Raw genomic sequence first — 114,746 nt, forward strand, 5'->3', positions numbered from 1 at the left:
GATAATTTGATCCCGACCGCGACCTAAGAATCTCATCCAGATTGTCGCAAGCGTCTCATCCTGATTGTCGCGCTATAGCTGGAGAAGCATACGGCCGTTCGCAAGGGCTGCATCCATGATGGCCGGGTCACGGTCATGCGTTCGAACTTGCGCTGGGGTTCCGACGGGTTGGAGTTCGCCTGCTGGAAAGGAGAGGTCATTCGCCTCGCCTTCATCATCGAAGCCTTCGGTCGAGAGATCGTCGCCTGGACCGATGTCCCCAATGCAGGCCTCTCCGGCTCCGACGTGTGCGACGCGATGTTGGAGGCGGTCGAGAAGCGCTTCGACGTAACCCGAGCCTCACATACTATCGAGCATCTCGGACAGTCGCTCGACCTACACAGCACGGGACACGAGATTGTTTGCTCAGGCGCTCAATCTGACACCTTGCTTCATTCCGGTCGCGAGCCGCCAGTCCAACGGTATGTCAGAGGTTTTCGTCAAAGCCCTGAAGAGGGATTTCATCAGCATATCAGCTATACCGGACGCCGAAACAGCGCTCCACCGTAATCGACGGATGGATCGAAGACTGCAACGAAATCCATCGACATTCCGCGCTCAAGATGGCCTCCCCTAGGCAGTTCATCAGGGATAAATCAAAATAGCTGAAATGTCCGATGGAACGGGGCACTCAGAAGTGGTTCGGTTTGTCTGAACAGTTTCGGGCGTTTCGTTAAGTGGATTTCCGCCGCGATTATGCCGCCACCATCATTGGTGTCAGCGCGTTGAAGTAGACCTGATCCGGCGTCTGCCGGTCAAGGGATGAATGTGGGCGTCGGCTATTGTAAAAGGTCAGATATCGACCGATGCTGACGCGGGCCTCAGACACGGTCTTGTAGGCGTGGAGATAAACCTCCTCATATTTGATCGACCGCCAGAGCCGCTCGACGAAGACATTGTCCCGCCACGCGCCCTTGCCATCCATCGAGATGGCGACTTCCGCCTTCTTCAGCACGGTGGTGAAGTCAATGGACGTGAACTGCGATCCCTGATCTGTGTTGAAGATATCCGGCTTGCCATAGCGGGCCAGCGCTTCCTCAACCGCTTCGATGCAGAAGGCCGCTTCCATCGTGATCGACAGTCGCCACGATAAAACCTTGCGGCTGAACCAGTCCACGACGGCGCAGAGATAGACAAAACCACGCGCCATGGGGATATAGGTCAGATCCATTGCCCACACCTGGTTGGGCCGGGTGACCGCCAGCTTGCGCAGGAGATAGGGATAGATTTTGTGCCCTGGCGCTGGCTTCGAGGTGTTCGGGCGGCGATAGATTGCCTCAATGCCCATCTTTTTCATCAGCGTTGCGATATGAAGCCGCCCAGTTTCCAGCCCTTCTCCTCTCAAAAGCCCTTGCAACATCCGACTTCCGGCAAAAGGGTAGTCGAGATGCAGTTCGTCGATCCGCCGGATCAAAGCCAGATCGCTGTCCGACACTGATCGTGGAGAATAGTAGACGCTGCTACGGCTGAAGCCGAGAAGCCGGGCCTGCCTTGCAACCGACAGCTTGTGCGCGCGGTCAATCATTTTTTTCCGCCCAGCAATCCCGCCTTGCCGAGCGCACCGGACAAAAAATCGTTCTCCAGCGTCAGTTCGCCGATTTTGGCATGAAGCGTTTTGACATCAACGGTTGGCCCTGTCGGTTCCGCCTTGTTCTCATCACCGAAAACGCCGGTCGCCCCCTCAAGGAGCTGGTCTTTCCACTGCTTAATCTGGTTGGCATGCACGTCGAACTGCTGGGACAATTCCACCAGTGTCTGCTCGCCTCGAATGGCGGCAAGCGCCACCTTTGCCTTGAAAGCCGGGCTGTGGTTCCGGCGTGGTCGTCTCGTCATGGTATCTCCTGTTCTCGGCATCTAAGCCGAAGTCAGGCAGAAATTCCACTTATCTCCGCTGTCCAGATTTCCCGAACCACCTCTCTCCACCATCAATATAAAGACAATAAGAAAAAGCTCAATTAGCTTGATGATGGTCAAAAAAAATGGTATAAATAATTAAATGATACTTGTATGATTAGAATATTGACTTCCATTTATTTGATACTATTTTGGAGATCACGTAACTATACGCGATTATATCTGAAGTTTATGAAATATATGGGGGGGCTAAAACAAAAATATTTAACGATGATCTCTTCATCAATTCTTGGGTCAATTTTTCAAAGCGCAGTTTTTGGGCAATAAGTATGAGCACAAATTATCAAACGTTTGTATGGGACGCCGATGCGGATCAAGTTTATGATCCTGCAGTCTATGGAAATAACCAAATTATTATTGGGCCGCATCGCGACTCGTTCGACAAAAGCAGAACAAGTTTTGAAATGCGTGGTAATTCCACGTCGTCCATTTGCCTGCTATCGGCTCGGTCGAAGATAAAGTGGATACAGAATGGAGAAGAGAATACTCCGCTTTTCCTCATCAATGAAGGAGATGTAAGATTTCGGTTGAACAGTTCTGAAGTAGAAGATTCTTTTAATGATTTTCTCGGTGAAGTTGAAATTATATATACATCAGATACGAGAATAATAATTAACGGTGGAACATTTCAAATCGCTGAATTGAAGTCATTAGTTTACAATAATAGTTCGATACCAGATGCGAGGGCTATTATCGACGTTTCTAACGGTGGTCAGTTTGATTTGAGGGCTCAACGATTTGTGCCCGGTGCTTTGACGATCAATGTCCACGACCGCGCGGCTGTACAGATTGAAGCGGAAAGCCCACACAGCAAATGCCCGATTGATTTCACCGGGGACGACAGTTCCCGTCCAAAACCAGGTTTATTCAATTTCATCTCGGACAAATATGACGGTGGATTAATCTATATCAGTGGTATGAATCCGATATATTTTGCCGCACTTAAAGACCATATCGTTGCTATAGATGGTAATCCCATTGGGGCCGATGAATTTGAGAAGAGGATAAGATATACTTATAGAGCGGACAACCCGATTGTAACAATGCAGTTGATCAGCTGAAGCCTTTCGCATTTATCGTGTTGTGCGCGATGGGAGATTTTCCGTAAGCTTGTAGAGCAGCAGTTTCGACGGCTGCAAAAGCGTTCTACGTCCCAGCCTTCACTTCCGCCACAAGCGGAGCATTGGGAGCAAGTGCATTGCTCGATGGGGCGGCTTCTGTCGATTGCGATACACAAGCCGCTTCCCCTTGAAGTTCGTGGGCGTCGATATGCATCGATGAGTTCTTTTTCCATCCGCCGTGAAAATAAAGGACCGTCGCCATCAGCAGGGTTGATACCATTGCAGCTGGAAAACTCAGCCAGAGCGCATCGGAACCAAACTGTTCACGCAGACCAATGGCGACACCGAGACGCACCGGGTACATGGATACGAAGAGAATGATGAGCGGCCAGATAACCTGGCCGTTCGCTCTTACAGTTCCGAAAAGAACCATCGATACGCCGAAGGCGATGAAACCCCAGGTCGCGATCTGCCCGATGTGCTGGCCGATCGTGATTGCCGGACTGTCCGCGCCGAGAAATATCTGCATGGCCTGTCGATCCGCGAGAAGCAGCAGCACAACCAGGGCTCCCGTCATCAGAACTGCATAAATCGCCCCTATACGCGTTATCGAACTCACGCGATCCCATTTTCCCGCACCGATATTCTGGGCAGCCATGGCGCTGACAGCGGCGCCAAGCGCCATTGCCGGCATCTGCACATAAGTCCAGAGCTGCTGCGTAGCGCCAAACGCGGCTGTCGTATCGACCCCCTCCTGATTGACCAGCCGCATCATGGTCAGCATCGAACTGGAAACCACAATCATCTGGACGCCCATTGGCAGTCCTTTGGTGAAGATCAGCCGCAGTAATTCCCGGTCCGGAACTAGAAGCCATAATTCCTCGCCGCGCAGGCGCAAAGGCAGATCACGGTAGTAGATATAATAAAGCATCGCTGCGAGGCTTATGTAATTGGCGGCAGCCGTCGCCAAGGCAGACCCTGCGATACCGAGTGCGGGCAGCGGCCCCCAGCCCAGAATGAAAAGGGGATTGAGCGCTATATCCAAAAGAACGGCCATTCCCATGAATATGAGCGGGGTCATGGCGTCGCCGCTGCCGCGCAATGCCATCATCAATGTCGTCTGCATCAGAATCGCCGGCATGGCGAGGAACGTAACTTGCAGAAACGCGCGCGCCAGCGGTTCAATTGCTTCAGGCGTTCCGAGCAGATCCAACACCTTTGGGGCGAGTAGCCAGCCGATGATGGCGACGACAATGCTAAGCGGCACGAAAGTACCAACAGTGGTGCCCGCTATTGCGCGCGCTGTCTCGACATCACGCCGCCCGAATGCCTGTCCGATCAGGATCGTCGATGCCATGCCGAAACCGAAGACAAAGGCAGTTAGCAGAAACATGACCAGGTTGCCGTTTGTCGTCGCTGCAAGTGCATTCTCGCCCAGCAACTGGCCGATCCAGATCGTATCGATCGAACCGTTGGCTGATTGCAATATGGAAGAGCCAAGCGTCGGCAACGCAAAAAGCAGCAAAGCCTGATTGATCGGGGCGGTTGTCAGGTCGATGCTTTGTTTCATGAGACCTCGTCATCGGAATGTTTTGTTGTGAAAGAATTGCCTAAATGAAACTGGATGTTCGTCCCCGTTACCGGAAACCTAAATGGTTGTACTCCGGAGTGATGTTGGCAGTTTGCACACCACACGTAAAGTCACGGAAAAGAGTATCGGATGTGACGCAAAGCGATGGTACGACCGTTTTATGCCATTCCCACTAATCAAAAGATTGCTAATATGGTCATGAAAGCATGGAGGGGCTCTATCCATGAAAGGTCTGGCAAATGAGGCATTGCAAGATGCCGATAAGAATGAGGGTGATCTACATCCTGCTCACGCGGGGTGTCAGCCATCACAACTGAACCCGGGCGATCACGCCTGTGCAGGCGAAGAGCAGCTCAATTGGCTCGTCGCAATGATCAATCACGTGCCAGATTTCATCTATGCCAAGGACCTGCAGGGTCGGTTCCTGTTTGCCAATGATGCTGTGGTTCGCAACAACGGACTATCGGACATCAGAGATCTGGTCGGACTGACCGACTTCGAAATTCATGGTGAAGCTGCGATCACTGCTCGCATTTCCGAAATCGAAAAGCAGGTCATGGAAAGCGGCCAGCCGGATCTCGGTTATGAAGAACGCGCCATGCGCGGCGGAGCTGATCGCTGGCTCATGATCTCGCGCGTGCCTTTGCGCGATAGAAGCGGCAATATTATCGGCGTCGTGGGTGTGTCTCGTGACATTTCCATCAAGAAAAGGGCTGAACGCTTCATGCAGGTTCAGGCCCGTATTCTGGAAATGACGGTAAGCGCGGTTGCCATACCGGAATTTGTCGATCAGCTGGCACATTTGCTGGAAGATATTACAGCTGGTGCTCACTGTGTTGCCATGCTTACCGGGGAAACGACTGACGAAGTCGTCATATCCGCGCCTTCGCTGCCTCAACTGGTGACCGGTTTGAGAGGTGGGCTTGAATCGATTTCGGCCGCGAGTCTCGAAGTGGTGTTGAGGACATTGCTTCCAGACAGCCAAACCATATTCTGCATCGAGATTCCGTCTGCGGACGCTGAGGGGCACGGTTTTCTAGGCTTGGTGGCCGATGTTGACGCTTCGAAAGACCTTGATCTCAGGGAGTTTTTCACTACTGCAGCGAGGCTGACCGGCATTGCCATAGACAGGCGCATTGCCGATGAGCGCATCCGCTATCTGGCCGAACACGATACGCTGACGGGACTGGCGAACAGGGCCTTCCTGGAGCGAAGGCTCGACGAGATTCTCCAACAGGCAGCTTCCCGATCTCGGAGGGTGGCTGTTGGCTTTCTCGATCTGGATCAGTTCAAACCGGTCAACGATACGCTCGGCCATGCAGCGGGAGACAAGCTCCTGCAACAGATTGCCGAACGGATTTCGGTGCTCCTGCGCGACGGTGAACTAGCCGGTCGCATGGGAGGCGATGAATTCATTCTGGTTTTGCAGGCGGATGAAGGTGATTTTTGCTCCCGGCTGGACGAGATCAGGCGGAAGATCAGCGAGCCGGTCGAACTGGACGGGGCATGTCTGGAAGTCACCTGCAGTATCGGCGTCGCCTGTTTCCCGAGACATGGCGGGGCGGCGGGGGAACTCTTGGCGGCTGCGGATGCGGCCATGTATGATGCCAAGGCGAAAGGGCGTAATGGCCTCAGTGTCTATTCCGGCGAAATGTCGCGCGGGCCCGCTACAGGCGGGAGCGGCCAGTCATAGTTGTTGCATGATGTTCAACTCAGCTTGGCTTTGACGAACACGTCATAGCGCGTGCTTTTGCCGAGTATCTGGTGGGAAGGTTTGCGCAATCCGGCCATTGGGTCGGCACGCAGGGGCCATTTCAGCACCACGCGGTTCTGCGCGGCTTCCAGCGCCACTTGCATCAGTCTTTCAGCATCCGGATCTGTGCCGACGATCTCGCGGATTTGCCGCATTTCCTTTTTGACGAGCGCACTGTTACCGCGCGGAGGGTGCATCGGGTCAACCAGCACGACCTGCGGCTTCAGATCCGGCAGGAGCAAGCTGGAATCACCCAGCAGAAGTGTCATGCGCGCGACAGTCTCGGCATAGCGACCGCCTTCTGCAGCAGCGCGCGCCAGCCCTTCGGCGAGAAGAGCGTGCATCTTTTCGGAACGCTCGATCAAAGTTACCTTTGCACCCAGCGATGCCAGCAGAAATGCGTCGCGTCCGAGCCCCGCTGTCGCATCCACGATTTCTGGCGTGGCATCGCGCGTCAGACCGGCGGCCTTGGCGAGAGCCTGTCCGCGTCCTTCGCCGGAGCGAAACCGGTGGCCGACAGCGCCTCCGACGAAATCAACGACCAGTTCCGATGTATCGATTTTCTGCGACATGGATGCTCTCAGAAGGGGCAGGGCGCGGTAAAGTTCACGGAACGACCATCGGGATGCTGGAAAGACAATTCTTCCGCGTGCAGCAGAAGGCGATCTGCAGCAGCCAGCGCTTCACCTTCGGCATAGAATTCGTCGCCAAGGATCACGTGGCCGAGCGCTTTCATATGTACACGCAGCTGGTGCGTGCGCCCTGTGAGGGGATGAAGCCGCAGACGCGTTGTGTTCTCGTCCCGATCCAGAACCCGCCAGCGGGTTTGTGCTGGTTTGCCATTTTCACGGTCGACACGATGACGCGGTTTGTTGTCGGGGTCTATGGCTAGAGGCAGGTCGATCAGCCCTTCGTCATCTTCAACAAGCCCCCAGACCACTGCAACGTAGGATTTTTGCGTCGTCCGCGCCTCAAACTGCGAGGCGATGGCAGCATGTGCCTTGCGGTTGAGCGACATCAGCACAAGGCCCGACGTGTCCTTGTCGAGACGGTTGATCATCTGGGCTTGCGGAAACTGTTCCTGAACGCGTGTTGCGAGACTGTCCGACAATGCGGGGTGACGCCCCGGTACGGATAAGAGGCCACTTGGCTTATCCAGCACGAGAAAGCCTGCATCGCGATGAAGGATCGAGAGGTAGGGTTCCAGCGGAGGGTGATAGACGGGAGCAACGGCGGATAACACAGTCATGATACGCTTCTAGCATGGTTTACGTGTCGCGGAGAAGCGGCCCTTTGTTGACAGCACGTCCGGGTCGCTCTACCGTATATAAAGATGCTCTAAAATACGTTTTTTCCCTTTTATTTTCATGGTGATACGATGATGACCCGCCGCCAAACCTTGTTGGGTGCTGCCGCTGCTGCCGTTGCTATGTCTATGCAGTCACAGAGAGGGCAGGCTGAAGGTCAATCGGCTCGTTCTGCCGGTTTTTGGTATCCGGAAGAAACAGAGCCGCATGAACGTACTTTCATGCAATGGCCGGTGAATCCGGCGGTCTATGACGATCCTGATTTTCTGGATGACATTCAGAAAACGATCGCGAAAATCGCCAACACCATTGCTGAATTCGAGCCGGTCGTGATGCTGGCGGCGGCACAGCACCACCGCGCAGTTCGCAAGCTGGTGTCGCGCAATGTGGAATTATGGGACATTCCGACCGATGATTTGTGGTGTCGCGATTCCGGTCCCTCCTTTGTCGTGGATGGCAAGGGTGGTCTCGCCGTCACGCAGTTCAACTTCAACGGTTGGGGCAACAAGCAGACCCATGGGGCAGACGGTCAGATCGCCGCGCGGATAGCCGAGCGGATGGGGGTGCAGGTTTTCGATACAGGGCTGGTGGGTGAAGCGGGCGGTGTTGAAACCGACGGCCATGGCACGCTGATCGCTCATGAAAGCACCTTCGTCAATGGCAATCGCAATCGGGGCAGCAAAGCTGAAATCGAGAAGATGCTGCTGGATACGATGGGCGCCCGCAAGATGATCTGGGCGCCCGGAATCATTGGTGCCGATATCACCGATTATCATATCGATGCGCTTGCCCGTTTTGTTAAGCCGGGACAGCTGGTAATCCAGATGGGAGATAAGATCGATCCCGACGATCCCTGGTCGGCTGCTGCCTTCGAAACGCACGACATTCTGGCCGCAGCCACCGATGCCGAGGGTCGCAAACTCGATATGGTTATTCTGCCGGAGCCTTATAATATCCGCTCGAAAAGCCACGATTTCGTGTCTTCCTATGTCAATTACTACGTTTGTAACGGCGCGGTGATAGCTGCCGAGTTCGGGGATCGTAAAGCCGATGAACGGGCTGCCGCTATTCTTGCCAAACTGTATCCCGGTCGGGAGATTGTTACATTGAATATCGATCCGGTGGGTGAGGTTGGCGGCGGTATCCATTGTGCCACCCATGAGCAACCCAAGGTCTGAACATGTGGAACTGGTTGCGGCGTAATACTGAACCGTTAGCCGCTCTGGGCGGGATTGCTACAGCCTTTGCCGCGCTCTCGGCGCTGGTTATTATTCCCTATCAGGTCGGTCAGGCCGATCTCATTCAGCGCGACCAGACAGCGCGCGAAATATATCGCGAGTTTCTGAATCTGACGGTGCAAAAGCCCGAGCTGGCCCAGGCCGACTATTGTGCGCTGAGAGGCACGACGCAGCTCACCGCCTATGGGGCATATGTCGAATATCTGCTTTATACATCTGAACAGATGATCGAAACCTCGCCTGACTGGCGTGCGCCGATGGCCGGATATTTGAATGATCACATGGAATATCTGTGCGATCCCGAGGGGCTGGGCGCACGTGATGGTGTAGCTGGTTTGCTGGCGCAGGCTGGACTGGTCTGCAAGCCCGAGAATACCTGTCAGGAAGACACACAGCCTTGAAGTGATATGGCGGAGAGGGTGGGATTCGAACCCACGGTGGAGTTACCCCCACGCCGCATTTCGAGTGCGGTACTTTCGACCACTCAGCCACCTCTCCGCATTGTGCACTACGGTAAAACGATCTATAAAAATCGCGCCGTTGAAAAGCATCTAAAGCGAATGCTAAGTGTGTAGCGGCTCATTAACGAGCCAGAGGCAATTAGACAAGACCTAATTTGCATTCCGTTGTGAAAATTCTTGACTTTTCTGCCGCTTCACACCTATAAGCACCAGACCTTAGGCGTGGGGTAATCCGCGCCTATTGTTTTGATTGCAGATTTCGGACTTTTCCGGGCTGCGATCAGGGGCCAAAAGCCCGCTCATCAACCGACTGATAAAAAGACGGCCCATCACTTCGACGCCAATGTCGTGGAAATGAGAGCCGGACCGAACAACCGAAAGGACAACAAATGTTCGCAGTCATCAAGACCGGTGGCAAGCAGTATCGCGTTGCCGCAAACGACCTCATCAAGGTCGAAAAAGTTGCTGGCGAAGCCGGTGACATCGTAGAATTCGCAGAAGTTCTGATGGTCGGCTCGACCATTGGCGCCCCGACCGTCGCCGGTGCTATTGTCACCGCCGAAGTCGTCGAACAGGGCCGTGCCCGCAAGGTCATCGCGTTCAAGAAGCGTCGTCGTCAGAATTCGAAGCGCACCCGCGGTCATCGTCAGGAACTGACGACCATCCGTATCTCGGAGATCCTCACCGACGGCGCAAAGCCTTCCAAGAAGGCCGCCGAGAAGAAGGCTCCGAAGGCAGCGCCTAAGAAGGCAGCAGCCAAGGCCGAGTCGGCTGAGTAAGTAGAGAGATTAAAGGAGAACACCAATGGCACACAAAAAAGCTGGCGGTTCCTCGCGTAACGGTCGCGATTCAGAATCCAAACGCCTTGGCGTGAAGAAGTTCGGCGGCGAAGCTGTGCTCGCCGGCAACATCATCGTGCGTCAACGCGGCACGAAGTGGCATCCGGGCGCCAATGTTGGCCTCGGCAAGGACCACACGATTTTTGCAACCACGAACGGTTCTGTATCTTTCCGTACGAAAGCCAACGGCCGCACGTACGTATCGGTAGACCCGATCGCGGAAGCAGCAGAGTAAGCCGGGCACTCTCTAAAGCACCGGCGTCCCATCGGACCCGGTGCAAATGGCAGCCTAGCCAAAAGATCGAAGGGAAGATGGGGCCACCATCTTCCCTTTTTGCATCTGGAGGAACGAAAAATGGTTGTCGAAGTTCTGGAAGAAGATTGTTACGACGCAAGCAGTAGCGAAAGAAGAGACAGTTACACCGATCTGTCGCCCGGCCAGGCTGTCGGCTTGGCGACCAGTCTGGCTGATGATCTGAGCCCCGATCTGGCTTATGAACTAGACTGTCCTGTCCTCGTCACTGAAAGGCTGGTCCTGCGCCCGCCGCATGTCGAAGACGTGGATGCGATTTCCTATCTTGCCAATAACGCCCGCGTCTCCGGTATGCTTGCCCGCATGCCGCATCCATACACGCGTGAAAATGCGGTCGATTTTGTCGAACGCGTGCGAAAAGGCGAGATGGGCAATTGCATCTACGCCATCACGCAAGCGGAAACCGGCATCTTTATGGGCTGCTGCGGCATTCATGCGCATAAGCATGGCGAGGGGCTGGAAATCGGCTACTGGCTGGGTGAGCCCTATTGGGGGCACGGCTTTGCCACCGAGGCCGCTCACGCCCTGATCGATCTGGCTTTCCGTGCAACTGCCATCGAGCGGCTGCATGTCTCGTGCCGGGCCAGCAATGGCGGCTCCCGCCGGGTGATCCACAAGTGCGGGTTCCAGTTCAGCAGCATGGGCATGGCGGATTCGCTTGCCGCAGGCAATGTGCCGGTCGAGCGCTATGTCCTTGATCGTCGCACCTGGATCGGGCTGAGAAGCTGGCAGTCGTAAACAAAAGGTCCTGCGTGCCAAACCTTGTAGGCCGCAGGACCAATAATAACGGGGAATGAAATGATGGATACTCATGCAATCGCACGCGAGAAGATCGTGGTGCGTGCGCTCGAAAAGGGCGATCTGCATCGCTATCGAGCCATAAGATTAAGCGCTTTGCAGCGTGCGCCAATGGCCTTCGGTTCGAGTTTCGAAGAAGAGAATGCCTATTCGGACAGCGTGTTCGCACGTCGTCTGGAGCAGGTGGACGGTAATGTGGTTTTCGGTGCCTTCGACGGTGAAAACCTGCTGGGAACGGCTGGCCTTTTCCGCCACGACCGCAAGTCCGAGCGCCATCGCGGCACGCTCTGGGGTGTCTATGTGGCCCCCGAAGCGCGCGGGCTGGACTTGGGCAAGGCCCTCGTCAGCAAGGTCATCGACCATGCCGCAAAGCAGGTCGTCGTTCTGGATGCCAAGGTGGTGGCCACGAATGAAGCCGCCAAGCGCGTCTATTATGCGCTTGGTTTCAAGACTTTCGGTGTCGAACCCAAGTCACTTTACGTGCAGGGCCAATATCTGGATCAGGAATTGATCTATATCGATTTCACCGATCCGGTCTGGAAAGACAAACTCGGATGAAATCTGGCCTCCTCGACTGTTTGCAGGAGGCCGCTTTTGCTGTAATTGCAACACACCACATGCGGGCACAGGCCCGCATGTAACAATATTCAGGGCGTCTGCCGCCCAAAAGCCCGCCAGAGTGTGGGCATCCAAGAAGGTTACGTTCAGATGAAGTTTCTCGATCAGGCAAAGATCTACATCCGCTCCGGCAATGGCGGTGCGGGGGCGGTTTCGTTCCGCCGCGAGAAATTTCTCGAATTCGGCGGTCCCGATGGCGGTGATGGTGGACGCGGCGGCGATGTCTGGGTGGAGGCTGTAAACGGCCTCAACACGCTGATCGACTATCGCTATCAGCAGCATTTCCGGGCCAAGACCGGCATGCATGGCATGGGCCGCAATATGACCGGCGGCAAGGGCGACGACGTTATTCTCAAGGTGCCGGTCGGCACGCAGATTTTCGAGGAAGACGACGAAACGCTGATCTGCGATATCACCGAAATCGGCCAGCGCTACCGGCTGGCCAAGGGCGGCAATGGTGGCTTCGGCAATCTGCATTTCACGACCTCGACCAATCGCGCGCCGCGCCGCGCCAATCCCGGACAGGAAGGCATCGAGCGCACCATCTGGCTGCGCCTGAAACTGATCGCCGATGCTGGTCTGGTCGGTCTGCCCAATGCCGGAAAATCCACCTTCCTTGCAAGTGTGACAGCTGCCAAGCCGAAGATTGCCGATTATCCATTCACCACGCTGCATCCCAATCTGGGCGTCGCCCGCGTGGATGGCCGCGAATTCGTCATCGCCGATATTCCGGGCTTGATCGAAGGTGCGAGTGAAGGCGTCGGTCTTGGCGACCGTTTCCTCGGCCATGTCGAGCGCACGCGCGTTCTGCTGCATCTGGTTTCGGCGCAGGAAGAAGATGTCGCCAAGGCCTATCACGTCATTCGTGGTGAGCTTGAGGCCTATGAACACGGGCTTGCCGACAAGCCGGAAATCGTTGCGCTGTCGCAGATCGATACGCTCGATCCTGAAGCGCGCAAGGCCAAGGTCAAGGCGCTGAAAAAGGCATGTGGGCGCGACCCGCTGCTGCTTTCAGCCGTCAGCCATGAAGGTCTGAACGATGCTCTGCGCCAGCTCGCAAGCGTCATCGACCAGAGCCGCGCCGCAGAGGCCGGTACGGCGGAAGCCGAAGAATAAGCGTCGGATTTTATTTGGGCACGCATCTTGTCCGAAAACCGTTTCACACTTTTCGGGATGCGCTTTGGATGCGGCGAGGGGAATGAAAGCATGCTGAAGCAACTGAAAAACTATCGCCGCATCGTTGTTAAAATCGGGTCCGCTCTTCTGGTGGATCGAGCAGCCGGTCTCAAGCGGGACTGGCTGGAAAGCCTCGGGCAGGACATTGCCGCTCTGCATCATGCAGGCGTCGAAGTGCTGGTGGTTTCTTCCGGTGCTATTGCACTTGGACGCACGGTTCTGGGGCTGCCGAAGAAGGCGCTGAAACTTGAGGAAAGTCAGGCCGCCGCCGCCGCAGGTCAGATCGCGCTCGCCAAGGCCTATGCCGATGTGCTTGGCGGTCATTCCATCCGTTCAGGCCAGATTCTCGTCACGCTGTCCGACACCGAGGAGCGCCGCCGCTATCTCAACGCGCGCGCGACCATCGAGACGCTGTTGAAGCTGAAGGCCGTGCCGGTCATCAACGAGAACGATACGGTGGCAACCACCGAAATTCGTTATGGTGACAATGATCGTCTGGCCGCACGTGTGGCGACCATGATGGGCGCGGACCTGCTTGTCCTGCTGTCGGATATTGACGGGCTTTATACGGCCCCGCCACACAAGAACCCGGACGCCGAGTTTCTGCCGCTGGTCGAAACCATCACCCCGCAGATCGAGGCCATGGCGGGAGCGGCGGCGTCGGAACTGTCGCGCGGCGGCATGAAGACGAAGCTCGACGCGGGCAAGATCGCCAATGCGGCAGGGACCGCGATGATCATCACATCGGGCACGCGTTTCGGCCCGCTTTCGGCAATCGATCGCGGTGAACGCGCGACACTGTTTGAACCGGCGCGTGCGCCGGTCAATGCCTGGAAAACCTGGATTTCCGGCAATCTTGAACCGGCTGGCCGTTTGACGGTGGATGCCGGTGCAGCCAGGGCACTGAAATCCGGCAAGTCGCTTTTGCCCGCAGGCGTCAGGGAAATCGACGGCCAGTTCGAGCGCGGCGATACGGTTGCGGTGATCAACGAGGACGGACGCGAAATCGCGCGCGGACTGATCGCTTATGATGCCGAGGATGCGCGCAAGATCGCAGGGCATAAAAGCGATGAGATCAGTGAAATTCTTGGCTATGATGCTCGCGCGGCGATGATCCATCGCAACGATCTGGTTGTGCGTGCTGCCAGCAATGCAGAAGTCGCATAGGGGAGATGGGATGCTGACCAAGGCAGAAACGGTAAACGATATTGCTGCAGTCATGGCGGAAGTGGGCCGCAAGGCGCGCGCTGCCGCAGCCCCTCTTTCCATCGCTACCACTGAACAGAAGAACAGGGCGCTGATTGCTGCCGCCGATGCGATGCTTGAAGCGCGTGGCGATATTCTTGAAGCCAACAAGCTTGATCTGGCCAATGCGGAAAAGAGCGGCATGGCAGCCTCTTTCGTTGACCGGCTGACGCTCGATGACAGCCGGATCAGTGCGATTGCCGACGGTATCCGTGCTATCGCAGCCCTGCCTGATCCGGTGGGCGAAGTGATTGCCGAATGGGATCGTCCGAACGGGCTCCATATCGAGCGTGTGCGCACGCCGCTCGGTGTGATCGGCGTCATTTATGAAAGCCGCCCCAATGTGACTGCGGATGCCGGTGCGCTGTGCCTCAAGGCAGGCAATGCCGTTATCCTGCGTGGCGGTTCGGATTCGGCGCATTCGTCGGCTGCCATTCATAAGGCGCTGGTCAGGGGGCTCGAAGCAGCCAGCCTGCCAGCCGATGCGATCCAGATCGTGCCAGTGACCGACCGTGCCGCTGTTGGCGAAATGCTGAAAGGTCTGGACGGTGCGATTGATGTGATCGTGCCGCGTGGTGGAAAAAGCCTTGTTGCGCGCGTTCAGTCGGAAGCGCGGGTGCCGGTCTTCGCGCATCTGGAAGGCATTTGCCATCTTTATATCGACAAGTCCGCCGATCTCGACATGGCCCGCAAGATTGCGGTCGATGCCAAGATGCGGCGCACCGGCATTTGCGGCGCGGCGGAAACGCTTCTGGTCGATCGTGCCGCAGCTGCGATGCATCTAGTGCCGATCCTTGAAGACTTGGCTGCCAAGGGTTGTGAAATTCGCGGGAGTGCGGACGTGCTGGCGCTCTATCCGGCAGCAAAGCCTGCAACCGAAGAGGACTGGTCGACCGAATATCTCGACGCGATCATTTCCGTTGCGCTGGTTGACGGTATTTCGGGCGCGATTGAGCACATCAACCGCTATTCCTCGCACCATACGGAAGCCGTCGTGGCTGAGGATGCGGCAGCGGTTGCGCGCTTCTTCAACGAGATCGACTCGGCCATTCTCCTGCACAATGCCTCGACGCAATTTGCCGATGGCGGCGAGTTCGGCATGGGCGCGGAAATCGGCATTGCTACCGGCAAGATGCATGCGCGTGGACCGGTCGGTGTGGAGCAGCTGACCTCGTTCAAATATCGCGTTCGCGGTGACGGTCAGATTCGTGGTTAGGTTCGAATGAAATTCGGCTTCGGGCTTTCCGCATTGAGGGAACAATATCCTGGTGTCGATGCGCATTATCTGCGCATGCCTTATGTCGAGAAGGGCATGGCGGTCGGGCTGTTTGGCGGCTCGTTCAACCCGCCGCATGGCGGGCACGCGCTGGTGGCGGAAATCGCAATCCGGCGGCTCAAGCTCGACCAGCTCTGGTGGATGGTGACGCCCGGCAATCCGCTGAAAGACAGTCGCGAACTGGCGCCGCTTGCCGACCGATTGAAACTGAGCGAGGAAATCGCATCCGATCCGCGCATCAAGGTGACGGCGCTCGAGGCAGCCTTCAACGTGCGTTATACGGCGGATACGCTGGCGCTTATCCGCGATGCCAATCCCGGCGTCCATTTCGTCTGGGTGATGGGGGCGGACAATCTTGCCTCCTTCCATCGCTGGCAGCGCTGGCGCGAGATCGCGCAGAATTTTCCGATTGCGGTTATCGACCGGCCGGGTTCGACGCTGGCCTATCTGTCGTCACGCATGGCGCAGACATTCTCCGACAGTCGCGTCGATGAACAATATGCGCCGATGCTGGCGCGTCGCACACCTCCGGCCTGGACCTTCATCCATGGACCGCGTTCGTCGCTCTCATCCAGCGCGATCCGCAAATCCCGTACATGATCTTGATGCTTTCATGACGATTTCGACAAGATATATGCAAAACGGGCGAATAAACTGAAAAAGTGAACGGTTTGGAAAAGCCGATAGTCTTGAAACAAAACAGGGACTCTGCCTATTTTAGGGAGTGTGGTGCTTATAACTGCCACACGGCGTTGTTCTGCTGAGAAAGGGAATACACTGAGAACAGCAATTGAGAAGAAGGCTCATCACGCGCCTTCAACGGTCAGGATGGACGAGTCCAATCTCGTGTCCCAGACCTTCGACGCGGCCTTGGCCAGTCTCGAAAACTCCAAGGCAGAATCCATCATCCCCATCGACATTCGCGGAAGATCAACGATCGGCGATTATATGATCGTCGCGTCGGGCCGTTCGCATCGTCATGTGACGGCGGTTGCCGACCATCTCCTGCAGGCCCTGCGTGAAGCAGGCTGCAAGGATATACGGGTCGAAGGTCTCGAGAGTGGCGACTGGGTTCTCATCGACACCGGCGACATCATCGTCCATGTCTTCCGACCGGAAGTCCGTGACTTCTACAATCTCGAGAAGATCTGGCTCGACGAGGGTTTTGACGCGTTCGACACCGAACGTGCGCCGGGATTGGTGCATTAGAGCATTTTCGAGCCAAAACTGCGAAGCGGTTTTGCGTTGGATAATGCGCGAAAAAAGAAGATTAAAGCGTGAAACGCTTTAGTTCGATGAATTGAGAGCGTCATGCGTGTGAGTGTTTTTGCCGTGGGCCGGATGAAAGCCGGCCCCGAACGGGAGCTGGTCGAGCGTTATTTCGACCGATTTTCGAAAGCTGGACCGCCATTGGGGCTTGAATTCGCCGGTGTGAGCGAAATTCCCGAAAGCCGGGGCCAGACGGCAGAGTTGCGCAAGGCCGAAGAAGCCCAGCGCATTCATGAAGCTCTCGATAATGGAGCTGCCTTGATCCTTCTCGACGAGCGCGGCAAGGCGCTCGGATCCGAAGCTTTTGCGGATCGCATCGGGCGGATGCGGGACGACGGCAAGCGCCAGCTCATCGTCGCCATTGGCGGGCCGGACGGCCACGATCCGGCATTGCGATCACGTGCCGACCTCGTTCTGGCGCTGGGCGAATTGACCTGGCCGCACCAGATCGCCCGCATCCTGATTGCCGAGCAGCTTTATCGCGCCGCCACCATTCTGGCAGGCCACCCTTATCACAGGTCCTGATATGGGGGCTGGTTGTAGACTGCGCCCCTCAGTGTGAAACTCTTGCCGCTTTCGGGAATGAGAACGGTAAGGCCATCTGCTGCTTGCCGGGTGATCTCCAGACCGGCCTTAGCAAGAGTTTCAACGATGAAGGCGCGGTCGGAACGCTTTGCCGCCACGATATGCTCGCAAATATAGGTATGGACATAGCCGCGCCCTTCGCGCCAATCCTCCGTCATCGTTTTCAGTGCTTTTGCATTCATGACGACCGGTTTATCGTGCGAAGGCCGGTTTAACCAGCGATCCGTTATCGGCGGTATTTATGGTTGATGGTTCGTTAACGGGTTCAGTCTAGTTTCGGCTCTGAATTTGGCCTTGTTTCGTCCTGATAGAACACGCATGAGTCCTGAACGCCTTTTCAAAAGACCACGATTGCTTGCTTTCATGCAGGCTGGCCTCGTTTTGGCTGGCGTGTTCGCCTGCGCGCCGTCGGTTCTTGCGCAGGAAGCCTTGCAGCAGCAGCGTGATCAGGCGGCGAGCGAATATGAGAAGCTCAGCAGCGAACTCACCGTCACCGGCGACAAGCTGAAACAGCTTGAAGACGAGGTGGCCGGGCTCAAGAAGGACCAGACGACCATCACCGCAGCGCTGATCCAGTCGGCCAAGACTGACAAGAAGCTGCAGCAGGATATTGCCGATATTGCCGACAAGCTTACCGCGCTGCGCGAGCAGGAAGATGGCATTCGCTCGTCGCTGCGCGCACGGCGCGGCGTTCTGGCGGAGGTGCTGGCCGCATTGCAGCGCATGGGGCTGAACCCGCCGCCTGCCATTCTGGTGCGGCCCGACGATGCTCTGGCTTCAGTGCGCAGCGCCGTGCTTCTTGGCGCTGTCGTGCCTGAAATGCGTGAGCAGGTGGAAGAACTGACGGGCGACCTGAAGGATATGCAGCGGGTCACTGCCTCCATCCGGCAAGAGCAGGAAAAGCTGAAGGCGACGCGCACGGTTCAGGCCGAAGAGCAGAAACGGCAATCACTTCTTCTTGAGGAGAAGAAGAAATTGCAGTCGCAATCGGAACAGGAAATCGATGCGCAGCGCAAGCGTTCGGAAGAATTGGCGGCCAAGGCAGGCAGCCTGAAAGACCTTATCGACGGGCTCGATAAGCAGATGGCGGGCGTGCGCGATGCAGCCGAATCCGCTCGCAAGGCCGAGGCGGATCGCCTTGCCGCAGCAAGGGAAAAAGCCGGAGAAGCAACGCCGAACGACAATCATCTGCGAGCCCAGATTGATTTTGCTTCGCTACAAGGCAAGCTCGCTTTGCCTGCAGCTGGCAAGACGATGCGCCGCTTCGGCGAGAAGGACGGTGTCGGCGGCAGCATGATGGGGCAGGTCGTTGAAACCTTGCCTTCTGCCACGATTACGTCACCTTCCGATGGCGTGATACTTTACGCAGGCACATTCCGTTCTTACGGGCAGCTCTTGATACTCGACGCGGGCAATGGATATCATGTCGTCATGGCTGGCATGGGTCGAATCGACGTATCGCAAGGCCAGTTTGTACTTGCGGGAGAGCCGGTCGGCGCGATGGGAGAAAAACTTCTGGCAAGTGTTGCACCGATAGAGGTGGGCAATGGTGCGCCATTGCTTTACATTGAATTTCGAAAGGATGGAAAACCCGTCGATCCCGCCCCTTGGTGGACCGAACGGCTTTCTGGAAGGACGTGAAAATGATACGTAAACTATCGCTGCTGTTCGCCGGGGCCCTTCTGGGGGCGTCAGCCATGGTGATGGTCCAGGGCGCGCCGGCTTCCACTGCTTTTGCGGCAGGGAAAGATAGCGATGTCTACAAGGAACTGGCCCTTTTTGGTGATATTTTCGAACGGGTGCGCGCGCAATATGTGACGCCGCCGGACGACAAGAAGCTGACCGAAAGCGCGATCAACGGCATGTTGACCTCGCTCGATCCCCATTCCTCCTATCTCAACCCGGAAGCCGCGCAGGACATGCGCGTGCAGACCAAGGGTGAGTTTGGCGGTCTTGGCATCGAAGTGACGATGGACAACGATCTCGTGAAGGTCATCGCGCCGATTGACGATACGCCCGCTTCCAAGGCCGGTGTGCTGGCAGGCGATCTCATCACCAAGATTGACGGGCAGGAAGTTCGCGGTCTTTCGCTGACCGATGCGGTCGACAAGATGCGCGGTGAAATCGGTTCGTCTATCGAGCTGACGATCCAGCGCCAGGGCGTCGACAAGCCGATCACGCTGAAGATCGCACGCGCTGTCATCAAGGTGAAAGCCGTTCGCTATCGCGTCGAGAACGATATCGGCTATCTGCGCGTCATCTCGTTCACCGAACAGACATCCGAAGACCTCAAGAAGGCGATCAAGGATATTCAGGACAAGATTCCGGCCGAAAAGCTCAAGGGCTTTGTGCTAGATCTTCGCCTCAATCCGGGTGGTCTGCTCGATCAGGCTGTGGCTGTTTCCGACGCCTTCCTCGACAAGGGTGAAGTCGTCTCGACCCGTGGTCGCGATCCGCAGGATGTGACCCGTTTCGATGCACGCAAGGGCGACCTGACCGACGGCAAGCCGGTCATCGTTCTCATCAATGGCGGTTCGGCCAGCGCGTCGGAAATCGTTGCCGGTGCATTGCAGGATCATCGCCGCGCCACGGTGCTCGGCACGCAGTCCTTCGGCAAGGGTTCGGTGCAGACGATCATTCCGCTTGGTGAAAACGGCTCGCTGCGTCTGACGACGGCGCTTTATTATACGCCGTCGGGCAAGTCGATTCAGGGCAAGGGCATCACGCCTGACATCAAGGTTGACCAGCCTTTGCCGCCGGAACTGAAGGGTGAGGACGTCGTTCGCGGCGAATCCGAACTCAAGGGCCACATCAAGGGCAATGCCGAGGATGACAATGGCTCCGGTTCGTCGGCTTATGTCCCGGCTGATCCGAAGGACGACATCCAGCTCAACGAAGCCTTCAAGCTCCTGCGTGGTGAGGTGGCCAATGCCGCATTCCCGCCGGATCCGAAGAAGGGTGTGTTGAACTGATCGCTCCATGCTGGATCTGAACAGCCCGTTAGGACTGGATAAGAAACCGCAAAAGCGCGGGGGCTCACGCTCCCGCGCTTTTCGTTCGTTCGTGACAGGCCTTGTCATTTTAGGCGGGCTTTGCCTTGCCGGGGGCGCGGTGTTCGCCATCTGGCAGAGCAATCAGGCAGCTTTTCGCAAAACCGAAACTGCCGCCGTGGACACGACGCAAGTCGAAGTGCCAGTCGCCAACAAGACTGAAGCCAAGCCCGTAACCGGCAATACACCGCCGCCCGGCAGTGCGCTGCGCGGGGCAAGTGGTCAGCCGGGGCCTGCCATCATCAAGGTCACACCGGACATGCCGCCCGGTATGCCAGGTGCCGCCACCGGTATGGCGGAGGGTAATGTGGTCGTGGTGCAGAACACGCATCAATCCGGACAGGATAAGCGTGTCGCCCATCTGCCGGAACAGGCGCTGGTCGAGCAAAGCCCCACCGGCCCGCTGCCGGTACGCGGGGCGGATGGTCTGCGCCCCATGGATGCCTATGCAGCCGGATGGTCCGGCGCGCGGGGCGCGCGGATTGCGCTTGTCATCGGCGGACTTGGGCTGTCACAGACCGGCAGCATGGAGGCAGTCGACAAGCTTCCGCCGGAAGTCACGCTCGGATTTGCGCCGCAGGGCAACAGTTTGCAGCGCTGGATGCAGGCGGCCCGGCAAAACGGTCACGAACTTGTGCTGCAATTGCCGATGGAGCCTTTCGACTATCCGCGCGTCAATCCCGGTCGCAATACGCTGACGGTGGATGATGGTGCCAGCAAGAACCAGGCTTCCTTGCTGTGGGCGCTGTCGCGGATGACCAATTATGCCGGTGTGATGAATTATATGGGCGCGCGTTTTACATCCGAGACGGAAGCCTTTTCGCCGGTGCTGAGCGAGATCGGAAAGCGCGGCCTGTATTATCTCGATGACGGCACCTCGGCGCGCAGTCAGGCTGACCGGATTGCAGGAAGCGATGCGGTGCCTTTCGCGGCGGCGGATATTCTGATCGATGCGGCGCAGGAGCGCGGCGCGATCCTCGACCGTCTCGATGAACTGGAGCGGACTGCGCGTGCCAATGGCAGCGCCATCGGCACCGGCTCGTCCTTTGCGGTGACCGTCGATGCAGTTGCCGAATGGGCCAATGAGGTCAAGAAGCGCGGCATTGAAATCGTGCCGGTCTCGGCGCTGGTCCGCGACCCCGAACGGCAATAATTTGCACATCATGGAGAATGTCATGTCGAAGCACAAAGGTCCCGTCGATCCCGAAAGCTTGCCTTACCGTCCCTGTGTCGGGCTGATGGTGCTGAACAAGGCCGGTCTGGTCTGGGCTGGCCGTCGTATCGTCATTCCGGGCGATGAGATGGATGGCGCGACCCAGCTCTGGCAGATGCCGCAGGGCGGGATCGACAAGGGCGAGGAGCCGCTCGAGGCAGCTATCCGCGAACTTTACGAGGAAACCGGCATGAAGTCGGTATCGCTGCTCGAAGAAGCGTCAGACTGGATCAATTACGATCTGCCGCCGCATTTGGTCGGCCAGGCACTCAAGGGCAAGTATCGCGGCCAGACGCAGAAGTGGTTTGCCTATCGTTTCGAAGGCGACGAGAGTGAAATCGCCATCAACCCGCCGCCCGGCGGACACACTGCCGAGTTCGACCGCTGGGAATGGAAGCCGATGGTCGAGCTGCCGGAACTGATCGTTCCCTTCAAGCGCAAGGTTTACGAGGAAGTCGTCGCGGCTTTCAGGCATCTGGTAGCCTGATTTAACAGGGGGAGGAGCCTCCGCCCCCTTGTGCCGCCGCCCAACATATAGTCAACTCGCTTCAGGCGCACCGAACGGTTGCGTTTTGAGAGGGAGAAAAACGCATGGATGTTGGAAGTCTTCTCGTATTCCTTTTCGTAGGTCTGATCGCTGGCTGGCTGGCTGGCAAGGTCGTGCAGGGTGGTGGTTTCGGCCTGATCGGCAATATCATCGTCGGCGTGATCGGCGCATTCTTTGCAGGCTGGTTGCTGCCGCGTCTCGGATTTTCCGTTGGCGGAGGGATTGTCGCCTCAATCATCAACGCCTTTATCGGCGCGGCTATCCTCCTGATTATCCTGCGCATCGTCAAACGCGCCTGACTTGTAAATATTCTTCTGAACAGGCCCGGCTTCCCGCAAGCCGGGTTTCTTCATTCCGAAGTTCAATCCCATGACACCGAATTCCAAACTTTCGCTCGGTCTGGTTCTGACCGCATCGGCTGGTTTCGTCGATGCGATTGCCTTCCTGCAGCTGGGCGGTTTCTTTGCATCCTTCATGAGCGGCAATACCACGCAGCTGGGTGTCGCGTTGGCGGGACAGCCCGGCGTGCAGGGCACTGTGCTGGTCTGGTTTCCCGCGATCCTGATCGTGCTGTTCTTTTCCGGCGCCTTCTTCGGCACGCTTGCGGTGCGTTCATACGGTCGTGCGGGCAGTCTTTATGTGATGGCAAGCGTGGTGGCGATCCTGCTGCTGGTCGGCGTGCTGCGGCGCGAGGGTGCATTGCTGGTCCAGCCGGTGCTGCTGCTTGCCGCAGCCATGGGCGCGCAGAATGCTGCGGTGCAGCCCATCGGAGCTGCGCGTCTTGGCGTGACCTATGTGACCGGTACGCTTTTCAACGCTGCCGCAGATCTTGCTTGTTCGCTGCGCGGTGAAACGCCAAAATGGCGCTGGCTGCAGCATGTGGCGGTCTGGCTGTCCCTGATGCTGGGCGCTGTCGGCGGCGGTCTCGGCCATTATTTCATCGGCCTCGACGCCTTGTTCGTTCCGGCTGCAATGATTGTCGGCGTCATGGTCGCCTATATGCGGCTCAATTGATTTAGCATGATCTGATCCGAAAACCGGCTTCCACTTTTCGGGATCATGCTTAACTGAACAGCGATTTCTCGCTTTCGACCAGTTCGGAAATGAGTGCCGATATGGCGGTGACGCGCCGCAATGTGCGGGCAGATTCATGATAGGCGAGCCAGTAGGCGCGCCGGATCACCCGATCCGGCAGAATGGGCACGAGATCGGGATCGGCGCGGGCGATGAAGGCGTGCAATATGCCGATGCCTGCACCGGCCCGCACGGCCTCGACCTGTCCCAAAGCACTCGACACTTCGAAGGCCGGTTTCCAGTCACGGCTGATTTCCGGCGCATAGGCCAGCGACGGGTTGATGACGAGATCCTCCACATAGCCGATGAGCCGGTGCCGGGCGAGATCGTCGGTGTTTTCCGGCGTGCCGTTCGCCTCCAGATAGCTGCGATGCGCATAGAGACCGAGCGTATAATCGACGAGCCTGCGCGCGATCAGCCTGCCTTGTTCCGGACGTTCGACGGTAATGGCGATATCGGCTTCACGGCGCGACAGTGAGAACGAGCGCGGCACCGGCACCAACTGGATGGTCAGGTCCGGATATTTCTGTGTCAGCCGCGCCAACCGGGGCGCCAGAAAGTTGACCCCGAACCCGTCCGGCGCGCCGATGCGCACCGTGCCCGACACGGCAATATCCGCATTGCCGACATGCGAGCGGGCGGAAAGCATTTCAGCTTCCATGCGTTCGGCGGCGAGCAGAAACTCCTCGCCCGCCTGTGTCAGCGTCGAACCGTTGGTGCGGCGTGTCAGAAGCGTGGTGGACAGCGCCGTTTCAAGCGCGGTCAGCCGTCGGGCAACCGTGGTGTGGTTCAGGCCGAGCCTTTTGGCCGCGCCCAGAATTTGGCCCGAGCGAGCAACAGCGAGAAATATGCGAATATCGTCCCAGTTCATGATGCTCTCTGCATAAGGATGTATTCTGATTACTATAAAATTTGCACAACGGATACGCTTTTCATCGCCTTGCAATCATGAATTTGCAGAGTCAAGATGATGTCAACGATGGGAGCTTTGCAGGCTCCTCAAAGCGATCATCAGGGAGGTTCTTCGATGCGCAATATCGGACATTTCATCGGCGGCAAGCATGTGGCAGGCAAGAGCGGCCGCACGGCAGACGTCTTCCAGCCGCTCGACGGCTCGGTGCAGGGCAAGGTAGCGCTCGCCACCAAGGAAGAAGTGCGCGCGGCTGTCGAAAACGCCAAGGCCGCACAGCCAGCCTGGGCTGCGACCAACCCGCAGCGTCGTGTTCGCATCCTGCGCAAGTTCGTCGAACTGGTCGAAGCCGAATATGACAGCCTGGCCGAATTGCTGGCCCGCGAACACGGCAAGACCATTGCCGACGCCAAGGGCGACATCCAGCGCGGCCTCGAAGTGGTGGAAGTCTGCCTCGGTGCGGCGCACATGCTGAAAGGCGAGTTCACCGACAATGCCGGTACGGGCATCGATACTTACTCCATGCGCCAGCCGCTCGGTGTTGTTGCTGGCATCACGCCCTTCAATTTCCCGGCCATGATCCCGCTCTGGAAGGCCGGTCCGGCGATTGCTTGCGGAAATGCCTTCATCCTGAAACCATCCGAACGTGATCCGGGCGTACCGATGCGCCTTGCCGAACTGTTCATGGAAGCCGGTCTTCCGGCAGGCATTTTCAACGTCGTCAACGGCGACAAGGAATCGGTCGATGCGCTGCTCGACGATCCGGACGTCCAGGCCATCGGCTTTGTCGGCTCCACGCCGATTGCCCAGTACATCTATGGCCGCGGCTGCTCGAACGGCAAGCGCGTGCAGTGCTTCGGCGGTGCGAAGAACCATCTCCTCATCATGCCGGATGCCGACATGGACCAGACCGTCGATGCGCTGATCGGCGCTGGCTACGGTTCGGCTGGCGAACGCTGCATGGCGATCTCGGTTGCCGTTCCGGTCGGTGAAGACACCGCCAACCGTCTGATGGAAAAGCTCATTCCCCGTGTTGAATCGCTGAAGATCGGCACCTCCACCGACAATTCCGCCGATTACGGCCCGCTGGTCACCAAGGCTGCGCTCGACCGCGTGCGCGGTTATGTGGACCTTGGTGTTGAAGAAGGCGCGAAGCTGGTCGTCGATGGCCGTAACTTCAAGATGCAGGGCTATGAAGATGGCTTCTACATGGGGGGTTGCCTGTTCGACAACGTGACCAAGGACATGCGTATCTACAAGGAAGAAATCTTCGGTCCGGTTCTCTCGGTCGTGCGCGCCAAGAACTACGAGGAAGCGCTGGCTCTGCCGAACGATCATGAATATGGCAACGGCGTTGCGATCTTCACCCGTGATGGTGATGCTGCCCGCGATTTCGCCAGCCGCGTGCAGGTCGGCATGGTCGGTATCAATGTGCCGATCCCGGTTCCGATCGCCTACTACACCTTCGGTGGCTGGAAGGCTTCCGGCTTCGGCGATCTCAACCAGCACGGCCCGGATGCATTCCGCTTCTACACCAAGACCAAGACCGTCACCTCGCGCTGGCCGTCGGGCGTCAAGGATGGTGCGGAATTCGTCATCCCAACGATGAAGTAATAGGCAGCCTTACTGTCCCCCAAGCGAAACCCCGCCCTTGTGGCGGGGTTTTTATTTTACGGATGCGGCAGCGGAAAGCCGTGCCGCTCCGCAAGGACGGCCAGTATCTTGTGAGGGTCGCCGATCAGCGAACGCCCTTCGTACCTCCCGGTCTCGAACGGGGACCGGTCGCCATCCTTCAGTATGAGCAAGGGCAGGTTTTGGTTGTCTTCGCCTGCCAGCTCTATGACGGCCTTGCGCGGGCGCTGCCAGTCGACGCGCTCTATATCCAGCCTGTCTCCCAGTGCCGGAAAAGAAGCCAGAACACCCTCGATGAGGGCGCAATGCCAACAATAGAAAAGCTGGCCGGGATAAGCCGGATCTTCAAAACCCGGTTTCAAGAGAAAAAGTCTGTCCTGATTCATGTCGTTTGTCCCAAGGCGCAAGGCCGCTGCAAAGAGGGTGATGCACAGCGCAAATTCGCTAGCTTTGGAACAGCTTTCCAAGCCAAGCGTTCACAACGGATGTATAGCTTGATTTTGATTGCAAAAGCTCAACTTTTCCGATCATCGCCCTAAACTAATAATATGTAGCTCGAAGCCCGATCATTACTGTCAGGAGTTCCGTTCATGAGCGAAAAGATCAATCGCCGTATCGTGCTGGCATCGCGCCCGGAAGGTCGGCCAACCGCAGAAAACTTCCGGCTGGAGGAAGCGGCGATCCCGAGCCCCGGTGACGGTGAGGTTCTCCTGAGACTGCATTATCTGTCGCTCGATCCTTATATGCGTGGGCGTATGAGCGCGGCCAAATCCTATGCCGCGCCGGTGGCAATCGGCGATGTGATGGAGGGTGGCACGGTAGGCGAAGTCGTTGAAAGCAAGAGCGCAGGCTTTGCTCCGGGTGATTTCGTGCTTTCCCATTCCGGCTGGCAGGATTATGCGGTTGCCGATGCCTCGACCTTGCGCAAGCTCCACCCGAAAGAAGCCCCTGTAACGACGGCGCTTGGCGTTCTTGGCATGCCGGGCTTTACCGCCTATTCCGGCCTGCTCACCATCGGCCAGCCGAAACCGGGCGAGACCGTCGTGGTTGCGGCCGCAACCGGTCCGGTCGGTTCTGCCGTCGGGCAGATTGCCCGGATGAAGGGCGCACGCGCTGTCGGCATTGCGGGCGGAGCGGATAAATGCAAGGCGTTGATCGATGAATTCGGTTTCGATGTGGCTATCGATCACCACAGCAAGAATTTCGCACAGGAGCTGGCTGAGGCCTGCCCGAAGGGCATCGACGTTTATTTCGAAAATGTCGGCGGCAAGGTCTTCGACGCGGTGTTTCCGCTGCTGAACCAGTTTGCGCGGGTTCCGGTCTGTGGCCTGATTGCGCAGTACAATCAGAGCGGCCCGTTCGATGGACCTGACCGGCTGCCGCTGGTGATGCGGGATGTTCTGTCGAAAAGCCTGACCATTCGCGGTTTTATCCAGCGTGATTTTGCCGATCAGAGGCCAGCCTTTTACCATGACATGGTGAAGTGGATTGCCGACGGTCAGGTGCGTTATCGCGAAGACATTGTCGATGGGCTGGAGAATGCGCCGAAAGCTTTCATTTCCCTGCTGGAAGGAGGTAATTTCGGAAAGCTCATCGTGAAGCTCGCATGAGACTGCAATAAACTGCTTGCAGAACTGCGACTTGAGCGTGATGCTGTGCCTGTTTCTTCTGTTGGAAACTAGTGTGGCGAATCCGAAATTCGTATCACTCCGGGGCGGGGTTGCGAACGAATTTCGGTTTCAAAGCCACACTAGGTCATTGCAAAGGGCAGGCAGAGCATGGGCGAGCGCCAGCAGGCAGGCATAGGGGAAGGCGGCGGGCCGGGACGCGAGCGTCAGGAAGAGGCCCGGCGTATTCTCGACAGGCTCGAACGCGAGCAGACCGGTGCCGAAGGCATCGTGCGGCGCGGATTTTCCCGCACTGCGCATCATCTGGCTGCCACTGACGCCCCCGAAAATGATCCCATCGAGCTTTGGGCTACGCGGATCGGGCGCGGGCTCGGCTTCCTCATCACGCTGGCGATCATCGTCTGGCTCATTCTCTATCTCATGCAAAGCTAGGTACTCAATGACGCTTTCTGCGCCTTCGGATGCGACAACCGTTATTGTCATCTCAAGCCATGTCGTGCGCGGTTCAGTTGGCAATAGAGCCGCCGTTTTCGCGTTGGAAACGCTGGGTTTTCCCGTATGGGCCGTGCCGACCGTAGTGCTGCCATGGCATCCGGGTCATGGGCCTGCTGGACGCATCGTGCCACCGGCGGAAGAGTTTTCGCGCCTGATGCAGGATCTTCAGCGCGCACCGTGGCTTGGCGAGGTGGGTGCTGTCCTGACCGGCTATCTCGGTCATCCCGAGCAGGCGGCAGCCGTTGCCGAACTGGTCAAAGCCGTGAAGGCGAAGAATCCGGGGGCGGTCTATCTGTGCGATCCTGTCATCGGCGATGAAAAGGGGCTTTATGTCCCCGAAGCGACTGCCATGGGTATTCGCGACAAGCTTCTGCCGCTTGCCGATATCGCAACACCCAATCGTTTCGAGCTTTCATGGCTGACCGGCGTTCCGCTGGAAGACAATTCCGCCTTGATGGAGGCTGCATTGGAAGCCGGTCCGGCAACCATGCTGGTCACCTCGGCCTTTCCGCTGATGAGCGGCAGCATCGGCAATATTCTGCTCACGCCGACCATGGCGCTGATGGCCGAACATCGCCGTGTCGATGGTCCGACCAACGGTCTCGGTGATCTGACCTCTGCCGTGTTTCTGGCGCGTCGCCTGTCCGGCATGGCGGAGGAAAAGATGCTGCAGAGCACTACTGCGGCAGTGTTCGAAATCATGGCGCGCTCGGCAAAGCGCGGGGCGGACGAGCTGATGCTGGAAGCCGATGCGTCGAGCCTCGCCACGCCGATGGCCATGGTGCAGACGCGGCGGCTGATGCATCCGACCAAGGGGTTCCGCGCTTGACACTTATGGCTCCAGTGCTTGCTGGTGTTGACGGCTGTCCTCGCGGCTGGATCGCCGTGACCGGGGATGGCGGCGGTTTGCGAGCGGAAGTGTTCGGCAGTTTCTCCGCCCTGGTGGCGTCGCTTCCGGATAAAGCGATCATTGCGGTCGATATGCCGATCGGCCTGCCGGAAAAGGGCGGGCGGTCGGCGGAGCGGGCCGCACGAGCACATCTTGCCGGAAGGCAATCGAGTGTTTTTTCCATTCCGCCGCGTGCTGCTGTCTATGCCGAAGATTATCGCGAGAGCTGTTCTTTGTCGCTGGAACACACCGACCCGCCACGCAAGGTTTCCCGGCAGGCTTTCGGGCTTTTCCCGAAGATTTGCGAGATCGATGAATTGTTGCGCTGCGATCTACGGCTTGCCGAGCGTATCATCGAATCGCATCCCGAACTGGCTTTTGCGGTTTTGAATGGCATGAAGGCCATGTCCCTGCCGAAGAAGATCAAAAGCCGGGTGAATCCGGAAGGAATGGCCGAGCGCCGGGCCTTGTTGCAGCACTGCGGATTGCCGGAAGATTTTTTGAAAGGTCGCGTCCCGCGCGGTGCCAAGGAGGATGACTTTCTTGACGCCTGCGCCATGTATCTCGTGGCTGGTCGTCACGCGCGCGGTCAAGCGCACCCGCATCCTGACCATGAAGAACGCGACGCTTTCGGTCTTCGCATGGCGATATGGGCTTGAGAAGCTTGCATGAAAGCGAAAGGGATCATGCGTCCAATTGGACGCAGTCCGTTCAGTGCATTTCGATTGATCTCGGTTTTCGATAGGGATATTGGAAAAATATGGTTGATCTTCCAGACTCACTTCTCGCCGGTTATCGAACCTTCATGCGCGAGCATTTTGCCCACGAAACTTCACGATATCGCCATTTGGCCGACAAGGGACAATCACCGGAAACGCTGGTTATCGCTTGCTGTGACTCCCGTGCGGCTCCCGAAACCATCTTCAACACGGCGCCCGGCGAAATCTTCGTCCTGCGCAATGTTGCCAATCTCATTCCGCCTTACGAGCCCGATGGCGAATACCATGCTGCTTCGGCAGCACTGGAATTTGCGGTTCAGAGCCTCAAGGTGAAGAATATCGTCGTCATGGGCCATGGCCGTTGCGGCGGCATCAAGGCTGCGCTCGACACCGAAAGCGCACCGCTTTCGCCGGGTGACTTCATCGGCAAATGGATGAGCCTGATCGCGCCTGCAGCTGAAGCCATCAGTGGCAATCAGCTCATGACGCAGAGCGAGCGCCAGACCGCGCTGGAACGCATCTCGATCCGCTACTCCATCAACAATCTGCGCACATTCCCTTGCGTCGATATTCTGGAGAAGAAGGGCAAGCTCACCCTGCACGGCGCATGGTTCGATATCTCGACCGGCGAGCTGTGGGTGATGGATCACCAGACGGGTGATTTCAAACGGCCAGACGCGGCCTGATCCAGATTTAAAAAATGCTTCCTGAAACGGCTTCTCTCAGATCGAGAGGGGCCGTTTTGCCATATTTTGGCCAGCCAAAATTGACGTTTTTGTCTTCCAAACGCGAAAATTCGCATCAAAACATACAAAAATAGCCCCAAACTTTGGGGCTATTCTGTGAAACGTGAGGCTTTTCTACGGCAATTTCAGAGAGAAATTGCGATTTCAGCCTTCAGTTCTTACTTGCCGTCGATGGCCTTGCCCATGACGGCGATGGCGCGCTGGTAAACCTGTGCAGCATTCCAGCCCTGGATCGCGCCGTAGTTCGGTTCGCCTGGCTGATAGCCTGCACCGCGCTGCCAGCCATGGCCGACAAGGAAGTTCGCGGTCGAATAGAGAGCATCCGCCTTGGAGCGGGCCATGTCGATATGGCCGCTGCCGTCGCCGTCGACGCCGTATTTCAGGACGTTGACCGGCAGGAACTGCGTCTGGCCGATTTCACCATGCATGGCGCCAACCGCATTTGGATTGAGGTCCTGACGGTCGATCAGCTTGAGCGCTGCATAGAGCTGGTCGGTGAAATAATCGCTGCGGCGGCAGTCATAGGCGAGCGTCGCGACAGCCGACAGCGTATGCTGCTTGCCGAGATAGGCGCCGAAGCCTGTTTCCATGCCCCAGATCGCGAGCAGCGGTCCGGCTGGAACGCCATAACGCTTTTCGATCGCAGCGAAGAGAGCGGCGTTCTGCTGCTTCTGTGCGCGACCGCGCTTGATGATGGTATCAGCGCCGCGCTTCTGCATGAACTGTTCGAAGGAGAGCTTGAAGCTCTTCTGGTTGCGGTCGGCATTGATAGTGGCCTGCGCGTATTTGGTATTGCCAAGCGCACCGATCGCGGCCTTGCCAATGCCACGCGAAGCGGCTTCCTTCATCGTCTGCTGGAGCCAGGCATTATAACCGGCGGCATTATTGCCGCACTGGGCTGCCTCGGCAATGCCTGTTCCCGTCATCATGCCCACTGCAAGAACTGCTGCTGCCGTCCAAGACCGGCCCTTGGCAACCAATGCCATTCGTTTCTCCTTTGGAGTTGATTCGACCTCAACGCGAATTTGCCATTCCTTACACCAAATGTCATGCGGCAACGGCAAAGCGGGACGAGGCAGGTGCGAAATGCCGCGTCTCAAGCATTTTTGCACAAAAACAGCAAGCTTTTGTTGGTCCCAAAACCTTGATCGGAATTTTTCGCTTGGAAGCTGTGGCTTTCATACCTATTGCTTATGGTCTTACTGGTAAAACTTCTTTACCAGCGTTTCATAGTTGACTTTCAAAGTTCGTGACATTGACGGGGAGGACGCCACATGTCGAACGGATTTCTTGCATTATTTGCATTTCTGCCAATTCTCGTAGCCGGCGTGATGCTGGTCGGATTTCGTATTCAGGCCCGCATTGCGATGCCGGTGACCTATGTGCTGACTGTCGTGATCGCAATGGCGGTCTGGGGCATGAGCGGCAACCGGGTCATTGCCTCGACCATTCAGGGCCTGATCCAGACTGCAGGTCTGCTCTGGATCATTTTCGGTGCGATTCTGCTTCTCAATACGCTGAAATATTCTGGCGGCATTTCTGCGATCCGCTCCGGCTTTGCCCAGATCAGCCCTGACCGCCGCATTCAGGTGTTCCTGATTGCCTGGCTGTTCGGCTCGTTCATTGAGGGCGCATCCGGTTTCGGCACGCCTGCTGCGGTCGTGGCGCCGCTGATGGTGGCCGTCGGTTTTCCGGCACTTGCCGCCGTTACTTTCGGATTGATCATCCAGTCGACGCCCGTGTCGTTCGGTGCCGTCGGCACGCCGCTTATCGTCGGTGTCCAGTCAGGTCTCAATCGCGAGGCGCTGACGGCGCAATTGCAGGGCGCCGGATCGAGCTGGGAACAGTTCTTCCATATCATCACATCGGAAGTGGCTATCCTGCACGCCATCTGCGGCACGTTCATGCCGCTGTTCCTCGTGGTCATCATGACCCGCTTCTTCGGGCGCAACCGCTCTTGGACGGAAGGTCTTGCCATTCTGCCCTTCGCGCTGTTTGCGGCCTTCTCGTTCACCATTCCTTATGTGCTGAGCGCGGTTTTCCTCGGTGCTGAATTCCCGTCCATGATCGGCGGTCTCGTCGGGCTTGCGCTGGCGACGTTTGCCGCACGAGCCGGTTTCCTGATGCCGAAGCAGAGCTGGGATTTCCCTCCCGCTTCGGAGTGGCCTGCAGGCTGGGTCGGCACCGTCCAGATCAAGCTCGATGAACTGACCTCGAAGAAAATCCCGCTCGTTCTGGCATGGACCCCTTACATTCTGCTGGCGATCTTTCTGGTGGTCAGCCGTACGTTCCCGTCGGTTGGCAATGCGCTGAAGTCGATCACGTTCGTTGCCAAGGACATCATGGGCGAAACCGGTATAGGTGGTGATTTCACGCCGCTCTTCCTGCCGGGCGGTCTTCTGGTCATCGTCTGTGTGATCACCTTCTTCCTGCATCGGATGAACGGCGGACAGTTCGCCAAGGCTTTCGGTGAAAGCACAAAGACGCTGGTGGGCGCAGGCTTCGTGCTTCTGTTCACCGTGCCGATGGTGCGCGTCATGATCAATTCCGGCGTCAACGGCAAGGAACTCATCAGCATGCCGCTGATGGTTGCCGACTGGGTGGCGGTGGAAGTCGGGAATGTCTATCCGTTCTTCGCGCCGTCCGTGGGAGCGCTGGGTGCGTTCCTCGCCGGGTCCAACACGGTGTCGAACCTCATGCTCAGCCAGTTCCAGTATGGCGTGGCGGAAGGGCTTGGCATTTCCGGTGCGCTGATGGTCGCCGGTCAGTCAGTGGGCGCTGCCGCTGGCAACATGATCGCGATCCACAACGTGGTTGCAGCTTCCGCGACGGTCGGCTTGCTGGGACGTGAAGGCACGACCTTGCGCATGACCATCATTCCCACGATCTATTATGTGGTTCTGGCGGGAACGCTGCTGATGATCGGCCTTTATGTGCTGGGCATCGGCGATCCGCTTGCCGGTGTGGCCGCACAGTAAAACAAAATCGAAACCGGCCCTGTATTGGAGCGCATCCCGAAAAGTGTGAAATGGTTTTCGGAACAAGATGCGCCCAAAACAAACTGGGCCGGTTTCAGTGAGTTTCAGGCCTTTTGCTTGACATTGCGGGCTGATCACCTTAAAGCCAGCTCCAATCTATCCGCGATCTTCAGAACGCGAGCCACCGACCGGGACCCATTTGGTATAAAGCGATCCCGGAGGTCCACATCCGACAGCGCGATGCGCCCTCGGGTGCTGTATCGCTTTGGTTGCTTCTTGAACTGGCAGATAAGCGGGACGATTTATCCCTGACGAAGCATAAGCCTCTTCTCGGATTAAAAGGAAATTCGATGTTTGAATCACTTCAGGAGCGTCTTGGCTCCATCCTGAACGGCCTTACCGGACGCGGCGCTCTTTCTGAAGCCGACGTGGCCGCAGCGTTGCGCGAAGTGCGTCGCGCGCTGATCGAGGCTGACGTTTCGCTGGAAGTGGTTCGCTCCTTCACCGACCGCGTTCGTGAGAAGGCGGTTGGCGCCGAAATCCTGAAAAGCATCAAGCCCGGCCAGATGGTCGTCAAGATCGTCCATGACGAGCTTATCGAGATGCTTGGCACCGAAGGTGTCGCGATTGACCTGAACGCGCCTGCGCCTGTCGTCATCATGATGGTCGGTCTGCAGGGGTCGGGCAAGACGACCACCACCGGCAAGATCGCCAAGCGTTTGACGGAGCGCCAGCGCAAGAAGGTGTTGATGGCGTCGCTCGATACGCGCCGTCCTGCCGCACAGGAACAGCTTCGCCAGCTCGGTATTCAGACCAGTGTCGACACGCTGCCGATCATCGCCGGCCAGTCGCCGGTCGAAATCGCCAAGCGCGCCGTACAGGCTGCAAAGCTTGGCGCACACGATGTCGTCATTCTCGATACCGCAGGCCGCACGCATATTGACGAGCCGCTGATGGTGGAAATGGCGGATATCCGCAAGGCCGCCAATCCGCACGAAATCCTGCTCGTCGCCGACAGCCTGACCGGTCAGGATGCAGTCAATCTGGCGCGCAATTTCGACGAGCGCGTTGGCATTACGGGTATCGTTCTCACCCGTATGGATGGCGATGGCCGTGGCGGTGCAGCGCTTTCGATGCGTGCCATCACCGGCAAGCCGATCAAGCTGATCGCCACCGGCGAAAAGATGGATGCGCTTGAGGAATTCTATCCGAAGCGTATCGCCGACCGTATTCTCGGCATGGGCGACATTGTTTCGCTCGTGGAAAAAGCTGCTGAAAACATCGACGCGGAAAAAGCCGCAGCGATGGCCAAGAAGATGCAGTCCGGCAAGTTCGATCTCAATGATCTTGCCGATCAGCTAGGCCAGATGAAAAAGCTCGGCGGCATGGGCAGCATTATGGGCATGATGCCCGGCATGGGCGGAATGAAGGACAAGGCAGCAGCAGCCGGTCTCGACGACAAGGTGTTCGACCGCCAGCTCGCAATCATTGGCTCGATGACCAAGGCCGAGCGCGCCAATCCCGACCTTCTCAAGCACAGCCGCAAGCAGCGCATTGCCAAAGGCTCCGGCACGACTGCTGCCGATATCAACAAGCTTCTCAAGATGCATCGCCAGATGGCCGACATGATGAAAGTCATGGGCAAGGGCAAGGGCGGAATGATGAAGCAGATGATGGGGGGCCTTGCCAACAAGATGGGTCTTGGTGGCGGCCTGGGCGGAGGAATGGGCGGTATGCCCGATCTTTCCAAGATGGACCCCAAGCAGCTTGAAGCACTTGCCAAGCAGGCGGAAGCAGCCGGTCTTACCAAGGGCGGCGGTTTGCCGGGCCTTCCGGGCGGCGGTCTCCCCGGTTTGGGTGGATCGAAGCTTCCCGGTCTTGGTGGCGGTCTTCCCGGCCTGCCGAAGAAGAAGTGAGCATCATGAGCGACGAACAGAACACTGCACCGGCTGAACTTCTGGCACTGCGCGCTTCCATCGACAATATCGATGCAGCGCTGATCCATATGCTGGCCGAACGTTTTCGCTGCACCAAGGCTGTCGGTGTACTCAAGGCTGAACGCGGCCTCGCACCGGCTGATCCGGCCCGCGAAAAACGTCAGGTGGAACGTCTGCGCGCCTTGGCAACCGATGCCCATCTCGATCCCGATTTCGCCGAAAAATTCCTGAACTTCATCGTGAAGGAAGTCATTCGGCATCATGAGCATGCCGCCGCAAACCACGGCGGAAAGTAAAGCGCATCCCGAAAAGTGTGAAACGGTTTTCGGGTAAGATGCGCGTCAAAACAACAACCGTAGCTACGGTTTAACCCGTTTTGCCCCGACCATCCCTCGGGCGAAGCAATTGTCTAAAGGAAAGAAAAAATGTCTCTCAAGATTCGTCTGGCCCGCGCTGGCTCCAAGAAGCGTCCTTACTACCACATCGTTGTTGCCGACGTCCGCAGCCCGCGTGATGGCCGCTTCATCGAAACCGTTGGTGCATGGAACCCGATGCTGGCCAAGGACGCTGAACGCGTGAAGCTCGATGCCGACCGCATCCAGCATTGGATTGCACAGGGCGCACAGCCGACCGACCGCGTTCTGCGCTTCCTCGACCAGGCTGGTCTTGCAAAGCGTCCGACCCGCAGCAACCCGACCAAGGGTGAGCCGGGCAAGAAGGCTCAGGAACGTCTGGCCATGGCCAAGCAGGCTGAAGAAGAAGCTGCCGCAAAGGCCGCTGAAGCTGCCGCAGCCGCTGCTGCTCCGGCTGAAGAAGCTGCAAGCGAATAATCTTCGCGCAGCTTGCATTTTGAGAAAGCGGCGGAGCAATCCGCCGCTTTTTTGTTGGTGGTTTTGTGGGGAATAGGGGGATGTAAGTGAGGACTGCCTTGAAGCTTGCCGCAGTGCTGTCGGCATTTATTGTTGTCGCCCCTGCCGGTCCGGCGAGCGCGATGGACACGCAGGTACTTGCAACAGCTGCAGCCTCTTATGAGGACGGAGCAGCGGCTCAACAATTGGAAGACCGGCTTGCCGACCTCATTGAGGCAGGGGACAAGGCTGGTCTGGAGGCGCTCGCCACGCAAATCGAGAGGGACGACGGCCCTATTCTTGAAGCTTTGGCGGTACTGATGGAAGAGAATGGACCGGCATTAGATGGGACGAAGCCTGCTCACAGCGACGAGCTGGCGCGGTTGGCCATGGCCATGGGGCCTTGCCATCAAGCGAATATAGCTCTCAGGTCTATCGTTCTACTCGTTTCTGCGGGCGAAGCTGAACCGGTTGTCAGGAATGGTATTGTCATGATCGACGGGAGTGAAATCGATAGCACCTATGCACGCCTGATCCACATATGCGAGAAGATAAAGAAGCTTCCTGCTCATAGGCCGAGGATCGGGTCAAGATGCTCTTTCACGGGTATCTGTGGCGATGATCCCGATATGAATTGAGATATATCGGGACTGACCTTGTGGCATTCCAATGATAAGGTCAGACCATGGAACATTCTGGTGAAATCGGCTGCATCCCTGAAACCCACCGGTCGCGGCTTTACCTTGTTGTTCAAATCGACTGGAAAACGAGTGAATTTCGTCTATCTTGTTGATTTGACGGCCCGCATTCGAGCGAATATGCGCATGCGGGTGATGAATTTGTTTCCCCGGCGCTTGGCAAAGCGCTCTTTTCAGGAGAAGTCCATGTCGGCTGCGACGGTTGCCACTTCTTTCTCTTTTCGCCGTATTTTCATCGCTCTTGGTCTGGCTGTTCTGGTTCCGCTGCTATCGGCATGCGGTTTCAACACGATCCCGACCAATGAGGAAAAGGCGAAGGCTGCCTGGGGCGAGGTGCAGAACCAGTACCAGCGCCGCGCCGATCTCGTGCCCAATCTGGTCGAGACCGTGAAAGGCTATGCCGCTCACGAACAGGAAACCCTGCAGGCTGTGATCGAGGCGCGCGCCAAGGCGACGCAGGTGCAGATCACGCCGGAAACGCTCAACAATCCGGAACTCTTCAAGCAGTTTCAGGATAATCAGGCCAATCTGACAAGCGCACTGTCGCGCCTGATGGTGGTGGTCGAGCGCTATCCGGACCTGAAAGCCAACCAGAACTTCCTTGCATTGCAGTCGCAGCTTGAAGGTACTGAAAACCGCATCGCCGTCGCACGCCGCGACTATATCGAGGCGGTTCGCGTCTACAACACGGCGCTGCGCACCATGCCGACGATGATCTGGACGTGGATCTGGTATCGCGATGCACAGCCGATGCAGAGCTTCAGTGCAGATGCAGGCAGTCAGGCCGCGCCCAAAGTCAACTTCAACTGACGGCGCGTTTCATGATGCGTTTCGGGGCGAGTGCAGCACTCTCGCGTGATCGTCGCGGTCTTGGCTGGTTGGGCTGGCCGCGACATCTCCTTGCGCTCGCTTTCCTGCTGTTTTCCGCAGCGCTGACGCTGCACACGGCGGCCCTTGCACAAGACGCGTCGACGCCTGCACAGGCATTGACCGGTCGTGTGGTGGATGCGGCGGGGATCATCGACCCCGCCGAGCGCCAGCAACTGACCCAGAAGCTTGCCGACTTTGAAGCGAAGTCATCGGATCAGGTGGTCGTGGTGACGGTCCCGAGCCTCAACGGCGAAGACATCGAAACCTATTCCAACCGTCTGTTCCGTGCCTGGGCGCTGGGGCAGAAACAGGAAAACAACGGCATATTGCTGGTGGTTGCGCCCAATGACCGTAAGGTGCGGATCGAGGTCGGCTATGGTCTCGAAGGTGTCATGACCGATGCGCTTTCAAGCGTCATCATCAATGGCACCATCATTCCCGAATTCCGTACCGGCAATTACTCGAACGGCATCGTACAGGGTGTTGACGGCATTCTTTCGGTGCTTTCCGGTGATGCCGCCGAGCTTGAAGCGCGGGCCAAGCGCAATGTGCAGTCGAGTTCCGATGATGTCGACTGGGTCTTTGTCGTCTTCATCGCCTTCTGGTGCCTGATCTTCTTCGGTGGCTTCGGCATGGCGATCCTGACGCCGGTTTTCGGACGCAAGATCGGGCCGGGCAAATATCAGTGGCTCGGCATGGTCGTCGATTACAACAATCGCGGCGGCGGCTCTGGCGGCAGGGGTGGTGGCAGCTGGGGCGGCGGCGGTGGCTGGTCGTCCGGCGGGGGAGGCGGTGGTTTCTCCGGTGGTGGCGGTTCATCCGGTGGCGGTGGCGCCTCGGGTAGCTGGTAGGGAGACGCAACGATGAAGCATCACACGCTGATTGGCGCCGAGGACCATGCCCGTATCGCCGAGGCCATCCGCAAGGCGGAAGCAGAAACCAGCGGCGAAATCTATGCCGTTCTGGCGCGCTCGAGCGATGACTATTTCTTTGCGGCGGGCTTTGTTGCGACTTGCGGCATCCTGATCGCTTCGGTGATCGCGGCCTTTCTCGCCCATTGGTACTGGTTCGATATCCGCCTGCCCATGTTCGGACTTGCGGTGCTGGCGGCGTTCCTGACTGCGATGCTGGTGCTCTGGTTCTTTCCGGCCATTCGCATGTTGCTGGTGCCGCGCCGCATCCGTTACAAGCGCGCCCATCTCAATGCGCTGCAGCAGTTTCTGGCGCGCAATGTCCATATTACGGAGCACCGCACCGGCATTCTGCTCTTTGTCTCAATGGCCGAACATTATGCCGAGGTGATCGCCGATGCGGGCATCCATGCGCGTGTCGAACAGGACGAGTGGAATGCAATCGTCGCGACGCTCATCCATCACGCCTCCCGCGCACAAATGACCGAGGGTTTCGTACTGGCTATCGGTCAGGCCGGGGTTCTGCTGGAAAAGCATTTTCCGGCAGGACCGGACAATATCAATGAGCTGGACGATCACCTGATCGAGCTCTGAGTGTCTGTTCCAAAAGTCACCATGCCGGCTGCAAATGACGTTTTTGCCACGGCCTGACGCTTTTTGATTCAGGCACTGACAGGCCGATTCATTTATCAGAATCATCTGCAACTTTAGTCGGAAATGTGGCGAAGCAGGGCTGCTGCTTGACCCTTTTGGCAGCACTTTTGAGCTGCGCGGAGAAATCCGCTGGCATATTCCGAAATTTCGCGGGAAGTTTTCGAAGTTTTGTTCCAAATTAAATGGATTAAATGCGGTCTTTCTGACTTTCCGGGAAATTTTTCGTTATTTTCAACGAATTGCCATCGAAACCAATGCCTAATCTGCTAGTTTGGCGCGCATTGCCATCATGACAGGAGTATCCGACGTGACTGCAAAGCAGGATCGGTCGAGCAAGGTTAAAGGTTCCAAGGCAAGCAAGGAGGAGAAGAAGGGAGGCAAGTCGAAGGCGCTTACGGCCTTCTCGCAGCTTCTCTTCGAATGGGCGCCGCCAGAAGATCTGGCCGCTTACGATGCTGCCGCTCTCGACAGTTCAGCCCGTCACGGCTATGCCGCCCTCGAATCCTATCGCAAGGGCAAGAGCATCATCAGCGTCGATAATGGTATCGAGCGCCATGGTCGGCCGGTGAGCGTCATCACCATCGTCAACGACAATATGCCGTTCCTGCTCGACTCCATCATGGGTGAGCTGAATGATCATGTCAGCCAGATTTTCATGGTCGTGCATCCGGTTCTGGACATTGCGCGCGAAAAGGACGAGCTGGTCATTCTGGGCGAAGCATCGCAGCTCGCGCCTGCCAAGAGCGTCGAGCGCGTCAGCCTGGTACAGATTCATCTTCCAGCCCTCGACAAGCAGGTCAAGGCCGATCTGACTGCCGCCATCAAGCGCGCGCTCGGACAGGTTCGTGCCGCTGTCAGCGACTGGAAGCCGATGTTGAAGCGCCTCGATGGCGCTATCGCCGATTACAAGCGCGTTTATGAAATGACGAGCGATCCGGCTATGCCGGAGGCCATCGCGTTTCTGGAATGGCTGCGCGATGATCGTTTCATTTTCCTCGGACTTCGCGAACTCACCTTCAAGGGCAAGGGCGACAAGCGCGAACTGGTTCCGGTCAAGGAAACGCTCGGCATTCTCAACGACAATGAAGTCCGCGTCCTGCGCAAGGATGACGACGACACGGTGACGCCGCGTGAGGTAACGGAATTCCTCGACAGCAACGAGCCGCTGATCGTGACCAAGGCGAATTCGCTTTCGCTGGTGCATCGCCGCTCCTATCTCGATTATGTCGGCGTGAAGATATTCGGCGAAAAGGGCGAAGCCATCGGCGAACTGCGCCTGGTCGGTCTCTTCACCTCGGTTGCCTATACGAGTTCGGTTGCAGGCATTCCGTTCATTCGCTCCAAGGCCGATGCCGTCATCAAGCATCTCGGGTTCAACCGCGAGGACCATTCGGGCAAGGCGCTCATCAACGTGCTGGAAGAATATCCGCGCGACGAGCTTTTCCAGATCGATGTGGAAAGCCTGACGGCCAATGCCGAGCTGATCCTTGCGCTTGGCGAACGCCCGCGTGTGCGTGCCGTTCCGCGTCTCGATCGCTTTGGCCGCTTTGCGACCGTGCTGGTCTATATCCCGCGTGACCGTTACGACTCGGTCGTGCGCGAGAAGATCGGACACTATCTCGTTGATATCTATGGCGGCGACAGTTTCGAATTCCACCCGGTCTTCCTGCAGAACGGCCTGACGCGCGTTCAGTTCGTCATCCGCCGTCACGAGCGCTCCACACCGCATGTGGATCGCGAAGCGCTGGAAGCCGAAGTGCGCGCCATTGTCCGCACATGGGACGATGCGGTTCGTGAAAGCTCTGACAGTGCAGACGCAAAGACGGTCGCGCTTGCTGCAAGCTTCCCGCCATCCTATCGCGAAATCTTCACGGCACCGGAAGCGCTGGTCGATGCGGAGCGCATCGCTGGCCTCAGCGCAGAGGCTCCGCTTTTCGTGGACTTCTATCGTTATCGCACCGATGGTCCTGATGCGGTTTCGCTGAAGCTTTATCATCACGGTGCGCCGGTTGTTCTGTCGCAGCGTGTGCCGCTTCTGGAAAACATGGGCTTCCGTGTCGTCAGCGAGCAGACCATCGACCTGCCGCATGCTGGCAAGGACGGCGCTGCCGTTTACGTGCACGACATGCAGCTCGTGAACGCCTATGGCGCTCCCGTCGATCTTTCCGACGATGGCGAGATGCTGGAAGATGTGTTCCGCAATGTCTGGGACGGTCTGGCTGACAATGACGGCTATAACGCGCTGGTGCAGACCGCACGCCTGACGGCACGCCAGATCATGATCCTGCGTTCCTATGGCCGTTATCTGCAACAGGCGGGCATTGCCTATTCGCAGGGCTTCATCGCGGCCGCACTGAACCGTTATCCTGAAATCGCCAGCGATCTCTATTCGCTGTTCGATCTGCGCTTCAACCCATCGGCCAAGCGCCGTGATGCGGCTGAAAAGAAGCTGGTCGATGCTATTGAGACCGCATTGCTTGGCGTGCCGAGCATCGATGACGACCAGATTTTGCGCCGTTTCCGCAATCTGATCGAAGCGACGCTGCGCACCAATGCCTATCAGCCGGATGCCGACGGCAAGCCGCGTGTCACCTTTGCCTTCAAGCTCAATCCGCGTCTGGTCGAAGGCCTGCCGGACCCGCGCCCTTATCGCGAAATCTTCGTCTATGGGCCGGAAGTGGAAGGCGTGCATCTGCGCTTCGGCGCTGTCGCCCGTGGTGGTCTGCGCTGGTCGGACCGCGCACAGGATTATCGCACCGAAGTGCTGGGCCTCGTGAAGGCACAGCAGGTCAAGAATGCGGTGATCGTGCCGGTTGGTGCCAAGGGCGGCTTCTATCCGAAGCGTTTGCCGGTTGGCGGCGATCGCAATGCCGTGTTTGAAGCTGGTCGCGATGCCTACAAGGTGTTCATCTCCACGCTTCTGTCGGTCACCGACAATATCGAGGACAATCATGTCGTGCCGCCGGCGGAAGTCGTGCGCCATGACAATGATGATCCTTATTTCGTCGTTGCTGCCGACAAGGGCACGGCCACTTTCTCCGATACGGCCAATGCCATCAGCCAGGCACATGATTTCTGGCTGGACGATGCCTTCGCATCCGGCGGTTCCGCCGGTTATGACCACAAGGGCATGGGCATTACCGCGCGCGGCGCATGGGAAGCCGTGAAGCGGCATTTCCGCGAATTCGACACGGATATCCAGACCGAGCCTTTCACTGTTGCCGGTGTGGGTGATATGTCGGGCGATGTGTTCGGCAACGGCATGCTGCTTTCCGAACAGATCAAGCTGGTGGCTGCGTTCGACCATCGCGATATTTTCATCGATCCTAACCCGGTTCCAGCCGACGGCTTTGCCGAGCGCAAGCGTCTGTTCGAATTGCCGCGTTCGAGCTGGCAGGACTATGACCGCTCCAAGCTTTCGGCTGGCGGTGGCATCTATAGTCGCAGCCAGAAGACGATTACCTTGTCGGCAGAAGCTGCTGCGGCCATCGGCCTTGGAAAGACCTCCGGCACGCCGCAGGAAATCATGACCGCGATCCTGAAATCGAAGGTCGATCTCCTCTGGTTCGGCGGTATCGGCACCTATATCCGCTCCTCCGCTGAAACGGATGCACAGGTTGGCGACCGCGCCAATGACGCGATCCGCATCACCGGCTCGGAAGTCGGTGCACGGGTGATCGGCGAAGGCGCCAATCTCGGCGCGACCCAGCGCGGGCGCATCGAATATGCGCTGGCGGGCGGTCGTGGTAATACCGATGCCATCGACAATTCGGCAGGCGTCAACTGCTCGGACGTCGAGGTCAACATCAAGATCGCTCTGGCTGCTGCCATGCGTTCGGGTAATCTCAAGCGCCCGGCACGCAACAAGCTTCTGGTCAGCATGACCGACGATGTGTCTGAACTGGTTCTGCGCAACAACTATCTGCAGCCGCTGGCGCTTTCGCTCAGCGAAAGGCAAGGTCTGGCGGAGTTGCCCTATCAGGCACGGTTCATGGCGGAGCTGGAAAACCGCAAGCTTCTCGACCGCAAGGTCGAGTATCTGCCGTCCGATGCGCTGCTGGCCGAACGCCAGAAGGCAGGCCAGCCGCTGACGCGTCCGGAACTGGCGGTTCTGCTTGCTTATGCCAAGCTGTCGCTGTCGGATGATCTGGTGGCAAGCCAGCTTCCGGACGAACCTTACTTCCAGTCGCTGCTGTTCGGCTATTTCCCGAAGCGCATGACCAAGACTTATGCCGAGGAAATCTCCGGTCATCGTCTGCGCCGTGAAATCGTCGCTACTTTGCTGGCAAACGATGTCATCAACCGTGGCGGTATCACCTTCATCAGCCGTCTGGCCGATACGACGGGCAAGTCGCCTGCCGATATCGTGCGTGCCTATGTGGCGGTGCGCGACGGTTTCGAGATCGATGCGATCTATGACGCCATTGATGCGCTCGACAGCAAGGTGCCGGGCGATGTGCAGAACCAGTTCTACCATCTCGTCGGCGAAATGCTGCAGGCGACGACGGCCTGGGTGCTGCGCAACGATACGACACGCGCCAACCTGACGGAACTGGTGGATACGATCACCAGGGCACGTGCCGAACTGGAACCGCGTTTCGACGGCCTGATGCCGGAATATCTGAAGAGCACGCTTCAGGCCGACAAGGCCGCTTTCGTGGAAAAGGGTGCACCAGAAAAGCTGGCTCAGCGTCTTGCCAATCTGCAGCTTGCAGGCATCATGCCGGACATTGCCCTGATCGCGCATCTGGCCGGTGCCGACCGGGTGGTGACCGCCAAGACCTATTTCGGTGTTTCGGAAGCCTTCCGCATTGGTCGCATCGAGGAAGCCGCGCGTTCCATCCCCGTCACGGACTATTATGACGGGCTTGCTCTGTCACGAGCAAGCGATACGATCACGCAGGCCGCGCGCGGCATCACCATTGCGGCGCTCAAGCGTTTTGCCAAGGACAAGGACCCGGCAGCAGCCTGGTTCGCAGCCGATGGTGCGCGTATCGAGCAGGTGAAAAACCGTATGGTGGCGCTGACGGAAGGTGGTGACCTGACAGTCTCGCGACTGGCGGTTGCAGCGGGCCTGATGTCCGATCTGGCGCAATAGAAAACAACGACATAATCTTGCAAAAGGGCGGCTTCGGTCGCCCTTTTTGTTTCTTTTGAAACAGCATTTCGGGTTATATGGTACCGCTGATAAAAGCGAAGTATCCAACCGACTGGCCGGTCAATGGTTGGACCAACTTCTTGTCCGGGGGAAGGAACAAACAATTGAGCGATCAGGTTCTGCCTGCTCGGGGCTATGCCTCGCGGCGCGGCATATGGGGCTGGATATTCTTCGACTGGGCGGCACAGCCATTTTTCACGGTTATTGTCACCTTCATTTTCGGTCCATACTTCATCTCCCGCATGGCCGACACACCTGAAGCCGGGCAGATTGCCTGGGGCTATGGTATCGCTGCCGCAGGTTTTGTGATCGCTGTTCTTTCGCCTGTTCTGGGGTCGATTGCCGACAAGACAGGCTCCCGCAAACCATGGATCGGCTTTTTTGCTGTTCTCAAGATCGTTGGACTCATGACGCTCTGGTTTGCGGTGCCCGGTGCGAACCTGTTCTGGGTGCTTCTGGCTTTCAGTATCGCGATGGTCTCGGCGGAGTTTTCAATCGTTTTCAACGATTCCATGATGCCGCGGCTCGTCCCGCGCAGCGAGATCGGCAGGGTGTCCAATCTGGCCTGGGGGCTTGGCTATCTGGGTGGTGTTCTGGTGCTGATCTTCGTGGTGGTTTTTCTGGCTGCATCACCCGACACAGGCAAGACGCTGATTGGGCTTCCGCCACTCTTCGGCCTCGACCCCGTCAGCGGCGAAGATGCCCGCATCACCGGCCCCATAGCGGCACTCTGGTATCTTGTTTTCATCATGCCGATGTTTCTGTTTACACCCGATCAGGCGCGCGGGCAGCCGCTGCGTCAGGCAATCGGCAGCGGTCTGGCGGAACTCAAATCGACGCTGCGGGAAGTGCGCGAACATCCGGGGATCACGCGCTTTCTGGCCGCCCGCCTTTTCTATCAGGACGGGCTCAATGCCATTGTCGCGCTCGGCGCCGGTTATGCCGCTTCATTGTTTCAATGGAGCATCAACGAGATTGGCCTCTTCGGCATGATCACCAATGTGTCGGCGATCCTGAGCTGCCTTGTCGCGGCGCGCCTCGATATCAGGCTCGGCTCCAAGATCATCGTCATCGGATCGCTGGTGCTTTTGCTGCTGGCTTCGCTCGGTATCGTTTCCACCGGAACGCATTATCTGCTGTTCGGTCTGGTGCCTGTCAGCTATCCGGAGGCAAAAGGCTTGTTCTCGACAGCTTCGGAACAGGCTTTCCTCATCTACGGGCTGACGATCGGCGTCGCGCTTGGGCCTATACAGGCCTCGTCCCGGTCGTGGTTTGCGCGCAGCATCAAGCCGGAGGAATCGGGTCGATATTTCGGCATCTATGCGCTGGCGGGGCGTGCGACGAGTTTTCTCGGACCGTTTCTGGTTGCGACGATCACTGCGCTCAGCGGCTCGGCTGCACTTGGCATGTCGGTGCTGCTGCTGTTCTTCGCCGTCGGGCTCTATCTGGCGGCCATAACGCCTTACCCCGCCGACAAGCCGCTTGCATCCGGCCCGCTGTAACGGGCCGGAATCTGACTTTTATTCGATCCAGCCGAGTGAACGCTGAACCGCTTTTTCCCATGCGTTGAACAAGCGCGTGCGCTCGTCTACGGGCATTCGCGGATGCCAGCGATGGCCCACCTGCCAGTTTTCCACGATGTCGTGCGTGGATTTCCAGTAGCCGACGGCAAGCCCTGCCGCATAGGCAGCACCCAGCGCCGTCGTCTCGATAATTTTCGGGCGCACGACCGGCACATCCAGAATGTCGGACTGGAACTGCATGAGCAGTTCGTTGATGGTCATGCCGCCATCGGCGCGCAACTCCGTGATTTCGACGCCTGAATCCTTCACCATCGCATCGAGCACTTCGCGCACCTGATAGGCGCTCGCTTCCAGGGCCGCCCGGGCAACGTGCCCCTTGTTGGCGAAGCGGGTGAGGCCTGCAATAATGCCGCGCGCTGAATCCTGCCAATGCGGTGCAAAGAGGCCGGAAAAGGCGGGAACGAAATAGACGTCGCCATTGTCCTCGACGGTACGCGCCAGCGTTTCGATGTCGCTGCTGTTCTTGATGATGCCGAGATTGTCGCGCAGCCATTGCACCAGGGCGCCGGTAATGGCGATGGAGCCTTCCAGCGCATAAACCGGCTTGGCGCCGTCGAGCTTGTAGGCAACCGTGGTCAGCAGGCCGTAATTGGAGGGCACCAGTTTCTCGCCGGTGTTCATCAGCATGAAGCAGCCCGTGCCATAGGTGTTCTTGGCTTCGCCCGGTTCCAGACATGCCTGACCGAAGAGCGCTGCCTGCTGGTCGCCCAGAATGCCCGCAAGTTTTACACCGGAAAGGGAGGGCAGGGTGATCTCGCCATAGACTTCGCTTGAAGAGCGGATTTCCGGCAGGCAGGCTGACGGAATATCGAAAAGACGAAGTATGTCTTCATCCCATTGCAGCGTCGAAAGATCCATCAGCTGGGTGCGGGAAGCATTGGTCACATCGGTGATGTGGATGCCGCCATCGGTGCCGCCGGTCAGGTTCCAGACCAGCCATGTATCGATTGTGCCGAAAAGTGCGTCTCCGGCTGCGGCCTTTTCACGCGCACCCGGAACATTGTCGAGTATCCAGCGCAGCTTGAGCCCGGAGAAATAGGTCGAGATCGGCAGGCCGGTCTTGGCACGCAGCTGGTCTGCGCCGCCGTCCTTCGTGTACCGGGAAACAAGTTCGTCGGTGCGCGTATCCATCCAGACGATTGCATTATAGAGCGGCGCACCGGTTTTCCTGTCCCAAAGCAGTGTGGTCTCGCGCTGATTGGTGATGCCGACGGAAGCGATATCACTTGCCTTCAGTTTTGCTTTTTTGAGTGCGGCGGCAATGACGTGCTGTGTGTTGCGCCAGATTTCTATCGGATTGTGTTCGACCCAGCCCGCCTTTGGATAAATCTGCTCATGTTCGCGCTGGTCGCTCGCGACGATATCGCCCTGCCTGTCGAAAATGATGAAACGCGAACTCGTGGTTCCCTGGTCGATGGAACCGATAAACTGCGTCATGGGGCGGGCTCCTCCGTTGATCCGGTCTATGCTGAAAACGAATTTAAACGAAACAATATGAAACTCAATGAAAACGAGGCCCCGGAATGGTTGGTTCCGGGGCCTCGATATATACTTTTTATAAGGGGTTAGAGCATTTCCAGCAAAAGTGCGGAGCGGTTTTGCGCAGGATAATGCGTAAAAGCTCTAATGGCGGAAGTGACGCATCCCCGTCATGACCATGGCGATGCCGTGTTCGTCGGCAGCGGCGATCACTTCATCGTCCCGCATGGAACCTCCCGGCTGGATGACTGCGGTTGCACCGGCCTGAACGGCGGAAAGCAGACCGTCGGCAAACGGGAAGAACGCGTCGGAAGCGACCACGCAGCCCTTGGTGAGCGGTTCTGCAAGACCGGCGGCTTCTGCTGCGTCTTCAGCCTTGCGGGCTGCGATGCGGGCTGAATCCACGCGGCTCATCTGGCCTGCGCCGATGCCGACCGTTGCGCCGTCCTTCACATAGACGATGGCGTTCGACTTCACATGCTTGCCGACGCGGAAGGCGAATTTCATATCGTTGAGTTCGGCTTCGGTCGGCGCACGTTTGGTGACGACCTTGAGATCGAGATCGTCGACCACACCATTGTCGCGCGACTGGACCAGCAAACCACCGGCAACCGTCTTGGCGGCAATGCCCTTGGCGCGCGGGTCCGGCAGGCCGCCGGTGACGAGCAGACGGAGGTTCTTCTTGGCAGCAACAATGGCCTGTGCGCCTTCGGTGGCATCCGGAGCGATAATGACTTCGGTGAAGATCTTTACGATCTCTTCAGCGGCTTCCTCATCGAGCATCTTGTTAAGCGCGACGATGCCGCCGAACGCCGAAACCGGATCGCAGGCGAGTGCCTTCAAATAAGCTTCCTTGATGGTGGCTGCTTCTGCAACGCCGCAAGGATTGGCGTGCTTGATGATGGCGACGGCTGCGGTGCGGGCAGGGTCGAATTCTGCGACGAGTTCGAAAGCCGCATCGGTGTCGTTGATGTTGTTGTAGGAGAGCTGCTTGCCCTGAAGCTGGGTCGCGGTGGCAACACCGGGGCGCTTCTCGCCAGTGAGATAAAAGCCAGCCGTCTGGTGCGGGTTTTCTCCGTAGCGCATGACGGAATGCAGCTTGCCTGCGACCGAGCGATAGACCGGAGTTTCTTCGTTGATCGCTTCGGCAAACCAGTTGGAAATGGCTGCGTCATAGGCTGCTGTGCGCGAGAAGGCCTTGGCGGCAAGTTTCTTGCGGAAGGCAAGCGGCAGGGAGCCTGCATGCTTTTCCAGTTCAGCGACGACGTCGGCATAGTCGGCAGGATCGACGACCGTGGCGACATAGGCGTGGTTCTTGGCCGAAGCGCGGATCATCGCGGGGCCACCAATGTCGATGTTTTCGACGGTCGTGTCGTAGTCGCCGCCCTTGAAGCGGACTTCCTCGAACGGATAGAGATTGATGACGGCAAGATCGATGCCGCCGATGCCGTGTTCTTCCATGGCCGCGACGTGTTCCGGATCGTTGCGCACGGCGAGCAGGCCGCCATGGACCGCCGGATGCAGCGTCTTGACGCGTCCGTCCATGATTTCCGGGAAGCCGGTTACTTCGGATACATCCTTCACCGGAATGCCTTCAGCGGCAATCGACTTGGCGGTGCCGCCGGTCGAGAGGATTTCGACACCTTGCGCGTGAAGCGCTTTGGCGAAATCGATCAGGCCGGTTTTGTCGGAAACGGAAAGGAGGGCGCGGCGCACCCGATGAAGATCGGGAGCGGGAATATGCTTGGAGCTGACAGCCATAGGGAGTTGGTCTCTTCGTTGCTGAAACGGATGCGTTCAGGAAAGTGGACGGCTCGCCCTAACACAGGCGCGCCGAGAATCCTATCGCAAAAGGCCGGAAAAGAACGGTGAAGAGGTATTTCTTGCCCCGCATTCGATCCCATTGACCCTCGACCCTTCGAGACGGCGCTACCGCGCCTCCTCAGGATGAGGGGTTGAGAGCGAATTATACGTAACTGCCGAGTGCGACGCGGCTGAACTGCCAGTTCACTTCCGGCAATTCTGATGCCGGGAAGGAGAGCACGATCTGCTTCGATGTCACGGGGCCACGGAAGCCCGCAAAGAAGATCGAATCTTCCAGTTGCGGCGCAACTTCAAAACAGGAGAAGACCCAGGTATCGTCGCGATCCGCCGACAGAACGATCAATCCGTTCTCATCGAAGGAAATATCGACCGACGGATGCAGATGGAAACGCACCGCAATATTGTCGCGTCCGTTCGCCTTCAACGGACGGCCATCGCCGCGATAAAAGCGGTCTGCGCCCTGAATGACGCTGCCATTGTGCGACAGCACAAGACGACGTTCGTGATAGATGCCGAACAGGCGCGCATAGCCGTCATGGCTGGCAACAAAGCCCTGTCGTCCCATTTCCTCGATCCGGTCACGCTGCACGCGGGTCGGGCCTGCAATGATCGGCGTGCCGATCATGTTGGAGAGACCCGCATTGAGGCTGAAGCGGCACGAGGACGTGTCGTTGATGGTGGCCGTGGAGTGCGCAGCCGTGGAACGGCCTAATGGACGAAATTCCGGCGGACCGAAACGGTCGATACCGGAATTGACGATATAGCGCTGGCGCCCGGAGGACATTTCGAAGGCGAGGCAGCCGGCATGGGCATCCCGCGAAGCTGTGACCGGCGGCGGCAGTCCGGTATCGGCGATGATGGTGGTCGAACCCATCGAAAGCCGTTCATAGCCGGAATAGGGTGCATGGGTCAGCGGCGATCCAGCGGTCTCGTCATGCCGGAGAACCGAGATGATGCGTTCCGGCATGGTGGGGCCGACGCCGTTGAAAAGCGCAAGGCTACCATCCTGATGGCGGAAGAAGCGCAGGGCCGGCAACATGCGCTCGACGGCTTCGATCAGCGCCTTGGGCGGGGCTTCCGTGCCATTGGCATAGGTCTGGCGGAGCGGCAAAAGATCGGCCAGCAGTTCCAGAACCGTAACGGGGTTGCGCGAGATATGTCCGCCATCGGGCAGAATCTGGCGTTTCAGCTCATACTCCAGATTGCGCCGGGCGGCGCGTGCCGTCGGTGGCGAAACGGGCAGAGCCAGAGCGGCGAATGCCAACGCGATACGGGCGCGCAACCGTTCCTCGCCATCATCCATGGCGGCGGCGACGGTGCGCAGATAACGCACCTGCATGGCAAGCGAGCGCATGAAGCGGCGATAGGCGGGGAGTTCGGCGCCCGACAGAATAAGGTTTGAATGCTGAAGCCAGGCGATGATGCGCTGGGCAGTGACTTCCGGCGACCAGGCGATGCCGCCGATGCGCTTGCCGAACATGCGCATCCAGTCATCGACGAGCGCGCGCGCATTAGCGGTTGCCAGTTCGCTATTGGCGCTTTTCAAATGACGCAGCCAGCCGAAACTCTGAAGCGCTGCTTCCCATTCTGGCGTCGGCGGTTCGACGGCGAAAGGCGACAATCCGCCCGTTTCGACCAGACGACCGGCCAGCGCAAAACGGCCATGATAGAATTCCTGTGCCAATTGCGGGTCTGCTACGCGCAGATCAGGCGGTGCGATCAGGATACGGTCGGGGGTGAAGCCGGTGAAGCGCCAGCGATAAAGCGGCCCCATGCGCAGACGGCGGCTGAACTTGCGCCAAGCCTGTGCAACGGCCAGTCCCCAAAGATGTGGGGTTTCGCTGAGGGCGACTGCCACCCGGTCTTTCTCCGTATCGTTTGTCATTATTGTTTGGCCAGATCGAACAGCCAGTTCCTTTGATACAATTGTACAGAAATGGTGAATCGAGCGTTAACCATAACGGGTATCGCGACCCGTTATGGCAAATTATACGATTTGTTTGCTTATATCCGGTCTCAGGCCCGGCGCTTGAAGCGGGCCGCGAAGAAGCCGTCCATGCCAGCCATGTGCGGATTGCCTTCAAAACGATCCGGCGGCAAGTCTGCCGGGGTCGATCGCAGAAAGCCTTCTGCTGTGACCAGCCCATCCAGAAGCCCGTTCAGACTGGGGCAATCCTGCTCCGTGATCGGGAAAGGTTCCAGCAACGGATTTTCCGCTGCCTTGCGCGCCATTTCCTCACCTTCGAGCGGGTGCAGCGAACAATTGGAAAAGACGATTACGCCGCCGGGTTTGACCAGAGTGGCCGCGTGCGCCAAAAGTTTGCCCTGAAGTTCGGCAAGCTTTGCTATGTCCTGCGGCGTCTTGGTCCAAGGCACATCCGGATGACGGCGCACAGTGCCGGTGGAAGAGCAGGGCGCATCCAGAAGCACAGCATCGAACAGTTCGTCCGGCTGGAAATCCATCAGATTGGTGGCAACGGTCTTCGCCTCGAAGCCGAGACGTTCCAGATTGCCGCGCAGGCGCTTCAGCCGGTTTTCGGAAAGGTCGAGCGCGGTCACGTCTGCGCCCTGAAGTACGAGCTGCGCCGTCTTGCCGCCGGGGGCAGCGCACAGGTCGGCAACCCGTTTGCCCTTGATATCACCCATCAGGCGCGCAGGCAGGCTTGCCGCCACATCCTGCACCCACCAGTCGCCTTCGGCAAAGCCGGGCAGGTCGGTGAGATTGCCTTCGACCGTTTGCAGGCGCACCGAACCGTTGGGCAGCGCAACGCCACCGAGCTTTTCGGCCCATGCCTTTGCGTCACCCTTGACCGTGAAATCGATCGGCGGCTCATAGGCATGCATGGCAAGAATGGCTGCTGCTTTTTCCGCGCCATAGGCGTCGGTGATGCTTTTGGCAAACCACTCCGGCACATTGGTTTCCGGCTGCAATGTATGCGCCAGAGCGCGTTCCTTGTTACGCGAAAGGCGACGCAGCAGCGCATTGACGAGACCGGCATATTTGCGATTGCGCGGATCGTTGTTCGCCGCTTCCACCGCAAGATCGACCGCCGAGTGATCGGGCAGGTTCAGATAGAAAATCTGGGCGATGGCGACATGCAGAAGATGCTTCAGTGCTACTGCATTTTCCGGCAATGGCCGGTCGAGCCGCTTGTTGATGGCGCGTTCGATGCTGCCGCGATTGCGGAGCGCAGAGCCGAGAATGGCGCGAACCAGCGCGCGGTCGCGCGGCTCCAGCGCCAGATATTGCGGATGGCCGTGCGTATTGTCGGTCAGGCCGTCGAGCGAGGTGTTCTTTTCGATTACCGCGCCAAGAAGGCGTGCCGCACACAAACGCGCCGCCAGACCGGGGCGCAGGTCTGCGGCGCTGTTATTCGTTTGTGGCTTTTTATTTCCACGCTTTGGCGCGGGCTTTTTATCGTTCACACTGTTCAACTTTATTTATGACCACGGTCCGCGAAAACCCGAACCGCCATTGCTGTTACCGCCTGCATTACCCCATGGACCACTGCTTTGGGAAGGGGCAGCGGCACGCGGTGCCATTCCAGCGGAGCGGATGCCCATTTCGGCAGCCATCTGTTCAAGTGCGGCGATGCGGTTATCGGTATCAGGGTGTGTCGAGAAAAGATTGTCTGCGCCACGTCCGCTCAAGGGATTGATGATGAACATATGCGCGGTTGCCGGGTTGTGTTCGGCTTCCTCGTTCGGGATGGCCTTGGCGCCGCGCGCGATCTTGCCCAGCGCCGAGGACAGCCACAGCGGATTGCCGCAGATTTCCGCGCCGCGCTTGTCAGCGGCATATTCGCGGGTGCGGCTGACAGCCATCTGCACGATCATTGCGGCGAAGGGCGCGACGATCATGGCAAGAATGGTGCCGACCACGCCCATGATGCCGTTGCCGTTCTCGCGGTTGCCGCCCAGGAAGAAGGCGAAATTGCCGAGCATGGATATGGCACCGGCAAGTGTTGCGACGATGGTCATGGTCAGTGTGTCGCGGTTCTGGACGTGCGCCAGCTCGTGCGCCATCACGCCTGCGACTTCTTCCGGCGTCAGGCGGTTGAGGAGGCCAGTCGTGGCTGCAACGGCAGCATTTTCAGGATTGCGGCCCGTGGCAAAAGCGTTCGGCTGGTCTTCGTGGATAATGTAGACCTTCGGCATCGGAAGGCCCGCATTGGCGGCCAGCCCGCTCACCATGCGGTAATAGTCCGGTGCGCTGCGCTCATCCACTTCCTGCGCATTATACATGCGCAGCACCATCTTGTCGGAGTTCCAGTAGCCGAACAGGTTCATGGCGACTGCAATTACAAGCGCAATCATCATGCCGCCGCCGCCGCCCAGCAAATAGCCGATGCTCATGAACATGACCGTCATGAGGGCGATCAGCATGGCAGTTTTTGTCATATTCATCTGCGGCGGTCTCCAAATCTTAGGCTGCATGACCCGCAAGGGTTTTGCACGGCAAGCCTTTCTGCCTATATGATGGGTATGAACAGGCTTTGCTTCAATGTTCGAAGCAAAAACCGAGAACGGGATTGTGACCGATGAGCGAAAAAACCGAAAGCCCGCAAAACGTTGACAAGCGCACGTTCGAAGACCTTCCGCCTGCTGCCCAGCGCGCATTGAAGGAAGCTGAAGCGCGTCGCGCTGCCGAAAAGTCAAACGAAGCGCCCCGCGAAATCGGTGGTCGCGGCGGCAAGGACCCCGCCCGTTTCGGCGATTGGGAGATCAAGGGTCGGTCGATCGATTTCTAGTAAGTTTGGGATATTGTCGCCCTGCTTGCCTGCAAATCGCGCTCTTCTGCGCTTCCGGTGCTCATGTACTTTAAGTACACTCCGCTCCGGTTCTCGAAGATCACGATTTTCGTCTCAGCAGGACGACAATCTCATCAAACTTGGGCGCCTTCTCAGACCGCGTTGTTAAAAAAGCCCCGGTTTCCCGGGGCTTTTTACTATTTTTTGTTCTGGCGATTTTCGATCAGGTCGTCCACGACGCCCGGATCGGCCAGCGTCGAGGTATCGCCCAGTGCGCCGAACTCGTCTTCGGCGATCTTGCGCAGGATGCGGCGCATGATCTTGCCCGAGCGGGTTTTCGGCAGGCCCGGCGAGAACTGGATCTTGTCCGGCGTGGCAATAGGACCGATTTCCTTGCGCACGTGCTGGGTCAGCTCCTTGCGCAGGGCATCTTCGTCCTGAACTGCTTCGCCGGTCATCAGCGTGACATAGCAATAGATGCCCTGTCCCTTGATCGGATGCGGATAGCCCACAACGGCGGCTTCTGAAACCGAGTGATGCGATACGAGTGCCGATTCGATTTCCGCCGTGCCGAGGCGATGGCCGGAAATGTTGAGCACGTCATCGACGCGGCCCGTGATCCAGTAGTAACCGTCTTCATCGCGACGGCAGCCGTCGCCGGTGAAGTACTTGCCCTTATAGGTCGAGAAGTAGGCTTCGATGAAGCGCTTGTGATCGCCGTAAAGCGTGCGCATCTGGCCCGGCCAGCTGTCGATGATGCAGAGATTACCGTCCACCGCACCTTCAATGACAGCGCCTTCATTATCGACCAGTTCCGGCTTGATGCCGAAGAACGGCCGTGTTGCCGAACCCGGCTTGAGGTCGGTTGCGCCGGGCAGCGGGGTGATGAGAATGCCGCCGGTTTCCGTCTGCCACCACGTATCGACAATCGGCGACCGCTGGTCACCAACGACGTTGTAATACCATTCCCAGGCTTCCGGATTGATCGGCTCGCCAACCGAACCGAGCAGGCGCAGCGTCGAACGCGACGAGCGGGTGACGAATTCATCGCCGGCGCCCATCAGGGCGCGGATGGCCGTAGGCGCAGTGTAGAAGATGTTGACGTGATGCTTGTCGACGACTTCCCAGAAACGTCCCTGATCGGGGAAGTTGGGCACACCCTCGAACATCAATGTCGTCGCGCCGTTGGCGAGCGGGCCGTAGACGATATAGGAGTGACCTGTCACCCAGCCCACATCCGCCGTGCACCAGTAGATGTCGCCGTCATGATAGTCGAAGACATATTGATGCGTCATCGATGCATAGACGAGATAGCCGCCGGTTGTGTGCAGCACGCCCTTCGGCTTGCCGGTGGAGCCGGAGGTGTAGAGGATGAAGAGCGGGTCTTCCGCATTCATCGGTTCGGGATCGCAGGTCGGTTCGACGCTAGCAACTTCCTGATGGTACCAGAGATCGCGGCCCGGTCCCCAGCTCACCTTGCCGCCGGTGCGGCGCACGGTGAGAACCTTGTTGACCATGACATATTGCTTGGCTGCAATGTCGATGGCGGTATCGGTGTTTTCCTTCAGCGGAACCGGCTTGCCGCCGCGCACGCCTTCATCGGCCGTGATGACGAAAGTGGATTCGCAGTCGACGATGCGACCGGCAAGTGCTTCCGGTGAGAAACCGGCGAAGACGACGGAATGCACAGCGCCGATGCGCGCGCAGGCCAGCATCGCATAAGCCGCTTCCGGGATCATCGGCAGATAGATCGTGACGCGGTCGCCCTTCTTAACGCCGTGCTTCTTCAGCACATTTGCGAGGCGGCAGACATTCTCATGCAATTCGCGATAGGTGATCTTCTTGTCGATATAGGGATTGTCGCCTTCCCAGATGATCGCAACCTGATCACCACGGCTCTTCAGGTGGCGGTCGATACAGTTATAGGAAACGTTGGTAACGCCGTCCTCATACCATTTGATGGATACGTCGCCGTTGAAATCGGTGTTCTTGACCTTGGTGAAGGGCTTGAACCAGTCGATGCGCCGTCCGTGCTTTGCCCAAAAGCTGTCCGGGTCGCTCACGCTTTCCTGATACCATTCGAGATAGGTTGCGTTGTCGATGAGCGTGTTTCTCTTTGCCTCGGCAAGGACCGGGTAAAGCTTTTCCGACATGATTTCCTCCTTCAGCATTCCGCGAGCCGGACGATATCCCGCTCGTATAAATGCACCCAAAAACTGACCGGCACCTCCCGCCGGATGAGACGGTCCACCGTGAAAGGCGAGACCATCGGGTGCCCTGTCTACCTTCCATTGCGGGCAAGGTAAATTAGACAATCGGCGCGTCTATGATCCACAATGACGCATCGTCAGAAATAGCTACTGGCAGCACTCGCTGTCGAATGGTGCTAATATATTGTTTTTACAGTTTAAAAACCATTTTGAGTGATTATCTCCTATTCAGGAGCCTGACAATAAGGCTCTTCACAAAAAGGGGAAATCGCCATGACGACGTCCGCTTTGAACGCAAAGTCAGCCTTCGAACTGCAACTCGCCGGTTATGGTCTGACGACGGCGAAAGTTTTCTACCACTTGCCCGATCATCCGCATCTGCTGCAACTCTTCGTCTGGCAGGATTATGACCTCGCGCCCGATTTTCCGGTGCTCAATCATTTCATCGAATTCTGGAATCGGGAAATCGACGGGCCGTTGCATTCGGTCAGCTACACGCATTTCCGGCTGCTTGGCCCCTCGGACTGGAGGAATGTGCGGGGCGAGATCGTCCTGCACTGAAAGCGATCAGTTGGGCGACGGATAGGTCCTGCCGCCGAAGATGGCCGAGCCGACACGCACCGATGTCGCGCCGAAACCGATGGCGGTTTCATAATCGCCCGACATGCCCATGGAGAGTTTTTCGACCTGTGCCTCGCGGGCGAGCTTTTCCAGAAGCGCGAAATGCGGCCCCGGATTTTCATCCGCAGGCGGGATGCACATCAGCCCCTCGATGGCGAGGCCATGTTCCTTGCGGCAGCGCTCGACAAAGGCGACAGCTTCCTTCGGCGCAATGCCGGCCTTCTGTTCTTCAAGTCCGGTATTCACCTGCACGTAGAGCTTTGGGGCCTTGTTCTGCTTTTTGATCTCGACGGCCAAGGCGGCTGCGATCTTTTCACGGTCGACGGTTTCGATGACATCGAAGAGGGCGACGGCATCGGCGGCCTTGTTGGATTGCAGCGGGCCGATGAGATGCAGTTCGATGCCGGAATAATCGTCGCGCAGTCCCGGCCATTTGGCTTGTGCTTCCTGCACGCGGTTTTCACCGAAGACGCGCTGGCCTGCGTCGAGGACCGGGCGGATTTCCTCCGCATCGAAGGTTTTCGATACGGCGACAAGCGTAACGGAACCCCTGTCGCGCTGTGCTTCCTCTTCGGCATTGGCGATCGCGGCCTTGACCGTGTTCAGGTTCGCTACGATATCTGACATGAAACTCTCGCTTTCAGGCTTTTCATCCGCAAAAGGTTGACGCTTTCGCCAATACGTGGTGAAGGTCGCCATTAAACATCGACTCTCCTTATTGCATCACCTTCGTACGAGTAAATACGGTCATGGCAGCCGAACGTTATAATCCGCGCGTGGCGGAAGCTCATTGGCAGAAAGTCTGGGAAGAAGACCGGACCTTCGAAACCGACAATAGCGACAGCCGCGAGAAATATTATGTGCTCGAGATGTTCCCCTATCCATCGGGGCGCATCCATATGGGGCATGTGCGCAACTATGCGATGGGTGACGTTGTCGCCCGTTACAAGCGCGCCAAGGGTTTCAACGTGCTTCATCCGATGGGATGGGACGCGTTCGGCATGCCTGCGGAAAATGCAGCGATGCAGAACAAAGTTCATCCGAAGGAATGGACCTATCAGAACATCGCCACGATGCGCAGCCAGCTCAAATCGATGGGTCTTTCGCTCGACTGGGCGCGTGAATTCGCGACCTGCGATGTGGAATATTATCATCGCCAGCAGATGCTGTTCATCGACCTTTTTGAAAAGGGTCTGGTGACGCGCAAGACCTCCAAGGTCAACTGGGATCCGGTCGACAACACCGTGCTTGCCAACGAGCAGGTGGTGGATGGTCGCGGCTGGCGTTCGGGCGCACTGGTCGAACAGCGCGAGCTGACGCAGTGGTTCTTCAAGATCACCGATTTCAGCGAGGAATTGCTGGTCGGTCTCGATACGCTCGACCAGTGGCCGGAAAAGGTTCGCCTGATGCAGCGCAACTGGATCGGCAAGTCGGAAGGCCTGCAGGTCCGCTTCGCGCTGGACGGCAATACCGCGCCTGCCGGTTTCTCGGAAATCGAGGTCTATACGACCCGTCCGGACACGCTGTTCGGTGCGGCTTTCGTGGCGATCTCCGCAGATCATCCGCTGGCGAAGAAACTGGCCGAAGACAATGCTTCGCTTACCGGCTTCATCGAGGAATGCCATCAGCACGGCACGTCGCTGGCGGCGCTGGAAACGGCTGAGAAGAAGGGCTTCGACACGGGCGTGAAAGTCAGGCACCCGTTCGACGAGAACTGGGAACTGCCGGTCTATGTCGCCAATTTCGTCCTGATGGAATATGGCACGGGCGCGGTGTTCGGCTGTCCGGCGCATGATCAGCGCGACCTGGATTTCGCCAACAAGTACAAATTGAAGGTTACGCCTGTCGTTCTGCCGAAGGGCGAGGATGCGGCAGGCTTCAGCATCGGCGAAACGGCCTATACCGACGATGGCGTGATGATCAACTCACGCTTCCTCGACGGCATGACGCCGGAAGCGGCCTTCAATGAGGTGGCGAATCGTCTGGAACAGACCAGTCTCGGCAACAGCCCGCAGGCAAGCCGCAAGGTGCAGTTCCGTCTGCGTGACTGGGGCATCTCGCGCCAGCGCTATTGGGGTTGCCCGATCCCGATGATCCATTGCGAAAGCTGTGGCGTCAATCCGGTGCCGCGCGCCGATCTGCCGGTCAAGCTGCCGGACGATGTCGAGTTCGACCGTCCGGGCAATCCGCTCGACCGTCATGCAACATGGCGTCATGTAAAATGTCCGAAATGCGGTGCCGATGCGCGTCGTGAAACCGATACGATGGACACGTTCGTCGATTCGTCCTGGTACTATGCACGCTTTACGGCACCATGGGAAAACGAACCGACCGACCGCAAGGTCGCCGATCACTGGCTGCCGGTCGATCAGTATATCGGCGGTATCGAACACGCGATCCTGCATTTGCTCTATTCGCGTTTCTTCACCCGCGCGATGAAGGTGGCCGGTCACGTCGGCATCGACGAGCCGTTCAAGGGCCTGTTTACGCAGGGCATGGTGGTGCACGAAACCTACAAGGCCAACGGCCAGTGGGTGGCACCTGCCGACATTCGCATCGAGGAAACCGACGGCAAGCGCAGTGCGACCTTGCTCTCGTCCGGCGAGCCGGTGGAAATCGGTTCCATCGAGAAGATGTCGAAGTCGAAGAAGAATGTTGTCGATCCGGATGACATTATCGCTTCCTACGGTGCTGATACGGCGCGCTGGTTCATGCTGTCTGATTCGCCACCCGAGCGTGACGTGATCTGGACGGAAGCCGGTGCCGAAGGCGCCCATCGTTTTGTGCAGCGCGTCTGGCGTCTGGTGGCGGAAGCTGCCGAACATCTGAAGGACGTTGCGCCCAAGACCGGGACGCAGGGTGAAGCCCTTGTCGTTTCCAAGGCTGCGCACAAGGCGGTCAAGGCTGTCGGTGACGATATCGAGAAGCTCGCCTTCAACCGTGGCGTTGCCCGTCTTTATGAGCTGGTCAACACGGCTGCTGCATCCCTGCAGCAGGTGGCTTCGGGCAATGCGGATGACGAGTTGAAGAGTGCCGTCCGTGACGTCACTGAAAAGCTCATCCTGATGCTGGCGCCGATGATGCCGCATCTGGCTGAACAGTGCCTGGCCGTACTTGGCGGCAAGATTGCCGGTCGTGAAACGCTGGTTGCCCGCAGTGCCTGGCCGGAATTCGATCCGGCATTGGTGGTGGAAAACGAGATCGTTATGCCGGTGCAGATCAACGGCAAGAAGCGTGGGGATTTGACAATCGCCCGCGACGCTGATCAAGCTAGCATCCAGCAGGCGGTGCTCGAACTTGACTTCGTCAAGGCTGCGCTCAACGGGAGCTCGCCGAAGAAGGTTATCGTGGTGCCGCAAAGGATCGTCAATGTCGTTGCCTGACCGCTTTTTCTCCGCAATCAAAGCCTTCCGGGTTGCGTTTTTCGCACTCGGGGCCGCGGTTCTGATGGCTGGATGCACCGTGCAGCCGCTTTACTCCTCCGGCGCTGGTGCCGGTGGAACCATAGGCGGCAGCGTGACGCCGGACATGCGCACCAAGCTTGCTTCGGTGGCCATCGATCCGGCTGGCGATGTGTTTCAGCAGCAGGTCCGCAATCGCCTGATCTTCCTGCTTGGCGGTGGCGCCGGTGAACCGGCCAACCCGACCTATCGGCTTGGTCTTGGTCTGAGCAGCAATACGATCTCCGCGGTGAGTGTGGATATTGGCGATCAGACCGACCGTACAGGTCGTCCATCGGCTGGTATCGTCAAGGCAACGTCGAACTTCGTGTTGCGTGACAAGGACGGCAAGCCGCTTGCCGCTGGCACCCGCACGGTTGGCGCTTCCTTCGACCGTCCGCGTCAGGAGTTCGCAAACCTGCGTGCCGAACGCGATGCGCGCAAGCGCGCTGCCGAAGAACTTGCCGAACAGGTGTTCCTCGCTCTGGCGCAGAAATTGTCGAAGCTCTGATCGGGCTTCGACCTGACATCGAAAAGCGGTGCCGCAAGGTGCCGCTTTTTTTGTTTTAGAGGTTGGATAATTAGTAATGAATTCAGGAAGGTAACATTGCTGTGCCTACCCAACATTCATGTGTCTTCTTGTTTTTCCTGGAGTGATTAGCAACCTGAATGCTTCTGCGAGCGCATGATGCGTCCGCTGGTTCAAACCAGTTTTTACAGGAGTAGTTGGATGAAGCGGTTTTCCACGACGATGGGCAGTCTCGCGATTTTGGCCGGGCTGGCGGTTGCCGGTCCTGCGATGGCACAGGAAAAGGCGTCGCCGTTGCAATGGCAATATTTCCAGGCGGATGAGAATGGCTTCAATCGTACGCCTGTCCTTCTGACCGGAGACAAGGACGCGATCCTGCTTGATGGCGGCTTCACGCTTTCGGACGGCAAGGCGGTTGCCGAGAAGATCAAGGAAACGGGTAAGAAGCTGACCACGATCTATGTGAGCCAGAGCGATCCGGACTATTATTTCAGCCTTGGCCCGATCAAGGCCGCTTTTCCCGATGCGCGTATCATCGCGGCCCCTGAAACGGTCGATGCAATCAAGGGCAATATCGAGGCGAAACTGAAGGTCTGGGGTCCGCAGCTCAAGGACAATGGCCCGCAGAAACTGTCGGATGTCGTTATTCCCGAAGCTTCCGATGTGAAGGCGCTGGAGCTTGAGGGCAATGAGATTGAAATCGTTCCCGCCGAAGGCATGACGAACAGGCGTTATCTCTGGGTGCCTTCATTGAAGGCGGTGTTTGGCGGTGTCCTGATAACGGCAGGCGAGCATGTCTGGCTTGCCGATACGCCCGATCTTTCCCAGCGTGAGGCATGGATCAGAAATCTCGATACGATTGCTGCACGCAATCCTGAAGTGGTTGTTCCGGCGCATATGAAGCCCGGTTCGGCGACGGATGTTTCGGCAATCAAGTTCACGCGCGATTATATCGCGGCCTTCGACGAGGAAGCGGCGAAAGCCAAGGATAGCGGCGAATTGATCGCAGCAATGAAGAAGCGTTATCCTGATATTGGCGGTGAAAGTAGCCTGGAACTCGGTGCAAAGGTCATCAAGGGCGAGATGAAGTGGGAATAGGCCGGAGCATTTCCAGCAAAATTGCGAAGCGGTTTTGCGTAGGATAATGCGTAAAAACAAAAAGATAGAGTATTTCCGACGATTAAATTTAAACTGGAAATGCTCTAGTCTCAAATTGACAGGCGGCTATAAAGGCGGTGTGTGTTTCACACCGCCTTTTCATTTGCAGGGCCCGATCAAACCATGCGTCTCGTTTCGTTTTCCGCCAAAGGCTATCGCTCGCTGCGTTCCGTCCGGTTTGATCTCGGACAGGTGACGGTTTTCGTCGGAGAGAACGGTGCCGGAAAATCCAATCTCTATCGGGCGTTGCAACTGGTGAAGGCGGCGGCGGAGGGCAATCTCTCGACGGAAGTGGTGCGCGAAGGCGGGATGCAATCGGCCATGTGGAGCGGCAATCGCCGAAAGCACGAATCGGCACGCATCATTCTGGAAGCGGATTTTGAAGACGAGCGGCTCGCCTCGCGTCTTTCCTATCGTGTCGAGGCAGGTCTGCCGCCGCCGGTTTCCGGTGCCTTTCCCTTCGAGCCGCAGATCAAGGAAGAGCAGCTCAATCTCGATACCGGTCGCCGTCCTGTCGATCTGATGGATCGGCGCGGGCCTGCGGTTTTCGCGCGGGATGGGGAAGGGCGGCGCATGGAACATCCGGCACGCCTGCTGACTTCGGAAAGCGGGCTGGCGGTGCTTGGGCAATCCGGCCATTATCCGGAGATAGGCGATCTTTCCGCGCAGATACGTGGCTGGCGCTTTTACCATGGTTTTCGAAGTGACCGCGATGCGCCGGTGCGTCAGCCGTCCATAGCCGCAACTGCTGCGATGCTGGACGAGGACGGTGGCAATCTTGCCTCCGTCTTTGCCACGCTTGCCCATATCCGGCAGGATACGGTCGATCTGGATCGTCTGGTTGCCGACGCGCTGGAGGATGCCAAGCTGGTCATTCCCTATCCGGAAGAAACGGCGACTTTCGGCCTGAATTTCCCGGCTTTCCCGCCGCGAACATTTCGCCCCGGAGAATTGTCCGACGGACAGATTCGCCTGCTGGCTCTGGCGGGTGCGCTGCTCTCCTATCGCCTGCCGCCACTGATCGCGCTCAACGAGCCGGAGGCAAGCCTGCATCCCGATATGATCCCGTCACTTGCCCGCATGATCGCGCAGGCATCCGAACGCAGCCAGATATGGGTGGTGACTCATTCAGCCGCCCTCGCCAGCGCGATTGCCGAACATTGCGGCGCAAGACCGATCCGGGTGAGCAAGCAGGACGGGGAAACGGTACTGGAATAAAAAAGGCGAGCCGATGGCCCGCCTTTTCATTGTCTCTGAAAATCGTCGATCAGGCGATCTTCTGACCGGTCTTCGCCCAATCGGCGAGGAAGGTTTCGAGGCCCTTGTCGGTCAGCGGATGCTTGACCAGTGCCTTGAGCGTTGCCGGAGGCGCGGTCACGACATCGGCGCCGATGAGGGCTGCTTCCTTGACATGATTGACGGTGCGAACCGAAGCGGCAAGAATTTCGGTGCGGTAATCGTAATTGTCGTAAATTGTGCGGATTTCGGCAATCAGCTCCATGCCGTTGATGCCGGTATCGTCGAGACGGCCAATGAACGGCGAAATGAAGGTCGCGCCGGCCTTGGCTGCCAGAAGTGCCTGATTGGCCGAGAAGCAGAGCGTCATGTTGACCTTGTGACCATCAGAAGACAGAGCCTTACAGGCTTTCAATCCGTCGAGGGTTACAGGCAGCTTGATGCAGATATTGTCAGCGATCTTGGCGATGACGGCTGCTTCCTTCATCATCTGCTCATATTCTGTCGCGGCAACCTCGGCGGAAACCGGGCCCTTGACGATGTTGCAGATTTCCTTGGTCACTTCGATAATGTCACGACCCGACTTCAGGATGAGGGACGGGTTGGTGGTCACGCCATCGACCAGCCCAAGGTCGTTGAGCTCGCGGATTTCCTTGACGTCCGCAGTGTCCACGAAAAACTTCATAACAGCGTTCCTCCATAATGAGCGCGGGTGGATTTGAGGAATTTAAAACCATTTAATTCCCGGAAGGTGGCTTTTCTTTAGCGCAAAGCCGCGCCAAGGTCACGCGATCATGTCGAAAGATTCGCACGATATTTCCAGTCTGTTTCCGGAGCTCGCACCACGGGTCGTTCCCGTGCTCGTGCCTATGCCCGCGGAGCGGCCTTATTCATATATGGTTCCGGAAGGGATGAACGTCCAGCCCGGATCGATCGTGCGTGTGCCGCTCGGACCTCGTGAGGTGGCGGGGATCGTCTGTGAGGGGGAAACCGACGCTGTTGACGCCAGAAAGCTGCGGGCGATTTCCGAAGTTTTCGACTGCCCGCCGGTGGGAGCCGACATGCTGCGCTTCATGCGCTGGGCAGCTGACTACACGCTTTCGCCGCCAGGCATGGTGGCGCGCATGGTCCTGCGTGTGCCAGCTGCATTTGATCCCGAACCGTCAGTGCCGGGGCTTCGTTATTCAGGCGGTGAGCCTGAGCGTATGACCGAAGCGAGGTCGCGGGTGATGGAGCTTGCCCGTGACGGGCTTGCATGGACCAGATCCGGCCTTGCCCATGCGGCGGGTGTCTCCATGACGGTCGTGGACGGGTTGAAGACGCAAGGTATTTTCGAGGAAGTCATGCTGCCGCCGCCAGCCGTGGTGGCAAAGCCCGATATCGACTATGCACGGGCCACGCTTTCGGAAGACCAGCAGGCGGCGGCTGAAATGCTGTCGGAAGCTGTCGAAGCCGATTGTTTTTCGGTTTCACTGCTTGATGGCGTGACCGGATCGGGCAAGACCGAGGTTTATTTCGAAGCCGTTGCCAAGGCGATTGAGCAAGGCAAGCAGGTGCTGATTCTCTTGCCTGAGATCGCGCTGACACAACAGTTTCTCGACCGGTTCCACGATCGTTTTGGGGCAAAGCCTGCCGAATGGCATTCCGACCTTGCACCCCGCACCCGGGAGCGCGTCTGGCGGCAGATTGCCGAGGGTACGGTGCGGGTTGTGGCAGGGGCGCGGTCGGCGCTCTTTCTGCCCTTCAAGGAACTGGGGCTGATCGTTGTCGATGAAGAACATGATCCGGCTTACAAACAGGAAGACCGGGTCTTCTACAATGCGCGCGACATGGCGGTGGTGCGCGGCCATATCAGCGGCTTTCCGGTGGTGCTGGCATCGGCCACGCCATCCATCGAGAGTCAGGTCAATGCGGAGCAGGGGCGCTACAAGCGAATCAAGCTTTATGGTCGCTATGCGGAAGCCGCACTGCCCGATCTGAAGACCATCGACATGCGACGTTCTCCACCACCGCCGGGCCGGTTTTTGTCGCCCGCACTGACCGAAGCTGTTGGCAGGACGGTGGAACGCGGAGAGCAGGCGCTTTTGTTCCTCAACCGGCGCGGTTACGCGCCTTTGACCTTGTGCCGGGTCTGCGGCCACCGCTTTCAATGTCCGCAATGTTCAAGCTGGCTCGTGGAACATCGTTTTCGCGGGCAGCTGATGTGTCATCAGTGCGGCTATCATGAGCCGGTGCCGGAGGCTTGTCCCGAATGCGGCACCCTGGATCATCTGGTCGCCTGCGGTCCGGGCGTGGAGCGCATCGCGGAAGAAGTCGCGGCAACGTTCAGCGAAGCGCGAATCATAGTTCTTTCGTCTGATATGGCAGGCGGCGTGAAGCGGCTGCGGCTGGAACTCGATGCTATCGCAAAAGGCGAGGCGGATATCGTGATCGGCACGCAGCTTGTTGCCAAGGGGCATAACTTTCCCAACATGACATTGGTGGGTGTCGTGGATGCCGATCTGGGGCTTGCCAATGGCGATCCCCGCGCAGCTGAACGCACCTTCCAGCTTCTCAATCAGGTGACGGGACGCGCCGGTCGAACCGGTCGCAAGAGCCTCGGACTGATCCAGACCTACCAGCCGGATCATCCGGTGATGCGGGCAATCGTCAGCAGCGACGCAGCCGCATTCTACAACCGTGAAATCGAGGAGCGCGAACGCAGTACTTTGCCGCCTTTCGGGCGGCTCGCCGCGTTGATTATCTCCGCGGACAACCGGCCCGATGCCGAAAATCATGCGCGTGCGCTTCGCCGTGCGGCACCCTCATCCCCGGAGATTTCCGTGCTCGGGCCTGCCGAGGCACCGCTTGCGCTCGTGCGGGGAAGACACCGTTTCCGCATTCTGGTGCACGGGACCAAACGCGCCGACATTCAAGGATTTATCCGTGTCTTGCTCGCCGCCGGGCCGAAGGAAAAAGGCTCGATAAGGGTTCAGGTGGATATTGATCCGCAAAGCTTCTTGTAGGGCCGTATTGCTATCGAAGCAGGCGTAAAAAAAGATGGCTTGCTTCTCTAGTCGCTAGAGGATGCAGACTGGTCTCAAAGGTTCTATGAGGCTCGAAACCAATGAGATACACCCCTGCTCATCAAACGCGACCTTCAGCGAATAATGGCCCCGGTTTCTGGCTGGTCGCCCTTGTCGGACTGATAATCTGGACATTGTTGATGTGGTTTGCCTACTACATCTCGGATGTCGTGATTGTCTGGATCAGTGGCAATGGACCGGCTTTGGCCGAGACTGGAAAAAGCTTGATCGACAAAGAAGCGACTGCGCTGCTGGATGTGTTCAAGCTGGATCAGGTAGCAGGTTCCGGGATCGGATTGCTGCATAGTTTGCTTGTTCCGGCGTTTTGGATCATTTGGGCGATCGGTGCGATAGCCATCCTTTTCATCCGGTCGGTTCTGGCTCGGATCATTGCGATGCGCGGTTCTCCGCCGCGCTGATGGTTCGTTCCATGCCCTCGAATGGCTTGGTAATTTTGTTGGAATCGCTCGGATATGCCTGAATGCCGGTTGCGTTCAGATAGTGCGATCAGTTTTCGTTTACGCAAAACTGGTTTATAGCCGTGTTCTGTTCAGATTGAGGGCGATCGCGATGGAATTCTATCTTCCCACCACCACCGGAGAATGGCTTGCCTGGGGCTCTGCCGCCGTGACGGCACTTGCTGGTCTTGTCATGCTTTTTGCGCCCGGCATAACGATGAAGCTGTTGCGGCTCCAGCCGATCAATGGCCGTCCCGAAGGTTACGGTTCCATCCGTGCGACGCTCGCCGGACCCTATCTCGGCGTGGGGATCGGATGCCTCGTTTTCGCGCAGCCATTCCTCTGGGTCGTGCTGGGTTCCGTCTGGGGATTTGCACTGTTCGGACGCTTCATTTCGATGATGTCGGATGCGGGTGGGCGCAAGGGTGGACCGAGCGGCGGACGCTTCTATGGCAGTCTCGCAGCGCTGGTGGAGTTCGTGCTTGCAGCAGGTCCGCTGCTCTACGCTTTCGGCTTCATTTCCTGATCGGAAAGAGCTCTGTTCTGCACTTCTGACGTGCAGGCTGCGCAAGGGAAGATAGCGTCGCTGCGGTGGATGCGACTTTTTTGACCGCGAAAGGCGGTAAATCTTACACAAAAGTGCCGGATTCGCGTGTTGCGAGTCCTGTTCGTCTATGCTAGACGGCAATCACATTTCGGTGTTGACGTGCTCGCGCGTCAGTGGTTTTCCGGAAACATTCAATAAAATCATCGGTTTGGCGTCCTGAACAAGATTGGGCCCCAAAAGGATGGTTTCAACGTAGAGAGCAGGTTGTTCGTGGCTGAAACGTCTTCGCTCATTTCAGGTGTCGCACAGCGTTACGCCGGATCTCTTTTCGAGCTTGCGCTTGATGCGAAATCCGTTGCGGCTGTGGAAAAAGATCTTGACCGTTTCGAGGCGCTTCTGAGCGGAAGCGAAGACCTCAAGCGACTGATCTCCAGTCCGGTATTTTCCTCGGAAGATCAGCTTCACGCCATCGGCGCTCTCGCCGACAAGGCGGGCATCAAGGGGCTGGTCGGAAATTTCCTGCGCGTTGTCGCGCGGAACCGTCGTCTCTTCGCTCTGCCGGGCATCATCGCTGCTTTCCGCATTATTGCTGCTGAACATCGCGGTGAAATTTCCGCCGATGTCATCTCCGCGCACGAACTGAGCGCTGCGCAGCAGAACGAATTGAAGGCAACGCTGAAGGGCGTGGCCGGCAAGGACGTGACGATCAATGTCACCGTCGATCCGTCGATCCTCGGCGGTCTTATCGTCAAGATGGGTTCGCGTCAGATCGACACGTCCCTTCGCACTAAACTTTCTTCTCTCAAGCTTGCACTGAAAGAGGTCGGCTGATGGACATCCGCGCCGCGGAAATTTCCGCTATCCTGAAAGAGCAAATCAAGAACTTCGGCAAGGAGGCTGAGGTCTCCGAAGTCGGTCAGGTTCTTTCCGTTGGCGACGGTATCGCCCGCGTCTATGGTCTGGACAATGTTCAGGCCGGTGAAATGGTCGAATTCCCTGGTGGCATTCGCGGCATGGCGCTGAACCTTGAAAGCGACAATGTCGGCGTCGTTATCTTCGGTGCCGACCGCGACATCAAGGAAGGCGACATCGTCAAGCGTACCGGCGCAATCGTTGACGTTCCGGTTGGTCCGGAACTGCTCGGCCGCGTTGTCGACGCTCTCGGCAATCCGATCGACGGCAAGGGCCCGATCAAGGCCAAGGAACGTCGCCGCGTCGACGTCAAAGCGCCTGGCATCATCCCGCGCAAGTCGGTTCACGAGCCAATGTCGACGGGTCTCAAGGCCATCGACGCCCTGATCCCGGTTGGCCGCGGCCAGCGCGAGCTGGTCATCGGCGACCGTCAGACCGGCAAGACCGCCATCATTCTCGATACGATCCTGAACCAGAAGCCGATCCACGACAACGGCCCGGACAAGGACAAGCTGTACTGCGTCTACGTCGCCGTCGGCCAGAAGCGTTCGACCGTCGCCCAGTTCGTCAAGGTTCTCGAAGAACGCGGCGCTCTGGAATACTCGATCGTTGTCGCGGCTACCGCTTCCGATCCGGCTCCGATGCAGTATCTCGCACCGTTTGCGGGCTGCGCCATGGGCGAATATTTCCGCGACAACTCGATGCATGCGCTGATCGGCTATGACGATCTGTCCAAGCAGGCTGTTGCTTACCGTCAGATGTCGCTTCTGCTCCGTCGTCCTCCGGGCCGCGAAGCTTATCCGGGCGACGTTTTCTACCTGCACTCCCGTCTTCTCGAACGCGCTGCAAAGCTCAACGACGAAAACGGCGCCGGCTCGCTGACGGCTCTGCCGGTCATCGAAACGCAGGGCAACGACGTTTCGGCCTTTATTCCGACCAACGTGATCTCGATCACCGATGGCCAGATCTTCCTCGAAACCAACCTGTTCTATCAGGGTATCCGTCCGGCTGTTAACGTCGGTCTGTCGGTTTCGCGCGTTGGTTCTTCGGCCCAGATCAAGGCCATGAAGCAGGTTGCCGGTTCGATTAAGGGCGAGCTTGCCCAGTATCGTGAAATGGCTGCCTTCGCACAGTTCGGTTCCGACCTCGATGCTTCGACGCAGCGTCTTCTGAACCGTGGTGCACGCCTGACCGAACTCCTGAAGCAGCCGCAGTTCTCGCCGCTGAAGACGGAAGAGCAGGTTGCCGTGATTTACGCCGGTGTTAACGGTTATCTCGACAAGCTTGCTGTCAATCAGGTTGGCAAGTTCGAAGAAGGTCTTCTCGCTTCGTTGCGCACCGAGCACAAGGACGTGCTCGATGGCATTCGCAAGGAGAAAGCCATTACTGATGACCTCAAGGCCAAGCTCAAGGCAGCGATCGACGCTTTCGCCAAGTCCTTTGCCTGAATTATGTTAGCCGCATGATTTTATCCGAAAAGTCTCCAACTTTTCGGAATCATGCTCAGACGGGATGAACGGATGCCTTCACTAAAGGATCTGAGAAACCGTATCGCCTCGGTCAAGGCGACGCAGAAAATCACCAAGGCGATGCAGATGGTCGCCGCGGCGAAGCTGCGCCGTGCCCAGGAAGCTGCGGAAGCCGCAAGGCCTTATTCGCAGCGCATGGGTGTCGTTCTCGCAAACATCGCGCAGAACGTAACCGGCGAAGATGCGCCGGCCCTGATGGCCGGTACGGGCAAGGACGACGTGCATCTGCTCGTCGTCTGCACCGCAGAACGTGGCCTTTGCGGCGGTTTCAACTCACAGATTGCGCGTCTGGCGCGCGATCATGCCCGCAAGCTCCTCGCTGAAGGCAAGACGGTCAAGATCATCACGGTCGGCAAGAAGGGCGCGGACATTCTGCGTCGCGAATTTGCCAGCCTGCTGATCGACCATATCGATCTGCGCGAAGTCAAGCAGCTCGCTTTTGTGCATGCCGACCAGATCGGCCACAAGATCATCAAGCTGTTTGAAGAAGGCGCTTTCGACGTCTGCACGCTGTTCTATTCCGAGTTCAAGTCGGTGATCTCGCAGATTCCGACCGCACAGCAGCTTATCCCTGCTTCGGCGGGCGACAGCGAGGATGCGGAGACCGCAGGCGACGCGATCTACGAATACGAACCTGATCCTGCGGCGATCCTGTCGACGCTGATCCCGCGCAATATCTCGGTCCAGATTTTCCGTGCCTTGCTGGAAAATGTCGCGGGCGAGATGGGCGCGAAGATGAGTGCGATGGATAACGCGACGCGCAATGCGGGCGACATGATCAACAAACTGTCGATCACGTATAACCGCCAGCGTCAGGCGCAGATCACCAAGGAACTGATCGAAATTATTTCGGGTGCGGAAGCGCTCTAGAGCATTTTGCAGCCAGATGGGAACATCTGGCGTCGCATAAATGCGGCGAAATAGAATTTGGTTTACCGCATGATTTCCCAGAAAGTCTGCAACTTTTCGGGATCATGCTAACGGAAGGTAAGGATCGATGGCAAAAGCAGCGACCCCGAAAACTACCGCCGCGGCCGAAGCAAAGCCAGCGGCGAAGGCGCCTGCCAAAAAAGCGGCACCTAAGACCACTGCAGCAGCCAAGTCTGTTGCTGAGAAGTCTGCCGCTCCCAAGGCAGCAGCATCCGGTGCGATCGGCCACGTTACGCAGGTCATCGGCGCTGTCGTCGACGTCAAGTTCCCGGAAGGCCAGCTGCCGCTGATCCTGAACGCGCTTGAAGTCGACAATCAGGGCAATCGCCTGGTTCTCGAAGTTGCCCAGCACCTCGGCGAAGACACCGTGCGCACCATCGCCATGGACGCGACCGAAGGTCTCGTTCGCGGTCAGGAAGCGCGCGACACCGGCGAACCGATCATGGTTCCGGTTGGCGTCGAAACGCTTGGCCGTATCATGAACGTCATCGGTGAGCCGGTTGACGAAGCTGGTCCGATCAAGACCAAGGCAACCCGCGCCATCCACCAGAACGCTCCGGAATATATCGAGCAGTCGACCGAAGCTGAAATCCTGGTAACGGGCATCAAGGTCGTCGACCTTCTCGCTCCTTACGCCAAGGGCGGCAAGATCGGTCTCTTCGGCGGTGCAGGCGTTGGCAAGACCGTTCTCATCATGGAACTCATCAACAACGTCGCCAAGGCGCACGGCGGTTACTCCGTGTTCGCAGGCGTCGGTGAGCGTACCCGTGAAGGCAACGACCTTTACCACGAAATGATCGAGTCGGGTGTTAACAAGCTCGGCGGCGGCGAAGGCTCCAAGGCAGCCCTCGTTTATGGCCAGATGAACGAACCCCCGGGTGCGCGCGCTCGTGTTGCCCTGTCGGGTCTGACGGTTGCTGAAAACTTCCGTGACCAGGGCCAGGACGTTCTGTTCTTCGTGGACAACATCTTCCGCTTCACGCAGGCAGGTTCGGAAGTGTCGGCTCTCCTCGGCCGTATTCCTTCCGCTGTGGGCTATCAGCCGACGCTGGCAACCGACATGGGCGCCATGCAGGAACGCATCACGACGACGACCAAGGGTTCGATCACCTCGGTTCAGGCGATTTACGTCCCTGCCGACGACTTGACCGACCCGGCACCGGCAACCTCGTTCGCCCACTTGGATGCAACGACCGTTCTGTCGCGCTCGATCGCTGAAAAGGGTATCTACCCGGCTGTTGACCCGCTCGACTCCACGTCGCGTATGCTTGACCCGAAGGTCGTTGGCGATGAGCATTACGCTGTCGCCCGTCAGGTTCAGTCGATCCTGCAGCGCTACAAGTCGCTTCAGGACATCATCGCGATCCTGGGCATGGACGAACTGTCTGAAGAAGACAAGCTCACCGTTGCCCGCGCTCGTAAGATCGAACGCTTCCTGTCGCAGCCGTTCTTCGTTGCTGAAGTCTTCACCGGTGCGCCGGGCAAGCTGGTCGATCTCGCCGACACCATCAAGGGCTTCAAGGGTCTTTGCGCTGGCGACTACGATCATCTTCCGGAAGCTGCCTTCTACATGGTCGGCAGCATCGAGGAAGCTCTCGAGAAGGCCAAGAAGCTGGCAGCTGAAGCTGCTTGATGAATTGAATTTCCCGGTGGGCCGCAAGGCCCGCCGTGAAAGCCAATCATTTTGTTTAAGCATGTTCTGAAAGTCGTTTTTTTTTTCGGGATTGTGCTTTTGAATTCAAGTGAGAACCATGGCTCAAGCTTTCCAATTCGAACTCGTGTCGCCTGAACGGCTCCTGCTTTCCGCGCAGGTGACGGAAGTCGTCATTCCGGGTAGCGAAGGCTATCTGACGGCTCTCGCCGGTCATTCGCCGTTGATGACAACGATCATGCCGGGTGTCGTTTCGGTGAAGCTTGCCGACGGCAAGTCCGACTCCTACGTGGTCTTCGGCGGTTTCGCCGATATCACCCCGCAGGGTTGCACCGTTCTGGCCGAATCGGCGACCCATGTGGACGATATCGACCCGGCAGATATTCAGCGCCGCATTGAACATGCCCGCAAGGCTCTGGACGATGCTTCGTCGAACGAACACCGCACCAAGGCGGAAATCTTCCTGCATCAGCTGATGACGCTGCAGGGAACGATCATGCCAGCCTGATCGGCAGCACTCTATCGTTTTTCGGGAAAGCGGGCTCTTGCCCGCTTTTTCTTTTTCAGATCACTGCTCTGCAGTGAATTTGTTCGCAGAACTGTCATATTGCCGCTAAATCCCATCACGCTTGCGTGAGTTCAGGAAGTTCGCTTGAAAATAGTTCGCCAGCGATTTATCCAAATCCGTAATCATTAGTTTACTAATATATAAGGCGGTTGGCATGGATACGGCAGATCTTAAAGCTGAAATGATTGATGCCATGGCGAAGGTTAATCGCAGGCTCCGCACCGTTTTCGACGCGCGTGTGAAGGAACGGGGCCTGACCCTGGCGCGGGCGCGCACCCTGCTTGCCTTGATGGAACAGGAAGGCCTTTACCAGAAAGAACTGGCAGAAGCGCTTGAGATCGAGAATGCGACTATGGTCCGCCTGCTCGATGGTCTGGAGCGCCAGTCATTCATCGAACGGCAAACCGTTCAGGGTGACCGCCGCGCCAAGCGCGTGGTGATGACGGCGGAAGGCAAGATTCTGGCTGAACAGGTCGTGAAGCTCGCCGGTGATGTCCGCGAGGATTTGCTGGAAGGTGTAAGCGACGAGGAGTTGAGCATCGCGCTCAACGTGCTTCGCAAAATGTCAGAATCGATGAACAAGACCCACTGATCGGGTTGTTTTGCCGTAAGTTTTCATCAGTATCAGCTACGTCGTTACAACCTGATACGATAAACGCGATGACAATTTCGGCGCATCTGTTCAATGCGCAGCAATTGACGTTTGGCTACGTTCCAGTGAGCCGGTCACCTAGTGCATGTCTCCCCAAAGCAGGAATCGGTTTTGGGAGACATGCGCAAGAACAAAGAGATAGAGCATTTCCAACGATTCAAACGAGACGGGAAATGCTCTGGCAATCACGATCTTGCGAGGACATGCCGTCCTTGTCGCAGATCAAAGATCGCAAGGTCGGTGAGGTCTTGAATACCTGAGTAACACCATTGCTCAGGAGTTCTCATGATACGCCTTTCCAGACCCTCGTACACAGCCGTGGCACTCGCATTTCTGGCGGTGACCGGGACATCAGCCCTCGCATCTGGTTCGCACGAGCATCCGGCGGAAAACGGCAGTGTCAAAGCTCCACTCAACATTGTCCGTCCGGCGAATGACCTGGCGCCGCCAATTAGAAGAAGCGAGCCAGCGACCATCAAGGTAAAGCTCGATACCGTCGAGGTGACGGGACAGCTCGCAGACGGCGCAGCCTACCACTACTGGACGTTCAACAAGAAGGTCCCCGGCCCGTTCGTGCGCGCCCGAGTAGGTGACACGATCCAGGTGGAGCTCTCCAACAAGGCCGACAGCAGCGAACGTCACAGCGTAGACTTCCACGCTGTGACCGGGCCAGGCGGCGGAGCGGCGGCGACCGATGCCGCACCGGGTGAAACCAAGGCCTTCTCGTTCAAGGCGCTGAAACCGGGGCTGTACGTCTATCACTGTGCTGTGCCAATGGCCGCACATCACATCGCCAACGGTATGTATGGCCTGATCCTCGTCGAGCCGGCAGACGACCTGCCGCCCGTTGACCGGGAGTTCTATGTAATGCAGGGCGAGCTCTACACGTCGCAGCCATACGGATCCAAGGGGAAGCTGACCGAGAGCGTCGAACGCCTGCTCAAGGAAGACCCGGAGTACTATGTCTTTAACGGGGCTGCCAATGCACTCACAGGCGACAATGCCCTGACGGCGAAGGTCGGCGAAACCGTACGCATCTACTTCGGTGTCGGCGGACCCAACAAGACGTCGAGCTTTCATGTGATCGGAGAAATCTTCGACAAGGTTTATCAGCTGGGCTCCTTGACGACGGAGCCGCTATCCGATGTCCAGACAATTTCGGTCCCACCGGGAGGCGCGGCGGCGGTCGACATCAAGCTGGAAGTTCCCGGCGAATACACCCTGGTGGATCACGCGCTGTCGCGAGCGGCACGCGGGTTGGTCGGAACGCTTGTCGTGAGCGGCGAGAACCGTGCCGAACTTTTCCAAAGTGCCATACCTGTCACGACCGAAGTGGAGCAGGGCGAACACAACGCTCATTGATTGGGATTGGTTCTTGTGGGATGGACGCCCTTCCGACGGCCTTAATGTGGCAGAATGGATTTGTTGAACACCATTGAGGAGAGGGCGTCCATCCCTACAAAGCCATATTGGTCGGACGCCGGGTGTCAGGGTGCAAGAGTGCGCAGATAGGCCATCAGTTCACTGGCCGTGTCGCTGGCCCGTTCCGGCTGACGGGAGACGATCGCCTCGATCAGTGTCGCATGGGCATTGGCAGAACCGGCTATGCCGGTCGATGGGCGAAGGCGGAACCAGAAGCGGCGGCTGTGGGTTTGCAGGGGGGCTGCAATACGCGCGGCATAGGGATTGCTCGCCGCCGCGCCCAGAACAATATCGAATGCCTTGTCGGCATCGAGAAACAGGGCCACATCCTCGTTGGGGATGGCCTGCCGCATGGCGGCTGCAGCGGCTTCAAGCCGTTCATAATCGCGAGGGCTGCCAAAGCGGGCAGCATCGCGCGCCAGAACGCGCTCGACACCTTCGCGGGCATCCAGCACCTTGATGAAATCCGTCGGATCGATGGCCGCGATGGCAATGCCTGAGCGCGGACGCACTTCCACGAGACCTTCCCAGGCGAGCCTCTGAATGGCTTCGCGCATCGGCGTGCGGCCCATGCCGGTCAGCTCGATCAGTGTGCGCTCGTTGACAACGGTGCCCGGTTCGAGTTCCAGTGTGACGATGGAGCGCTCCAGAATGCGATAGGCTTGCTCGGCGAGGCTTTCGCTACCCCAGCTATCCATGGTCGCCAACGGCATGTTTGCCGGGCTCCGCGTCAACCTGTCTCGAACGTTTGCTTCTTCCATGCCTGTCCATGCCCTGTGGTTACGACGATTGACATAGTGCAATCTTACAGATATATCTCTGATATATCAATATGAGGTGATTTGAGTTTGTCGATCCCTAACTTTGCCTTTGTGGCTTTTTCAAGCGATGGCGAACTTTCAGCACAGTGTCATTCCAAAAAATCGATGGACAGAGCCGAAAGGCTGGCATTGAACATACTGAACGCCAATTGCTCGAAGCGTCGACATTGTCCGGTTCTTTGGCAAGGCTATAGGCAAAAATGAATCCGGTGGGGAGCCGCACAAGATGAAATCTGATCCGCAGGGTCAGCAGGATATTCTCATTATCGGTGGCGGTATTGTCGGGGTTGCCACTGCCGCCTTGCTTGCCGAGGCTGGGCGCGAGGTTTTGGTCGTCGACAGAACCGGCATTTGCGAAGAGACCAGTTCTGGCAATGCTGCGGCGCTCGCTTTTTCGGACATTCTTCCGCTGGCCTCCAAGGGCGTCATGCGCAAGGTGCCAGGCTGGCTGATGGATCCGCTTGGTCCGTTTACGATCCGTCCTTCCTATTTTCCCAAAATGGTGCCGTGGCTCTACCGCTTCTGGCGCGCAAGCAGCGCGGATGCATTGGCGAAAACCGCGATTGCACAGGCCGACATCATGCGCCTTGCCGGCAGCGAGATGATGGCGTTAATCGACAGGGCAGGGCTGCGCGGGAGATTGCGCGAGAACGGCAATCTGGAGCTTTATGAAAGCGAAGCCGAGCTTGCTGCCTCCCAGCTGGGCTGGGATGTTCGCGAACAGGCTGGAATTGCCTATGAACACGTGCGCGGTGACCGGCTTGCCGAACTGCAGCCCGGCCTGAGCCCGCGTTTCGTTGCCGGAACTTTCGTTCCCGGCTGGAAGAATGTCAGCGATCCGAAACTGTTCGGCAAGGCCATCTGGGCCTATGCCCAGAGCAAGGGTGCGCGCTTCCTTCAGGCCAAAGTCACGAATGCGAAGCAGGGCCATGGCGGGGCGAGCGTTCATCTTGAGGATGGAACGAAAATCAAGACGACGCATCTTGTCCTTATGGCGGGCGCATGGTCTCGCGATCTTGCCAAGGGCTTTGGCGATGCGGTGCCGCTCGATACGGAACGCGGCTACAACACGACGCTGCCAGTGGGCAGTTTCGATGTGAAACGGCAATTGACCTTTCCGGGCCATGGCTTTGTCATCACGCCGATGGAAACCGGCCTGCGTGTGGGTGGTGCGGTGGAATTCGGCGGGCTCGACCTGCCACCAAATTTCGCGCGATCTGAAGCCATGCTTAAGAAGGCTTCCATGTTTCTGCCGGGCTTTCGGACAGAAGGCGGGCGACAGTGGATGGGCTATCGGCCATCCATGCCGGATTCCGTACCGGTCATCGGCCGGGCCTCGGCAGGCGGCAACATCTATTACGGCTTCGGCCATGGTCATCTCGGCCTCACGCAATCGGCGGCAACCGGGCGGCTTATCCGTGATCTCATCACGGGGGCCGCGCCTGCAATCGACATTGAACCTTTCAAGCCACAACGTTTTCGGAACTGACCATCATGGCAAGACATTCCTTCTTCTGCGTCGACGGACACACATGCGGTAACCCCGTGCGTCTCGTGGCTGGCGGCGGGCCGAACCTCGAAGGTTCGACCATGATGGAAAAGCGCGCGCATTTTCTGCGCGAGTATGACTGGATTCGTACTGGTCTTATGTTCGAGCCGCGCGGCCATGACATGATGTCCGGCTCCATTCTCTACCCGCCGACACGTCCTGATTGCGATGTCGCGGTGCTTTTTATTGAAACCTCGGGGTGTCTGCCGATGTGCGGTCACGGCACCATCGGAACCGTGACGATGGCGATAGAGCAGGGGCTGGTGACGCCGAAGACGCCGGGCAAGCTCAATCTGGACACGCCTGCCGGTCTGGTGGCGATCGAGTATGAGCAGAACGGCCAGTATGTCGAGCGCGTTCGTCTCACCAATGTTCCGGCTTTCCTTTATGCTGAAGGACTTGAGGTCGAATGCCCGGACCTTGGCAACCTCAGGGTTGATGTGGCTTATGGCGGCAATTTCTACGCTATCGTCGAGCCGCAAGAAAATTACACCGATATGGAAGATTATTCCGCGCTGCAGCTGATTGCCTGGAGTCCGATCCTGCGTGAGCGGTTAAATGAGAAGTACAAGTTCCAGCATCCGCTGCTGCCGGATATCAACCGTCTGAGCCATATTCTGTGGACTGGGAAGCCGAAACATCCGGAAGCGCATGCCCGCAATGCCGTCTTCTACGGCGACAAGGCAATCGACCGTTCGCCATGTGGAACCGGTACGTCTGCGCGCATGGCCCAACTGGCTGCCAAGGGCAAATTGAAGCCCGGCGACGAGTTTGTGCATGAATCCATCATCGGGTCGCTTTTTCATGGCCGTGTGGAACGTGCTACCGAAGTTGCAGGCCAGGACCGCACATTGCCGGCGATTATTCCTTCAATTGCGGGCTGGGCACGCATGACGGGATATAATACGATCTTCATCGACGACCGTGATCCCTTTGCACATGGGTTTACGGTCGCGTAAAGTGGGTACGGTCGGTAATTTTAATGCTGACCCCCAATTTTTTGGCTTTTCGGCCATGTAGAAAGTATGGAATAAGGCGTCCTGGGTAGGAGAAAAAAACATATACAGGACGTTTAGTAGGGGACATAACTAGTTTGTGGAGGGATGATGCCCTTAGTCTTTTGTCTGAGGCAAAAGGGGGTTGCATTCCTCTATACAGCCGTTAGGTGTAAAGAGCCGGGAATAAAATGAAGGCGCACGAAATAAAGATGCGTCAATAAAATCCCGGGCGGTAAAATGGGTGGCTTCTCGATGGAATATTTCTTCCAGCAGGTGATCAACGGGCTCGCGCTCGGCTCGATCTATGGCCTGATCGCCATCGGCTACACGATGGTCTATGGCATTATCGGCATGATCAACTTTGCTCATGGCGATGTCTTCATGCTCGGCGCCTTCATGGCGCTGATTGTTTTTCTCATGATCACAACCTTCATTGGAGCATTGCCGATTGCGCTGATGCTTCTTCTGATGATGATCGTCGCCATGTTGCTGACGGGTTTGTGGAGTTGGACGATCGAGCGCGTGGCCTACCGGCCGCTGCGTGGTTCGTTTCGCCTCGCACCGTTGATCACGGCTATCGGCATGTCGATTGCCTTGTCCAACTTCGTACAGGTAACGCAGGGTCCGCGTAACAAACCGGTGCCTCAGCTGCTGAACGGTTCCTACAATATCATGGGAACCAACGTGACGATCTCGCTGAAGCAGATTGTGGTCATTGTGGTGACAGCCGTGCTGCTGACGATTTTCTGGTATATCGTCAATCGCACCTCGCTTGGTCGCGCGCAGCGTGCCTGTGAGCAGGATCGCAAAATGGCAGCGCTTCTCGGCATCAATGTCGATCGGGTCATTTCGCTCACCTTCGTGATGGGTGCGATGCTCGCGGCTGTGGCCGGTACGCTCTACCTCTCCTTCTATGGCGTGATTTCCTTTGCCGACGGGTTCATCCCCGGCGTGAAGGCGTTCACGGCGGCAGTTCTGGGCGGTATCGGATCGCTTCCGGGTGCTGTGGTCGGTGGCTTGCTCATCGGTCTCATCGAGGCATTGTGGTCGGCGTATTTCTCGATCGACTACAAGGACGTTGCCGCGTTTTCGATCCTCGCCATCGTGCTGATCTTCATGCCGTCCGGCATTCTTGGCCGTCCTGAAGTCGAAAAGGTTTAATCATGGCTGCACAGTCGAGTTCACGCCCGGATTCCCTTTTTGGCCGGGCCATTCGTGAAGGGTTCTTCGCCGGTCTTCTGGCTCTGGGTCTCTTCTGCCTCATCATCGGTTTCAAGACCGATCAGAACATCAACAACGAACTGGTGCTCGTTCAGCGCTGGGGCGCACTGGCCGTCATGGTCGCGCTCGCTGCGGTTGGTCGTTTCCTGTTCGTTGCATTCCTTCAGCCAACGCTGGAGGCGCGCAAGCTTGCCAAGAGCAAACAGCCGACCGCTGCGGTCGACGAAAGCCCGTCTTTCGTGCGCCGCAACTTCTCGCGCCTCGGCGTTGCCTTCCTTTTTGTCTACCCGGTCCTGATCGTCACCTTTCTGGGCTGGCAGGGATCGCTCAAATGGGTCGATAATTTCGGCGTTCAGATCCTCATCTATGTGATGCTGGCCTGGGGCCTCAACATCGTGGTGGGCCTCGCCGGTCTTCTCGATCTGGGTTACGTCGCCTTCTATGCAGTCGGCGCCTATTCCTATGCACTGCTGTCGGCCTATTTCGGTCTGTCCTTCTGGATGCTGCTGCCGATTGCCGGTATTCTTGCTGCAACATGGGGCGTCATTCTGGGTTTTCCGGTCCTGCGTCTGCGCGGTGACTATCTTGCCATCGTGACGCTTGCATTCGGTGAAATCATCCGTCTGGTGCTCATCAACTGGACAGATGTCACCCGCGGCACCTTCGGCGTTTCCGGTATTGCCAAGGCAACCTTCTTCGGCCTGCCTTTCAATGCCAGCAAGGACGGTTTCGCCGCTCATTTCGGCCTCACCTTCTCGGCGGCGCATTACAAGTTCTTCCTCTATTACGTCATCCTTCTGCTGGCGCTGCTGACGGCCTGGGTCACCATCCGTCTGCGCCGCATGCCGGTTGGCCGTGCTTGGGAAGCACTGCGTGAAGATGAAATTGCCTGCCGTTCGCTTGGCATCAACACCACCACGACCAAGCTCACGGCCTTTGCCACGGGCGCGATGTTCGGTGGTTTTGCCGGTTCCTTCTTTGCAGCACGCCAGGGCTTCGTCAGCCCGGAATCCTTCGTGTTTCTCGAATCCGCCGTCATTCTTGCCATCGTCGTTCTGGGCGGCATGGGCTCCCTGGTCGGTATCGCCATTGCTGCGATCGTCATGATCGGCGGCACTGAAATCCTGCGTGAAATGAGCTTCCTGAAAGCAATTTTCGGCCCAGATTTCACGCCGGAACTCTATCGTATGCTCATCTTCGGCCTTGCCATGGTCGTGGTCATGGTCTGGAAACCGCGCGGTTTCGTCGGAAGTCGAGAACCCAGTGCCTTCCTGCATGAGAAGAAGATGGTGTCGGGTGCCTTTACCAAGGAAGGGCACGGCTGATGGCGGAGATAAGCACTATGTCTGGCACTGCGCCTGATAAAGCCGAATTGGGCAACACTGAAAAAGACACGATCCTGCAGGTCGAGCATCTTTCGATGCGCTTTGGCGGTCTCGTCGCCATCAACGATCTGAGCTTCAATGTGAAGCGTGGGGATATCACGGCGATCATCGGCCCGAACGGTGCAGGCAAGACCACGGTCTTCAACTGCATCACCGGCTTCTACAAGCCGACGGGTGGCATGCTGACGATGAACCGGAAGACGGGCGACAAGTTCCTGCTGGAACGCCTGCCCGACTTCCAGATCACCAAGCAGGCCAAGGTGGCGCGTACCTTCCAGAACATTCGCCTGTTCTCGGGTCTCACTGTTCTGGAGAACCTGCTGGTCGCGCAGCACAACACGCTGATGCGTTCGTCGGGCTTCACGATCCTCGGTCTTCTCGGTTTGCCCGGCTACAAGTCTGCGGCGAAGGATGCGGTTGAAAAAGCGCGTCACTGGCTGGAGAAAATCAACCTGATCGGTCGTGCGGACGATCCGGCAGGCGATCTGCCTTATGGCGATCAGCGCCGTTTGGAAATCGCCCGCGCCATGTGCACCGAGCCGGAAATTCTTTGCCTCGATGAACCGGCCGCCGGTCTCAATCCGCGTGAATCGGCAGAGCTCAACAAGCTCCTGCTCGATATCCGCAATGAAACCGGGACGTCAATCCTGCTGATCGAGCACGACATGTCGGTGGTCATGGAAATCTCCGATCATGTGATCGTGCTGGAATACGGCACCAAGATTTCTGACGGTGCTCCAGAAGCAGTCAAGAATGATCCGCGCGTTATTGCCGCCTATCTCGGCGTCGATGACGAAGAGATTGCCGAGCTTATCGAAGAGGCGGACAAGCCGGGCACCGGTGATGCGGCGGACTTCGTGGCGGCACAACTCGCTGAGGAAGCCATCGAGGAAGAAATTGCCGAAGAGACGGGCGAAGCACCGTCCGGACGCGTTTCTCTCGCCGGTGGTCTGGCGGAGGCACGTGGTGGCAAGGCCGATAATCTGACTCTCATCAAGGGCATCGGCGCGGTCAACGAAAAGAAGCTTCACGAACACGGGATCTATCATTTCGATCAGATTGCCGCCTGGACCGAAGCGGATATCGTGGAAGCTGAAACCTATCTGGAATTCGACGGGCGTATCGCGCGCGAAGACTGGGTCGGGCAGGCCAAACAACTTGCCGCCGGTCAGGCGACAGAGTTCTCCGAGCGCGTTGAACAGGGTGATGTTCCGACGAGCCATAAGACTGCTCCCGTAAAGGCTGCCAAAAGCGGTGGTGCGAAACGCGCTAAGGCGCCGACAAAAGCACCGACTAAAACCGCGGCCAAGCCCAAGAAGGGAGGCGAATGATGCAGGCTGAAACCATGCAGAAAAAGCAACCGCTTCTGGCCGTCGAGAAGGTCGAGACCTATTACGGCAATATTTGTGCCCTCAAGGGCATTGACCTTACCGTCGATGAGGGTGAGATCGTCGCGCTGATTGGCGCTAACGGTGCCGGCAAGTCGACGCTTATGATGACGATCTTCGGCTCGCCGAAGGCGCGTACCGGCCGCATTCTCTTCAACGGCAAGGATATTACATCCATGCCGCCGCATGAGATTGCCAAGCTGCGCATTGCGCAGTCTCCGGAAGGCCGTCGCATCTTCCCGCGCATGACGGTTCTGGAAAATCTCCAGATGGGCGCAAGTCTCGATCATCAGCAACACTTCGAAGAAGACGTGAAACTGATGTTCGACCTGTTCCCGCGCCTGAAGGAACGCATCAACCAGCGTGGCGGCACGCTTTCGGGCGGCGAACAGCAGATGCTGGCCATTGCCCGCGCGCTGATGGCGCGTCCGAAGCTCTTGCTTCTGGATGAACCGTCGCTCGGTCTGGCACCGCTGATCGTGAAGCAGATTTTCGAAGCGATCAAGGAACTGAACCGCACGCAGGGGCTGACGGTGTTCCTCGTTGAGCAGAACGCATTCGGTGCTCTCAAGCTCGCAGACCGTGGCTATGTGATGGTCAACGGCTCGATCACCATGAGCGGCGCTGGCCGCGAATTGCTGGCCGATCCGGAAGTCCGCGCCGCCTATCTCGAAGGCGGAAGGCACTAGGAGGATAAGATGCAGGGTATTCTCTACGAAGAATCGTCATTCTGGTTGTTTTTCCTCATCACCTGTCTGCTGGGCGGCTGGGCCGCCTGGATGACGGGGCGTGCCTGTGCTTCGACGTGGCGCACCTATCCGCAGCTTCTGCTCTATCTGATCCCGCTGGGAGCTGCGGTGCGCTTCATCCATTTCGCACTGTTTGAGGGAACGCTTCTTTCGTTCCACTATTATCTGGTGGATACGATCGTCCTGATGATCATAGGTACGGTCGGCTTTCGCTTCACCCGCACCAAGCAGATGGTGCGGCAATATAGCTGGCTTTATGAAAAAGCTTCGCCTCTCAGCTGGAAGGCAAAATAATTTTAAAGCTTCGCCGTCATGCGGCGAAGCTTTTTTGTAAGATCACGTTGACAGTAATAAGATTCAGCGTAGATATTGCTGAGTATTCAGCAAGAAAATAAGGCGATGCAAAACATCGTTTCGGGGTAAATACAATGATGGGAGTTTCAACAATGAAGAAGTCACTTTTCTCAGGCGTTGCTCTTGCAGCAGTTATGGCTTTCGGGGGCTCGGCTTGGGCTGATGTTCTTGTCGGTATTGGTGCGCCGCTGACGGGCCCAAATGCCGTTTACGGTGCGCAGATCCAGAAGGGCGCGGAAGCGGCCATCAAGGAAATCAACGATGCGGGCGGCATCAACGGCGAAAAAATCGCGATCACTCTCGGCGATGACGTATCGGATCCGAAGCAGGGTATCTCGGTTGCCAACAAGTTCGCAGCTGATGGCGTGAAATACGTTATCGGTCACTTCAATTCGGGCGTTTCGATCCCGGCTTCGGACGTTTATGCCGAAAACGGCATTCTCGAAATCTCGCCTGCTGCGACCAACCCGGTCTATACAGAGCGCCAGCTCTGGAACACGTTCCGTACCTGCGGTCGCGACGATCAGCAGGGCATCGTGGCCGGTCAGTATATTTTCGACAATTTCAAAGACGGGAAAATTGCCGTCATTCACGACAAGACCCCTTATGGTCAGGGCCTTGCCGATGAAACCAAGAAGAAGCTCAACGAGCTTGGCGTCAAGGAAGCCGTCTATGAAGGCGTGAATGTTGGCGAGAAGGATTTCTCGGCTCTGATCGCCAAGCTGAAGCAGCAGGGCGTTACGGTCCTTTATTGGGGTGGTCTGCACGCTGAAGCCGGTCTGATTATCCGTCAGCTTGCCGATCAGGGGCTGAAAGTCCAGTTCATCTCTGGCGACGGTATCGTTTCCAACGAGCTGGCCTCCATCGCAGGCGATGCGGTTGCCGGTACGCTGAATACGTTCGGCCCGGACCCGCGCAATAACCCGAACAATGCCGATCTGGTGAAGAAGTTCCGCGATGCTGGCTTCGAACCGGAAGCCTACACGCTTTACTCTTACGCTGCCGTTCAGTCTCTGGCTGAGGCTGCGAAGGCTGCCGGAAGTAACGACCCGCAGGAAGTTGCCAAGGCGCTTAAGGAAAAGGGTCCGTTCAAGACCGTGCTTGGCGACCTGTCCTATGACGAAAAGGGCGATCCGAAGCTTCCAGGCTATGTCATGTACAAGTGGGAAAAGGGCGCTGACGGGAAATATACTTACATTCAGCAGTAAGTTTCGCTTACATTCTTTCCCGATGAATGGAAATGCCCGGCTTCAAGCCGGGCATTTTCGTTTCGATGGCGTCGGTCCGCATAAAGTCATGCGGAAAAAGCAAGATATAGACTAAATCATTACTTTACTTCGGTATTGAACGTGATTGTATCTAGCTTGACGACTGAATATAGGGCGAATCTCTATATCCAGTCTCGCGTTCTGGTGGGAGGACCAGTTTCAGCGCGGGCAGTTTCAAGCCCGAATTGCGTTTCTGGCGCTGATGCAGTCTCCCATTCGAATATCAGGTTTATGCAACGCCTCTAGTGTTGCTGTTCATGCCTGCAAAAAATGGCGGTCATCTGATCCTGTCAGACTGCCGCTCTGAATGACTATTTTGACGTGTGTCTCGAAAATCGTTTCATACCTTTCGGGATGCGCTTAGTGGGAGCAACTGAAATGAAGAAATCCTTATTCTGCGGCGTCTGCCTTTCGGCACTGGTTGCGATGGGTGGCGTGTCCTTTGCCGACATCCAGCTCGGCGTCGGCGCACCGTTGACCGGCAGCCAGGCAGCTTTCGGCGAGCAGATCAAGCGCGGTGTCGAAGCGGCTGTCGCAGAAGCCAATGCCAAGGGCGGCATGAACGGCGAGCAGATCACCATCGTCTATGGCGACGACGCTGCCGATCCGAAGCAGGGCATTTCGGTTGCAAACAAGTTTGTGGGTGATGGTGTTCAGTTCGTTATCGGTCACTTCAATTCCGGCGTCAGCATTCCGACGTCGGACATCTATGCTGAAAACGGCGTGCTGATGATCGCGCCCGGCACCACCAACCCGACCTTCACCGAGCGCGAACTTTGGAACACGTTCCGCACCTGCCGTCGCGATGACCAGCAGGGCATCGTTGCCGGCAAATATATCGCCGACAATTACAAGGACGGCAAAGTCGCAGTCCTTCACGACAAGACCCCTTACGGTCAGGGCCTTGCCGACGAAACCAAGAAGTCGCTCAACGACAACGGCATGAAGGAAACGCTCTACGAAGGTGTAAACCAGGGCGACAAGGACTTCTCCGCGCTCATCTCCAAGATGAAGGCTGCTGGCATTACTGCTGTTTACTGGGGCGGCATGCATCCGGAAGCGGGTCTGCTCATCCGCCAGATGGATGATCAGGGCCTCAAGGCACAGTTCATTTCGGGCGATGGCATCGTGTCCAACGAACTTGCCTCGATTGCCGGTGATGCTGTTGGTGGTGTCATGAACACTTTCGGTCCCGATCCGCGCGACGACAAGTCGAATGCGGAACTCATCAAGGCTTTCCGTGACAAGGGTTTCGAGCCTGAAGCCTATACCTTCTATGCCTATGCCGGTGTGCAGTCGCTGGTCAATGCCGCCAATGCTGCCGCAAGCAACGACCCGCAGGAAGTTGCAACTGCGATGAAGGAAAAGGGTCCGTTCAAAACGGTGCTTGGCGACATCTCGTTCGACGCCAAGGGCGATCCGAGCCTTTCGCCTTACGTCATGTTCGAATGGCGCAAGGGTGAAGACGGCAAGTATAATTACTTCCAGAAGTAATGGAGCATTTCCAGCAAAAGTGCGAAGCGGTTTTGCGTTGGATAATGCGAGAACACAGATGCTTAGAGCGGTTCTGATGATTGCTTCATAATAGGAACCGCTCTTGTGCCTGATATATTAGCATAAAGTGCTACAAAATTCATCAATCTGCCCGGCATTTAGTCGGGCATTTTGTTTTTATCTCCCTGTTGCACAGTTTGTTTGCGCTTGTGTCTATTGCAGGTTAAGCAATGGCGCCTTTGTCATTGCAGTTAGGGAGATCTGCCTTGTCTTTCGCCCAAAAGCCTATCCGGAAAATTCTGGTCGCCAACCGATCTGAAATCGCAATCCGCGTATTCCGCGCCGCCAATGAGCTGGGGCTCAAAACGGTGGCCATATGGGCTGAGGAAGACAAACTTTCCCTGCATCGCTTCAAAGCCGATGAAAGTTATCAGGTCGGTCGCGGTCCGCATCTGGATCGAGATCTTGGTCCGATTGAAAGCTATCTTTCTATCGATGAGATTATCCGCGTCGCCAAGGTTTCGGGCGCCGATGCGATCCACCCCGGCTATGGCCTTTTGTCCGAAAGCCCGGAATTCGCCGAAGCCTGCGCAGAAAACGGCATCATCTTCATCGGCCCAAAGCCTGAGACCATGCGCCGCCTCGGCAACAAGGTTGCGGCCCGCAATCTCGCCATTGAAATCGGCGTGCCGGTGGTGCCTGCCACCGATCCGCTGCCGGACGATATAGAAGAAGTAAAGAAGCTGGCGGCAGAAATCGGCTATCCGCTGATGTTGAAGGCAAGCTGGGGCGGTGGCGGTCGCGGCATGCGCGCCATCCGCGCCGAAGCCGATCTTGCCCGCGAAGTCACGGAAGCCAAGCGCGAGGCCAAGGCTGCATTTGGCAAGGATGAGGTCTATCTCGAAAAGCTGATTGAACGCGCGCGCCATGTCGAAGTGCAGATATTGGGCGATACCCATGGCAATGCGGTTCATCTTTTCGAGCGTGACTGCTCGATCCAGCGCCGTAACCAGAAGGTGGTGGAGCGGGCGCCGGCACCTTATCTCGATGATGCGCAGCGTCAGGAACTGGCAAGCTATGGCCTGAAGATTGCCCATGCCACCGATTATATTGGCGCCGGTACAGTCGAATTCCTGATGGATGCCGATACGGGCAAGTTCTATTTCATCGAGGTCAATCCGCGTATTCAGGTCGAGCACACGGTTACCGAACAGGTTACCGGCATCGATATCGTCAAGGCGCAGATTCATATTCTCGAAGGCTTTGCCATCGGCACGCCGGAATCGGGTGTGCCGCGTCAGGAGGACATTCGCCTTAATGGCCATGCGCTCCAGTGTCGTATCACCACGGAAGACCCGGAACAGAACTTCATTCCTGATTACGGTCGCATTCAGGCCTATCGTTCGGCATCGGGTTTTGGCATTCGTCTCGATGGCGGCACGGCCTATTCGGGTGCGTTCATCACCCGCTACTACGATCCGCTGCTCGTCAAGGTGACCGCTTCAGGCTCTACGCCTCTGGAAGCCATCCGCCGTATGGATCGCGCCTTGCGCGAATTCCGTATCCGCGGTGTGGCGACGAATCTCACCTTCCTCGAAGCGATCATCAATCATCCGAAGTTTCAGGCAAACGACTACACGACGCGCTTCATCGACACGACGCCGGAACTGTTCGAGCAGGTCAAGCGGCAGGATCGTGCCACCAAACTTCTGACCTATATCGCCGACGTGACGGTCAATGGCCATCCAGAAACCAAGGGGCGCGCAAAGCCGGCTAAGGATGCCGCCAAGCCGCGCGTGCCGTGGTTCGGTGATAAGCCGGTCGTTGATGGCACCAAGCAACGTCTGGACCAGCTTGGACCGAAGAAGTTCGCGGAATGGGTGCGCAACGAAAAGCGTGCGCTGATTACCGATACGACCATGCGTGACGGCCATCAGTCGCTTCTGGCGACGCGCATGCGCACATACGACATTGCCCGCATCGCCAATTCCTATGCGCAGGCACTGCCGAATCTGTTTTCGCTGGAATGCTGGGGCGGTGCGACCTTCGACGTTTCGATGCGCTTCCTCACCGAAGACCCGTGGGAGCGTCTGGCGCTGGTGCGTGAAGCGGCGCCGAACCTTCTTCTGCAGATGCTTTTGCGCGGTGCAAACGGCGTCGGCTACAAATCTTATCCTGATAATATCGTAAAATATTTCGTGCGCGAGGCAGCACGCGGCGGCATCGATCTGTTCCGCGTTTTCGACAGTCTGAACTGGGTCGAAAACATGCGCGTATCGATGGATGCGGTGCTGGAGGAAAACAAGCTCTGCGAAGCAGCGATTTGTTACACAGGTGATATTCTCAATCCGGAACGCGCCAAGTATGACCTCAAATATTACGTCAATCTGGCGAAGGAAGTTGAAAAAGCTGGCGCGCATATCATTGCGGTGAAGGATATGGCGGGGCTTTTGAAGCCTGCCGCGGCCCGCGCCCTGTTCAAGGCGCTACGCGAGGAAACCGATCTGCCGATCCATTTCCATACGCATGATACGTCGGGCATTTCGGCGGCGACCGTACTTGCTGCGATCGATGCGGGTGTGGATGTGGTCGATGCGGCGATGGATGCGCTCTCCGGCAACACATCGCAGCCTTGCCTCGGTTCCATTGTCGAGGCACTGCACGGTTCCGAGCGCGATCCGGGCCTTGATCCGGATTCGATCCGCCGCATCTCTTTCTATTGGGAAGCCGTACGCAACCAGTATGCGGCTTTCGAAAGCGACCTCAAGGGACCAGCTTCAGAAGTTTATCTGCATGAAATGCCGGGTGGTCAGTTCACCAATCTGAAGGAGCAGGCCCGTTCGCTGGGACTTGAAACCCGCTGGCATGAGGTGGCGCAGGCCTATGCTGATGTGAACCGCATGTTCGGCGATATCGTCAAGGTCACGCCATCCTCCAAGGTTGTGGGCGACATGGCGTTGATGATGGTCAGTCAGGACTTGACCGTCGCTGATGTCGAAAACCCGGCAAAGGATATTGCTTTCCCGGATTCCGTAGTGTCGATGATGCGCGGTGATCTTGGTCAGCCGCCATCGGGATGGCCGAAGGCGTTGCAGAAGAAGATTCTGAAGGGCGATGAGCCGTTTACCGTGCGTCCCGGCGCTCTGCTGGAACCTGCCGATCTGAACGCCGAGCGTGAAGGGTTCGAGGAGACGGTCGATCGCAAGATTTCCGATCAGGAATTCGCTTCGGCGCTGATGTATCCGAAGGTCTTCACCGACTATGCATCCGCGCAGGAAACCTATGGCCCGACAAGTGTTTTGCCGACTCCGGTCTATTTCTACGGCTTGAAGCCGGAAGAAGAAGTCTTCGTCGATCTGGAACGCGGCAAGACGCTGGTGATCGTCAATCAGGCGATGAGCGAAACCGATGAGAAGGGCATGGTGACGGTGTTTTTCGAGCTGAATGGTCAGCCGCGCCGCATTAAGGTGCCGAACCGTGCCAAAGGCGCTTCCGGCGGTGTGCGTCGCAAGGTGGAAGCCGGGAACGACAGGCAGGTTGGTGCACCGATGCCAGGTGTCGTATCAACGGTTGCCGTGGCGACCGGCCAGACGGTTACGCAGGGTGATGTGCTGCTTTCCATAGAGGCGATGAAGATGGAAACCGCCATCCATGCCGAACGCGATGGCACCATCGCGGAAGTGCTGGTGCGTCCCGGCGAACAGATCGATGCCAAGGATTTGTTGGTGGTGTATTCCGAATAACGCCAACAAGCGTCTTCCCGGGTCAAAGTTCAATGCCGCGCCGGTAAAAACGGTGCGGTTTTGTTTGCGCTTGCAGAGTTCCCAAAATCTGGTATGCATGTTTATGCCGATTTATGCATGATTGTGCATGATGGGAGGGTGGTGGTGACAGAGCTTCTGCTTCACGAAAGACAGGCGCGCATTCAGGAACTGCTACAGCAGTCTGGTCGTGTACTGGCGGCTGAACTGGCTGAAAGTTTCGGCGTGTCCGAGGATACGATCCGGCGCGATCTGCGCGAGATGGCGGCGGCAGGGCTCTGCAAGCGTGTCTATGGCGGCGCGTTGCGTGCCGTGCCCGAGCCTTCTCCGCTCGCAGAACGGGATTCCGAGCGACCACAAGCGAAGGCCGCCCTGGCTGCGGTCCTGGCGGAACTGGTCGAACCCGGCATGACGGTGTTTCTCGATGCATCTTCGGTGAATACGGCTCTGGCGCGACTTTTGGTCGAACGCGGTGAAGCCATCACCGTCGTCACCAATACGCCGTCTATCGCTGTAATTCTTATGGGCTCGCCGGAGATTGAGCTGATCATGATTGGTGGTCCCATCGACCGGCGGGTGAGTGCCGCCGTCGGGGCGCGCGCCTTGCGTGATGCGGAACTGCTGCGGCCTGATCTTTGCGTTTTGGGCGCGTGCGGTATTGCCGCCGAAATCGGCGTAACGGCGCTGCATCTGGACGATGCGGAATTCAAGCGAGTTATAGCCGGACGCAGCCGGGTGGTGGCACTGGCCATTACGAGCGACAAGCTCGGTACGGTTGCCGCCCATGATGTCGTTCCCTTGGACGATGTCGGTGTCATGGCTGTCGAATATGATGCGGATGAAGCAGCGCTTGCGCCCTATGCGACATCGGATATGAAGATTTTACGTGCGGCAGCGGACCGCAACTGAGGGACAGATGGAACAGGTTTCCGGACGCGAAGATGCGGCGCCTGCGCGTGCGCCGATTGTAACCAGAGAGCGGATTGCCGTTGCGCTACTCTTTCTGATGAACGGCTATATTTTCGGCGGCTGGGCCCCGAAAATTCCGGAATTTGCCGAACGCCTCGGACTTGATAGTGCAGGCATGGGGTTGATGATCCTCGTCTTCGGCCTTGGTTCTCTGGCCATGATGCCGGTCGCAGGTGCGCTTTCAGCGCATCGCGGTTCGGGCATGGTGGTGCGCATTTTTGCACTCGCCTTTATCCCGGCGCTGCTCATCATCGCACTGGTGCCGAATGTGGTCACGGCTGTGATCGTGATGTTCTATTTCGGCGGAACCATGGCTGCGATGGATGTGTCGATGAATGCCAATGCGGTTGCGGTCGAGAAAAAAATGCGCCGGGCAATCATGTCGTCCTGCCATGCATTCTGGAGCCTCGGCGGCCTCATCGGTGCTGCGACAGGCGGCTTTCTTATCGCGCAATTCGGATCGACCGTTCATGCGCTGGTGACGACAATTGTCGCCGCAATCCTGATTGCTATCGCATGGCCTTCGATCATCCCGGACACGGAGCATCATCATCCAAGCGGCGAAAAGCAGAAGCTGACCTTGCCGCGTAATCCTCTGCCATGGCTTGTCGGTGTCATGGCGCTGTTTTCCATGGTGCCGGAAGGGGCGATTCTCGATTGGGGCGCCTATCATATGCGCCAGGATCTGGGTGCTTCCGTCACGGTGGCAGGCTTCGGCTTCGCAGCTTTCTCGGGCTCAATGGCCATCATGCGTTTTGCAGGCGATCTGGTCCGCGACCGGTTCGGTGCAGTCAAAACCCTTCGTGCCTGCACGATCATTGCAATCATCGGCATGCTGATCGTCGGTTTCGGAAACAGCTCAGCAACGGCGATTATCGGCTTCGCGATCTGCGGGATCGGTATTTCCAACATGGTGCCGATCGCCTTCTCGATGGCTGGTAACATGCCGGGCGTCAATCCGAGTGTCGGCCTGTCCATCGCAACGACGCTTGGTTATTCCGGCATGCTGGTGGCGCCGTCGCTGATCGGTTTTGTTGCCAAGCATAGCGGCTTTGGCGTGGTGTTTCTGGCGCTTCCGGTCTTGCTGCTGGTCGTGCTGGCCTTTTCAAGTCTGGCCCGATACGCGGATCATAAGCACTGAACTTTCTTAATGACGCGCATCTTATCCGAAAACCGGTTTCCACTTTTCGAGATGCGCTATTCGGCAGTCCACCCGCCGTCGACGGGAATGGCAGCGCCATTGATCTGCGCTGCCGCATCGCTTGCGAGGAAAGCGGCAAGGGCGCCGATCTGTGCGGTGGTGACGAATTCCTTCGTCGGCTGCTTATCTAGCATCACTTCGCGGATCACGGTTTCGCGGTCCATGTGGTAGGCCTTCATCTGGTCCGGTATCTGCGCTTCGACAAGCGGCGTCAGCACATAGCCGGGACAGATGGAATTGGCCGTGATCTTTGCGGTTGCAAGTTCCAGCGCCAGTGTTTTGGTAAAGCCGACAATGCCATGCTTGGCGGCAACATAAGCCGACTTGAACGGCGATGCCACGAGGCCGTGGGCTGAAGCGATATTGATAATGCGGCCCCAGCCAGTCTTGCGCATATGCGGGATCGCGGCAGCCGAGGTGTGAAAGGCCGATGTCAGGTTTATCGCGATGATGCGGTCCCATTGTTCGGCCGGAAACTCCTCGACGGGAGATACATGCTGGATACCGGCGTTGTTGACGAGAATGTCCACACTGCTGAATTGCTTTACCGTTTCTGCGATCAGTGCGCGGCATTGGTCGGCCTTCGACATGTCGGCCGCAATATAGACCACGCTGACGCCATGTTCCTCGCCGAGCTTGCGTGCGAGGGTATGATCCTCCTCACGGTCGGTGAATGAGTTGATCACGACGTTGTGTCCTGCCGCCGCCAGCGCATGGGCTATACCGAGGCCGATCCCGGAATTCGATCCGGTGACGATTGCGGTCTTGCAGGCAGATGCAGCATTCATGCGTGATTTCCTCCTTGTTCCCGGTGACATAATGAGAGGGCGACAAGGCAACGGCAAGCGATTATATAAAGCGAGAGCCGGATATACGCAGACCCAGATATATGCGGGCCTCAATATAGGCGGGCGTTGACATTCGCGTCGCGCTGCGCCACCTGAGAACAGGTACAGTTAAGAACAGAGCAAAATGTCTTCCGAGGCCGTCAGCTATTTTTCGCATCCATTTCCTCGTCGCCAGTCGGTTGGCGTCAGTGTCGGTGGCGTTATCGTCGGCGGCAGTGCGCCCGTCGTCGTGCAGTCAATGACCAACACGGACACAGCGGATGTGGACTCTACGGTCGCGCAGGTGGCTGCACTTCACCGTGCCGGTTCGGAAATCGTGCGCATCACGGTGGATCGCGATGAATCGGCTGCTGCCGTGCCTAAAATCCGCGAACGGCTGGAACGTCTGGGGCATGATGTGCCGCTGGTCGGTGACTTCCATTATATTGGTCACAAGCTGCTGGCCGATCATCCGGCCTGTGCGGAAGCACTTGCAAAATATCGCATCAATCCGGGCAATGTCGGTTTCAAGGACAAGAAGGACAAGCAGTTCGCCGATATCGTCGAAATGGCGATCCGCTATGACAAGCCGGTGCGCATCGGCGTGAACTGGGGTTCGCTCGATCAGGAACTCCTGACCACGCTGATGGATCGTAATCAGGATGCGGGCGCGCCATTGAGCGCGCAGGAAGTCATGCGCGAGGCCATTGTGCAGTCGGCTCTGATTTCCGCCAATCTTGCCGAAGAGATCGGTCTTGGCCGCGACAAGATCATCCTGTCGGCCAAGGTCAGTCAGGTGCAGGACCTGATTGCCGTCTATACGATGCTGGCGCAGCGTTCCAATCATGCGCTGCATCTGGGCCTCACTGAAGCCGGCATGGGCACCAAGGGCATTGTCGCCTCGTCGGCGGCCATGGGTATCCTGTTGCAGCAGGGCATCGGCGACACAATCCGCATTTCGCTTACCCCGGAACCCGGCGGCGACCGCACCCGTGAAGTGCAGGTGTCACAAGAGCTTCTGCAGACCATGGGTTTCCGGCAATTTATTCCGATCGTTGCGGCGTGTCCCGGTTGCGGTCGCACGACGTCGACCGTGTTCCAGGAACTGGCCCAGACCATTCAGGACGATATCCGCCGCAACATGCCGGTCTGGCGCGAGAAATATCCCGGCGTGGAAGCGCTGTCGGTCGCCGTGATGGGCTGCATTGTCAACGGGCCGGGTGAATCGAAGCACGCTGATATCGGCATCTCGCTTCCCGGCACGGGCGAAACGCCGTCCGCACCGGTCTTTGTCGATGGCAAGAAAGTCACGACGTTGCGCGGTCCTGCTATTGCCGAGGACTTCCAGAAAATGGTTGCCGATTACATCGAGAACCGCTTCGGACTTGATCAGAAAATCGCTGCTGGCCAGAACTAAGCGGTACAGGTGACCGCGCGCGTAGCGGTCTCTGGTGTAGCCTTTAATGTTGCTGCCCAGAAGATGAGCGTGACAAGGCTGATGCCTGCGCCAAGCAGGCAAACGCCATTCCAGCCTGCATAAGCATAGACCCAAGTTGAAACCGCCGAACCGCTTGCGCTGCCGATGGAATAGAAAACCATATAGGCGGCGGTGAGTCTGTTCTGCGCGTCTGGGCGTACACGGTAGATCATCGCCTGATTGGTGACGTGGACAGCCTGAAGGCCGAAGTCGATAATCAGCACACCTGCGATTAGCCAGAGCAGTGAATGTTCCAGCAAGGCTATCAGACCCCATGACACGAACATCAGCAGCAAAGCGATGCCTGTCATCCGCTGGGCATAACCCCGGTCGGCAACACCGCCAGCACGCGACGCGGCAAGCGCTCCGGCAGCACCTGCCAGTCCGAACAGACCGATCTCAGCATGGCTCAGTTCGAAGGGTGGTGCGCTGAGCGGCATGACCAGTGGTGCGAGCAAAGTGGTAATATTGGCGAAGATCAGCATGGCTATGATGGCGCGAATGCGCAGTACCGGCTCGGAGCGAAACAGCGTCACAAGCGACAGAATGAGTGCCGGATAGCTGACGCTGGTCGGCCGCCGCTTCTGGTCGGGCAGGCTGCGCCACAGCAGGAGCGCGATCAAAAGCGTGAGAATAGAGGAAACGAAGTAGACGCTGCGCCAGCCGCCAATGTCGGTGAGGGCGCCAGCTATCGCGCGCGCCAGCAATATGCCGAGCACGATGCCGCTGGTTACGATGCCAACCACATGGCCGCGTCGCGCCGGTGCTGCGAGGCTGGCCGCATAGGCGACAAGTGCCTGTGTGACGACGGCGAGCAGGCCCATAGTGGCCATGGCGACCAGAAGCACGGTGGCATTGGCCGCAAAGCCGATTGCGATCAGGGACAGGACCGACAGAAGGAAATGCGTGATGATCAGCTTTCGCCGGTTGAAGAGGTCGCCAAGCGGGACGAGAAAGATCAAGCCGATTGCATAGCCGAGCTGGCTGGCGGCGACGATGAGGCCTGCTGTTGAGCGTTTGAGGCCAAGGTCGTCAGCCATCACATCGAGCAGCGGGTGAGCAAAGTAGACATTGGCTACCGCCAGTCCGCTTGCAGCCGCAAACAGAAAAAGGGTAGTCGAGGAAAGCAAAGGGCGTGCATCAGGGTTCGCGGACAGCGTTGCGGCCGCGTGGGTTGAAGGTTGCATGACGGACTCCTGCAAAACGGTTTTAAAATGAAACCATTTTGCTTGTAGCTAAAAAGGTTTTATATTGCAACCAGATTGCAATCTGTGGAGTTAACATGGTTCGAAAGAAAAGCATGAAAGGCGATTATTGCCCGAGTGCACGCGCGCTTGATGTGATCGGCGACTGGTGGTCGCTGCTGATCGTCCGTGAAGCCTTCGACGGCGTGACACGTTTCAGCGCCTTTCAGAAGAATCTCGGAATCGCCCGCAATATTCTCTCGGAACGTCTGCGCAAGCTGACGGGAGAGAGAATCATGGAATCCGTGCCAGACCCTAATGGCGGCGCGCATCAGGAGTATCGCCTGACGGCAAAAGGGCGCGATCTGCTGCCTGTCATCGTGTCGCTCAGGCAATGGGGAGAAAAGCATCTCTTTGCGCCGGGTGAAACTCATTCGCGTCTTGTCGACAGCGTTTCAGGCGAGGACGTGGCCGCGCTTGATGTGCGTTCTCAGGACGGGCGCATGCTTTCCGCTGACGATGTGGTTATCGTCAAGGTACGTGAAGACGATCTTTAAATCGTTGTTTTTACGCATTATCCTGAGCAAAATCGGTTTCCGCTTGCGGGAGACATGGTCTAGCTCTGCCGTTCGGCGATGAAGCGGGCGGCCTGTTTCAGGATATCTGCGTCCTTGCCAAAGGGTGCCAGCAAGCTTTCCGCCTGGGTAACCAGTCCGGACAGTTGCTTGCGGGTCCAGTCGATGCCGTGGAGTGAAACCAGCGTGGCCTTTCCGGCGGCGGCATCTTTACCAGTGGCCTTGCCCATCGCCTCGGCGTCAGCGGTCACGTCCAGAAGATCGTCCGCCAGCTGGAAGGCAAGGCCAATAGCGGAGCCGAATTCGGCCATGCGCTCGCGGTCTTCGCTGGATGCATTGGCGATGATGGCTCCGGCCTCGCAGGCGAAACGGATCAATGCGCCAGTCTTCATTGCCTGCAACGTGATGATGCCGGCTTCGTCAGGCTTGCTGGTTTCGGCCATCAGATCGAGAGCCTGTCCGCCCACCATGCCGCCGAGACCGGATGCGCGGGCGAGCGCTGAAACCAGTTGCAGGCGAATTGCTGCATCGAGATCGGTTTCATCCGACGAGATGATGTCGAAAGCATAGGTCAGAAGGCCGTCACCGGCCAGAATGGCGGCAGCTTCATCAAATGCTTTGTGCACGGTCGGCTGGCCGCGCCGCAGGTCATCGTCATCCATGGCTGGCAAATCGTCATGGACAAGCGAATAGCAGTGAATGCATTCGAGCGCGGCAGCAACACGCAGAACGGCGTTGCCACCTTTGCCGAACAAAGCGGCACTTTCGACAACGAGAAAAGGCCGGAGGCGCTTGCCACCGTTCAGGACACCGTGCCGCATGGCGGCGAGCAGCCGTTCGGGGCGGGCGATTTCTCCCGTCTTGAGGCGCTGGTCCAGAAGGCCCGTCAGTGCCATTTCTACTTCCATGGCACGACGGTTGAGAATGGCGGTGAAATCGGTCGACAGCTTTTCCATGTCAAAGGGGATGGACGAAAGCGCTGATTTGGTCAACTGGCCACAACGATCAGCACAGGCTTTTTCATTTGAACGTCACGAAACGGCGTGTTTCGACTTGTTTCCCCGGTTGGATTATGGAATCCGGTTCAAACTTATTAAGGAATGGTTTATGTCGCTTGGGGGAAGGTAGCAGGCGGTGGCAGTGGCAAAAATCATCATCAAGAGCAAAGATGGACGCAATTATCTGGCGGATCCTGTTTGGGGTGCCCGGATTGCTCTCGCGCTCAAGATTCTGGTGATTCTGGCCGTGCTGCCGATTTTCCTGCTTTTCGTCTATTCCGTACCCTTTGTCCGCCCGATCTCGACCCTGATGGTCAAGGACTATGTTTTGTTTCAGGGCGTGGACCGTAGATGGGTCAGTATCGACGATATCGCGCCGGTTCTCGTCAATTCGGTAATGATGGCCGAGGACGGCCAGTTCTGCAGCCATGGCGGGGTGGACTGGCATCAGCTGGGGCTGGTTCTGGACGATACGGGCGAGGGCGGTCCGAGCCGCGGCGCTTCCACGATCACGATGCAAACCGTGAAGAACCTCTTCCTGTGGAATGGGCGCTCCTATGTCCGCAAGGGGCTCGAATTTCCGCTGGCGCTGGCTGCCGACGGTATTCTGTCCAAAAAGCGCATTATGGAAATCTATCTCAATATCGCCGAGTGGGGACCGGGCATTTACGGAATCGAGGCCGCAGCCCAGCATCATTTCAAGCGCCCGGCAGCAAAACTCAATGCGCAGCAATCCGCACTGCTTGCCGTCACGTTGCCAAACCCGGCCTTGCGCAACCCCGCCAAGCCGACGCGCAACATGCAGCGCATTGCCCGGATCGTAGCCGGACGCGCCGCACGGTCCGGTCCCTATGTGGTTTGCGTGCAATAAATGCATGATACGAAAAAAAGATAAGACTCCCGCTGGTCAAATGCCGTTAGAGCGTGTATAGGCACGTGACTTTCCGGAATTTTGTCCGATGTGACAGGCTCTTCGGGGCCGTGCCGGACGTTTATTGACCGATCAGTGGAGCTGGATCCATGGCAGTACCAAAACGAAAAACGTCTCCGTCGAAGCGCGGCATGCGCCGTTCGGCTGACGCTCTCAAGGCCCCGACTTATGTCGAGGACAAGAACTCGGGCGAACTTCGTCGTCCGCATCATATCGATCTGAAGAGCGGTATGTATCGCGGCCGTCAGGTCCTCGAAGCCAAGGAATAAGTCTGACGCTGCATTGCAGCCGAAAGATGGTTTTCAAAAACGCCGTTTCCGGTTTCCGGAAGCGGCGTTTTCTTTTGTGCGGCCTTCTCTGCAAACTGCATGAAAAAGGCCGCATGAAGCGGCCTTGATCGAGAACAATTATTGAAAATCAGCCTGCGTCAGATGCAAAGCCTGCGCCTTCGATGCCGGAAATGGCTGCAATCTCGTCATTGTCCGATGTGTCGCCGGAAATACCGACTGCACCGAGGATTTCGCCGCCTGCATCCTTTATCAGAACGCCACCCGGCACCGGCACGACCTTGCCGCCCGACACGCCCGAGAGGCCTTCCAGGAAGTGTGGACGGTCCTTTGCCTGATTGTTCAGCCAGCGTGAGCCGGTGCCGACCGCAAGCGCGCCATAGGCCTTGCCCGAGCCGATCTCGAAGCGGAGCATGGACGCGCCGTCCTGACGTTGGAAAGCCTTCACATGGCCGCCCGCATCGAGAACGCAAACAGCCAGCGGCTTCAGTTTCAGCTCCGCCGCCTTGGCAAAGGCACCGGCAATAATCCCATTGGCTTGTTCGAGCGTCAGTGAAGGCATGGATAATCTCCTATTTATAGCTAAATGTAATTTAGCGATCATGACCGGCAATGCACACTCCAATGCTGCTCGCCATGGGAAAAACACTTTATCGATTTTCATGAAGACGGTTGCTGACGCACTGCAAAGCTTGCCAAGGCCGGAATTTTGGTCTTTGTGTTGCGCAACATTTCAAGGAGGAAAGAATGTCCGACCAGAAAGCCATCGTCATTGCCAGCGCTGCGCGTACCGCAGTGGGCGCTTTCAACGGTGCGTTTGCCAATATCCCCGCACATGAACTGGGTGCGACGGTCATCAAAGGCGCGCTGGAACGCGCCGGTGTGGCGGCGACTGATGTGGACGAGGTTATTCTCGGACAGGTGCTGACGGCAGGTGAAGGGCAGAACCCGGCGCGGCAGGCAGCCATGGACGCCGGTTGCCCAAAGGAGACAACGGCCTTCTCGATCAACCAGCTATGCGGTTCGGGTTTGCGGGCGGTCGCGCTCGGCATGCAGCAGATTCTTTCCGGCGACGCCAAGATCATCGTGGCAGGCGGCCAGGAATCCATGTCCATGGCGCCGCATTGCGCGCATTTGCGTTCGGGCGTGAAGATGGGCGACTTCAAGATGATCGACACCATGCTGAAGGACGGCCTGACCGATGCCTTCAATGGCTACCACATGGGGATCACGGCGGAAAATATCGCCCGCCAGTGGCAGTTGACCCGCGCCGATCAGGATGAGTTCGCACTGGCCTCCCAGCAGAAGGCGGAAGCTGCACAGACTGCCGGCAGGTTCGAGGATGAAATCGTTCCCTTCACCGTGAAAGGTCGCAAGGGGGATGTAGTTGTCTCAGTAGACGAATATATCCGTCCCGGTACGACGATGGAGGCTCTGACCAAGCTGAGACCGGCTTTCGACAAGGAAGGAACGGTTACAGCGGGTAACGCATCCGGGATTAACGATGGCGCTGCGGCTGTCGTTCTGATGGATGCGGATGAGGCTGCCAAACGTGGTGTGAAGCCGCTGGCTCGCATCGTTTCCTGGGCGACGGCTGGCGTTGATCCGTCGATCATGGGAACGGGGCCGATTCCGGCGACGAAGAAGGCATTGGAAAAGGCAGGCTGGAGCGTCGGTGATCTCGATCTGGTCGAAGCCAACGAAGCCTTTGCTGCGCAGTCCTGCGCCGTTGTCCGTGATCTTGGCCTCAACCCGGATATCGTCAATGTCAATGGCGGAGCAATTGCGATCGGACATCCGATAGGTGCCTCCGGCGCGCGCGTTCTGACAACGTTGCTTTACGAAATGCAGCGCCGTGATGCCAAGCGCGGTCTGGCGACACTTTGCATCGGCGGCGGCATGGGCGTTGCCTTGTGCGTCGAGCGCGACTGACCTTCGCCTTTATCAGAACAGAGGCGGGCGGAGAAATAGCTCCGTTCGCCTTTTTGTTTCCGCAATGAGACGTTTGAAATCGGCGGGGTCGGGCATACGGAATTGCCGGAAAAGTTAATGCGAAATCGAAGAAATGCTCATCAAGGTTCGTCTGGTTTCGATTTTCTATGGTGTGTCGGGCACTTTGAACACCAGATGTGGTGAGAACAAATGGAGAAACTTTGCGGATCAGCGATTCGTCGCCGATTCGTTCCGGCTTTGGCCTGAAGGTTAATGAAGATCGTGTTCGCAACCGTTCAGGGATTAACGAACTATCAGTAATCATTAAGATTTTCTGAAGAATCGCCTTGCTACCGGAACAGCCTGTTGACAGGTTTTGCCAAAAGTTAACGGCGGTGTCGTTTCGCGTCAGGAAAACACAGAAAAGCGGAACATCCGATTCATCATATTGTGGGGTTTTGTGTTAGGCTTACTATATGTTGCCGTGAACAAAAGGCGAAGCTATCCGAGTCAGCGATTCGTCGCCGATTCGTTCCAGAGTCGTTCCAATCGTTAATCGACAAGTTATTGACCGGATGCGTATCGGTCGCCGAAAGGCTGGCAACTCGTCCATATTGAAACTTAACAGGAGCGCTTCCGGTGCAGGTCGTATAGTGCTATCGCAAGAACCAGCATCCAGCCCGTGACGGGCGCTTGTACCGGGAACCCGATTATTGGCATGAACCAACTCCCTGCCCATGATTTGCCGCTGACCTTGAGTGGCCGCGATGTGACTGCGGTGCTTGGGCCGACCAATACCGGCAAAACGCATCTGGCCATCGAACGCATGCTGTCGCATGGAAGCGGGATGATCGGCCTGCCGCTGCGCCTTCTGGCGCGCGAGGTCTATAACCGCGTCGTGGAACGGGTTGGTGCGGCCAATGTCGCGCTGGTCACAGGTGAGGAAAAGATCGTGCCGCCCGGCGCGCGCTATTCCGTCTGCACGGTTGAGGCCATGCCGCGCCGCACCGATGTGGCTTTCGTGGCCATCGATGAAGTGCAGCTCGCCGGTGATCTGGAGCGGGGCCATATATTCACCGACCGCATCCTGCATCTGCGCGGACGGCAGGAGACGCTCCTGCTTGGTGCAGGAACCATGCGCGGCATTCTGGAAAAGCTTCTGCGTGGCATCAATGTGGTGACGCGTCCGCGCCTGTCGCATCTGGCCTATGCAGGGTCCAAGAAGATTACCCGCCTGCCGAACCGTTCCGCCATTGTCGCCTTTTCCGCCGACGAGGTTTATGCGATTGCCGAACTGATCCGCCGCCAGCGCGGCGGGGCGGCGGTGGTGATGGGCGCGCTCAGCCCGCGCACACGCAATGCACAGGTAGAGCTTTACCAGTCGGGCGATGTCGATTTTCTGGTGGCGACCGATGCTATCGGGATGGGGCTCAATCTGGATGTCGACCATGTTGCCTTTGCGCAGAATCGCAAATTCGACGGCTATCAGTTCCGCGATCTGACGCCCGCAGAAGTGGGACAGATCGCCGGGCGTGCGGGCCGACACCTGCGTGACGGCACCTTCGGCGTGACGGGGCAGGTGCATCCGTTTGACGAAGAACTGGTCGAGCGGGTGGAAGCGCATAATTTCGATCCGGTGAAGGTCCTGCAGTGGCGAACGGCCCGTTTCGACTTTTCAACACTCGATTCCCTGCGATTTTCTCTGGAAACGCCCGCGCCGATCGAAGGATTGGCCAAGGCTTTGCCAGCCGTCGATCAACAAGCGCTTGAAAATTTGTCGAAAGACGAAGAGATTGTGCGGCTTGCCAAGACACCGGCACGCATTGAGCTTTTGTGGGACGCCTGCGCGCTGCCCGATTATCGCAAGATCGCGCCGGCGCAGCATGCCGATATCATTGCAACCATCTATCAGGATCTTGTCCGCCGAGGGAGCGTCGATGAAGATTATATGAGCGAACAGGTGCGCCGCGCCGATAGCACAGAGGGGGAAATTGACACCCTGTCGCATCGTGTGGCGCAAATTCGAACCTGGACTTTTGTGTCGCACAGGCCGGGATGGCTTGCCGATCCGACACACTGGCAGGAAAAGACGCGCGAAATTGAGGACAGATTGTCCGACGCGCTGCATGAAAGGTTGACGAAACGCTTTGTAGACCGCAGGACAAGCGTGCTTATGAGGCGCCTGAGAGAGAATGCCATGCTTGAAGCAGAAATCAGCCCTGCCGGAGACGTGATTGTCGAAGGCCACAATGTCGGGCAACTGGAAGGATTCCGTTTTACCGCTGACGTTCAGGCCGAGGGGCCGGACGCAAAGGCGGTGAAGTCGGCTGCACAAAAGGCGCTGGCCGCCGAGTTCGAACGCCGCGCGGAGCGCTTTGCTGCTGCGCCGAACGGCGATTTCGCGCTCGGCTCGGATGGCGTTATGCGCTGGGTTGGTGCAACGGTCGCAACGCTGGTTGCAGGTGATGACCTGCTGAAGCCGCGCGCGGTGATCCTGGCCGACGAACAACTTACCGGAGCGGCGCGCGACAAGGTTGCCGCGCGTATCGAACGGTTCGTCGCCCATCATATCGAAACCGTTCTGAAGCCGCTCACCGATCTGGCTGCCGCTGATGCCCTGACCGGCATGACACGCGGCCTTGCTTTCCAGATCGTCGAGAACCTTGGCATTCTTCCGCGCCGCGATGTGGCAGAGGAAGTGCGTGGGCTCGATCAGGATTCGCGCGCGGCGCTACGCCGTCTCGGTGTGCGTTTCGGCGCCTATCACGTATTCATGCCCATGCTGCTGAAGCCCGCTCCGGCTGGCCTCATCACGCTGCTCTGGGCGCTCAAGAATGATGGCCGCGAACGGGCCGGTTATGGCGACGTCGTGAATGTGTTGGCGGCTGGCCGCACGTCGGTCGTGGTCGATCCGGCGTTCGATCCGATGTTCTACCGTCTGGCAGGCTATCGCGTGCTGGGCCGTCGTGCCGTGCGCATCGATATTCTGGAACGACTTGCTGATCTGATCCGTCCGGCGCTTGCCTGGCGTCCGGGGTCCGGTGCGCGTCCGGATGGCGCTTATGACGGCGGACGGTTCATCGTCACGCCTGCCATGATGTCCATTCTCGGTGCGACCACCGACGATATGGAAGAAATCCTGAAGAGCCTCGGCTATCGTCACGAGGCCATGGAAGCCGCTGCCGTCACGGCGAAGCTTGCTGAGCTGGATGCTTTCGCGGCTGAAGCTGCCGCCAAGGAAGCTGGCGTTTCGCCGGTCGCAGAGGCTGAGAACCCTGCTGTGCCAGCGGCTGAACCTGTGCCCGCACCGGCGGTTGTTGTCGCTGAGACGGAAACCGAAGCCAAAGCGGAAGAAGCTGCATCTGTAGCGGCAGAAACCGAACCGGCAGGTGAAATCGCAGAAGCGGTGGTTGAAGAACCGAAGCCTGTTCTTCTGTGGCGTCAGGGGCGTTTTGAAGGCCGCAACCGCAATCAGGATCAGAACCGTCAGCGTCAAAATCGCGGTAACCAGAATCGTGGTCATCAGAACCGCGATCAGGGCGGCGAAGCACGCAAGTCGGAAGGCGGAGCAGAGCAGCAGGCGCGCAATGATCGTGGCGGCAAGCGCTTCGACAAGCAAAAGCGTCATGACGGCGAAGGCAAGCGCGAAGGTTCCAAGGGTGACTTCCGTGGTGGCAATCAGCGTCAGCCGAAGCGCGATCATGGTCATCAGGGCGGCAAACGTGTGGAGCAGGAACGTCCTGCACGTATCGATCCCGATTCGCCTTTCGCCAAGCTTCTTGCTCTGAAAGAGCAGATGAAGAAGTAAGATGACTGCAGAAGCGGGCGCAAGACAGCGAATCGACAAGTGGCTGTTCTTCGCGCGCGTGGTCAAATCAAGATCGCTGGCGGCGAAACTCGCCGTCGGCGGCAAGGTCCGGGTCAACCGTGACAAGATTGAGCAGGCCGCTCATCAGGTGAAGGTTGGCGATGTGCTGACCATCACACTCGACCGTCGTATCCTCGTTTACAAGATCGTTGCTCCAGGTGAGCGCCGCGGTCCGGCGCCTGAAGCCCAGCTTCTTTATGAAGATCTTTCGCCGCCACCGGTATCTGCTACTGCGATGGCGGCGGAGGCGGTAACGCCGCAACGTGAGAGCGGAGCCGGGCGCCCGACCAAGAAAGAACGCCGTGAAACGGATCGTTTGCGCGGAAACTGATACGGACGCGTTGCCGCAGGCATCTTTTGGCGGTGATGGAAATTGCGTGTTGAACTGTCCCGGCGAAAGCCTTTTCCACGTAAAAGCCTTCAAACGAAATGCTGTTTCAGATGTGCGTGACTTCGTGACATTGCGGCGTTTGTACCCTTGTCACGGCAGGATAAAATCGCTACCTCACGCATTGTCATAAAAGGGCATGGGCTGAGACCCGCAACCATTTCCGTGCACAGTGACTTCGTGGCGAGATATTCCAAAGCCCCGAGCCGATTGTCGGCTTGCCGGAGTATCGGCGCAAAGCTGTAGGATAGATAAGCCGCCTGTTCTGGAATTCGGGCGGCAACAGGAGTTCGACGATGACGTATGTCGTGACCGATAATTGCATTCGCTGCAAATATACGGACTGCGTCGAGGTCTGTCCGGTCGATTGCTTCTACGAAGGCGAAAACATGCTCGTCATCAATCCCGACGAGTGCATCGACTGTGGCGTATGTGAACCGGAATGCCCTGCCGAGGCGATCAGCCCCGACACCGAGCCGGGCCTCGACAAGTGGTTGGAATTGAATACGGAATATGCGGCAAAATGGCCCAATATTACCGCGAAGAAAGATGCCCTGCCGGAGGCCAAGGAAATGGACGGTGTGGCTGGCAAACTGGAGAAGTATTTCTCCGCCGAGCCTGGTAGCGGTGACTAATACCCGGCCAGTATTGCAGGTACTGCTTGCAGGCTGTTGCGAGCTGGACGGTATTGTATAAGTATGTCTTCGTTCCGGAAGACTTTGCGCTCCAGGAACATGTAGGTTCAGCCTGGCAAGACTGCCAGGTTGTCCGACATTACAGGAATGCAGGATTTATCACTTGCTTTTTCTGCAATGCATCGGCAAAAGACGAATGAAATCACGGGAAAACGCCCATATTTTAGGCGTGTTGCATTGCCAGATACGACATATTTGGCAATTTGTTGATTCTTTCGCGAAATTGTGTTAGGTTGCTCCAATAATTTCGGTGACTGGACGTCAATTCGTGGCGCTATGCGTTAATCTCTGAAAGGGCTGATCTTTAGTACCGGGCTGATGGCACCGGGGAAGATGATTGCGATTTGGCGTCGTCCCCCTCACCGTACACCCGGTCGGCTAGATTTGCCGTCAGATACGGTTTCAGTTCCAAGCCGACAAACAACTTCCGTGCTTCATTTCTCCGGAGCGCGGTCGAACATCATGTGTCAACCGGCGGGTCGCGCCGGGCACAACAGGGAGTAATGAAGCGTATGTCATCCCAGCAGAAAAAGTCTCCAGTAGCGCGTGGCGGTTTCAAGGCCGGTGAGGCCATCGTGTATCCGGCTCATGGCGTTGGTCAGATCGTCACTATCGAAGAGCAGGAAGTGGCAGGCCACAAGCTCGAGCTTTTCGTAATCGATTTCGAAAAAGACAAGATGCGCCTGAAGGTGCCGGTTGCCAAAGCCGCTTCCATCGGTATGCGCAAGCTGTCGGAGACCGACTATGTTGAACGTGCACTCAAGGTCGTACAGGGCCGCGCACGTGTGAAGCGTACCATGTGGTCGCGCCGCGCCCAGGAATATGATGCAAAGATCAATTCCGGCGATCTGATCTCGATCTCGGAAGTCGTTCGCGATCTTTTCCGCGCTGAGAACCAGCCGGAACAGTCTTATTCGGAACGCCAGCTTTATGAAGCTGCCCTTGATCGTATGGCGCGCGAAATCGCTGCCGTGAACAAGCTTTCGGAAACCGAAGCTGTTCGTCTGATCGAAGCGAATCTCGCCAAGGGACCGAAGCGCGGCAAAGCCGACGCTGAAGCAGACCTCGATGACGATGAAGTTGAAGCGGCATAAGCAGCTTTACTTCTCTTTCTTTCAAAAAGGCCCGGCATTATAGCCGGGCTTTTTTTCTCCATTGAGAAGAGTTCGCCTGCGTCATTCTCCGTGTGATGGAAAGCAGATTGCTTCAAAATGCATTGCGTCGAGCGACTGACCGATTTGCTCGATCTGTTGGCTCAGCGCTCATGAGTTGTTTGCCCTTGTATGTCTGGGGGATGTCGGTGTCTGACCTGCTAAGATATCGCTTGGCCATTCAATAGACCCACAAATCCCTGTATTGCCCTTCGCACGTGATCGCATAGCAGGCGGACGCGCCTTGTTTGTCGGGTATCGCTATGGGTCAGCAGCCAGATATCGCCTACACAGGAACTGGCGGTTCCGGGTACGCGCATGAGTTTCGGTTCGCTATCGCCAAGAAAGCATGGGAGAAACGAGATGCCCATCCCAGCCCGCGTTGCTTGAAACTGTGATCCTATCTCCGCAAAGCGGACCGGATTGGCAGCCATTTTAATCCCGGTCGCTGCCTCCCAATCTGATGGAGCATTTTCGTTTGGTCCCAGCAACCAGGTTGCGGAAGCTGGTGAAGATTGTGTCATCAGATTTCGATGAATGTAGAATGCCATGTGGAATTGGCAGAGTCTTGTTCCGTATAAATTGTCGGGTGGCGTCTTTCCGCCAACGACTACACGCAAAGCGACATCAGCTTCGCGGTTGACGAGATTAATCATTGACGTCGAGCTCAGGATTTCCAGTGCAATGTCTGGATAGGCGGCCTTGAAATCTGCGAGGGATGGCATCAGCAGGTCAGTCGCCATTGAAATCGGGAGCGTGAACCTCAGAGGCCCGGAGACACGCTGATCGCGCCCAAAAATCCGAGCCTCGATCTGGGATGAGGCTGTCGCCATCTGTCCTGCGAGTTCAACAATGTCGCTTCCCGCATCCGTAAGCCGGTATCCGGACGCCAGCCTGTCGAACAGTTTTGTTTCCAGTGTTTCTTCCAGCCGACTGATACCACGTATGATCGTGGCATGATTGACGTCCAACGCATCTGCTGCAGCGCGAACCGTGCCGCCCTGAGCGACCGCGAGAAACATGCGAACCTCATTCCAGTGATCCATGGTGCGTTTTCTCACGAGGGTTGTGCGTTAATCTTCAGTTTAAACCTCCACGGGTTCGTCATATCTAGCTGTCAGGCAGGGTATGCGCAATATCGCTCATGGACCTGCGGCTCCCTGTCGTTCAACGAACCCAAGCGAGGATTTCATGGGTAAGCTCGTTTCCAAAGTCGCCGTTGTCACAGGTGGTTCCAGCGGTATTGGATTTGCCATCGCACAGCGCTTTATCAAGGAAGGTGCGACTGTCTATATTGCTGGTCGTCGCAAGGCGGAACTTGAAGCCGCCGTAAATAAGCTGGGACGAGGTGCGACGGCAATTCAGGCCGACATATCCGATCTGGGTAGCTTGGATCGGCTATTTGAAACAGTCCAGAACGAGGAGGGTGGTCTCGATATTCTCGTCGCCAATGCCGGCGTTGTGGAATTGAGTTCGATCCGCGATGCTTCGGAAGATCACTTCGACAAGATGTTCGATATCAATGTGAAAGGTACATACTTCACCGTCCAGGGAGCTCTTCCCGTGATGCGTGACGGTGGTTCGATCATTCTTCTTTCTACATGTATGACAAGCAAGGGAACGCCGGGCTACAGCGTCTATAATGCTACGAAGGCGGCGGTGCGATCTCTCGCGCGTTCGGCGGCGGCGGAACTACTTGCAAACAAGATAAGGGTGAACACGCTAAGCCCTGGGCCGATAGACACTCCCATTATTGAGTCGCAGGTCACAACACCGGAGGAAGCAGCGGCGTATCGCACGAACAGTGCCGCTTATGTGCCGCTGGGACGTCTGGGGCGTCCGGAAGAGCTGGCGTCTGCAGCCCTTTTCCTTGCATCGGACGAAAGCAGCTTCTCGACGGGAACAGACCTTGTCGTCGACGGAGGACTGACGCAGATCTAAACGCGCTCTGACAAGTGGCCCGCTTTTTGAGTGGGCCACTTGGTTAAAATTCTATTGAATTTTGCAGCCAGTCATTAACCTTCCTAGTCATCTTCCTGCATTGTCAGAGATTTATCCTTGCTTGATGGGAACCTGATCGCAGCTGACGCGTTCTCCCAGACACCAGTTCGTAAACGGGTTTGTTTTGCGGCGTAACTACTTTGGCCAAAGAATGGGCCTGGCGGGGAGTTTTGGGCGAATTCGCAAGTTCGTCCAATGAGTCTTTGTGGGACTGGCATATCCTTCCACTGAACGCCCGATGGGCGTGAGTTCAGAACAGGAGAACCAGATGAAGCAGTCATCCATGAGCAGTTCTTCCGCAGTTCCAGCCAATCGCATGCCTATGGTTGCGCGTAGCCTCCCAGCGACAGCAGCCTCTTCCCAATCCATGATCCGCTGCGCAATGTCGGCTCCCTATCTGGAGCGCGAAGAGGAGCGAGCCCTCGCTATTCGCTGGAAGGAACTGAAAGATCAGGAAGCACTTCACCGCATAACATCCGCACATATGCGACTGGTCATTTCTATGGCCGGGCGCTTCCGCAAATTCAAACTGCCGATGAACGATCTCATCCAGGAAGGCTATGTCGGCCTTCTTGAAGCCGCTGCCCGTTTTGACCCCGAACGGGAAGTGCGCTTCTCGACCTATGCATCGTGGTGGATTCGTGCGTCTATGCAGGATTATATCCTGCGCAACTGGTCCATCGTGCGCGGCGGAACAAGTTCGGCGCAAAAGGCGCTGTTCTTCAATCTGCGACGGCTTCGTTCAAAACTGGCTCAGTCCGACGACAATATGACCAAGGCCGAGATGTATCGCGAAATTTCCGATCAGCTGGGCGTTTCGACAAGCGATGTCGAGATCATGGACAGCCGTCTTTCGGGGCCGGATAGCTCCTTGTCGGCACCAGTGAACAACGAGGAATCGGGCGCAGCCCGCCGCATGGATTTTCTGGTTGACGACCATCCCTTGCAGGATGAGGTCGCTGAAAGCTCCATCGATATGGAACGTCGCAATCAATGGCTCAATGTAGCGCTCGATACGCTGAATGAGCGCGAGCTGCACATCATCCGCGAGCGTCGCCTTGATGATGACGGCGTGACGCTCGAAGCGCTGGGCGAAAAGCTTGGTATTTCCAAGGAGCGGGTGCGGCAGATCGAAAGCCGTGCGATGGAGAAGCTGAAGATTGCCTTGTTGAGCCAGCACGAACTGGCTGCCTATCAGGCATAAGCTGTTACAATCAGGGCAACACAAGTGAGGGGCCGAACGGCTCCTTACTTTTGTGGTTCGGTGGCCTTGCCTTCAAGCCGCGACGACCAGTCCTCGACCTTGCGATTTTCGAGGCGGCGCACGGCATAGCGTTTCCAGCTGTCGGCGAGGTGCGAAAGCTCCGCCATCACGGACAGTTCGTCATAGTTCAGCGTGTCGACATAAAGCAGGTGCCAGACACGATGCAGTGTCCAGTTTGGTGAAAGGCGGTCGACGAGGATCATCGAATCGCCAGCTTCAACATTGCCTTCTTCCAGAACACGATAATACCAGCCTGTCCGCCCCGTCTTCTGCACGCGCACGGCCATGTCGGCGGTTGCAAAGCATTCGTTTAGTTTCCAGCAGGGCTGGCGGCCCTGTGAAACCTCGACAAGTGCGCTGCCGAGCCGGAACCTGTCGCCCACGGCGACATTGTGCTCGTTCAGACCCGATGTGGAGATGTTTTCGCCGAAGGCGCCACGCGCGCTCAGACGCGGGTTTTCGCCGATTTCTTCGCGCCAGACCGCATAATGATCATGCGGATAATGATGGAGCGCTTTTTCCGGTCCACCATGCACTTTCCGGTCGCCCTGCGCATCGCAGTCCAGCCCCTCGAAAGTCACGCGGACTTTGCCAGTAACCGGCTGCTTGTCGATGCCGCTTGGAACGCTACGCGGTCCGAGAGGAGCGATTTTTCCGGCAAGGACAGAGTGGATGCGTGTTTCCGTCATCACGACCTACTCGCTGATCAGCTTCACGCGGTCGCCGACCGAAACCGTCGCCCCTGCCGACATGGCATTGAGAAGGCGGAACAGTTCCAGTTTGCGGGTGGTGCCCTGCATGCGTGCCGACAGGCTGGCCAGCGTGTCGCCCGGCTTCACCGTCACGACGCGGATGCGCAGCGGCTTGATGGCGTTCTGTTCGGCAGGCGACAGCAAGCGGAAGGACTGTGTGACCGTCTGCGAAGCAGGCAGAAGGGCGTTGCTGCCTTTCGGTGCTGCTGTCAGGAAGCGATAGACCTTGTTGTTTGCACCGATGACCACAATGTCGAACTGCCACCGGTCGGCGCTGGCGCGCGCAGTTGCGGCGGGCAAACCGTTGATGGTGGTGGTCTGGATCGAACTGTCGTCGAGACCGGTTACCCAGCCCGAGCGGATATAGTCGGCAAGGTTTGATCCCGCCGGAAGAGATGCGCCATCGAAACGAATGGCAACTTCGCCGGGGCCGCTTGCCATGACCGCATTGGCCGAATTGTCGATGGTGAAGCCATCTGGTGCGCGGAAAGTGACACCGAGCTTCGGATGGATGAAGGTCTGTTCGCGGACATAACCTTCATTGGGCGAGTCGCCGTAGAGAAGGCCATCAATTCCGTTGAGGAAGGAATCGCGATCAGTTGTGCCGACGCCGGGTGCGCCGATGCGGCGTGCATGACCAAGCGCAAGCTGGATGCGCTGCGGCGTTGCCGGATGGCTTGCGAGAAAGTCGAGGCTGGCATCGGTCGCGCCCGAAACCGAACGAAAGCCCTGATAGGCTTCCATCGATTGCAGGAAACGCGCCGAAGCGAACGGATCGTAACCGGCTTCGCCGATCATCTTGATACCGATGGCATCCGCCTGCAGTTCCTGATTACGCGAGAACTGGGCAAGCCGCAGCTTGCCGCGCAGCGCCTCCTCGCGGCTGGCAGATTCATTATGCAGGACTTCGCTGGCGACGCGCCCGGCGATGGCCGTCTCCGCCTCCTTCTCCTGCCGCAGAATGCCGTGATTGGCGATGACATGGCCCATTTCGTGGGCAATCACGGCTGCGACTTCGGAAGAGTCGTTGGCGAGTGCAAGCAGGCCGCGTGTAACGTAGAGATAGCCGCCCGGCAATGCGAAGGCATTGATATTGGGACTATCGAGAATGGTGATGCGATAGGTCTGGTCCGGCTTGTCGGTAACCGTCGTCAGCTTGCCGACGATCTTGGCCACCATACGTTCAAGCCTCTGGTCCTTGTACTCGCCGCCATAGGTCGCGAGAATGCGCGGATGTTGTTGCGCACCGAGCTGCGCCAGCCGGTCATTGCGCGTCACATTGTCGACCGTCACGGGATTGTCGGAAGGCTGCAGTCCAAGATCCTTGCTGGAATTGATCGACTGGCAACCGGAAATCAGGGCGACCGCAAGCAAGCCAAGACCGATGGCTGGTTTCCGCCAATTGTGCTGCGTCCATTCTGGCAGGGAGATGGGTAGACACAGGAAGGCCCGGGAACGGGTCGATTGACGGAACAGTATTTTATCCTCGCTTCTGAATCAGATTGCTTGATCCGGGGCCAAATCTAGCCACAGACCAGAAAGCGTACAAGCCGTACATGGGCACTATAAGAAAGCTGTAGCCGGTTCTTCCGGCAGATTGCGAACAAAATATGTCCGCAACCGTAACTCTATTTGAGGTTTAGCGTCGAATTCCGCTTTTCGCCGATATAGTGCCGCAATGCTTCCGGTCCAGTCGAAGAGAGTAGTTCAGTGGCGGGGCCTATTGCGGAAATCCGGCCATTGTCGAGAAAAAGCAACACCGCGTCGAGATAGAGCGCATCTTCAGGCGTATGGGTCACCATCAGCACCGTCATACGGGTTTCAAGTTGAAGCTCCCTGACCAGATCCAGCATCTGGTGTCGCAGCGCCGGGCCAAGCGAGGCAAAGGCTTCGTCGAGGAGCAGAACCGGGCGCTGGCGTATAAGAGCCCGGGCAATCGCCACGCGCTGGCGTTCGCCACCGGAAAGCGCTTCCGGCTTGCGCTGTTCTTTGCCTGCGAGCCCGACACGCGACAAAGCCTCCGCAATATCGGTGTGGTCTTGCGCGGAGAGCTTCAGGTTCGGTGAACGTCCGAGGCCGACATTCTGTTCGACGGTCAGATGGGCAAACAGGTTGTTTTCCTGAAACACCATTGAAACAGGTCGATCCGCTGGCGAAAGTTCACTGACGTCTTTATCGCCGATGAAGATGCGACCGGATTGCGGAAATTCGAAACCGGCAATGAGGTTGAGAAGTGTCGACTTGCCCGAACCGCTTGGTCCGACAATTGCAGCAATAACACCGCCCTCTATCGTCGCATCGAAATGCATGGCGGTTTCACCATAGCTGAAACGAACGTCATCAAGGCGAATTTCGGCAAGGGGGTTCATCGGGGCATCCATCCGGGCATTCATAGAGAAGGCGTTTCCTTTCGGGATGCGCGATCCGCGATCATCATCAATACGAGGCAAAGCAGCCCGAGAATAAGCGCCAGACCTGCCGCGTCGAATGTGCGATAGCTGCCCATGCGCTGCAAGAGGAGATAGGGCAGCGTCAAAAGCGCGTCACTGCCAAACAGGGCAATCGTGCCGAGATCGCCAAGGGAAAGTGCCATGGCAAAGGCGAAGGCCATGCCGAAAGGCTTGCGGATCGAAGGCCAGTCGATGAGCCGGAAACGGCTGATGCCGCGAATGCCCAACAGTGCGCAAAGCCGGTTGTGGCGGCTTGCTGCCGTATCCCATGCGGGGCGTAGAAGACGCACGGCAAAGGGCATGGCCATGGCCGCATTGACGGTGACGACCATAAACGGTGCCATCGCGAACGGATCGGTGAAATGACGAAGCAGGATGAACCAGCCGGCACCGATGACGATAGGCGGCATGACGAGGATCAGGCTGGCACCCGTATCGAAAGTACTGGCGACCTTGCTTTTTTTCATCGCTTCACGTGCCGACACAAGCGCAAGTGACAGGATGACCGAGAGCAATGCCGCAGAAAAACCGAGGGCCAGACTGGTGCCAATGGCGCGCCAGACTGTTCTCTCGGTCAGAAGTCGCGCAAGATCTGCGGCGAGGCCGGAGATGACAACGCCGGCAATCGGCAGTGCGACATAGAGGAAACCTATGCCAATGACGATGACGTTCGCAACACGTTCAGCCGTTGACGCCTTGCCGTAGCGTCGCGGTGTCGCCGCGTGGGTGAAGCCTTCTTCAGACGGACTACCGGTCATCCGCAGGGCCAGAAGGACCAGCAACGTCAATGCAAGCTGCGTGAAGGTGAGGGCGACCGCGCGACCCGGATCAAAATCGAAATGCAAGCTTTGATAGATTGCGACTTCCAGCGTGGTGGCACGCGGTCCGCCGCCCAGCGTCAGCACAGTTGTGAAACTCGTCACGCAGAGCATGAACAGGAGGCCGATCATGCCCGGCAGATTGCGCCGGATTACGGGCCATTCGATGAGCCGGAAGCGCGCTCCATTGCCCATGCCAAGCTGCGCGGATAGTTTCCAGTAATCGGTTGGTATCGAGTCGTAGCCTGCAAGAATGAGACGGACAGCGAGCGGCATGTTGAAGAAAACATGGGCGATCAATATGCCCGTAATACCGTAAATGTCCGGTTGGAACGGATGGCCTGCGGCTTCTGACAGATGCGCAATGAACCCGTTGCGACCATAGATGCTGGTGACGCCGAGCACTGCGACGAGTGCAGGCAGAGCAAGCGGCAGGGCAAACAGGCGCAGAATAAGCCCGCGCCCCGCAAAGCTCGCTTCGGCATAAAGTGCACGGGCAACCGGAACAGCAAACAGCACGGAAAGCAGGCTTGAAGCGATCGCCTGCAGGATCGTGAAGCGCGCAACCCGCCACAGATAGGTGTCGAAATTAACCGCGGCGTCAAAACCACCGCGGCCCGCTTCGAATGCCAGTGCGACAAGCGCACCACCGGCAAGCACGACCAGAAAGACAAGCGCCAGTACGCCCGCAGCCGGTCTGGCGGCGGGGGCGTCTTTCGAGCGGTGCTGTGCCGGGAATGTCGTCATTTACTGGTTGCCGCCAGCCATTCATCGACCCATGACTTCCGGTTCTTGGCTACTTCGTCGGAAGGCAGGAGAAGCGTCTTTTCCGGCTTCGGCATCGCGTAGAAAGCGGCTGGAAGCGGGGTGGATGTCTTGCCCGCTGGATACATCCAGTTGGTTTCAGGAATAACATCCTGGAAGCCGGGGCTGGTCATGAAAGCCAGGAACTTTTGCGCCAGTGGATTTTTCGCGCCAGTGGTGG

General features: G+C 57.6%; 103 protein-coding genes, 1 tRNA gene and 1 pseudogene (1 of these 105 running past the window's edge). 77 read left to right on the forward strand and 28 right to left on the reverse strand.

Annotated elements, in window-relative coordinates; translation table 11 throughout:
• Positions 1-111: 111 nt before the first annotated feature.
• Positions 112-644, forward strand: a pseudogene (locus FG152_RS19535) (DDE-type integrase/transposase/recombinase); the annotation flags it as partial.
• An 89-nt stretch (positions 645-733) separates the two neighbouring features.
• Here the strand turns inward: FG152_RS19535 and FG152_RS19540 are convergent.
• Positions 734-1,872, reverse strand: a protein-coding gene (locus FG152_RS19540) for an IS3 family transposase (protein ID WP_498988044.1) whose coding sequence is annotated in 2 segments (ribosomal slippage) — positions 734-1,614 and positions 1,614-1,872 — 1,140 coding nt in all. Because the reading frame shifts where the segments join, the coding sequence is not laid out codon by codon here.
• A gap of 350 nt (positions 1,873-2,222) precedes the next feature.
• Here FG152_RS19540 and FG152_RS19545 point away from each other — a divergent pair.
• On the forward strand, positions 2,223-3,014 hold the full coding sequence (locus FG152_RS19545) for a hypothetical protein (protein ID WP_010661528.1): 792 nt from the start codon (positions 2,223-2,225) through the stop codon (positions 3,012-3,014).
• Between the two features lie 85 nt (positions 3,015-3,099).
• Here FG152_RS19545 and FG152_RS19550 read toward each other — a convergent pair whose 3' ends face one another.
• A complete protein-coding gene (locus FG152_RS19550; RefSeq protein WP_010661527.1) occupies positions 3,100-4,584 on the reverse strand; it encodes an MATE family efflux transporter in 1,485 nt (494 codons plus the stop codon).
• 244 nt (positions 4,585-4,828) lie between these two features.
• On the opposite strand from FG152_RS19550, the gene FG152_RS19555 reads away from it, so the two are divergent.
• The gene (locus FG152_RS19555) at positions 4,829-6,298 is read left to right on the forward strand and encodes a GGDEF domain-containing protein (protein ID WP_010661526.1); all 1,470 of its coding nucleotides are present in this window, start codon (positions 4,829-4,831) and stop codon (positions 6,296-6,298) included.
• Between the two features lie 14 nt (positions 6,299-6,312).
• Here FG152_RS19555 and FG152_RS19560 read toward each other — a convergent pair whose 3' ends face one another.
• Positions 6,313-6,930, reverse strand: coding sequence for a class I SAM-dependent methyltransferase (locus FG152_RS19560; RefSeq protein WP_010661525.1), 618 nt, complete (start codon positions 6,928-6,930; stop codon positions 6,313-6,315).
• A gap of 8 nt (positions 6,931-6,938) precedes the next feature.
• The gene (locus FG152_RS19565) at positions 6,939-7,607 is read right to left on the reverse strand and encodes a pseudouridine synthase (protein WP_036564089.1); all 669 of its coding nucleotides are present in this window, start codon (positions 7,605-7,607) and stop codon (positions 6,939-6,941) included.
• A 129-nt stretch (positions 7,608-7,736) separates the two neighbouring features.
• Between FG152_RS19565 and FG152_RS19570 the strand changes: the two genes are divergently transcribed.
• Both FG152_RS19570 and FG152_RS19575 read left to right on the forward strand, forming a co-directional pair.
• Entirely contained in the window at positions 7,737-8,843 is a 1,107-nt protein-coding gene (locus tag FG152_RS19570; RefSeq protein ID WP_029376292.1) for an agmatine deiminase family protein, read from the forward strand.
• Positions 8,844-8,845: 2 nt separating this feature from the next.
• Complete coding sequence (locus FG152_RS19575) at positions 8,846-9,304, forward strand: hypothetical protein (protein ID WP_010661522.1); 459 nt, start codon at positions 8,846-8,848, stop codon at positions 9,302-9,304.
• A gap of 7 nt (positions 9,305-9,311) precedes the next feature.
• On the opposite strand, the gene FG152_RS19580 is transcribed toward FG152_RS19575, so the two are convergent.
• A tRNA-Ser gene (locus FG152_RS19580) sits at positions 9,312-9,401 on the reverse strand.
• A gap of 352 nt (positions 9,402-9,753) precedes the next feature.
• Between FG152_RS19580 and rplU the strand changes: the two genes are divergently transcribed.
• The 10 genes from rplU (at position 9,754) to rlmH (ending at position 17,423) form a co-directional block, all read left to right on the forward strand.
• On the forward strand, positions 9,754-10,143 hold the full coding sequence (gene rplU / locus FG152_RS19585; protein WP_010661521.1) for a 50S ribosomal protein L21: 390 nt from the start codon (positions 9,754-9,756) through the stop codon (positions 10,141-10,143).
• Between the two features lie 25 nt (positions 10,144-10,168).
• A complete protein-coding gene (rpmA, locus tag FG152_RS19590) occupies positions 10,169-10,438 on the forward strand; it encodes a 50S ribosomal protein L27 (protein WP_010661520.1) in 270 nt (89 codons plus the stop codon).
• Positions 10,439-10,558: 120 nt separating this feature from the next.
• A complete protein-coding gene (locus FG152_RS19595) occupies positions 10,559-11,254 on the forward strand; it encodes a GNAT family N-acetyltransferase (protein WP_010661519.1) in 696 nt (231 codons plus the stop codon).
• A 60-nt stretch (positions 11,255-11,314) separates the two neighbouring features.
• Entirely contained in the window at positions 11,315-11,872 is a 558-nt protein-coding gene (locus FG152_RS19600; RefSeq protein ID WP_012091221.1) for a GNAT family N-acetyltransferase, read from the forward strand.
• A 150-nt stretch (positions 11,873-12,022) separates the two neighbouring features.
• Entirely contained in the window at positions 12,023-13,048 is a 1,026-nt protein-coding gene (obgE, locus tag FG152_RS19605) for a GTPase ObgE (RefSeq protein ID WP_010661517.1), read from the forward strand.
• A 90-nt stretch (positions 13,049-13,138) separates the two neighbouring features.
• A complete protein-coding gene (gene proB / locus FG152_RS19610; RefSeq protein ID WP_010661516.1) occupies positions 13,139-14,275 on the forward strand; it encodes a glutamate 5-kinase in 1,137 nt (378 codons plus the stop codon).
• 10 nt (positions 14,276-14,285) lie between these two features.
• The gene (locus tag FG152_RS19615; RefSeq protein WP_010661515.1) at positions 14,286-15,569 is read left to right on the forward strand and encodes a glutamate-5-semialdehyde dehydrogenase; all 1,284 of its coding nucleotides are present in this window, start codon (positions 14,286-14,288) and stop codon (positions 15,567-15,569) included.
• 6 nt (positions 15,570-15,575) lie between these two features.
• Entirely contained in the window at positions 15,576-16,229 is a 654-nt protein-coding gene (locus FG152_RS19620) for a nicotinate-nucleotide adenylyltransferase (protein WP_010661514.1), read from the forward strand.
• 228 nt (positions 16,230-16,457) lie between these two features.
• Complete coding sequence (rsfS, locus tag FG152_RS19625; RefSeq protein WP_010661513.1) at positions 16,458-16,838, forward strand: ribosome silencing factor; 381 nt, start codon at positions 16,458-16,460, stop codon at positions 16,836-16,838.
• Between the two features lie 102 nt (positions 16,839-16,940).
• Positions 16,941-17,423 carry a 23S rRNA (pseudouridine(1915)-N(3))-methyltransferase RlmH gene (gene rlmH / locus FG152_RS19630; protein WP_010661512.1) on the forward strand — a complete coding sequence of 161 codons (483 nt, stop codon included), beginning with the start codon at positions 16,941-16,943 and terminating at the stop codon, positions 17,421-17,423.
• Here rlmH and FG152_RS19635 read toward each other — a convergent pair.
• The gene (locus tag FG152_RS19635; RefSeq protein ID WP_010661511.1) at positions 17,411-17,665 is read right to left on the reverse strand and encodes a hypothetical protein; all 255 of its coding nucleotides are present in this window, start codon (positions 17,663-17,665) and stop codon (positions 17,411-17,413) included. The two genes, rlmH and FG152_RS19635, sit on opposite strands and share 13 nt — an antisense overlap.
• Positions 17,666-17,801: 136 nt before the next feature.
• Between FG152_RS19635 and FG152_RS19640 the strand changes: the two genes are divergently transcribed.
• The 6 genes from FG152_RS19640 (at position 17,802) to FG152_RS19665 (ending at position 23,307) form a co-directional block, all read left to right on the forward strand.
• The gene (locus FG152_RS19640) at positions 17,802-19,124 is read left to right on the forward strand and encodes a murein hydrolase activator EnvC family protein (protein ID WP_029376290.1); all 1,323 of its coding nucleotides are present in this window, start codon (positions 17,802-17,804) and stop codon (positions 19,122-19,124) included.
• A gap of 2 nt (positions 19,125-19,126) precedes the next feature.
• Positions 19,127-20,455: a S41 family peptidase gene (locus tag FG152_RS19645; RefSeq protein WP_010661509.1), complete on the forward strand. Its 1,329-nt coding sequence runs from the start codon at positions 19,127-19,129 to the stop codon at positions 20,453-20,455.
• Between the two features lie 7 nt (positions 20,456-20,462).
• Entirely contained in the window at positions 20,463-21,686 is a 1,224-nt protein-coding gene (locus FG152_RS19650) for a divergent polysaccharide deacetylase family protein (RefSeq protein ID WP_010661508.1), read from the forward strand.
• Positions 21,687-21,708: 22 nt separating this feature from the next.
• Positions 21,709-22,233: an RNA pyrophosphohydrolase gene (locus tag FG152_RS19655; RefSeq protein ID WP_010661507.1), complete on the forward strand. Its 525-nt coding sequence runs from the start codon at positions 21,709-21,711 to the stop codon at positions 22,231-22,233.
• 104 nt (positions 22,234-22,337) lie between these two features.
• Positions 22,338-22,592, forward strand: a complete 255-nt coding sequence (locus tag FG152_RS19660; RefSeq protein ID WP_010661506.1) for a GlsB/YeaQ/YmgE family stress response membrane protein — start codon at positions 22,338-22,340, stop codon at positions 22,590-22,592.
• A 70-nt stretch (positions 22,593-22,662) separates the two neighbouring features.
• Positions 22,663-23,307, forward strand: a complete 645-nt coding sequence (locus FG152_RS19665; protein WP_010661505.1) for a YoaK family protein — start codon at positions 22,663-22,665, stop codon at positions 23,305-23,307.
• Positions 23,308-23,356: 49 nt separating this feature from the next.
• Here FG152_RS19665 and FG152_RS19670 read toward each other — a convergent pair whose 3' ends face one another.
• The gene (locus FG152_RS19670; RefSeq protein ID WP_010661504.1) at positions 23,357-24,238 is read right to left on the reverse strand and encodes a LysR family transcriptional regulator; all 882 of its coding nucleotides are present in this window, start codon (positions 24,236-24,238) and stop codon (positions 23,357-23,359) included.
• A 156-nt stretch (positions 24,239-24,394) separates the two neighbouring features.
• On the opposite strand from FG152_RS19670, the gene FG152_RS19675 reads away from it, so the two are divergent.
• On the forward strand, positions 24,395-25,891 hold the full coding sequence (locus tag FG152_RS19675) for a CoA-acylating methylmalonate-semialdehyde dehydrogenase (protein ID WP_010661503.1): 1,497 nt from the start codon (positions 24,395-24,397) through the stop codon (positions 25,889-25,891).
• Positions 25,892-25,947: 56 nt separating this feature from the next.
• Here FG152_RS19675 and FG152_RS19680 read toward each other — a convergent pair whose 3' ends face one another.
• Positions 25,948-26,295 (reverse strand): DUF3088 domain-containing protein, encoded by a 348-nt coding sequence (locus FG152_RS19680; RefSeq protein ID WP_010661502.1) that lies wholly within the window; start codon positions 26,293-26,295, stop codon positions 25,948-25,950.
• 204 nt (positions 26,296-26,499) lie between these two features.
• On the opposite strand from FG152_RS19680, the gene curA reads away from it, so the two are divergent.
• The 5 genes from curA (at position 26,500) to FG152_RS19705 (ending at position 30,326) form a co-directional block, all read left to right on the forward strand.
• Positions 26,500-27,519 (forward strand): NADPH-dependent curcumin/dihydrocurcumin reductase, encoded by a 1,020-nt coding sequence (gene curA / locus FG152_RS19685; protein ID WP_010661501.1) that lies wholly within the window; start codon positions 26,500-26,502, stop codon positions 27,517-27,519.
• A 168-nt stretch (positions 27,520-27,687) separates the two neighbouring features.
• Positions 27,688-27,969, forward strand: a complete 282-nt coding sequence (locus FG152_RS19690) for a hypothetical protein (protein ID WP_010661500.1) — start codon at positions 27,688-27,690, stop codon at positions 27,967-27,969.
• 7 nt (positions 27,970-27,976) lie between these two features.
• A complete protein-coding gene (pdxY, locus tag FG152_RS19695) occupies positions 27,977-28,861 on the forward strand; it encodes a pyridoxal kinase PdxY (RefSeq protein ID WP_010661499.1) in 885 nt (294 codons plus the stop codon).
• Between the two features lie 5 nt (positions 28,862-28,866).
• A complete protein-coding gene (locus FG152_RS19700; protein WP_010661498.1) occupies positions 28,867-29,580 on the forward strand; it encodes a DUF429 domain-containing protein in 714 nt (237 codons plus the stop codon).
• 101 nt (positions 29,581-29,681) lie between these two features.
• Complete coding sequence (locus FG152_RS19705; RefSeq protein ID WP_010661497.1) at positions 29,682-30,326, forward strand: carbonic anhydrase; 645 nt, start codon at positions 29,682-29,684, stop codon at positions 30,324-30,326.
• 218 nt (positions 30,327-30,544) lie between these two features.
• Here the strand turns inward: FG152_RS19705 and FG152_RS19710 are convergent, their stop codons facing one another.
• Positions 30,545-31,372: a lytic murein transglycosylase gene (locus tag FG152_RS19710; protein WP_010661496.1), complete on the reverse strand. Its 828-nt coding sequence runs from the start codon at positions 31,370-31,372 to the stop codon at positions 30,545-30,547.
• On the opposite strand from FG152_RS19710, the gene FG152_RS19715 reads away from it, so the two are divergent.
• The 11 genes from FG152_RS19715 (at position 31,366) to FG152_RS19765 (ending at position 45,942) form a co-directional block, all read left to right on the forward strand.
• Positions 31,366-31,623 carry a hypothetical protein gene (locus tag FG152_RS19715; protein WP_155243315.1) on the forward strand — a complete coding sequence of 86 codons (258 nt, stop codon included), beginning with the start codon at positions 31,366-31,368 and terminating at the stop codon, positions 31,621-31,623. The two genes, FG152_RS19710 and FG152_RS19715, sit on opposite strands and share 7 nt — an antisense overlap.
• A gap of 37 nt (positions 31,624-31,660) precedes the next feature.
• The gene (locus FG152_RS19720) at positions 31,661-33,364 is read left to right on the forward strand and encodes an L-lactate permease (protein ID WP_010661495.1); all 1,704 of its coding nucleotides are present in this window, start codon (positions 31,661-31,663) and stop codon (positions 33,362-33,364) included.
• A gap of 350 nt (positions 33,365-33,714) precedes the next feature.
• Positions 33,715-35,280 carry a signal recognition particle protein gene (gene ffh, locus FG152_RS19725; RefSeq protein ID WP_010661494.1) on the forward strand — a complete coding sequence of 522 codons (1,566 nt, stop codon included), beginning with the start codon at positions 33,715-33,717 and terminating at the stop codon, positions 35,278-35,280.
• 5 nt (positions 35,281-35,285) lie between these two features.
• Positions 35,286-35,597, forward strand: coding sequence for a chorismate mutase (locus FG152_RS19730; RefSeq protein ID WP_010661493.1), 312 nt, complete (start codon positions 35,286-35,288; stop codon positions 35,595-35,597).
• Positions 35,598-35,726: 129 nt separating this feature from the next.
• Positions 35,727-36,131, forward strand: a complete 405-nt coding sequence (gene rpsP / locus FG152_RS19735; RefSeq protein WP_010661492.1) for a 30S ribosomal protein S16 — start codon at positions 35,727-35,729, stop codon at positions 36,129-36,131.
• 86 nt (positions 36,132-36,217) lie between these two features.
• Positions 36,218-36,787, forward strand: coding sequence for a hypothetical protein (locus FG152_RS19740; protein ID WP_085982334.1), 570 nt, complete (start codon positions 36,218-36,220; stop codon positions 36,785-36,787).
• Positions 36,788-37,033: 246 nt separating this feature from the next.
• Complete coding sequence (locus FG152_RS19745) at positions 37,034-37,657, forward strand: LemA family protein (RefSeq protein ID WP_010661490.1); 624 nt, start codon at positions 37,034-37,036, stop codon at positions 37,655-37,657.
• An 11-nt stretch (positions 37,658-37,668) separates the two neighbouring features.
• Positions 37,669-38,568, forward strand: coding sequence for a TPM domain-containing protein (locus FG152_RS19750; RefSeq protein ID WP_010661489.1), 900 nt, complete (start codon positions 37,669-37,671; stop codon positions 38,566-38,568).
• A gap of 12 nt (positions 38,569-38,580) precedes the next feature.
• Positions 38,581-39,222: a TPM domain-containing protein gene (locus tag FG152_RS19755; protein ID WP_010661488.1), complete on the forward strand. Its 642-nt coding sequence runs from the start codon at positions 38,581-38,583 to the stop codon at positions 39,220-39,222.
• A gap of 367 nt (positions 39,223-39,589) precedes the next feature.
• Positions 39,590-44,380 carry an NAD-glutamate dehydrogenase gene (locus FG152_RS19760; protein WP_010661487.1) on the forward strand — a complete coding sequence of 1,597 codons (4,791 nt, stop codon included), beginning with the start codon at positions 39,590-39,592 and terminating at the stop codon, positions 44,378-44,380.
• A 164-nt stretch (positions 44,381-44,544) separates the two neighbouring features.
• A complete protein-coding gene (locus tag FG152_RS19765) occupies positions 44,545-45,942 on the forward strand; it encodes an MFS transporter (protein WP_010661486.1) in 1,398 nt (465 codons plus the stop codon).
• Positions 45,943-45,960: 18 nt separating this feature from the next.
• Here the strand turns inward: FG152_RS19765 and glpK are convergent, their stop codons facing one another.
• From glpK to htpX, 5 genes are all read right to left on the reverse strand, one after another.
• On the reverse strand, positions 45,961-47,460 hold the full coding sequence (gene glpK / locus FG152_RS19770) for a glycerol kinase GlpK (RefSeq protein WP_010661485.1): 1,500 nt from the start codon (positions 47,458-47,460) through the stop codon (positions 45,961-45,963).
• Positions 47,461-47,646: 186 nt separating this feature from the next.
• Positions 47,647-49,263: a bifunctional phosphoribosylaminoimidazolecarboxamide formyltransferase/IMP cyclohydrolase gene (gene purH / locus FG152_RS19775; RefSeq protein WP_010661484.1), complete on the reverse strand. Its 1,617-nt coding sequence runs from the start codon at positions 49,261-49,263 to the stop codon at positions 47,647-47,649.
• A 205-nt stretch (positions 49,264-49,468) separates the two neighbouring features.
• Entirely contained in the window at positions 49,469-51,211 is a 1,743-nt protein-coding gene (locus tag FG152_RS19780) for a heparinase II/III family protein (protein ID WP_010661483.1), read from the reverse strand.
• Positions 51,212-51,342: 131 nt separating this feature from the next.
• Complete coding sequence (locus FG152_RS19785) at positions 51,343-52,752, reverse strand: RsmB/NOP family class I SAM-dependent RNA methyltransferase (protein WP_010661482.1); 1,410 nt, start codon at positions 52,750-52,752, stop codon at positions 51,343-51,345.
• Between the two features lie 15 nt (positions 52,753-52,767).
• The gene (gene htpX / locus FG152_RS19790; RefSeq protein ID WP_010661481.1) at positions 52,768-53,733 is read right to left on the reverse strand and encodes a zinc metalloprotease HtpX; all 966 of its coding nucleotides are present in this window, start codon (positions 53,731-53,733) and stop codon (positions 52,768-52,770) included.
• A gap of 134 nt (positions 53,734-53,867) precedes the next feature.
• Between htpX and FG152_RS19795 the strand changes: the two genes are divergently transcribed.
• Positions 53,868-54,077, forward strand: a complete 210-nt coding sequence (locus FG152_RS19795) for a DUF1674 domain-containing protein (RefSeq protein ID WP_010661480.1) — start codon at positions 53,868-53,870, stop codon at positions 54,075-54,077.
• Between the two features lie 197 nt (positions 54,078-54,274).
• On the opposite strand, the gene acs is transcribed toward FG152_RS19795, so the two are convergent.
• On the reverse strand, positions 54,275-56,230 hold the full coding sequence (acs, locus tag FG152_RS19800; RefSeq protein ID WP_010661479.1) for an acetate--CoA ligase: 1,956 nt from the start codon (positions 56,228-56,230) through the stop codon (positions 54,275-54,277).
• Between the two features lie 330 nt (positions 56,231-56,560).
• Between acs and FG152_RS19805 the strand changes: the two genes are divergently transcribed.
• The gene (locus FG152_RS19805; RefSeq protein WP_010661478.1) at positions 56,561-56,848 is read left to right on the forward strand and encodes an usg protein; all 288 of its coding nucleotides are present in this window, start codon (positions 56,561-56,563) and stop codon (positions 56,846-56,848) included.
• Between the two features lie 6 nt (positions 56,849-56,854).
• Here the strand turns inward: FG152_RS19805 and FG152_RS19810 are convergent, their stop codons facing one another.
• Positions 56,855-57,535 carry a YggS family pyridoxal phosphate-dependent enzyme gene (locus FG152_RS19810; RefSeq protein ID WP_010661477.1) on the reverse strand — a complete coding sequence of 227 codons (681 nt, stop codon included), beginning with the start codon at positions 57,533-57,535 and terminating at the stop codon, positions 56,855-56,857.
• Between the two features lie 122 nt (positions 57,536-57,657).
• Between FG152_RS19810 and leuS the strand changes: the two genes are divergently transcribed.
• The 4 genes from leuS to FG152_RS19830 all read left to right on the forward strand — a co-directional run bounded on the left by leuS (position 57,658) and on the right by FG152_RS19830 (position 63,253).
• Positions 57,658-60,291, forward strand: coding sequence for a leucine--tRNA ligase (gene leuS / locus FG152_RS19815; protein ID WP_010661476.1), 2,634 nt, complete (start codon positions 57,658-57,660; stop codon positions 60,289-60,291).
• Positions 60,278-60,859 (forward strand): LPS assembly lipoprotein LptE, encoded by a 582-nt coding sequence (gene lptE / locus FG152_RS19820; RefSeq protein ID WP_010661475.1) that lies wholly within the window; start codon positions 60,278-60,280, stop codon positions 60,857-60,859. Before leuS ends, lptE begins: the two co-directional genes overlap by 14 nt.
• Positions 60,860-61,078: 219 nt before the next feature.
• On the forward strand, positions 61,079-61,975 hold the full coding sequence (locus FG152_RS19825; RefSeq protein WP_010661474.1) for an MBL fold metallo-hydrolase: 897 nt from the start codon (positions 61,079-61,081) through the stop codon (positions 61,973-61,975).
• Between the two features lie 183 nt (positions 61,976-62,158).
• Entirely contained in the window at positions 62,159-63,253 is a 1,095-nt protein-coding gene (locus FG152_RS19830; protein WP_010661473.1) for an AAA family ATPase, read from the forward strand.
• 49 nt (positions 63,254-63,302) lie between these two features.
• Here the strand turns inward: FG152_RS19830 and fsa are convergent, their stop codons facing one another.
• A complete protein-coding gene (gene fsa, locus FG152_RS19835) occupies positions 63,303-63,956 on the reverse strand; it encodes a fructose-6-phosphate aldolase (RefSeq protein ID WP_010661472.1) in 654 nt (217 codons plus the stop codon).
• Positions 63,957-64,065: 109 nt separating this feature from the next.
• Between fsa and FG152_RS19840 the strand changes: the two genes are divergently transcribed.
• The 10 genes from FG152_RS19840 (at position 64,066) to nirK (ending at position 74,945) form a co-directional block, all read left to right on the forward strand.
• Positions 64,066-66,276, forward strand: a complete 2,211-nt coding sequence (locus FG152_RS19840; protein WP_105529100.1) for a primosomal protein N' — start codon at positions 64,066-64,068, stop codon at positions 66,274-66,276.
• Between the two features lie 101 nt (positions 66,277-66,377).
• The gene (locus FG152_RS19845; protein WP_146113242.1) at positions 66,378-66,755 is read left to right on the forward strand and encodes a hypothetical protein; all 378 of its coding nucleotides are present in this window, start codon (positions 66,378-66,380) and stop codon (positions 66,753-66,755) included.
• Positions 66,756-66,906: 151 nt separating this feature from the next.
• Complete coding sequence (locus tag FG152_RS19850) at positions 66,907-67,320, forward strand: AGROH133_08824 family phage infection protein (protein ID WP_010661469.1); 414 nt, start codon at positions 66,907-66,909, stop codon at positions 67,318-67,320.
• Between the two features lie 291 nt (positions 67,321-67,611).
• Positions 67,612-68,172 (forward strand): F0F1 ATP synthase subunit delta, encoded by a 561-nt coding sequence (locus FG152_RS19855; protein ID WP_010661468.1) that lies wholly within the window; start codon positions 67,612-67,614, stop codon positions 68,170-68,172.
• Positions 68,172-69,701: a F0F1 ATP synthase subunit alpha gene (gene atpA, locus FG152_RS19860; RefSeq protein ID WP_010661467.1), complete on the forward strand. Its 1,530-nt coding sequence runs from the start codon at positions 68,172-68,174 to the stop codon at positions 69,699-69,701. The genes FG152_RS19855 and atpA overlap by 1 nt, the downstream gene beginning before the upstream one ends.
• 72 nt (positions 69,702-69,773) lie before the next feature.
• Positions 69,774-70,652, forward strand: coding sequence for a F0F1 ATP synthase subunit gamma (locus FG152_RS19865; RefSeq protein ID WP_010661466.1), 879 nt, complete (start codon positions 69,774-69,776; stop codon positions 70,650-70,652).
• A gap of 127 nt (positions 70,653-70,779) precedes the next feature.
• Positions 70,780-72,345, forward strand: a complete 1,566-nt coding sequence (gene atpD, locus FG152_RS19870) for a F0F1 ATP synthase subunit beta (RefSeq protein ID WP_010661465.1) — start codon at positions 70,780-70,782, stop codon at positions 72,343-72,345.
• A gap of 118 nt (positions 72,346-72,463) precedes the next feature.
• Positions 72,464-72,871 carry a F0F1 ATP synthase subunit epsilon gene (locus FG152_RS19875; protein WP_010661464.1) on the forward strand — a complete coding sequence of 136 codons (408 nt, stop codon included), beginning with the start codon at positions 72,464-72,466 and terminating at the stop codon, positions 72,869-72,871.
• A gap of 214 nt (positions 72,872-73,085) precedes the next feature.
• The gene (locus FG152_RS19880) at positions 73,086-73,523 is read left to right on the forward strand and encodes a MarR family winged helix-turn-helix transcriptional regulator (protein WP_010661463.1); all 438 of its coding nucleotides are present in this window, start codon (positions 73,086-73,088) and stop codon (positions 73,521-73,523) included.
• A gap of 345 nt (positions 73,524-73,868) precedes the next feature.
• Positions 73,869-74,945, forward strand: coding sequence for a copper-containing nitrite reductase (gene nirK / locus FG152_RS19885; RefSeq protein WP_010661462.1), 1,077 nt, complete (start codon positions 73,869-73,871; stop codon positions 74,943-74,945).
• 125 nt (positions 74,946-75,070) lie between these two features.
• Here the strand turns inward: nirK and FG152_RS19890 are convergent, their stop codons facing one another.
• A complete protein-coding gene (locus tag FG152_RS19890) occupies positions 75,071-75,766 on the reverse strand; it encodes a GntR family transcriptional regulator (RefSeq protein WP_010661461.1) in 696 nt (231 codons plus the stop codon).
• Between the two features lie 286 nt (positions 75,767-76,052).
• On the opposite strand from FG152_RS19890, the gene FG152_RS19895 reads away from it, so the two are divergent.
• The 12 genes from FG152_RS19895 to FG152_RS19950 all read left to right on the forward strand — a co-directional run bounded on the left by FG152_RS19895 (position 76,053) and on the right by FG152_RS19950 (position 92,103).
• On the forward strand, positions 76,053-77,315 hold the full coding sequence (locus FG152_RS19895; RefSeq protein WP_010661460.1) for an NAD(P)/FAD-dependent oxidoreductase: 1,263 nt from the start codon (positions 76,053-76,055) through the stop codon (positions 77,313-77,315).
• Between the two features lie 5 nt (positions 77,316-77,320).
• Positions 77,321-78,334 (forward strand): 4-hydroxyproline epimerase, encoded by a 1,014-nt coding sequence (locus FG152_RS19900; protein ID WP_010661459.1) that lies wholly within the window; start codon positions 77,321-77,323, stop codon positions 78,332-78,334.
• A gap of 291 nt (positions 78,335-78,625) precedes the next feature.
• Positions 78,626-79,534 carry a branched-chain amino acid ABC transporter permease gene (locus tag FG152_RS19905; RefSeq protein WP_010661458.1) on the forward strand — a complete coding sequence of 303 codons (909 nt, stop codon included), beginning with the start codon at positions 78,626-78,628 and terminating at the stop codon, positions 79,532-79,534.
• A gap of 2 nt (positions 79,535-79,536) precedes the next feature.
• Positions 79,537-80,919 carry a high-affinity branched-chain amino acid ABC transporter permease LivM gene (livM, locus tag FG152_RS19910; protein ID WP_010661457.1) on the forward strand — a complete coding sequence of 461 codons (1,383 nt, stop codon included), beginning with the start codon at positions 79,537-79,539 and terminating at the stop codon, positions 80,917-80,919.
• Entirely contained in the window at positions 80,919-82,310 is a 1,392-nt protein-coding gene (locus FG152_RS19915; RefSeq protein WP_043061904.1) for an ATP-binding cassette domain-containing protein, read from the forward strand. Before livM ends, FG152_RS19915 begins: the two co-directional genes overlap by 1 nt.
• Positions 82,310-83,056, forward strand: a complete 747-nt coding sequence (locus FG152_RS19920) for an ABC transporter ATP-binding protein (protein ID WP_029376283.1) — start codon at positions 82,310-82,312, stop codon at positions 83,054-83,056. The genes FG152_RS19915 and FG152_RS19920 overlap by 1 nt, the downstream gene beginning before the upstream one ends.
• Positions 83,057-83,065: 9 nt before the next feature.
• The gene (locus FG152_RS19925; RefSeq protein WP_010661454.1) at positions 83,066-83,410 is read left to right on the forward strand and encodes a DUF6867 family protein; all 345 of its coding nucleotides are present in this window, start codon (positions 83,066-83,068) and stop codon (positions 83,408-83,410) included.
• Between the two features lie 152 nt (positions 83,411-83,562).
• Entirely contained in the window at positions 83,563-84,678 is a 1,116-nt protein-coding gene (locus tag FG152_RS19930) for a branched-chain amino acid ABC transporter substrate-binding protein (protein ID WP_498988094.1), read from the forward strand.
• A gap of 438 nt (positions 84,679-85,116) precedes the next feature.
• Complete coding sequence (locus tag FG152_RS19935; protein WP_010661452.1) at positions 85,117-86,232, forward strand: branched-chain amino acid ABC transporter substrate-binding protein; 1,116 nt, start codon at positions 85,117-85,119, stop codon at positions 86,230-86,232.
• Between the two features lie 266 nt (positions 86,233-86,498).
• On the forward strand, positions 86,499-89,975 hold the full coding sequence (pyc, locus tag FG152_RS19940; protein WP_010661451.1) for a pyruvate carboxylase: 3,477 nt from the start codon (positions 86,499-86,501) through the stop codon (positions 89,973-89,975).
• A gap of 93 nt (positions 89,976-90,068) precedes the next feature.
• Positions 90,069-90,902, forward strand: a complete 834-nt coding sequence (locus FG152_RS19945; protein ID WP_010661450.1) for a DeoR/GlpR family DNA-binding transcription regulator — start codon at positions 90,069-90,071, stop codon at positions 90,900-90,902.
• Positions 90,903-90,909: 7 nt separating this feature from the next.
• Positions 90,910-92,103: an MFS transporter gene (locus FG152_RS19950; RefSeq protein ID WP_010661449.1), complete on the forward strand. Its 1,194-nt coding sequence runs from the start codon at positions 90,910-90,912 to the stop codon at positions 92,101-92,103.
• 56 nt (positions 92,104-92,159) lie between these two features.
• Here the strand turns inward: FG152_RS19950 and FG152_RS19955 are convergent, their stop codons facing one another.
• Complete coding sequence (locus tag FG152_RS19955; RefSeq protein ID WP_010661448.1) at positions 92,160-92,951, reverse strand: 3-hydroxybutyrate dehydrogenase; 792 nt, start codon at positions 92,949-92,951, stop codon at positions 92,160-92,162.
• A gap of 184 nt (positions 92,952-93,135) precedes the next feature.
• On the opposite strand from FG152_RS19955, the gene ispG reads away from it, so the two are divergent.
• Positions 93,136-94,407: a flavodoxin-dependent (E)-4-hydroxy-3-methylbut-2-enyl-diphosphate synthase gene (ispG, locus tag FG152_RS19960; RefSeq protein ID WP_010661447.1), complete on the forward strand. Its 1,272-nt coding sequence runs from the start codon at positions 93,136-93,138 to the stop codon at positions 94,405-94,407.
• Here ispG and FG152_RS19965 read toward each other — a convergent pair.
• Positions 94,404-95,654 carry an MFS transporter gene (locus tag FG152_RS19965; protein ID WP_010661446.1) on the reverse strand — a complete coding sequence of 417 codons (1,251 nt, stop codon included), beginning with the start codon at positions 95,652-95,654 and terminating at the stop codon, positions 94,404-94,406. The genes ispG and FG152_RS19965 overlap by 4 nt on opposite strands.
• Before the next feature lie 95 nt (positions 95,655-95,749).
• On the opposite strand from FG152_RS19965, the gene FG152_RS19970 reads away from it, so the two are divergent.
• Complete coding sequence (locus tag FG152_RS19970) at positions 95,750-96,208, forward strand: winged helix-turn-helix transcriptional regulator (RefSeq protein WP_029376281.1); 459 nt, start codon at positions 95,750-95,752, stop codon at positions 96,206-96,208.
• Positions 96,209-96,267: 59 nt separating this feature from the next.
• Here the strand turns inward: FG152_RS19970 and FG152_RS19975 are convergent, their stop codons facing one another.
• Positions 96,268-97,182, reverse strand: coding sequence for a polyprenyl synthetase family protein (locus tag FG152_RS19975; RefSeq protein WP_010661444.1), 915 nt, complete (start codon positions 97,180-97,182; stop codon positions 96,268-96,270).
• A gap of 184 nt (positions 97,183-97,366) precedes the next feature.
• Here FG152_RS19975 and mtgA point away from each other — a divergent pair, with 184 nt between their 5' ends.
• The gene (gene mtgA, locus FG152_RS19980) at positions 97,367-98,095 is read left to right on the forward strand and encodes a monofunctional biosynthetic peptidoglycan transglycosylase (protein ID WP_029376280.1); all 729 of its coding nucleotides are present in this window, start codon (positions 97,367-97,369) and stop codon (positions 98,093-98,095) included.
• Positions 98,096-98,244: 149 nt separating this feature from the next.
• Positions 98,245-98,424: a 50S ribosomal protein L32 gene (gene rpmF, locus FG152_RS19985; protein ID WP_006467787.1), complete on the forward strand. Its 180-nt coding sequence runs from the start codon at positions 98,245-98,247 to the stop codon at positions 98,422-98,424.
• Positions 98,425-98,572: 148 nt separating this feature from the next.
• Here the strand turns inward: rpmF and FG152_RS19990 are convergent, their stop codons facing one another.
• Positions 98,573-99,004: a GlcG/HbpS family heme-binding protein gene (locus FG152_RS19990; RefSeq protein WP_010661442.1), complete on the reverse strand. Its 432-nt coding sequence runs from the start codon at positions 99,002-99,004 to the stop codon at positions 98,573-98,575.
• Positions 99,005-99,189: 185 nt separating this feature from the next.
• On the opposite strand from FG152_RS19990, the gene FG152_RS19995 reads away from it, so the two are divergent.
• The 5 genes from FG152_RS19995 (at position 99,190) to FG152_RS20015 (ending at position 106,419) form a co-directional block, all read left to right on the forward strand.
• Positions 99,190-100,374 (forward strand): acetyl-CoA C-acetyltransferase, encoded by a 1,185-nt coding sequence (locus FG152_RS19995; protein WP_010661441.1) that lies wholly within the window; start codon positions 99,190-99,192, stop codon positions 100,372-100,374.
• Positions 100,375-101,092: 718 nt separating this feature from the next.
• Positions 101,093-104,182, forward strand: coding sequence for a helicase-related protein (locus FG152_RS20000; RefSeq protein ID WP_010661440.1), 3,090 nt, complete (start codon positions 101,093-101,095; stop codon positions 104,180-104,182).
• Position 104,183: 1 nt separating this feature from the next.
• On the forward strand, positions 104,184-104,573 hold the full coding sequence (locus FG152_RS20005; RefSeq protein WP_010661439.1) for an RNA-binding S4 domain-containing protein: 390 nt from the start codon (positions 104,184-104,186) through the stop codon (positions 104,571-104,573).
• A 353-nt stretch (positions 104,574-104,926) separates the two neighbouring features.
• Positions 104,927-105,265 (forward strand): ferredoxin FdxA, encoded by a 339-nt coding sequence (gene fdxA, locus FG152_RS20010; RefSeq protein WP_006467781.1) that lies wholly within the window; start codon positions 104,927-104,929, stop codon positions 105,263-105,265.
• A 572-nt stretch (positions 105,266-105,837) separates the two neighbouring features.
• The gene (locus tag FG152_RS20015; RefSeq protein ID WP_006471273.1) at positions 105,838-106,419 is read left to right on the forward strand and encodes a CarD family transcriptional regulator; all 582 of its coding nucleotides are present in this window, start codon (positions 105,838-105,840) and stop codon (positions 106,417-106,419) included.
• A gap of 218 nt (positions 106,420-106,637) precedes the next feature.
• On the opposite strand, the gene FG152_RS20020 is transcribed toward FG152_RS20015, so the two are convergent.
• On the reverse strand, positions 106,638-107,522 hold the full coding sequence (locus tag FG152_RS20020; protein ID WP_010661438.1) for a LysR family transcriptional regulator: 885 nt from the start codon (positions 107,520-107,522) through the stop codon (positions 106,638-106,640).
• Positions 107,523-107,667: 145 nt separating this feature from the next.
• On the opposite strand from FG152_RS20020, the gene FG152_RS20025 reads away from it, so the two are divergent.
• A complete protein-coding gene (locus FG152_RS20025) occupies positions 107,668-108,417 on the forward strand; it encodes an SDR family NAD(P)-dependent oxidoreductase (RefSeq protein ID WP_010661437.1) in 750 nt (249 codons plus the stop codon).
• Between the two features lie 328 nt (positions 108,418-108,745).
• On the forward strand, positions 108,746-109,681 hold the full coding sequence (locus FG152_RS20030; protein WP_498988107.1) for an RNA polymerase factor sigma-32: 936 nt from the start codon (positions 108,746-108,748) through the stop codon (positions 109,679-109,681).
• A 44-nt stretch (positions 109,682-109,725) separates the two neighbouring features.
• Here the strand turns inward: FG152_RS20030 and FG152_RS20035 are convergent, their stop codons facing one another.
• From FG152_RS20035 to thiB, 5 genes are all read right to left on the reverse strand, one after another.
• Positions 109,726-110,430, reverse strand: a complete 705-nt coding sequence (locus FG152_RS20035) for an MOSC domain-containing protein (RefSeq protein ID WP_010661435.1) — start codon at positions 110,428-110,430, stop codon at positions 109,726-109,728.
• Positions 110,431-110,436: 6 nt separating this feature from the next.
• On the reverse strand, positions 110,437-111,918 hold the full coding sequence (cdlP, locus tag FG152_RS20040; RefSeq protein WP_029376279.1) for a cell division protease CdlP: 1,482 nt from the start codon (positions 111,916-111,918) through the stop codon (positions 110,437-110,439).
• A gap of 203 nt (positions 111,919-112,121) precedes the next feature.
• On the reverse strand, positions 112,122-112,862 hold the full coding sequence (thiQ, locus tag FG152_RS20045; RefSeq protein ID WP_029376278.1) for a thiamine ABC transporter ATP-binding protein: 741 nt from the start codon (positions 112,860-112,862) through the stop codon (positions 112,122-112,124).
• A gap of 20 nt (positions 112,863-112,882) precedes the next feature.
• Positions 112,883-114,508 (reverse strand): thiamine/thiamine pyrophosphate ABC transporter permease ThiP, encoded by a 1,626-nt coding sequence (gene thiP, locus FG152_RS20050; RefSeq protein WP_010661432.1) that lies wholly within the window; start codon positions 114,506-114,508, stop codon positions 112,883-112,885.
• Positions 114,505-114,746 carry the end of a thiamine ABC transporter substrate binding subunit gene (thiB, locus tag FG152_RS20055; RefSeq protein WP_010661431.1) on the reverse strand. Its footprint extends 763 nt past the window's final position, so 242 of the gene's 1,005 nt are visible here — the last part of the coding sequence; its start codon lies off the right edge, out of view — the gene reads right to left on this strand; the stop codon is at positions 114,505-114,507. The genes thiP and thiB overlap by 4 nt, the downstream gene beginning before the upstream one ends.

This window comes from Ochrobactrum sp. XJ1 (assembly GCF_024701725.1).
In the GTDB taxonomy this organism is placed as follows: Bacteria; Pseudomonadota; Alphaproteobacteria; order Rhizobiales; family Rhizobiaceae; genus Brucella; species Brucella anthropi.

What these genes read in the sequence shown, in the direction of transcription:
- FG152_RS19595 (WP_010661519.1), top strand. Translation starts at nt 10,559, where the DNA reads ATGGTTGTCGAAGTTCTGGAAGAAGATTGTTACGACGCAAGCAGTAGC.
- FG152_RS19565 (WP_036564089.1), bottom strand. Translation starts at nt 7,607, where the DNA reads ATGACTGTGTTATCCGCCGTTGCTCCCGTCTATCACCCTCCGCTGGAA.
- livM (WP_010661457.1), top strand. Translation starts at nt 79,537, where the DNA reads ATGGCTGCACAGTCGAGTTCACGCCCGGATTCCCTTTTTGGCCGGGCC.
- FG152_RS19955 (WP_010661448.1), bottom strand. Translation starts at nt 92,951, where the DNA reads ATGAATGCTGCATCTGCCTGCAAGACCGCAATCGTCACCGGATCGAAT.
- atpD (WP_010661465.1), top strand. Translation starts at nt 70,780, where the DNA reads ATGGCAAAAGCAGCGACCCCGAAAACTACCGCCGCGGCCGAAGCAAAG.
- ispG (WP_010661447.1), top strand. Translation starts at nt 93,136, where the DNA reads ATGTCTTCCGAGGCCGTCAGCTATTTTTCGCATCCATTTCCTCGTCGC.
- atpA (WP_010661467.1), top strand. Translation starts at nt 68,172, where the DNA reads ATGGACATCCGCGCCGCGGAAATTTCCGCTATCCTGAAAGAGCAAATC.
- FG152_RS19635 (WP_010661511.1), bottom strand. Translation starts at nt 17,665, where the DNA reads ATGAATGCAAAAGCACTGAAAACGATGACGGAGGATTGGCGCGAAGGG.
- FG152_RS20005 (WP_010661439.1), top strand. Translation starts at nt 104,184, where the DNA reads ATGACTGCAGAAGCGGGCGCAAGACAGCGAATCGACAAGTGGCTGTTC.
- curA (WP_010661501.1), top strand. Translation starts at nt 26,500, where the DNA reads ATGAGCGAAAAGATCAATCGCCGTATCGTGCTGGCATCGCGCCCGGAA.
- FG152_RS19750 (WP_010661489.1), top strand. Translation starts at nt 37,669, where the DNA reads ATGATGCGTTTCGGGGCGAGTGCAGCACTCTCGCGTGATCGTCGCGGT.
- FG152_RS19620 (WP_010661514.1), top strand. Translation starts at nt 15,576, where the DNA reads ATGAAATTCGGCTTCGGGCTTTCCGCATTGAGGGAACAATATCCTGGT.
- FG152_RS20015 (WP_006471273.1), top strand. Translation starts at nt 105,838, where the DNA reads ATGTCATCCCAGCAGAAAAAGTCTCCAGTAGCGCGTGGCGGTTTCAAG.
- FG152_RS19755 (WP_010661488.1), top strand. Translation starts at nt 38,581, where the DNA reads ATGAAGCATCACACGCTGATTGGCGCCGAGGACCATGCCCGTATCGCC.
- glpK (WP_010661485.1), bottom strand. Translation starts at nt 47,460, where the DNA reads ATGACGCAGTTTATCGGTTCCATCGACCAGGGAACCACGAGTTCGCGT.
- rpmA (WP_010661520.1), top strand. Translation starts at nt 10,169, where the DNA reads ATGGCACACAAAAAAGCTGGCGGTTCCTCGCGTAACGGTCGCGATTCA.
- FG152_RS19665 (WP_010661505.1), top strand. Translation starts at nt 22,663, where the DNA reads ATGACACCGAATTCCAAACTTTCGCTCGGTCTGGTTCTGACCGCATCG.
- FG152_RS19890 (WP_010661461.1), bottom strand. Translation starts at nt 75,766, where the DNA reads ATGGAAGAAGCAAACGTTCGAGACAGGTTGACGCGGAGCCCGGCAAAC.
- FG152_RS19920 (WP_029376283.1), top strand. Translation starts at nt 82,310, where the DNA reads ATGCAGGCTGAAACCATGCAGAAAAAGCAACCGCTTCTGGCCGTCGAG.
- FG152_RS19675 (WP_010661503.1), top strand. Translation starts at nt 24,395, where the DNA reads ATGCGCAATATCGGACATTTCATCGGCGGCAAGCATGTGGCAGGCAAG.
- FG152_RS19965 (WP_010661446.1), bottom strand. Translation starts at nt 95,654, where the DNA reads ATGCAACCTTCAACCCACGCGGCCGCAACGCTGTCCGCGAACCCTGAT.
- FG152_RS19720 (WP_010661495.1), top strand. Translation starts at nt 31,661, where the DNA reads ATGTCGAACGGATTTCTTGCATTATTTGCATTTCTGCCAATTCTCGTA.
- FG152_RS19795 (WP_010661480.1), top strand. Translation starts at nt 53,868, where the DNA reads ATGAGCGAAAAAACCGAAAGCCCGCAAAACGTTGACAAGCGCACGTTC.
- FG152_RS20030 (WP_498988107.1), top strand. Translation starts at nt 108,746, where the DNA reads ATGAAGCAGTCATCCATGAGCAGTTCTTCCGCAGTTCCAGCCAATCGC.
- lptE (WP_010661475.1), top strand. Translation starts at nt 60,278, where the DNA reads ATGTCGTTGCCTGACCGCTTTTTCTCCGCAATCAAAGCCTTCCGGGTT.
- FG152_RS19865 (WP_010661466.1), top strand. Translation starts at nt 69,774, where the DNA reads ATGCCTTCACTAAAGGATCTGAGAAACCGTATCGCCTCGGTCAAGGCG.
- FG152_RS19645 (WP_010661509.1), top strand. Translation starts at nt 19,127, where the DNA reads ATGATACGTAAACTATCGCTGCTGTTCGCCGGGGCCCTTCTGGGGGCG.
- FG152_RS19805 (WP_010661478.1), top strand. Translation starts at nt 56,561, where the DNA reads ATGACGACGTCCGCTTTGAACGCAAAGTCAGCCTTCGAACTGCAACTC.
- FG152_RS19880 (WP_010661463.1), top strand. Translation starts at nt 73,086, where the DNA reads ATGGATACGGCAGATCTTAAAGCTGAAATGATTGATGCCATGGCGAAG.
- FG152_RS19905 (WP_010661458.1), top strand. Translation starts at nt 78,626, where the DNA reads ATGGAATATTTCTTCCAGCAGGTGATCAACGGGCTCGCGCTCGGCTCG.
- FG152_RS19810 (WP_010661477.1), bottom strand. Translation starts at nt 57,535, where the DNA reads ATGTCAGATATCGTAGCGAACCTGAACACGGTCAAGGCCGCGATCGCC.
- FG152_RS20000 (WP_010661440.1), top strand. Translation starts at nt 101,093, where the DNA reads ATGAACCAACTCCCTGCCCATGATTTGCCGCTGACCTTGAGTGGCCGC.
- FG152_RS19850 (WP_010661469.1), top strand. Translation starts at nt 66,907, where the DNA reads ATGGAATTCTATCTTCCCACCACCACCGGAGAATGGCTTGCCTGGGGC.
- FG152_RS19690 (WP_010661500.1), top strand. Translation starts at nt 27,688, where the DNA reads ATGGGCGAGCGCCAGCAGGCAGGCATAGGGGAAGGCGGCGGGCCGGGA.
- fsa (WP_010661472.1), bottom strand. Translation starts at nt 63,956, where the DNA reads ATGAAGTTTTTCGTGGACACTGCGGACGTCAAGGAAATCCGCGAGCTC.
- obgE (WP_010661517.1), top strand. Translation starts at nt 12,023, where the DNA reads ATGAAGTTTCTCGATCAGGCAAAGATCTACATCCGCTCCGGCAATGGC.
- htpX (WP_010661481.1), bottom strand. Translation starts at nt 53,733, where the DNA reads ATGAATATGACAAAAACTGCCATGCTGATCGCCCTCATGACGGTCATG.
- FG152_RS19710 (WP_010661496.1), bottom strand. Translation starts at nt 31,372, where the DNA reads ATGGCATTGGTTGCCAAGGGCCGGTCTTGGACGGCAGCAGCAGTTCTT.
- FG152_RS19900 (WP_010661459.1), top strand. Translation starts at nt 77,321, where the DNA reads ATGGCAAGACATTCCTTCTTCTGCGTCGACGGACACACATGCGGTAAC.
- FG152_RS19915 (WP_043061904.1), top strand. Translation starts at nt 80,919, where the DNA reads ATGGCGGAGATAAGCACTATGTCTGGCACTGCGCCTGATAAAGCCGAA.
- FG152_RS20025 (WP_010661437.1), top strand. Translation starts at nt 107,668, where the DNA reads ATGGGTAAGCTCGTTTCCAAAGTCGCCGTTGTCACAGGTGGTTCCAGC.
- nirK (WP_010661462.1), top strand. Translation starts at nt 73,869, where the DNA reads ATGATACGCCTTTCCAGACCCTCGTACACAGCCGTGGCACTCGCATTT.
- FG152_RS19715 (WP_155243315.1), top strand. Translation starts at nt 31,366, where the DNA reads ATGCCATTCGTTTCTCCTTTGGAGTTGATTCGACCTCAACGCGAATTT.
- rplU (WP_010661521.1), top strand. Translation starts at nt 9,754, where the DNA reads ATGTTCGCAGTCATCAAGACCGGTGGCAAGCAGTATCGCGTTGCCGCA.
- FG152_RS19830 (WP_010661473.1), top strand. Translation starts at nt 62,159, where the DNA reads ATGCGTCTCGTTTCGTTTTCCGCCAAAGGCTATCGCTCGCTGCGTTCC.
- rpmF (WP_006467787.1), top strand. Translation starts at nt 98,245, where the DNA reads ATGGCAGTACCAAAACGAAAAACGTCTCCGTCGAAGCGCGGCATGCGC.
- FG152_RS19570 (WP_029376292.1), top strand. Translation starts at nt 7,737, where the DNA reads ATGATGACCCGCCGCCAAACCTTGTTGGGTGCTGCCGCTGCTGCCGTT.
- FG152_RS19975 (WP_010661444.1), bottom strand. Translation starts at nt 97,182, where the DNA reads ATGGAAAAGCTGTCGACCGATTTCACCGCCATTCTCAACCGTCGTGCC.
- FG152_RS19745 (WP_010661490.1), top strand. Translation starts at nt 37,034, where the DNA reads ATGTCGGCTGCGACGGTTGCCACTTCTTTCTCTTTTCGCCGTATTTTC.
- FG152_RS19705 (WP_010661497.1), top strand. Translation starts at nt 29,682, where the DNA reads ATGGTTGATCTTCCAGACTCACTTCTCGCCGGTTATCGAACCTTCATG.
- FG152_RS19895 (WP_010661460.1), top strand. Translation starts at nt 76,053, where the DNA reads ATGAAATCTGATCCGCAGGGTCAGCAGGATATTCTCATTATCGGTGGC.
- FG152_RS19930 (WP_498988094.1), top strand. Translation starts at nt 83,563, where the DNA reads ATGAAGAAGTCACTTTTCTCAGGCGTTGCTCTTGCAGCAGTTATGGCT.
- FG152_RS19640 (WP_029376290.1), top strand. Translation starts at nt 17,802, where the DNA reads ATGAGTCCTGAACGCCTTTTCAAAAGACCACGATTGCTTGCTTTCATG.
- FG152_RS19945 (WP_010661450.1), top strand. Translation starts at nt 90,069, where the DNA reads ATGCATGTTTATGCCGATTTATGCATGATTGTGCATGATGGGAGGGTG.
- fdxA (WP_006467781.1), top strand. Translation starts at nt 104,927, where the DNA reads ATGACGTATGTCGTGACCGATAATTGCATTCGCTGCAAATATACGGAC.
- FG152_RS19825 (WP_010661474.1), top strand. Translation starts at nt 61,079, where the DNA reads ATGAAGCGGTTTTCCACGACGATGGGCAGTCTCGCGATTTTGGCCGGG.
- acs (WP_010661479.1), bottom strand. Translation starts at nt 56,230, where the DNA reads ATGTCGGAAAAGCTTTACCCGGTCCTTGCCGAGGCAAAGAGAAACACG.
- FG152_RS20020 (WP_010661438.1), bottom strand. Translation starts at nt 107,522, where the DNA reads ATGGATCACTGGAATGAGGTTCGCATGTTTCTCGCGGTCGCTCAGGGC.
- FG152_RS19545 (WP_010661528.1), top strand. Translation starts at nt 2,223, where the DNA reads ATGAGCACAAATTATCAAACGTTTGTATGGGACGCCGATGCGGATCAA.
- FG152_RS19845 (WP_146113242.1), top strand. Translation starts at nt 66,378, where the DNA reads ATGAGATACACCCCTGCTCATCAAACGCGACCTTCAGCGAATAATGGC.
- pdxY (WP_010661499.1), top strand. Translation starts at nt 27,977, where the DNA reads ATGACGCTTTCTGCGCCTTCGGATGCGACAACCGTTATTGTCATCTCA.
- FG152_RS19650 (WP_010661508.1), top strand. Translation starts at nt 20,463, where the DNA reads ATGCTGGATCTGAACAGCCCGTTAGGACTGGATAAGAAACCGCAAAAG.
- FG152_RS19655 (WP_010661507.1), top strand. Translation starts at nt 21,709, where the DNA reads ATGTCGAAGCACAAAGGTCCCGTCGATCCCGAAAGCTTGCCTTACCGT.
- FG152_RS19840 (WP_105529100.1), top strand. Translation starts at nt 64,066, where the DNA reads ATGTCGAAAGATTCGCACGATATTTCCAGTCTGTTTCCGGAGCTCGCA.
- thiQ (WP_029376278.1), bottom strand. Translation starts at nt 112,862, where the DNA reads ATGAACCCCCTTGCCGAAATTCGCCTTGATGACGTTCGTTTCAGCTAT.
- FG152_RS19680 (WP_010661502.1), bottom strand. Translation starts at nt 26,295, where the DNA reads ATGAATCAGGACAGACTTTTTCTCTTGAAACCGGGTTTTGAAGATCCG.
- FG152_RS19700 (WP_010661498.1), top strand. Translation starts at nt 28,867, where the DNA reads ATGGCTCCAGTGCTTGCTGGTGTTGACGGCTGTCCTCGCGGCTGGATC.
- FG152_RS19730 (WP_010661493.1), top strand. Translation starts at nt 35,286, where the DNA reads ATGAGCGACGAACAGAACACTGCACCGGCTGAACTTCTGGCACTGCGC.
- FG152_RS19600 (WP_012091221.1), top strand. Translation starts at nt 11,315, where the DNA reads ATGATGGATACTCATGCAATCGCACGCGAGAAGATCGTGGTGCGTGCG.
- leuS (WP_010661476.1), top strand. Translation starts at nt 57,658, where the DNA reads ATGGCAGCCGAACGTTATAATCCGCGCGTGGCGGAAGCTCATTGGCAG.
- FG152_RS19660 (WP_010661506.1), top strand. Translation starts at nt 22,338, where the DNA reads ATGGATGTTGGAAGTCTTCTCGTATTCCTTTTCGTAGGTCTGATCGCT.
- FG152_RS19670 (WP_010661504.1), bottom strand. Translation starts at nt 24,238, where the DNA reads ATGAACTGGGACGATATTCGCATATTTCTCGCTGTTGCTCGCTCGGGC.
- FG152_RS19875 (WP_010661464.1), top strand. Translation starts at nt 72,464, where the DNA reads ATGGCTCAAGCTTTCCAATTCGAACTCGTGTCGCCTGAACGGCTCCTG.
- FG152_RS19780 (WP_010661483.1), bottom strand. Translation starts at nt 51,211, where the DNA reads ATGACAAACGATACGGAGAAAGACCGGGTGGCAGTCGCCCTCAGCGAA.
- FG152_RS19560 (WP_010661525.1), bottom strand. Translation starts at nt 6,930, where the DNA reads ATGTCGCAGAAAATCGATACATCGGAACTGGTCGTTGATTTCGTCGGA.
- FG152_RS19970 (WP_029376281.1), top strand. Translation starts at nt 95,750, where the DNA reads ATGGTTCGAAAGAAAAGCATGAAAGGCGATTATTGCCCGAGTGCACGC.
- FG152_RS19950 (WP_010661449.1), top strand. Translation starts at nt 90,910, where the DNA reads ATGGAACAGGTTTCCGGACGCGAAGATGCGGCGCCTGCGCGTGCGCCG.
- FG152_RS19995 (WP_010661441.1), top strand. Translation starts at nt 99,190, where the DNA reads ATGTCCGACCAGAAAGCCATCGTCATTGCCAGCGCTGCGCGTACCGCA.
- FG152_RS19990 (WP_010661442.1), bottom strand. Translation starts at nt 99,004, where the DNA reads ATGCCTTCACTGACGCTCGAACAAGCCAATGGGATTATTGCCGGTGCC.
- FG152_RS19925 (WP_010661454.1), top strand. Translation starts at nt 83,066, where the DNA reads ATGCAGGGTATTCTCTACGAAGAATCGTCATTCTGGTTGTTTTTCCTC.
- FG152_RS20035 (WP_010661435.1), bottom strand. Translation starts at nt 110,430, where the DNA reads ATGACGGAAACACGCATCCACTCTGTCCTTGCCGGAAAAATCGCTCCT.
- FG152_RS19615 (WP_010661515.1), top strand. Translation starts at nt 14,286, where the DNA reads ATGCTGACCAAGGCAGAAACGGTAAACGATATTGCTGCAGTCATGGCG.
- rpsP (WP_010661492.1), top strand. Translation starts at nt 35,727, where the DNA reads ATGTCTCTCAAGATTCGTCTGGCCCGCGCTGGCTCCAAGAAGCGTCCT.
- purH (WP_010661484.1), bottom strand. Translation starts at nt 49,263, where the DNA reads ATGGCTGTCAGCTCCAAGCATATTCCCGCTCCCGATCTTCATCGGGTG.
- FG152_RS19575 (WP_010661522.1), top strand. Translation starts at nt 8,846, where the DNA reads ATGTGGAACTGGTTGCGGCGTAATACTGAACCGTTAGCCGCTCTGGGC.
- FG152_RS19935 (WP_010661452.1), top strand. Translation starts at nt 85,117, where the DNA reads ATGAAGAAATCCTTATTCTGCGGCGTCTGCCTTTCGGCACTGGTTGCG.
- FG152_RS19555 (WP_010661526.1), top strand. Translation starts at nt 4,829, where the DNA reads ATGAAAGGTCTGGCAAATGAGGCATTGCAAGATGCCGATAAGAATGAG.
- ffh (WP_010661494.1), top strand. Translation starts at nt 33,715, where the DNA reads ATGTTTGAATCACTTCAGGAGCGTCTTGGCTCCATCCTGAACGGCCTT.
- proB (WP_010661516.1), top strand. Translation starts at nt 13,139, where the DNA reads ATGCTGAAGCAACTGAAAAACTATCGCCGCATCGTTGTTAAAATCGGG.
- FG152_RS19550 (WP_010661527.1), bottom strand. Translation starts at nt 4,584, where the DNA reads ATGAAACAAAGCATCGACCTGACAACCGCCCCGATCAATCAGGCTTTG.
- rlmH (WP_010661512.1), top strand. Translation starts at nt 16,941, where the DNA reads ATGCGTGTGAGTGTTTTTGCCGTGGGCCGGATGAAAGCCGGCCCCGAA.
- rsfS (WP_010661513.1), top strand. Translation starts at nt 16,458, where the DNA reads ATGGACGAGTCCAATCTCGTGTCCCAGACCTTCGACGCGGCCTTGGCC.
- thiP (WP_010661432.1), bottom strand. Translation starts at nt 114,508, where the DNA reads ATGACGACATTCCCGGCACAGCACCGCTCGAAAGACGCCCCCGCCGCC.